A 101,689-nucleotide genomic window follows, 5' to 3' on the forward strand; every position below is an offset into this window, starting at 1 on the left:
AAGAGGCCGATCATTGCCTGTGCCGACCTCTTCGCGGGCAAGCCCGCGAGGAAGCCGGTGCAGGCACCAGATATCTCAGCTGCTACGCCCGATCGGATAAAACTCACCGTGGCTCCAGACCCCAAGCCACTCTTCCCCGTCGATCTCGCGCGGCACCGCCAGCTCTACCAACTGGTAGAACACATTGCGATTAATCAGCGCCTCGAGGTTGCTGCGTATCAGCACATACGGCGATGGCTCCTGCGTGACAGCGTCGATCACCACGCGCAGCGGGTTGGCCGGCCCGGCTTCGACCTGGTCCTCGACATTGCTGGTGAAGTGCAGCACCTGCTGCTCACCCTCACCTTCCACGTCAAGCGCCACGGCCACGAACGGCGCATCGTCGACGCGGATGCCCACCTTCTCTACCGGGGTAATCAGGAAGTAGTCATCGCCATCGCGGCGGATGATGGTGGAAAACAGCCGCACCATCGGCTTGCGACCGATCGGCGTACCCAGGTAATACCAGGTGCCATCACGGGCGATGCGCATGTCGATGTCACCGCAGAAGTCCGGGTTCCACAGATGTACCGGCGGCAGGCCCTTGGCCTTGGGAATCTGCGCCAGAAGATCATTGGCCTTGCCGGAATCGCTCATCACGCTTGCCTCATTCACTCACACCCAGAAGGCTACGAGCGTACTCGCGCATCGGCGCGCCAAGCAAATCCTCCGGGGTTTTATCGTGGAACGTCAACAAACCGCCACGGCTCTTGATACGTGCAGTGTCGATCAGGTAGCGGGTACTGGTTTCGATGAGCATCATCTGCACCACGCCGGTGTCCCAGCCCAGGCGGTCGACCGCTTGTTCGTCATACCACTCGTCGCCATTGCCGATGCGGTCGTCGGTGCGCGCGAAGCGGGTGTACAGCACGTAGTCGGCACCCACCGAACGGGCCTGGGCGATGGCCTCTTCCAGGCCCAATGGCCCTTGGGCACGCCGTACCAGCGGGAAATATTCGACGAAGCTCTTGTAGGCCTGCTCGGCCACCGCGTTCTGCCGCGGCACCGGTCCCTTGCCCGGAGGCACGAACGCGCCCTGGCCGATGAAGATAAACGAATCGGGCTGCAGGCGGATCGACAGGGTGCGACGGGTATCGCTGTGGTCCAGCAGACCGGCATCGCTCATGTGGTAACGGACGCCCTCGCCCATATCGCTGACATTCATGCAACCGCCCAACGCCATCAGCGCCAGCAGCAAAACCAGGCTACGCATCTTTCCTCCAGTGGCCGGCGACGAAAAACCGGCGAATAGCTGGCGGATGCAGCTTTTGCGCCAGCTTCAGCCGCCAATCACCTTCATCACCATCACATCGCCGGAAAACGCCAGGTCCTGTTTGTCTGCCAAGGCCTTTACCAGCAAGCGCTGCAGCGCCGGCAGCGCCTGATGGCGCGGTTTTTCCAGAAGGTCGCCGACGAAATGGCGATTGCCCGACGACAGGCAGCCATGCAGCCAGCCCGTGGAGGACAGGCGCAGCCGCGAGCAGGTGCGGCAGAACGGTACGCTTTCGTTGGCGATCACGCCGAAGTGGCCTTTGCCGGGCACCTGATAACGCAAGGCAGTGGCGTCCAGCGGCGCATCGACCTGAACGTAGGCATGCTTGCCAGCAATCAGTGCGAGCAGCTGGTCGAGGCCGACGAACTGCTGCAGGAAGACGTTTTGGTCACGGGCCAGGTGGCCCATGCGCATGAGCTCGATGAAGCGCAGTTCGAAGCCGCGCTCAAGGCAGTAATCCAGCAGCGGCAGCACCTGATCGAGGTTGTGCCCACGCATCGGCACCATGTTCACCTTGATCTGCATGCCCATGGCGCTGGCCCGCTCCATGCCCGCCAGCACGCTGGCCAGGTCGCCGCCCCGGGCAATACGGCGGAACGCCTGAGGGTCGAGGGTGTCGAGGGAAACGTTCAATCGGCGGATACCTGCCGCCTGCAACTGGGGCAACTTGCGCGCCAGCAACTGGCCATTGGTAGTCATCGAGATATCGTCAAGGTCGAGCTTGGCCACGGCGGCCAGGAAAGCATCCAGGCGCGGACTGACCAATGGCTCACCGCCGGTGATGCGCAAGCGTTCGATGCCGGCGGCTTCGATCAGGTAGGCCACGCCACGAGCCAGGGCCTCCGCCGACAATTCGTCCTGTGCTGCCACCAGGCGCTTGCCGTCTGGCACGCAGTAGGTGCAGGCATAGTTACAGGCAGCCGTCAGGCTGACGCGCAGGTTGCGAAAACGCCTGCCTTGACGATCGACGATCATGAATGACTCCGGCATGGATGATGGGGGCTGGCAAAACCTGACTCATAAATCAGGTTTTTGCAAGCCCTGCACATCGCCGAAATAGGTAGGAGCAGCCTTGTGCTGCGAAAGGGCCAGTACAGCCCTGCAGATGTGTGCTGGCTGTACCGGCCCTTTCGCAGCACAAGGCTGCTCCTACAGGTACTGCGTATTGCCTGAACGCGGATGCTTCAGTTCGAAGGTTCCGGGTCGCGCTTGCGCTTGTTGCCCATGCGCACGCCAATGTCCATCAGGAACTGGAAGAAGCCTTCCTGGTCCTCCAGCACATTGCTCCAGAACGGCGAGTGGTAAAGCGCCACGGCGCCGTGCACCAGCGCCCAGGCGGCGCAATAGTGGAAATACGGCGGCACGTCTTCGAGCTTGCCTTCGCTGATACGGCCCTTGATCAGCTGGGTCAGGCGGTCGAAGTTGGAGGCACGTATGCTGTGCAGCTGTTCGACCATTTCCGGTACCTGGTTGCCCTTGACCACCTTTTCTTCCAGGCGGTCGAACAGCCGGTAACGCTGCGGATCGCGCATGCGGAACTCGAAGTAGGCTCGCGACAGGGCTTCCTTGTCGCGATCGACGTCGGCCGAATGCAACAGCTCGTTCAGGTCGCGCTCGTAGTCGAGCATCAGGCGCAGGTAGATCTCCGCCTTGGACTTGAAGTGCTTGTAGATCGTGCCTTTGCCGATGCCCACGGCGTCGGCGATCATCTCGACGGTGACGCTGTCTTCCCCCTGTTCGAGAAACAGCTTGAGCGCGGTGTCGAGGATTTCCTGTTCGCGACGGCGAAACTCACGGACCTTACGAGGTTCTTTCTGCATAGGAAGGACTGGATGACAATCGAAGCGGTTTATTATGCCTAACTTGCAAGAAATTGCACGGATCATCCAAGCATGTCTGTGTTTCACGATGCTTATGGCCATGCGCTGCGGGAGGAATGAAACGTGGGCGTATTCCAAATTTGTTTAAAAATCGATCAATATGCACTGGCACTGCGCCAAAGCTGACTAATACTTGAAGTGTTGGCGCGGCGCATCCCCCCCAAGTGGCGCGCCGATAAAGGTGCTCAGGGACCGCGTACCTTTGTTTTACTCCTAATGGTCTTAACCCGGATTCCCCCCCCAGAACCCGGGTTTTTTTTGGGTGTTTCGAGGGGGGGCGTTGGGGGCATTTTTGGGATTACGTGTGGGCTGCTAGGTGCCCTCACCCGCAACCCTTCGAGTCAGGCCACCCGCGCCAACGGGAACAAACGCTTGAAGTTGGCAGTGGTCTGTTCGGCCAACTGCTCATAACTGGCCCCGCGCAACGAAGCCACGTACTCCGCCACCTCACGCACATACTGCGGCAAATTCGGCTTGCCGCGATACGGAATCGGCGCCAGGTACGGCGAATCCGTTTCCACCAGCAAACGATCGACCGGCACCTGCCGCGCCACTTCACGCAGGGCATCGGCATTGCGGAAGGTAACGATGCCAGACAACGAAATGTAATACCCCAGGTCCAGCGCCGCCTTGGCCATGTCCCAGTCTTCGGTGAAGCAGTGCAGCACGCCGGCCTGCGGCAGATTGGCCTCGCGCAGCAGCGCCAGGGTATCGGCACGCGCCGCACGGGTATGCACGATCACCGGTTTGCCGGTCTGCCGCGAGGCCTCCAGGTGCAGGCGGAACGAGGCTTGCTGCAACTCGGCTGCTTCCGGCTCGTAGTGGTAATCCAGCCCGGTTTCTCCAATCGCCACCACATGTGGGTGAGCCAGTTCGCGCAGCAGCCATTCCAGCGCCGGCGTTTCGCCCGGCGCCAGGTCCAGCGGGTGCACGCCCACCGAGCAATCGACATCGGTGTAACGCTCGCTCAGCGCCTTCACCGCACCAGCATTCTCGGCACTGACGCCAATACACAGGAAATGCCCGACCCCGCGCTCACGCGCCGCCTGCAGGGCAGCATCGAGGGAGCCCTGGTGGGCGCTCAGGTCTAGACGGTCGAGATGGCAATGGGAATCTACGAGCATGGGATAACGGCACACATGAAAAAATGAGAATCAGCGGGCGCCCGGCAACTGCAGCCAGTGGGCCAGCAGCGATTCAAGCAGCAGGGCGCGGTTGAGGTTGGCCTTGCCCAGCACCTTCTGGCGCTGTTCCAGGATCCATGCCTGCACCTCCAGCACCTTGGCCTGGCGGCTCTTCTGCGCCAGGTACTGCACCACCTTGCGCATATCGGCCAAGCCTAGCCCTTCCTCGTCCTGGGTCAATTGGTAGCGCAGGATCAGGTGCGCCCAATCGCAAAACCAGTCGAACAGCAGCAGCAGCGGTACACCGTTCCAGGCATCGGCCAGCTGGCTGGGCGATTGCTGCTGCTTGAGCAGCTTCTTCACCCCGTCGGTGACCAGCGCACGCTGCTCTCGCACGCCTTGCGCCTGCAAGCTGACCGCCATCAGCGGCGAACCGGCAGCCAGGGTCAGCAACTCGTCGCGCTCGGTCTCATCACTGTCGGGCAGCGCGCCGGCCAGCCAGGCTTGGCTCTGGGCCAGGCTGGGCTGCGGGCAGGCGACCTGCTGGCAACGGCTCTTGATGGTCGGCAACAGACGGCTGGGCTGGTGGGTGACCAGCAGCAACACGGTATCACCGGAGGGTTCTTCGAGGCTCTTGAGCAAGGCGTTGGAGGCGTTGACGTTCATCGCCTCCACTGGCTCGATCAGTACCACCTTGCGCCCACCCAGCTGCGCGGTCTGCACCACGAAGGCCACCAGCTCGCGTACCTGATCTACCTTGATAGGCTTGTCAGCTTCTTCGGGCTCAAGTACGAAGTTGTCCGGGTGGCTGCCGGCCTTGAGCAGCAGACAGGACTTGCACGCGCCACAGGCCTCCAGGCCCTGGGGCTGCTGGCACAGCAGGCGGGCCATCAGGCGCTCGGCCAAGGCCCGCTTGCCGATACCCTGCGGCCCATGCAGCAGGTAGGCGTGAGCGTGCTGGCTGCGGCCGGCCAGTTGCTGCCAGAGGGCCTGCTGCCAGGGATAGGCCTCAGCCACGGCAACGCTCCACGATGCCTGGTAGCAACGCATCGATGGAGCGCTGCACCGCCTCCAGAGGCTGGGCGGCATCAAGCAGGGTATAGCGCTGTGGTTCGCGACCGGCGCGCTGCAGGTAGGCCTGGCGCACTGCTTCGAAGAACGCCTGGCCTTCCTGCTCGAAACGGTCCAGGCGGCCGCGGGCGGCGGCGCGGGCCAGGCCCACTTCGACCGGCAGATCGAAGACCAGAGTCAGGTCCGGGCGCAGGTCGCCCTGGACGAATTGCTCCAGGATGGCGATACGCTCGACTGGCAAACCACGCCCGCCGCCCTGGTAGGCGTATGTCGCATCGGTAAACCTGTCACACAAGACTACGGCCCCGCGGGCCAGCGCCGGCCGGATCACCTGCGCCAGGTGCTGGGCACGCGCAGCGAACACCAGCAACAGCTCGGTGTCGGCCGCCATGCTTTCATCGCTGGGCGCCAGCAGCAGCTCACGCACCTTTTCGGCCAGCGGCGTGCCGCCGGGCTCACGGGTCAGCACTACATCCAGGCCCTGCTCGCACAGGCGCGCAGCCAGGTAGTCGCGGTTGGTGCTCTTGCCCGCACCTTCCGGGCCTTCCAAAGTAATAAACAAGCCGCTCACAGGCAGTCCTTAATGTTGTTCGTCAGGCATCGGCCGTTCGGCCGCTTGCGCGCCGCCGGCAGGGGCGTCCTGCACAGGCGGCTGGTCGGGCGCTGGCTGCGCGGTAGACTCGTCGGCAGGGGCTTCGGGTTGTTCGGCCTCGTCGGTACCTGATTGTGGTTGTGGCTCTGGCTGCGATTGCGGCGCGGGGCTGGAGCGGTAGTCCGCACGGCGCTTGAGCTGGAACTCGCGCACCGCCGAGTTGTGGTCGTCGAGGTCGTCGGAAAACACGTGGCTGCCATCGCCACGGGCAACGAAGTACAGGCTGGTGCCATCGGACGGGTTGAGCGCCGCGTGAATCGCTTCGCGACCTACCATGGCGATCGGGGTCGGCGGCAGGCCGGTGATGGTGTAGGTGTTGTAGGGCGTCGGCTCGCGCAGGTCGGCGCGGGTGATCTTGCCGTTGTAGCGCTCACCCATGCCGTAGATCACCGTCGGGTCGGTCTGCAGCATCATGCCCAGGCGCAGGCGCCGCACGAAAACGCCGGCGATCTGCCCGCGCTCCTGGGGAATGCCGGTCTCCTTCTCTACCAGCGAAGCCATGATCAGCGCCTGGTACGGGTCGCGGTATGGCAGGTCGGTGGTGCGCTCGGCCCACTCCTTGGCCAACACTTCGTCCAGGCGCATATAGGCCTGCTGCAGCAACTCGACGTCGCTCATGCCGCGCACGAAGCGGTAGGTGTCCGGGAAGAAGCGCCCTTCGGGGAACACTCCGGTATGGCCGAGCTTGTCCATCACTTCCGAATCGGACAGCCCGTCCAGGGTGTGCTTGATCTTTTCATGCTTGGCCACGGCCGCGCGCACCTGGCGGAAGGTCCAGCCTTCGACCAGGGTGAGGTTGTACTGCACCACGTCGGCCCGACGCCAGGCATCGAACAGCTGCTCCACGGTCATGCCGGGGGTCAGGCGATACTCACCGGTGTGCAGAGGGGTGCCGGCCATGTTGAAACGCCAGTACAGGCGCAACCAGACGGCGTCGTCGAGCAACCCTTCGCTCTGCATGCGATAGAACATGCGGTTGGGGGTGGTGCCATTGGGCACGTCCAGCAGGCGCTCCTGCGTCACGTGCAGAGGCTGCTCCAGGACCGAGTTGACCTTCCAGGCCGACCAGCCCACGGCAAGGCCGGCGAGGATCAAGCCCATTTCCAGCAGCAGCAGGAATTTACGTCTCACGAATTCAGGTTTCCAGTAACGTACGGGCAACGGCCTGCAGTTTACGGGTGAGCGGGCCCGGCGACCAGTTTAGCTCGGCAACGCCTCGCACGGGCCAGACACCGTAGACGCTGTTGCAGACAAATACTTCATCTGCCTGCTCCAGAGCGTCGAACGGCAGGTCGCAGACCTGCACCGGGATGCCCTGCAGCGCTGCCTGTTCCAGCAACGCGCCCCGCATCACGCCAGCGACGCCACAGCGGCTGAGGTCAGCCGTGAACAGCGCGCCATCGCGCACCAGGAACAGATTGCTGTACACACCTTCGATCACCCTGCCCTGCCCATCACGCATCAGGCCTTCGGCATGTTCGCTGTCCTGCCATTCGGCACGGGCCAGCACCTGCTCCAGGCGGTTGAGGTGTTTGAGGCCGGCCAGCAGCGGTTGTTCCCCAAGCCGGGTCTGGCACGGAAACAGTCGCACGCCCTGCTCGGCATTGTCGACAGGATAGCTGGGCAACGGGCTGCCCTGCAGAATACGCCGCGGCGCGGCACCGGCAACCGGTGCGTAACCGCGCTGGCTGTCACCACGAGTAAGGATGAGTTTGGCTACGCCATCACCGAGCTGGCTGGCATAGCGCAGGAGTTCGTCGCGTACCAGCGCCAGGTCGGTACTGATCGCCAGGCGCTGGCAACCCAGCGCCAGGCGTGCGAGGTGGCCGTCCAGCAAGCTGGGCCGGCCGTCGCGCACGGCGATGGTCTCGAATAGCCCATCGCCGTAGGCCAGGCCGCGGTTCTGCAGGTTGACTGCAGCCGCCGGCTGGCCATCGATCCAGCTTTGCATCAACCGGCGAACCGGCGGAATACCAGCGAACCGTTGGTACCGCCAAAGCCGAACGAGTTGGACAGCACCACATCGATCGGCATGCTGCGCGCCTGGTGCGGCACGAAGTCGAGGTCGCAGCCTTCGTCCGGCTCGTCCAGGTTGATGGTGGGCGGAGCCATCTGGCTGTTGATCGCCAACACGCTGAAGATAGCTTCTACGGCACCGGCGGCGCCCAGCAGGTGGCCGGTCATCGACTTGGTCGAGCTGACCGCCAGCTTGTAGGCATGCTCACCGAACACACGCTTGATCGCCGCCACTTCGGCCACGTCGCCAGCAGGGGTCGAGGTGCCATGGGCGTTGATGTAGCTGACCTCTTCCGGCTGGATGCCGGCATCGCGCAAGGCGTTGGCCATGCAACGGGCAGCACCTTCACCAGTGTCGGGCGGCGAAGTCATGTGGTAAGCGTCACCGCTCATGCCGAACCCGACCAGTTCGGCATAGATGGTCGCGCCGCGGGCCTTGGCATGCTCCAGTTCTTCGAGCACCAGGGCACCAGCACCGTCGGACAGCACGAAGCCGTCACGGCCCTTGTCCCACGGGCGGCTGGCCCGGGTCGGCTCGTCGTTGCGAGTGGACAGTGCACGGGAGGCACCGAAGCCGCCCATGCCCAGGCCGCAGGCGGCCATTTCGGCGCCGCCGGCGATCATCACGTCGGCTTCACCGTAGGCGATGTTGCGCGCGGCCATGCCGATGCAGTGGGTACCAGTGGTGCAGGCAGTGGCGATGGCGTAGTTCGGCCCTTGCAGCCCCAGGTGGATCGACAGGAAGCCGGAGATCATGTTGATGATCGAGCCAGGCACGAAGAAAGGCGAAATACGACGCGGCCCCGAATCGTGCAGGGTGCGGCTGGTTTCTTCGATGTTGGTCAGGCCGCCGATACCCGACCCCATGGCCACGCCAATACGCTGGCGGTTGGCGTCGGTGACTTCCAGGCCGGCATTACGCACTGCCTGGAACCCGGCCGCCAAGCCGTACTGGATGAACAGGTCGAGCTTGCGGGCCTCTTTGGCCGACAGGTATTGCTCGACCTCGAAGCCTTTCACCGAGCCGCCAAAACGGGTGGAGTAGGCAGACAGATCCGTGTGTTCGATCGGACCGATGCCACTGCGGCCAGCCAGAATGCCCTGCCAGGTGCTCGGTACATCAGTACCCAGTGGCGACAGCATACCCATACCGGTGACCACGACGCGTCTACGCGACACAGTACTCTCCTTTTCTAATGACAGAGTTTCTTGCCATTGCATTCAAGCGATGGAATGAAATGGCAACAAACTCTTGATACCCGGTGAACGAGACCAACCTGCAAAACGCAGGGTGCTCGCAAAGAAAAAACCGCACGCCGGCAAAGGCAGTGCGGTTTTTCCCGACAAGAAGCGTCGACTACAGCGTCTTAGGCCTGGTGGGCTTTGACGTAGTCTACGGCAGCTTGAACGGTAGTGATCTTCTCGGCTTCTTCGTCAGGGATTTCGGTCTCGAATTCCTCTTCCAGAGCCATCACCAGCTCAACGGTGTCAAGCGAATCGGCACCCAGGTCATCGACGAAGGACTTCTCGAGAGTCACTTCCTCTTCCTTGACGCCCAGTTGCTCGGCGACGATTTTCTTGACGCGTTCTTCGATGGTGCTCATACCTAGTTTTCACTCCTAATGGACATATGTCAGGCAGCTGGCCGGTGGCTAATTTTATAGAAAGACGTTCGCTTTTCAAGCTAAACACGCCTTCACACCAACCCCCACACCCACTGCCTGGAATCTGGTTGCAGCTTTATAACGGATTTTAGGCTCGCAGTATGACTCTTTTTTTACGAAATCCGTCACATTGAGTTGCAGTGTTACATGTACATCCCGCCGTTGACCGGCACGGTAGCGCCGGTTACGTAGGCTGCGCCGTCGGATGCCAGGAACGAAACAACCTTGGCAATTTCGTCGGCCTGGCCCAGGCGGCCCAGCGGGATCTGGGTCTGCAGCGCTTCACGCTGCGCTTCTGGCAGCTCGCGGGTCATGTCGGTGTCGATGAAGCCCGGGGTCACCGAGTTGACGGTGATGCCACGCGAGCCCACTTCACGCGCCAGGGCGCGGCTAAAGCCTTCCAGGCCGGCCTTGGCGGCCGCGTAGTTGGCCTGGCCGGCGTTGCCCATGGCACCGACGACCGAGCCGATGCTGATGATACGGCCCCAACGTGCCTTGGTCATGCCACGCAGCACGCCCTTGGACAGACGGTAGAGGCTGTTCAGGTTGGTATCGATCACGTCGAACCACTCGTCGTCCTTCATGCGCAGCATGAGGTTGTCACGGGTGATACCCGCGTTGTTGACCAGGATGGCCGGCGCGCCGAATTGCTCGCCGATGGCGGCCAGCACAGCTTCAACCGATTCGGCGCTTGTCACGTTCAGTTCCATGCCGGTACCGGTGATGCCGTGTTCTTTCAGCGTGGCAGCAATGCGCTCGGCGCCGGAGGCCGAAGTGGCGGTGCCGATCACGGTCGCGCCCTGGCGGCCCAGCTCGAGGGCGATGGCCTGGCCAATGCCACGGCTGGCGCCGGTGACCAGTGCAACTTTACCTTGCAGGCTCATGCAAGCTTCTCCAAATCAGGCCAGTGCCGCGCGGGTGGCGGCGACGGCGTCAGGGGTATTGAGGTTGTAGGTGGTCACGCCATCGGCGCAACGCTTGTTCAGGCCGGCCAGGACCTTGCCCGGGCCGCACTCGACCAGGTTGACCGCACCGTTAGCGGCCAGGGTCTGCACGCATTCGACCCAGCGCACTGGCTGGTACAGCTGCGCCAGCAGGTCGTGCTTGAGGGCATTAAGGTCAGCGGCAACGGCAGCGGTCACGTTCTGCACCACGGGAATTTGCGGGGCGTGCCACTCGATGGCGTTGACCGACTCGGCAAAGCGCTCGGCAGCCGGCTTCATCAGCGCGCAGTGCGACGGCACGCTGACCGCCAGCGGCAGGGCGCGCTTGGCACCCTTGGCCTTGCACAGCTCGATGGCGCGATCGACGGCGGCCTTGTTGCCGGCGATGACCACCTGGCCTGGCGAGTTGAAGTTGACCGCGCTGACCACCTGGTCTTCGGCCGCTTCGGCGCAGATTTCCACGACCACGGCGTCATCCAGGCCGAGAATGGCGGCCATGGCGCCATGACCGGCCGGCACGGCTTCCTGCATCAGCTGGCCCCGGCGCTCGACCAGGCGCACGGCATCTTTCAGGCTCAGGCTGCCGGCGGCAACCAGGGCGCTGTATTCACCCAGGCTGTGACCTGAGACGAAGGCCGGCCTGGCACCACCCTCTTCCAGCCACAGGCGCCACAGCGCGATGGACGCGGTGAGGATGGCCGGCTGGGTCTTGTCGGTCTGGTTGAGTTGTTCTTCCGGGCCTTCCTGGACCAGCTTCCACAGGTCGTAACCGAGTGCCTCGGACGCTTCCTTGAAGGTTTCGATGATCACTGGCTTCTCGGCGCCGAGCTCGGCGAGCATGCCCAGCGACTGGGAACCTTGACCGGGAAAGACGAATGCGAGAGATGCAGACATTGAACAAGCCCTTATGATCTTGTCGTCGGATAGGGTGCGCCGGACATTAGCCAGACGCGGAATCTGAAAACTTGGATGGAGACGCGGACCAAGCGGTCACATTTAAGCACTTCAGCGGCGATATGCCTAAGGTCTTTATTCCTTCAGCACCGGCCTCTTCGCGGGTAAAACCCACATGGGCACCACAGACCTGAAGGTTATGGGGCACCTGTGGGAGCGGGTTTACCCGCGAAGAGGCCGGCCAGGCTACAACAGCAAATCTTCCAGCCGCCCATGCAAGCGCTGCGGCAGGTTTTCCTGGATCTCGATCAACGCCCGCTGGATGGCACTCTGGAAGCCCTGCACCCCCGCCGAGCCATGGCTCTTGATGACGATGCCCTGCAACCCCAGGAAACTCGCGCCATTGTGCCGCGCCGGTGCCAGGTCGGCCTGCAGGCGTTTGAGCAGCGGCATGGCCACAGCCCCGGCTGCCCGCGACAACACGCCACCCTTGAACAACTGCTCGATGCGCGCACCGATCATCGTCGCCAGCCCCTCGCTCGACTTGAGCAGGATGTTGCCGACGAACCCGTCGCACACCACCACATCGGCTTCGCCGCGATACAACCCGTCACCTTCGACGAAGCCTATGTAGTTGAGCCCGCGGGCGTTCTGCAACAGGCTGGCCGCCAGCTTGACCTGCTGGTTGCCCTTGATGTCCTCGGTACCGATGTTCAGCAGCGCCACGCGCGGCCGCTGCACACCCAGGGCCTGGGCGGCCACCGAGCCCATCACGGCGAACTGGTAGAGGTTCTCGGCGCTGCAGTCGACGTTGGCGCCAAGGTCGAGCAACTGGCAGTAACCGGTCTGGGTCGGGATCGCCGCCACCATGGCCGGCCGGTCGATACCCGGCAGTGTCTTGAGCACGAAACGCGAGAGCGCCATCAGCGCCCCGGTATTGCCGGCGCTGACGCAGGCCTGAGCCTTGCCGTCGCGCACCAGTTCGAGGGCGATGCGCATCGACGAGTCCGGCTTGCCGCGCAGCGCCTGGGATGGCCGCTCGTCCATACCGATCACCTCGCTGGCGGCCACGATTTGCAGGCGCGCGCGATCCGCAGCCGCAAGGCCGCTGACAAGATCTTCGAGGAGAGAGGGTTGACCGACGAGGGTCAGGTGCAGCGAGGGGGTAGCCGAAAGGCAGGCAATGCTAGCCTGGACAATGCTGCGGGGACCGAAGTCCCCGCCCATTGCGTCGATCGCGATGATCTGAGCGGACAAGGATTACTCGTCAGCGCCCTTGTCGACCACTTTGCGACCACGGTATACGCCTTCTGGCGAAACGTGGTGACGCAGGTGTACTTCACCGGTGGTTTTCTCTACCGACAGCGCGTTTTCCGACAGGGCGTCGTGCGAACGGCGCATGTCACGGGCAGAGCGGGATTTTTTGTTCTGCTGAACAGCCATAATTGATTAACTCCTAAACGTTTGGGTCACGCTTTAACTGCGCCAAAACACTGAACGGGTTGGACCGCGATACCTCGTCCTTGCTCGATTCGGGCTCGTCTGCGCCCGCCGGCTGCTGGCATTCTTCCGGATGATGAGCAGGCACGATTGGCAAGGCGAGCAGAAGCTCCTCCTCGATCAATGCCTGCAGATCCAAAGGATCTTCGCCCAGTTCCAGCACGTCATAGCCTTTCGGCAACGACTGGGTATTCGCACCCTCCTTCACCACGGCGTATGTACATTCGCTGTGGATCGGCAGGGTGACCAGCTCAAGACAACGCTGGCAAACCATCTTGACCTCGACGTCCAGCTCGCTGTGGATAACCACCACGTGCTGTTCATCTCGTTCAAAATCGAACTTCGCCTGCACCGTACCGACATTGTCGGAAAGCGGGTCGCAGAGTCTTTCCAAATCAGCGAGCTGCAGCGAACCGTTAAGGGTTACGCCACGATCGGCTAATTTGCGCGGGTCAACGTGAGGTGGAATCGGGTCATTCAACATAGGCGCAGCATTCTAGGGATGCCCCCCGCCCCTGTCAAAGGAAATTCGGCGGCATCGTGCGTGATAGAATTTGTTCAACCGATTCAGGAGTCTACCATGCTTCCTCTGTTACTGGCTTCCAGCTCTGCCTACCGCCGCGAACTGCTTGCACGCCTGCGCCTGCCCTTCACCTGGGCAAGCCCCGATATAGACGAGCGACGCCTGGATGACGAACCGGCAGTGGAGCTGGTGCGGCGGCTGGCCAGACAAAAAGCCGAGGCCCTGGCAGGCAGCCACCCCGGGCACCTGATCATTGGCTCGGACCAGGTTGCGGTGCTGGGCGAGCAGGTACTGGGCAAGCCGCACACCTTCGAGCGGGCTTGCGAGCAACTGCTGGAGTGCAGCGGGCAGCAGGTGAGCTTCCTGACCGGGCTGGCGTTGCTGAACAGCGCCACCGGGCACTGCCAGGTGGACTGCGTGCCGTTTACCGTGACCCTGCGCGAACTGGACCGGCAGCGGGTGGAGCGCTATGTGGCGGCGGAACAGCCGCTGGACTGCGCTGGCAGCTTCAAGGCCGAGGGGCTGGGAGTGAGCCTGTTCCAGAGCACGCACGGGTGCGATGCGACCAGCCTGATCGGGCTGCCGCTGATTAGATTGGTGGATATGTTGACCAGGGAAGGAGTGGTTATCCCGTAGTTCGCCTCAAGACTTTTTGCGCCTGACAGATCGAGCGCCGCCCGCGCGGCGCTTCGCAGCACAAGGCTGCTCCTACATCTGTTTCGGGCCAGTAACGCCTGTGCCAATGCGCGCGACCGCCTTGTTTGTCCGGCACGATATCGAGGTGGACGCCAAGGGGCCGCGCGCCTTTGCCTCAGGAATAATTGGCCCGAAACAGATGTAGGAGCAGCCTTGTGCTGCGAAGCGCCGCGCGGGCGGCGCTCGATCTCACAAACACCGCAAAACGGGCGACGAACCCTCAGCGCAACTGCGGTCCCTGGAAGCCCATCCACATCGCCAAGCGCTCAGCCACACTGGCCCCCACACGCTTGGAGAAGCGATCGAGCGCCGACTCCTGCACGGTGAAGTCCACCAACTCCTTCTCGCCCACGATCTCGCGCGCCACATAGCTGGCACTGCCCAGCCCATCCACCAGGCCCAGCTCCTTGGCCTGCTCGCCCGACCAGACCAGGCCACTGAAGAGCTCCGGATGCTCCTTGTCCTTCAGGCGCTCACCCCGCCCCTGCTTGACCATGGCAATGAACTGCTGGTGCGTAGTATTCAGTACGCCCTGCCAGAACTCGGTCTCTTCCGGCTTCTGCGGCGAGAACGGATCGAGGAAGGCCTTGTGCTCGCCTGCAGTGTAGGTACGCCGCTCCACACCCAGTTTCTCCATGGTGCCGACAAAGCCATAACCGGCCGCCGTCACACCAATCGAGCCCACCAGGCTGGCCTTGTCGGCATAGATCTCGTCCGCCGCACTGGCGATGTAGTAGGCTCCGGAAGCCCCAAGATCAGCGATGACCGCATACAGCTTGATGGCCGGATATTCAGCCCGCAGACGGCGGATTTCGTCATACACGTAACCCGACTGCACCGGGCTGCCTCCCGGGCTGTTGATGCGCATCACCACAGCCTTGGTCTTGCTGTCCTTGAACGCCTCGCGCAGGCTCTTGACGATATTGTCGGCGCTGGCTGGCTCCTGGTCGGCAATCACCCCGCGCACCTCGACCAGCGCGGTATGGCTGGCACTGCGCGACGCTGCCTTGTCCATGTCCATCAACGGCGTGAACAGGATCAGGATGCCGAACAGGTAGACGAAGGTCAGCAACTTGAAGAAGATCCCCCAGCGTCGCGCCCGGCGCTGCTCCTGAACGCCTGCCAGCAGGGTCTTTTCCAGCAGTTTCCAGCTCTTGCGCTCTTCGCGCTCCTCGGGTTCGGCCTCGGGGGCTTTCCATTCGTCTGCCATGCTTACCTACCTTGGAAATGGAATTGCGGAACCACCCAGCCACTCACGCAACTGGGAAAAATGATCGATGCACACCTGCGGACCAAACTCGGCCAGTGCCTGCAGCGACATGGCACCATAGCCCACGGCCACCGAATGCATGCCGGCATTGCTGGCCATCTGCAGATCGAATGCCGAATCGCCAACCATCAGCGCACGCCCTGCTTCGACACCGCAATGCCCGAGAATTTCCTCAAGCATCAACGGGTGCGGCTTGCCGCGAGTTTCGTCGGCGGCGCGAGTGATGTCGAAGAACTGCTCCCAGCCATTGGCCTTGAGCACCCGGTCCAGCCCGCGACGCGCCTTGCCGGTGGCCACCGCCAGGCGGTAACCCTCGGCACGGAAGGCATCCAGCGACTCGACCACGCCCTCGAACAGCGGCGAGGGCTGCTGGTCCAGGGCCATGTAGATATCGGCATAGTGCTGACGAAAACTTTCGACCTGAGCAGGCGCCAGGTGCGGGTACAGGGTGTGGATCGCCTCGCCCAGAGCCAGGCCGATGATGCCCTTGACCGCATCCTCGCTGCTTTGCGCCTCACCGGCACGCTCGGCGGCGGCGTTCATGGCCTCGACGATACGTCCGATCGAGTCGGCCAACGTGCCGTCCCAGTCGAAGATCAGTAGCTCATAGCCTTTTTTCATGGATCAGGACGCACTCAGACGTTCAACGGTTTTCGCCCAGACTTCATCCACCGGCGCCTCGAGCTTCAACTCGCCACCGTCCGGCAGCGGCACGGTCAGTGCGTAGGCATGCAGGAACAGGCGCTTGCCGCCCAAGTCGCGAATTTCACGACTGAAGTCTTCGTCGCCGTACTTGCTGTCGCCAGCGATCATATGCCCGGCATGCAGGGTGTGCACACGGATCTGGTGGGTACGGCCAGTGATCGGGCGCGCCTCGACAATGGTGGCGAACTCGCCGAAGCGGCGCAGCACGCGGAACAGGGTCAGCGCCTCCTTGCCCTCGTCATTCACCTCGACCATGCGCTCGCCGGAGCGCAGGTTGCTCTTGAGCAACGGCGCGCTGACCTGCTTCTTCGAGGTCGGCCAGTGGCCGCGCACCAGCGCCATGTAGCGCTTGTCGACACCGTCGCCACGCAATGCGGCGTGCAGGTGCCTCAGCATGCTGCGCTTCTTGGCGATCATCAGCAGACCGGAGGTGTCGCGGTCCAGGCGGTGCACCAGCTCCAGCTCCTTGGCGTCCGGGCGCAACTGGCGCAGCGCCTCGATCACGCCGAAGCTCAGGCCGCTGCCGCCATGCACGGCGATGCCGGCCGGCTTGTTCATCACGATCAGCGCCTTGTCTTCGTAGACAATGGCCGCTTCCAGGCGCTGCAACAGGCCCTGGGCCACCGGCGCGGGCTCGTCACGCTCCGGCAGGCGGACGGGCGGTACCCGCACGATGTCGCCGGCCTGGATCTTGTACTCCGGCTTGACGCGGCCCTTGTTGACCCGTACTTCACCCTTGCGCAGGATGCGGTACACCAAGGTCTTGGGCACGCCCTTGAGGGCCGTGATGAGGAAATTGTCGATGCGTTGGCCGGCAAGCTCCGGCGCGACTTCGATCAGCTGAACGCCGGAAGTCGGAGGGGTATTGGTCGTCATGGCGGGATCATAACAATTTTTTATGGAATTGAAGCACTTAATCATTGCTGCTATAGTCGCGAACGCCGCCAAAAGCGGCAGGCCAGCGGCACCAGGCTCCGAGCCGGTCCCTGACCAACGCAATTCTCCAGGACGCGAGGCCGTCCTACGGGGTTTTCGCCAGTTTACCGAATTGCCTGGAATCGCCACCAGCGCTGTGTAGAGAAGACCGAAAAAAAACGACAAGTGCGGTGTTTCACCTGCTTACCCGATTCTTTTCGCTGCACCTCTGCCCGCCCCGTCGCTTCCACGCAACGCCCGGCGAATGCTTCGGAAATACCTGCCTTGGACATGAATGGCGCCAGCGCAGAACCTGCGCTGGCGAAAAATGCAACCCGTTGCGGATTCAGCGCGCGGCAGCACCCGAATTATCAGGGATACGTGCAGGGTGGAGATGCACAGCCCTCGGACCGTGTAGCACCGCGTCCGGCCCACCAGCCCACTGAGCGGGCTGGCGAGCGGATAAGGTCCTGAACAGATGCCCCCGGGCGTCCACGGCTGACGGTTGATTCCTCCTCCTGACTGAGTGCACAAGGCCCGCTTGGTTGATTCGGATTCCAATTCGAAGCCACCGGGGCCTTGTTGGCACCGCAGCAAACAGGACGCGTCGTCGCGACAACGGCAGGCTGGGCAACCGGCTGGTGCCGAACGTTGCTCGACACGGGGGTGGCCCGGCCACCCTTTGCGCACCTTGGCACCGACCATGAGACGTCGTGTGTGCCGAACGCCGTTTCCGGCAGCCCGGAAACCGACGGTACAACATGAAAAGAATGCTGATTAACGCGACTCAACCCGAAGAGTTGCGTGTAGCCCTGGTGGACGGCCAACGTCTCTACGACCTGGACATCGAGTCCGGCGCGCGCGAGCAGAAAAAGGCCAACATCTACAAAGGCAAGATCACCCGCATCGAACCCAGCCTCGAAGCCGCCTTCGTCGACTTCGGCTCCGAACGTCACGGCTTCCTGCCGCTGAAAGAAATCTCCCGCGAATACTTCAAGAAAGCCCCCGAAGGGCGGGTCAACATCAAGGAAGTGCTGAGCGAAGGCCAGGAAGTCATCGTCCAGGTCGAGAAGGAAGAGCGTGGCAACAAAGGCGCCGCCCTCACCACCTTCATCAGCCTGGCCGGCCGCTACCTGGTGCTGATGCCGAACAACCCGCGCGCCGGTGGCATCTCCCGCCGCATCGAAGGCGAAGAGCGCAACGAACTGCGTGAAGCCCTGAATGGCCTGACCGTGCCGGGCGACATGGGCCTGATCGTGCGCACTGCCGGCCTTGGCCGCAGCAGCGAAGAAATGCAGTGGGACCTCGACTACCTGCTGCAACTGTGGACCGCCATCAAGGAAGCGTCCCAGGACCGCGCCGCGCCATTCCTGATCTACCAGGAAAGCAACGTCATCATCCGCGCCATCCGCGACTATCTGCGCCAGGACATCGGCGAAGTGCTGATCGACAGCATCGATGCCCAGGAAGAAGCCCTGACCTTCATCCGCCAGGTCATGCCGCAGTACGCCAGCAAGGTGAAGCTGTACGAAGACAGCGTGCCGCTGTTCAACCGCTTCCAGATCGAAAGCCAGATCGAGACCGCCTTCCAGCGCGTGGTCGAGCTGCCGTCCGGCGGTTCGATCGTGATCGACCCGACCGAAGCCCTGGTGTCGATCGACATCAACTCGGCGCGCGCCACCAAAGGCAGCGACATCGAAGAAACCGCCCTGCAGACCAACCTGGAAGCGGCCGAGGAAATCGCCCGCCAGCTGCGCCTGCGTGACATCGGCGGCCTGATCGTCATCGACTTCATCGACATGACCCCGGCGAAAAACCAGCGCGCCGTCGAAGAACGTGTTCGCGAGTGCCTGGAAGCCGACCGCGCCCGCGTACAGGTCGGCCGCATCTCGCGCTTCGGCCTGCTGGAAATGTCCCGTCAGCGCCTGCGCCCGTCGCTGGGCGAAAGCAGCGGCATCGTCTGCCCACGCTGCTCCGGCACCGGCATCATCCGTGACGTCGAATCGCTGTCGCTGGCCATCCTGCGCCTGATCGAAGAAGAGGCCCTGAAGGACCGCACCGCCGAAGTTCGCGCCCAGGTGCCGATCCCGGTGGCTGCCTTCCTGCTCAACGAGAAGCGCAACTCGATCACCAAGATCGAACTGCGTACCCGTGCGCGCATCATCATCCTGCCGAACGATCACCTGGAAACCCCGCACTTCGAAGTCCAGCGCCTGCGCGACGACAACCCGGAAGTGCTGAGCAACCAGTCCAGCTACGAGATCGCCGCCGCCGAAGCCGAAGAAGCGCCGCAGCCGACCGCCACCCGCACCCTGGTTCGCCAGGAAGCCGCAGTCAAGACCGCCCCGGCCCGCGCCAACGCGCCGGTACCGGCCACTGTCGAAGAACCGCAGCCAGCCGCACCGGTCGCCCCTGCCCCGGTCGCTCCGGAGCCAAGCCTGTTCAAGGGCCTGGTGAAGTCGCTGGTAAGCCTGTTCGCCGGCAAGGAAGAGCCTGCCGCAGCGCCGGTTGTCACTGCCACCGAGAAGCCGGCCGCCGAGCGCAGCCCACGCAACGAAGAACGCCGCAACGGCCGCCAGCAAAGCCGCAACCGCAACGGCCGCCGCGACGAAGAGCGCAAGCCGCGTGAAGAGCGTGCCGAGCGTGCACCTCGTGAAGAACGTGCCCCGCGCGAAGAGCGTGCACCACGTGAAGAACGCGCCCCACGCGAAGAGCGTGCACCGCGTGAAGAACGTGCTCCACGCGAAGAGCGTGCTCCACGCCAGCCACGCGAAGACCGCCGCGGCAACCGTGGCGAAGAGCGCGTGCGCGAACTGCGCGAGCCACTGGACGCCACCCCTGCCGAGCGTGAAGAACGTCAGCCGCGCGAGGAACGTGTAGCCCGTGAAGAACGTGCCCCACGTGAAGAGCGTGCACCTCGCGAGGAACGCGCACCACGTGAAGAGCGCGCACCTCGTGAAGAACGTGCTCCACGTGAAGAACGTGCTCCTCGCGAAGAACGTGCTCCTCGCGAGGAACGTGCTCCACGCGAAGAACGTGCCCCTCGCCCACCACGCGAAGAGCGTCAGCCACGCGTAGCCGAAGAAGCCGCCGAGCAGGCTGCCGAGCTGGCCGAAGAGCAACTGCCGAACGAAGAGCTGCTGCAGGACGAACAGGAAGGCACCGATGGCGAGCGCCCGCGCCGCCGTTCCCGTGGCCAGCGTCGTCGCAGCAACCGTCGTGAGCGTCAGCGCAACGCCAACGGCGAGCTGATCGATGGCAGCGAGGAAGAAGGCAGCGAAGAGCAGCCACAACAGCACCAGGCCACCGAGCTGGGTGCCGAACTGGCCGCCGGCCTGGCCGTGACTGCCGCTGTCGCCAGCAGCAACATCAGTGCCGACGCCGAAGCCCAGGCCAACCAGCAGGCCGAGCTTGCCACCGCCGAAGTCGCCCAGCCGGTCGAGCAGGCTGAGAAGTTCGAGCAGGTCGAAGCTGCCGCCAAGGCTGAAGAAGTGGCCGAGGCCCCAGTGGTCGAGCAGCCGGTCAGCGAGCCTGTAGCCGTGGTCGAAGCAACTGCCGAGCCAGTGGTCGAAGTCGCTCCGCAGCCAGTGGTCGACGAAGCACCTGCTGCCGAACCGGTAGTGGTTGCCGAAGCACCGGTAGAAGCGCCTGCCGTCGAGGCCGGTGAAATCGAGCAGGCCCCGACCGTGGTCGAAGCCGCTCCGGTTGCCGAGCAACCTGCCCCGGTTGTCGAAGCCCAGCCAGAAGTGGTGGCCGAGCCTGCACCAGTGGCCGTCGAGCCCGCACCGGTCGAAGCCCCTGCGGCGGTGGAACCTGCCACTGTCATGCTGGCCAACGGCCGTGCGCCGAACGACCCGCGTGAAGTGCGTCGCCGCAAGCGTGAGGCCGAGGCTGCCGCCAAGGCCGCACAGGAAGCTGCTGCAGCCACCGAGGAGCCAGCCCTGGAAGCCAGCGATGAGCAAAAGCCTCATCACGGTTGATAGCCAAGGCTGAATGAAAAAGCCCCGCCAGTTCGCACTGGCGGGGCTTTTTCTTGGCTGGGCGTTTTTCCTGTACCGGTCTCTTCGCGGGTAAACCCACAGGGCCCACCACCTCAGGCCCTATGAAGCCCCTGTGGGAGCGGATTCAGCCGCGAAAGGGCCAGCCCAGGCACTGAATCAGTAGAGGTTAGGCTCCATCTCCAGCTCGACCCCGAACCGCTCGAGGATATCGGCCTGGATCCGCCGCGCCAGTGCATGCATCTGCGCCCCGCTCGCCTGGCCGTAGTTGACCAGCACCAGCGACTGCAAACGATGCACCCCGGCATCCCCCTCGCGGTGGCCCTTCCAGCCTGCCTGCTCGATCAACCAGCCTGCCGCCAGCTTCACCTGGCCATCGGCTTGGGGATAAGCCACTACCCCTGGGTTCTGCGCACGAATACGCTCGACCAGTTCCGCCGAGACCACCGGGTTCTTGAAGAAGCTCCCGGCATTACCCAGCTCTGCCGGGTCTGGCAGCTTCTCGCGGCGAATGCTGCAGATCGCCTCGCTGATCGCCTGCGCGGTCGGCTCGGTCACGCCCTGTTCCGCCAGGCGCTGGCGCACCGGGCCGTAGTCCAGGTGGGCCTGCAGCGTACGGCTCAAGGCAAAGCGCACACGCAGGATCAACCAACGCCCAGGGTTGCGCTTGAACAGGCTGTCGCGATACCCGAAGGCACACTCAGCCAGGCCGAAGTCACGCAACTCGCCGGTCTCGCGGTCCAGGGCGGTCAGGCCGACGAACATGTCCTTGATCTCCACGCCATAGGCGCCCACGTTCTGCATCGGCGCGGCGCCAACGGTGCCGGGAATCAGGCTGAGGTTTTCCAGCCCGCAATACCCCTGCGCCAGTGCCCACTGCACAAACGGGTGCCACGGCTCACCGGCCTCGGCCTCGACCACGATACGTTCACCATCGTCGCTGAGCACGCGCCGACCACGGCTGGCCATATGCAGCACCAGCGCATCGATATCGCGGGTCAGCAGCAAGTTGCTGCCACCGCCAATCACCAGCACCGGCACGCCGCCTTGCTGTGCCTGGGCCAGCGCCAGGCGCACCTCCTGGTCATCATGTGCCTGGGTGAAATACCGCGCCTTCACGTCGATGCCAAAGGTGTTGTACGGCTTGAGCGATACCTGCTCCTGCCACTGCACTGTCATAGCCGCCCCTTGATTTCCAGGACCAGCGCCTGGCACGCCGCTTCAACCAGGTCGAGCACCTGCTCGAAGCCGTCGGCGCCACCGTAGTACGGGTCTGGCACTTCATCCAGCGCTGCGCCATAGCGGCGCAGGAACAGGTCGAGCTCCCCCACTGCCGTGTGCGGGCGCATCGCACGCAAATGGCCAAGGTTGCTCTCGTCCATGGCCAGGATCAGGTCATATTCGGCAAAGTGCGCCGCCTTGACCTGCTGAGCGCGTTGCTGCGAAAGGTCATAGCCACGCGCCAGCGCTGCCTTGCAGGTGCGGCTGTCAGGCGCCTTGCCGACGTGCCAGTCGCCGGTGCCGGCCGAGGCCACATGCACCCGGTCGGCAAGCCCGGCAGCCTGCAATTGATGGCGCAGCACGCCTTCGGCGGTGGGCGAGCGACAGATATTGCCGAGGCAGACGAACAGGACGCGCATCAGGCCTCCAGCAAGCGCCGTACGCGCTCCAGGTCTTCAGGGGTATCCACGCCCACGGCAGGCGCCTCGATGGCGTCTTCGACGTGGATGCGTACGCCATGCCACAGGGCACGCAGCTGCTCCAGCGCTTCGGTCTGCTCGAGCCAGCATGGGCCCCAACTGACGAAGTCCTGCAGGAAGCCGACGCGGTAGGCGTACATGCCGATGTGGCGGCGATATGGCACGCCTTCTGGCAACAGGTTGCGATCCTTGGCAAAAGCATCGCGAGCCCAGGGCAGCGGCGCACGGCTGAAGGTCAGGGCCAGGCCGTTCTTGTCGCTGACCACCTTGACCGCATTGGGGTTGAACACCGTTTCCGGCTCATGAATCGGTTCGGCCAGGGTGGCGATGCCGGCTTCCGGATGCGCCGCCAGGTTGGCTGCCACCTGGTCGATGATCACCGGCGGGATCAGCGGCTCGTCGCCCTGCACATTGACCACGATGGCATCGGCAGACAGGCCTAGGTGTACGGCCACTTCGGCCAGGCGGTCGGTGCCGGACTCATGGTCGGCACGGGTCAGCAGCACTTCGGCACCGAAGGCCTTGCAGGCCTCTACGATGCTGGCGTCGTCGGTGGCGATGACCACGCGGCTGGCGCCGCTCTTGCGGGCCTGTTCCCACACATGCTGCACCATCGGCTTGCCGGCGATCGACAGCAATGGCTTGCCCGGCAGGCGCGTGGAGCGCAGCCGGGCGGGGATCACCACGGTGAAATCCAGGCTCATTTGTCCAGACGCTCTTCATCGGTCAGGGTGCGTGCCTCGCTTTCCAGCATGACCGGGATGCCGTCGCGGATCGGGTAGGCCAGGCCAGCACCCTTGCTGATCAGCTCGGTCTTGTCGGCACTGAGCTTGAGCGGGCCCTTGGTGATCGGGCAGGCCAGGATATCGAGCAGTTTGGTGTCCATTTGAGGCTTCCTTTAGGCCAGGTGGCCGGGAATTGAAAAAGGGCTCAGGGCTTGCGCAGCAAGCGTTGCAACTGGTTGTCGAACCAGGCGCTGAAAGCCGGCGTGGGCTGCGCCTCGACGGCCAGGTACCACCAGTCGTCAGCGGCGAAGGCCCGGCATTTCACCGCATCCTTCTCGGTCATGACCAGCGGCAGCGGCGGGCTGAAGGCCAGGCTCCGGGCGCTGAACTGCGCATGGTCGGCAAAGGGATGCGGCACCGGCTGCCAGTTTAGCCCCAGCAGGGTATTGAAGAAACGTTGCGGGTTGCCGATACCGGCCACCGCGTGCAGGCGTTGGCCTGCAGGGAAATGGTCAAGCGCGCGGCGCTCGCCACTGCGCAGGTTCACCAGGGCGGACGGCTGCAGGCGGAAGCCGAAACCATCGGCGCGGTCTGCGCTGGCGCCGTTGAACAGCACTGCGTCAGCCTCGCGCAGGCGCTCGGCGGGCTCACGCAGTGGCCCCGCCGGCAGGCAGCGGCCATTGCCCAGGCCGCGGGCGGCATCGATCAGCACCAGCTCCAGGTCGCGCGCCAGGCGATAGTGCTGCATGCCGTCGTCACACAGGATCAGGTCGAGGGGTTCGCTGGCCAGCAATGCCTGCACGGCCCGGGAGCGGTCGGGGTCGATCATCAGCGGCACGCCGGTGCGCTGCACGATCAGCAGCGGTTCGTCGCCGGCCTGCCCGGCAGCCTGATCGGGCTGCACGCGCCAGGGTAGCTGCGGCGGTTCGGCGCCATAGCCACGGCTGACCACGCCCACCTTCACCCCCTGCTTGCGGCAATGCTCGATCAGCCAGAGGATCATCGGCGTCTTGCCGGTACCACCCACGGTAATGTTACCCACCACGATGACCGGCACCGGGGCCCGGTAGCTGGCACTTTCGCCACTGAGAAAACGCGCCCGCTTGCGCGTGACCACGCGGCGATACAGCGCCTCCAGCGGGCGCAGCAGCGCCAGGGCCGGGTGCCCGGCGTACCAGGCGGCGAGCAGGCGGTCGGCGAAGGCCATCAAGGTGTGCCCTGGGCCGCCTCGACAGTGGTCATGCGCAACTGGCTGAAACCGAGCTTGCCGGCGGCATCCATCGCAGTGACCACGGCCTGGTGCGGGGTCTTGCCGTCGGCGCTGATGGCCAGCGGCAGCTTGTTGTCGCCGCCCGACTCACGCTCGATCGCTTCGCTCAGGGTGGCCAGGTCGCTCTTTGGCAGCAAGTGGTTGTTCACCGAGTACACGCCTTCGGCGCTGATGGTGATTTCCACCAGCTTGCCCTGGTCGGGCGCCGCCGGTTCGGCGCTGGCGGCTTCAGGCAGCTCGACGCGCAGCTGGGTCTCGCGGGTGAAGGTGGTGGTGACCACGAAAAACAGCAGCAGGACGAACACCACGTCGATCAGCGACGCCAGGTTGATGTCGACGTTCTCCCGCTGGCGATTGCGCCGGAACTTCACGCCTTGCCTCCGGCCACTTCCACTTCACGGTCGCCCTGGATCACTTCCACCAACTTGATAGCTTCCTGCTCCATGCCCACCACCAACTCATCGATACGGCGCAGCAGGAAGCGGTGGAAGAATACCGCCGGGATACCGACCATCAGGCCGGCCGCGGTGGTGACCAGGGCCTTGGAGATACCACCGGCCAGCACTGCGGCGTTGGCGGTCATCTGCGAGCCCATGAAGGCGCTGAAGATGTCGATCATGCCCAGCACGGTGCCCAGCAGGCCCAGCAGCGGGGCCATGGCGGCGATGGTGCCGAGGGTGCTGATGTAGCGTTCCAGTTCGTGGATGACGCGCGAGGCGGCCTCCTCGATGCATTCCTTCATGATTTCGCGACCATGGCGCGAGTTGGCCAGGCCGGCGGCGAGGATTTCGCCCAATGGCGAATCAGCACGCAGGGCCTTGAGCTTGTCACTGGTCAGTTGCTTGTCCTTGATCCATATCCACACCTGGCCGAGCAGGTGCGGCGGGGTGACGCGACTGACGCGCAGGGTCCACAGGCGCTCGACGACGATAGCCATGGCAGCGATGGAGCTCAGAATGATCGGCAGCATCATCCAACCGCCGGACTTGACCAATTCCCACACAGTAAACGCCCCTTCGGAAAAAGGCCGCCACTCTACCATAGGCGCGCCGGGGGCTCATCTGCCGGAGGTCAGGGAATTGGCCTACCCCGGTTTCAACCTTGAGTTGTCGGGTGGCTGAACTGGCCCTTTCGCGGGTGAACCCGCTCCCACAGGTTTTGTACCATCCTCAGGTTCAGTGCAGTACCTGTGGGAGCGGGTTTACCCGCGAAAGGGCCTGCTCAGCCACCGCCCGCATCCCTCCAGAAACGCCGCTGTCGGCGCACACTCTCGACCTCCCCCAGCCTCCCCAGCACCAACCGCAACGCCCCCTGCTCCGCCGTGTCATGCATCACCACCCCATGCCGCCGATAACGTTCGACCACCTGCGAGTGCGGGTGCCCGAAGCTGTTGTTGCGCCCGCGCGAAATCAGTACCCCGCGCGGCGCCGTGGCACGGATGAAGGCCTCGCTGGACGAACTGCGGCTGCCATGGTGCGGCGACTGCAGCCAGTCGACCCGCGGCGCTTCTGTGGCCGCCAGCCAGGCCCGTTCGGCACCGGCTTCCATATCTCCCGCCAGCAACAACCGCTCACCCTGCGCCTCGACCAGCAACGCACAGGAGCGGTCATTGCTGCTCTGTCCATCAGCCCAGCGCCACAGCGAAAAGCGCACGCCATCCCACGTCCATTGCTCGCCACTGACACAAGGTTGCAGTTGCATGTCATCCAGCACTTCGCCGCCGATCACCCGTTCGACCGGCAGGCCACGTATGATTGCACCAGCACCACCGGCGTGGTCGGCATGGGCGTGGCTGACCAGCATCAAGTCCAGGCTGCCCACCCCCAGCTTGCGCAAGGTCGGCAACACCACCCGCTCGCCCAGGTCGCTCTCTCTCCTGGCCGGCCCGGCGTCGTACAGCAGGTTGTGATGCCGAGTGCGCAACAACACCGCCAGCCCTTGGCCGACGTCCAGCTGCCAGACCTCGACCTGGCCGAACGGCACCGTCTCCCGGGGTACCCACAGCGCCAGCAGCATTACGCCACCCAACCCGCGCAGTGGAACGCCACGGGGCATCAAAACCAGCAGCGCGCCCAGGCACACCAGCAGCCAGGCCCACAATGGCAGGGCTGGTGGCAGCCACGCCGGCTGCTGCGCCGCCAGCGCCAGCAGCCGGAAAAGCACATCAAGCAAACCACCCGCCAGCCAGAGCAGCGCCTCCCCTACCCCACCCAACGGCAGCAGCAAAGTACCCAGCAACGCCAATGACAGCACGGCTATGCTGACCCAGGGCACCGCAACAAGGTTGGCCAGCGGCGCACTCAAGCTCACCGGCAAGCCCGTAGCCAGCAGTACCGGCAGCAAGCCGATGGCAATCACCCATTGCGCCCGCGTCCAGGCCTGCCAGGGCCGCCAACTGCCCAGGCGGGCACTGAAGCAATAGACAAGCGTGGCCACGGCCGCGAACGACAGCCAGAACCCGGGCAGCAGCGCGGCCAACGGCTCCACCAACAGTACGGCAATCAGCGCCAGCAACAACGGTAAGGTCGCACCCAGTTGGCGAAAACGCAGGCGCCAGAGCAACACCACGGCCAGCATCAGGCAGGCACGCTGCACCGGTACACCGCCACCGGCCAACCAACCGTAGGCCAGTGCCGCAGCCATGGCCAGGCCACACGCCCAGGGCAGCCAGGGCAACCGAGCGGGCCACAGCCCCCAACGCGCCAGCCCGGCAACCAGGCCATACAGCAAGCCGGCAACCAGGCCGATGTGCTGGCCAGAGATCACCAGCAAGTGCACCGTGCCGGTGGCCTGCAACGTTTGCCAGTCCTCCCGGGCCAGGCCCGCCCCGTCGCCAAGCACCAGCGCCACCATCGCTGCCTGCCGGCCATTGGCCTCGACTGCCAGCAGGCGCTGGCGCAGCGTGTCGCGCCAGCCGCCGGCAACCGGCGCCAGCAACTGCCCGGCCTTGACCGTACCGGTCGCACCGACCCGCCGCGCTAGCAATTGCGCCTCACGGTCCGGCCCATGCGGGTTGAGCAGCCCGGCCGGGCGCTGCAAGGTCACCGCCAGCCGCCACTGCTCGCCCGCGCGCAGCGGCGGGCCGTCGAACCAGCTCAGTTGCAGACGCTGAGGCAGCTCTGCCCGCCGCGAGCGGGCCGCGTTTAGCTCGAAGCGCACACCCTGCGCAGTCCGGGTCGGCAGGCCGACCACCTGGCCCTCAAGCCACAGCGTGCGGCCATCCAGCCCTGGGGCCAGGCGGTCATCCAGCGCCAGCTGCGCAGACCAGCAGGCCCAACACAGGCCCAACAGAAAACAGCCCAGTGGCCACAGCCGGGTAAACAGGCCGAGGCCACCGGCTACAGCCAGCAGCACCAGCCATCCGACCGATGGCAATGCGGGGAGAAAGCCCAGACACAACAGCCCGAGCGCGAGCGCAAACATCCCTGTGCGCATGAAGTAGAGCTCCAGAAGCGAAATCACCTTCTGAGGCATAGCCCAATTGCCGGCAGCGCTTGCTCAACAATTGTCACAAACTCTAAACGAGGCTGAGCGGGAATCAGGGCATACTGCCCGGATCAATGCTCCGGGAGCCTACATGCCGCGCCGACTTTTCAAACGCTACATGCCGGACCCGACCAGTATTCGGGAACACAAGTCCTTACGCTTTTTCGGCAAGTTGCTGCATGACCCGAACCTCTGGCACCTGAACCGCCATTCGGTGGCGAGGGCCATGGGCGTTGGCCTGTTCGCGGCGCTGATCCCGATGCCGGCGCAAATGCTGCTGGCCGCCGCGCTGGCCATTCCGCTGCGCGGCAACCTGCCGATCGCGGTCAGCCTGGTTTGGCTGACCAACCCGCTGACCATGCCACCGGTGTTCTTCGTCACCTACATGACCGGCGCCTGGCTGATGCAGGTACCGCCGCGCACCCTGCCCGACGAACTGACTTTCCAGTGGATAACCGACCAGCTGTCGACGTTGTGGCAACCTTTCCTGCTCGGCTCGGTGGTGTGCGGTGTGGTGCTGGGCATCCTTGGCTACTTCACCACCATGCTCTACTGGCGCTGGTGGGTGGGCCGGCAGTGGCGTCTGCGCCAATGCCGGTGCAAGGCTTCAGGCACGCATGCCGCGGCCGCTGACCAGCAGGCGAACGCACACCAGGTACAGCACCGCGGTGGCGACCAGCATGAAGGTAATCGCCGTACCAATGCTGATATCCGACACCCCTAGAATGCCGTAGCGGAACGAGTTGACCATGTGCAGAACCGGGTTGGCCAACGACACGGTCTGCCAGAACGGCGGCAGCAGGTTGATCGAATAGAACACCCCGCCCAGGTACGTCAGCGGCGTCAGCACGAAGGTCGGGATGATCGAGATATCGTCGAAGTTGCGTGCGAACACCGCGTTGACGAAGCCCAGCAGCGAGAAAATGGTTGCGGTCAGCAGTACCACGACCACGGTCACGCCCAGGTGGTGCACCTGCAAATGGGTGAAGAACAGCGACAGGAAGGTCACGATCACGCCCACCGCCAAGCCGCGCAGCACGCCACCCAGCACATAACCGACGAGGATGGTGTGTGGCGAAACCGGCGACACCATCAACTCCTCGATAGAACGCTGGAACTTGCTGCCGAAGAAGCTCGACACCACGTTGCCGTAGGAGTTGGTGATCACCGACATCATGATCAACCCCGGCACGATGTACTCCATGTAGCTGAAGCCACCCATGTCGCCGATCTGCCGACCGATCAGGTTACCGAAGATGACGAAGTACAGAACCATGGTGATCGCTGGCGGCAACAGGGTCTGCGGCCAGATACGCAGGAAGCGCCGCACTTCGCGGTAGACGATGGTGTTCAGGGCGACCCAGTTGGTGCGCAGCTCCACACTCATACGGCCACCTTCGACAGGTTTTTTTCCACCAGGGACACGAACAGCTCCTCGAGTCGGTTGGTCTTGTTGCGCAGGCTCTGCACCTCGATGTTCTGCAGCGCCAGCTGGCCGAACAGCGCAGTGATGCCGATGTCCTTGTCCACCTGCACTTCCAGGGTGTGCGGGGTCAGCAGCCGGCACGGGTAGCCCTGCAGCACCGGTGCAGTGGCCAGGTCCTGCCTGAGGTCGAGCACGAAGGTTTCGACATGCAGCTTGCCCAGCAACTGGCGCATGCTGGTGTTCTCGACGATGGTGCCGTGGTCGATGATGCCGATGTTACGGCACAGCTGCTCGGCCTCTTCCAGGTAGTGGGTGGTGAGGATGATGGTGATGCCCTTCTGGTTCAGCTCGGTGAGGAAGCTCCACATCGAACGACGCAGTTCGATGTCCACACCGGCGGTGGGCTCGTCGAGAATCAGCAGGCGCGGTTCGTGGATCAGCGCGCGGGCAATCATCAGGCGGCGCTTCATGCCCCCCGACAGCGAACGCGACTGCACGTCACGCTTGTCCCACAGGCCGAGCTGGGTCAGGTACTGCTCGGCACGCTCCTTGGCCACCTTGGGCGGGATGCCGTAGTAACCGGCCTGGGTCACGACGATGTCGAAGGTTTTCTCGAACTGGTTGAAGTTGAACTCCTGCGGCACCACGCCCAGGCAACGCTTGAGCGCCGACGGCTCGCGGTCCAGGTCGTGGCCGAACACGTTGACCGTGCCGCTGGTCTTGTTCACCAGGGTGGAGAGGATGCCGATGGTGGTGGACTTGCCCGCGCCGTTGGGGCCGAGCAAGGCGAAGAAGTCGCCTTCGGCAACATCCAGATCGATGCCCTTGAGGGCCTGGAAGCCGTTGCCGTAGGTCTTGGTCAGCTGTCGGATGGACAGGGCGGAACTCATAGCGGGTCACTTACCGAGAAAAAGGTGCAGGACACGCCAGGTAAAGGCACTGGCGCAGTGAGTGCGGCCAATGGTGCTTGGCCTGGCCACACAAGTACAGTCATGTGTATTGATAATGACTATCGAAGTGGCCGTGGTGTTCGATCAGGTCAGCGCAGTCATTACCGCTGCCTGGTATGCAGGGCGGGCCTTGAGGCGCTCGTACCAGGCCTCAAGGTGACGCATGGCCGGGCGCTCGATGGGCATTTCGAACCAGGCATAGATGAAGCTGCCCAGTGGGATGTCGCCCATGCCGATCTGGTCACCGGAAAGGTACGGTTGTTTGGCCAGGGCTTCGTCGGCAATGGCCAGCAGCTGGGAGCATTGCTTGTGCGCAGCGTTGATCGCCACCCAGTCGCGCTGGTCTTCCGGGGTGCGCAACAGGCCCCAGAACAGTGGGCGGAACGGCGTGGCGAAGGACGAGGTGGTCCAGTCCATCCACTTGTCCGCCAGGGCGCGCTGACGCGGGTCGTCCAGGTACCAGCCCTGCTCCGCACCGTACTCGGCGCACAGGTAGCGGACGATGGTGTTGGACTCCCACAGGGTCAGGTCGCCGTCTTCCAGCATCGGCACCAGGCCGTTGGGGTTGCGCGCGCGGTAGTGCGGCTCGTTGACCACGCCGAAGGCGCCGCCAGCGTCGATCGACTCGAAATCCAGGCCCAGTTCGTGGGCGATCCATAGCGCCTTGCGCACATTGCTCGAATTCTTGCGGCCCCAGATCTTCAGCATGGCAACGTCCTTATGAATGCGGAGGTGGTGCAGTCTACTCCAGACTTTCGTCGCCTGTACCGGCCTCTTCGCGGGTAAACCCGCTCCTACAGGGTTCTGCGCCAGACCTGAGAGTGATGCAGTACCTGTGGGAGCGGGTTCACCCGCGAAGAGGCCGGTACAGACAAACACCGGACTGAAACTCCCACCGCCATACCCTGTCACTGTTCTGACCCGGCCGTTCTCAGCGATGCGTCTAAGCTGTCTGGGACGGCTTACCCCTGGTTCCAAGGAGGACCGATTATGTTGCTGTTGTGGTTGGTAGTGCTGGTGATCGGCGCGGCGTACCTCACGCACCGGCGCCTGGCGCCCTTGCAGATTCTTGGCATCATGGCGGCTTATGTACTGCTGATGGGCATTTTCAGCAGTGCTCCCGGCTGGCTGCTGACCCTGATCTGGATAGTGCTGGCCCTGAAAGTCGCCCTGGTGGCGCTGCCGGAATGGCGCCGCAAGGTATTCACCGGTCCGGTGTTCAAGTGGTTCCAGCGCACCCTGCCGCCGATGTCGCAAACCGAGCGCGAGGCGATCGACGCCGGCACTGTGTGGTGGGACGGCGAACTGTTCAGCGGCCGTCCCGATTGGCGCACCCTGCTCGCCTACCCGGCTCCACAGCTGACCGAAGAAGAACAGGCATTCATCGACGGCCCGACGGAACAACTGTGCGCCATGGTCAGCGACTGGCAGATCGGCCAGGACATGGACCTGCCGCCCGAAGCCTGGGCGCATATCAAGCAGAATGGGTTCTTCGCCCTGATCATCCCCAAGGAATATGGCGGCAAGGGCTTTTCAGCCTACGCCCACTCCCAGGTGGCGATGAAACTGGCCACCCGCAGCGGCGACCTGGCTTCTACCGTGATGGTGCCCAACTCGCTCGGCCCGGCCGAGCTGCTGTTGCATTACGGCACTGACGAACAACGCAACCACTACCTGCCACGCCTGGCGCGTGGCGATGAAATACCCTGCTTCGCCCTCACCGGCCCGCTGGCCGGCTCCGACGCAGGCGCCATGCCTGACACCGGCGTGGTCTGCAAAGGGCAATGGAACGGCGGAGAGGTCATCGGCCTGCGCCTGAACTGGGAAAAGCGCTACATTACCCTCGGGCCCGTCGCCACCCTGCTAGGCCTGGCGTTCAAGGCCTACGACCCGGACCACCTGTTGGGCGAGCAGGAAGAACTGGGTATCAGCCTGGCGCTGATCCCTACCGACACGCCCGGCGTCGAAATCGGCAAACGCCACCTGCCACTGGGCGCCGCGTTCATGAACGGCCCCAACAGCGGCAAGGACGTATTCGTGCCGCTGGATTTCCTCATCGGTGGCCAGGCCATGCTCGGCAAGGGCTGGATGATGCTGATGAACTGCCTGTCGGTAGGCCGCTCCATCTCCCTGCCGGCCGTGGGCACTGGCGCAGCCAAATACACCAGTCTGGTCACCGGCCAGTACGCCAACATCCGCGAACAGTTCAATGTCCCCCTGGCTGCATTCGAAGGCATCCAGGAGTCGCTGGCACGCATCGGCGGCAATGCCTGGCTGATGGACAGCGCGCGGTTGCTGACCGCCAAGGCCGTGGACCTGGGCGAGAAGCCCTCGGTGCTGTCGGCGATCCTCAAGTACCATCTGACCGAGCGCGGCCGCGAATGCATCCAGCACGCCATGGACGTGCATGGCGGCAAGGCCATCATCATGGGGCCGAACAACTACCTGGGGCGCAACTGGCAAGGCGCGCCGATCTTCATCACCGTCGAGGGGGCAAACATCCTTTCGCGCAACCTGATGATCTTCGGCCAGGGCGCCATCCGCTGCCATCCGTTCGTGCTCAAGGAAATGGCCCTGGCCGGGCGCGAGGACCGCGATCAGGCATTGAGGGAATTCGATGACCTGCTGATGAAACACATCATGTTCGCCGCCGGCAATGCGGCCAGCACACTGATACTCAGCCTGGGGCTGGGGCGACTGGAACCCGTGCCCGGCGATGCTCTGAGCCAAGGTTACTTCCGTGCACTCAACCGCCAGGCAGCAGCCTTCGCCCTGCTGGCTGACCTGTCGATGATGCTGCTGGGCGGCGCGCTGAAACGCCGCGAGCGGCTGAGTGCAAGGCTGGGGGATGTGCTGAGTTACCTGTACCTGGCCAGCGCTGCGCTCAAGCGCTATCACGACCTGGGCTCACCGGAACACATGCAGCCCTTGCTGCGCTGGGCGATGGAAGAGAGCCTGGGCCAGGCGGAAACAGCCCTGGACCGGTTGCTCGACAACTTCCCCAACCGCTTTGCCGGCTGTGCGTTGCGCGTGCTGGTGTTCCCCTTCGGCCGTCGCCACACCGGGCCGAGCGATGAACTGGATGCAGAGGTGGCGGCGCTGATCGGCCGCAGCAAGGGCGACCCGGCGCTGGAAGAGCTCCTTGCTGGCTGCTTCAGGCCGCAAGGCGAGGGCGACCCGGTGGCAGCGCTGCAACGGGCTTGCGACTTGCTGGATGAAACCGTGCCACTGCACAAGGTGCTTCATGAGGCGATCAAGGAGGGCAAGCTGCAGCCAGCACCCGGGCAGTCTCTGATCGATGCGGCAGTCGAGCATGGCGCACTGCAGCCGAACGAGGGGCAACGGTTGCGTGAAACCGAGCAAGCCCGCCGCACGGTCATCGGCGTGGACGCCTTCGACAAAACGCAGTTGCTACTGGGGCAGGGCAAGGTACGTTGACCTGCTGATTGCCAGACGCGATTTTGGAGTACAAGCGGTCTTGTGTTTCGACGGGGCGCAAAGCGGCCCCGTCTCTTGGGAAATGTCCCACACCTTGGCAACACGTAATACAGCGCGTGTGCCTGAGGGCCGCTCAGGCACTGGGTGGGAACTTGGAAAGCTGAACTTCACAATCTATTTGATGGTTCGCTTTCATATCAGCCTGGAGGAGAGCTGAGCCCGTTTTGGCAATCACCTTCAGGCCCAGGCCTTCGCTGACGAAGTCGCCAACGGAATAGGTTCCCAGCAGATAGCTGTATTCGGTCCGGTCGAGCGACGCGGGCCTGTGAGTGGTCAAGAATGTGATGGATGAGTGCACAACCCAATCGTCTGGGGCCTTTCTGTACTTCAACGTAATGGTCGAGGCAGAAGGGATGTCACTCATCGCAATCTTGCTGTTACTCGCATCAACCGTCTTATTGGCCCTTTCGCCACTGCCCTCTGCTGGCAAAGGCATGCCATGGCTGACGCCGGTCTCGTGCCAGAAGATGATGGCACCGTTCTGTGCCGGGGTGTTGTCCTTTACCATGATACGCACCTCGTGTGGAAGATTGAGTGCCGTGAACACCTATCACCGCCAGTAACGGTGCAGTGTCGCTGCGTGGGCTTGAATCTAGATCAACACCCGTGCGTGCGCACCTGGCAGAATTGACAGGTCCATGGTTCGCACGCGGTGCTTGCCGACCATGTCGCATCGGGTAATCACAAGGCGCAATGGGGCGGAGCAGCCACCACCTTCCCCAACCCGCCCTTAACCGGCGTATACTCCGCCCCCGTTTCAACCGCCCCGAGGACCGCCCCATGGCCAACCCCCACCAGGAATACCACCTCCAACTGCTGAACCACCTGCGTACCATTCTGGTGGCTCTGGGTGAAGCCGAGCAGGTACCGGAGGAAAGCCACACCCTGTTTCTCGAACGTTTCGACGAATTGCTGACCCTGCTGCCGCAAGACCCGCTGGAAAGCCAGTACCTGGGCCAGGACCTGATCTGCCAGGTGATCCAGCGCTACCCGCAAATCGCCCATCTGGTGCCACGCGACCTGCTGTGGTTCTTCGGGGGGGACTGCCTGCACTACATGCCAGACGAAGAGCTGGAGCTGTACCAGCAACTGGAAGAACGCCGTTACGAAGCCGAGCAGAGCGGCGAAGCGTTCGACTGGCACCAGCAGAAGCGTCTGTTGAGCCAAGCTCAAGGCGACAATACCCAGCACTGATATGCACAGCACACCGCACGCTTGCGAGCGTGCCTTGCAATGTCTCCAATTACCTCACCAAAGGTAGACTTCGCCTACAGCTTCACCCCGCCCCCCTTTCTATCCTGCACGCCGAACAGTTTTTGCCTGTTCGGCCCGTTTTTTCGCCCCCAGGATCAGAAAATGAAAAAAACCCTTCTCGCCATCGCCTTTGGCCTGGCAAGCAGCACAGCATTTGCAGATACAGGCACGATCACCTTCGCCGGCTCGATCAAACCCGGTGGTACCTGCCCTATCGACCTGGTGATCCCAGGAACCGGAACCAGCATCCCCAGGCTTGAAATGGGCAGCCTACGAGCGGAGGACTTCCCAGCTACAGGTAGCAAGTCCAAGCTGATTCGTTTCGCCTTGAAGGTCACTCCAGGTGCCGGCTGTATAATCGGCGGTCAAGATGGCTATGTCACGTACAAGCCCGTTTACGATACAGCAGGTACAAAGCTATATGGCCTTGACAAAATCGACCCGGATGCCGCGAAAGGAATAGCGCTTGCCATCCTGGATAGAGCACAAAACTATGTGGAGCCCAATAAGGAATCCATCGCATATCCGCTCGACGATACCCTGCCCTCGGAGATGGACTTCTTTGCACACTACGAGTCCACCGACAAGACCGTAGAGCCTGGCCACGCAAACGTCCTGGTCGAATACACGTTCGCGCTCAAGTAGCAACAAGCCCCCAGGCTCGATCAGGGCCTGGGGCACACGCAACGCCCCCTGTAGAGACTCCCCATGCGCCATCCGACTTCAAGCAAGTTCAACCTGACCTCGGCCTATGCCCTGGCCATCTGCATGCTCCTGCTCGCCCCCTTCAGCGCCAATGCCGCCCTGACCATCAGCTCCACCCGTATCATCCAACCCAGTGACCGACAAAGCACCAGCATCGTCGTGGCCAACCCAAGCAACCGGGCCTATGCCGCACAAGCCTGGATCTATACTGAAGCCGATGACAGCACCACTGCGGTCCCCTTGATTGCCTCGCCAGCGCTATTCCGCATCGACCCGGGCAGCGAGCAGACCGTGCAGCTCAACCGCCTGCCGAATGACTTGCCAAAAGACCGCGAGTCACTGTTCTTCTTCAACCTGCAGGAAATCCCGCAAGCCAACGATAAACCTGACAATGTGCTGAACATCGCCCTGCGCACACGCATCAAGGTTTTCTTCCGCCCCAGCCAGCTAAAGGGTCGCCCACAGGATCATCTAAAAAACCTCACTTGGTCCGTGCAATCCATAGACGGCAAGCCGCACCTGGTGGTGGACAACCCTACTCCCTACTACTTCACCTTCAACCAGCTGACCTTCATCACCCCAAAGGGCAGCGAAAAAATCGATGCCAGGAAGATGGCCATCCCGTTGGGCAGGCAAACCTATCCGCTGAAAACACTGCCAGCCCAGGGCAACCTGAAGGTCGATTTCACCACCATCAATGACTACGGAGCCATAACGCCAGCAATGTCCAGCCCGGCAAGGCGCTCATGAGCCTGATCAGGCTTTCAGCACAGGGTGATATTCCGGGAAGTCGACCCAATGCGCCCCGTCATCGAAACTCACCTGCACATGCAGGGTGAACTGGGCGTCACGTTTGAGGGTGGCGAGAAACGTCTTCGGCACGGTGACGTCCTGGTTTGCCCCAACGCCCTGACGCACCTGCATTTCGTTTATGGCATGCGCGGTCAGGACATGATGCGGTCCAGCCTCGGCACCGCTCTGCAACACCCCCGTCACCCAGATACTGATGCGCTGCCCAACCGCAATCAATCGCCACGGAGCCAGCTGTACGGGCACCCTGGCCGGTGCACTTGCCAGACTGAAGCCATCGCTGGTGGCACCTATCAGTTCGATAAGAGGCAGTTTTTCTGTGAGAGCCGTGACTTTCAGATTGCGCGGGGTGGAGGGAAACTCATCGATGCCGTCATCAACCTTGTATGAAACCTTGAGTACCTGGTTACTGTAAGCCAGCAAATTCTTCTCAGGGATCAAGAACCGTTTATCTGTACCCGGCAACACTTCGGATGTTGTGAAATAACCCGCATCACCTGGCTCTCCCCAAATGACGGTCACCCGCTCCTCCGGATAAATCACGGCCTCTTCGGGAACGATGACCACCATCGGAGGCCGGTAGTCATTCAACTGCAACGACAACGCTTCTCCAGAGCCTGTTGCCTGGGGTATTTCAAGCCAAGGCAAGGTCCGGGGAATTGGAGCGGCAGCTATCTGCAACGGCACAGGCCTGGACCGGGCGCTGAGATTGCCCGCGCGGTCACGTATCTGATAGTGGACATAGCGCTCACCATCGCCTCGCGATCTTATATCGTCGCCTTCGATCGACAGGAAAATCGGCTGAGAAGTGTCCTGCCTGGTAATCGTATATTCGCCAAGCTTGTCATTGGCAAAGGGGCGATCGTCCCAGTAGTAGATAATTACATCGCCTACCGCAGCCTTCTGGTAAACAGGTAGCTCAGCGAGTAAGCGATCTTCATGCTTTTCCAGATAGCGTGCCGTCACCCCCTCGCGTCCGACTTCCTCATCAAACAGCAAAAGCCCCTCATCGCCGCCGAGTACCGGGGGGACAGTATCAATCGTAAGGGTCAGCGGACTGGAGTGTGTGATAACACCATTGAACCCATACACTTCATAAGTGACTTCCTGGGTGCCGTGCAGCAGCACTGCTACAGGGGCTTCCACGAAAAGCTCGTCCTCGGGTATCTTATCCTCCCAACGCTTTGGCTCACCAACCGCCACTCCGTTCCAGTACAGCGTCAATACCTCTGGAAGACCAGGCATCGGGTTGGACTCTTGCCAGATGGGCACTTCGATCCTCAACGGCCGGCCAAGGGCCGCAACCGGCAACAAATTCAGCTCACCCTCAGGGATGTTCGCGAGCGCCGCCGGCGCAGAAGGAGGGTCGAGCAGGCGCTTGCGAAACAGGCTCGCTAACTTCTTTTGCAGCCAGAACAGAAAGCCCGCGGGTTTGATGTACATATCACCATCCTCTTTGAATCCGACCCACAAAAAAGGAAGGCCGAGGCCTTCCTTCTCCTTAGTGATCACCAGTTGTACCGGAACCCGACATTAGCCCCCCACGGCTGCTCGATCTTTTCTCCGTTGGCGTAATCGAAATCGGCATGCAGTTGCATGCGCTCGTTCAAACTGATGGCGACACCCATGCCGACGGGGTCGAAATCCAGTTGCTGCGCGGCGACACAAGCAACCCCATGCCCCTGCAAGCGGAAGTGCGCATGAAGCCCGTGGAAATCGGCATCACCCGCCTGGACTTTTACGCCCGCTACTACCAGAGCTCGCCGATAGTGAAGCCAGGTTCGGCCGAGGGAGCACTGAGCTTTACCGTAAGCTACAAATGACAGGCAAAAAAAAGACCGCAGGGCTAATACCCTGCGGTCTGGATGGCGAAGAAAAGCAAACGACAAAAACGAAGAAAGGGACTTGCGTCCCTTTCTTCGTTCTTCGATTTGGAGCGGGAAACGAGACTCGAACTCGCGACCCCGACCTTGGCAAGGTCGTGCTCTACCAACTGAGCTATTCCCGCATTGTGAAACCTTACCGCTATCGGCGTGAAGCGCCTTGAAGACCTTCACCACCACTGCACCGCATAGACGCCACAGTATTTAAACTGGAGCGGGAAACGAGACTCGAACTCGCGACCCCGACCTTGGCAAGGTCGTGCTCTACCAACTGAGCTATTCCCGCAAATGGCGTCCCCTAGGGGACTCGAACCCCTGTTACCGCCGTGAAAGGGCGGTGTCCTAGGCCACTAGACGAAGGGGACACACGACACTTTTCAGTGCACCAGGTTCGAACCTCACGATTCAGCCTGGATTTTCTTTTCCCGCCCCGCCATTAAGCGTTGCCGGAGAAACTGGAGCGGGAAACGAGACTCGAACTCGCGACCCCGACCTTGGCAAGGTCGTGCTCTACCAACTGAGCTATTCCCGCAATTTGGCGTCCCCTAGGGGACTCGAACCCCTGTTACCGCCGTGAAAGGGCGGTGTCCTAGGCCACTAGACGAAGGGGACACGCTGCTGGCATTACTGCCTGCTTTCACTCCCTGCCGCGTTTCGCTGTGTGCTTTACGCTGCAAGTGGCGCGCATTCTATGGATGGTTCGGACAGGCGTCAACCCCTTTGTAGAAATTTATTTAAATCAATGACTTCCGGGTGGGTTGGGGTGCAGATGCGGGATGGGTTGCCGATATAGAGAGAAGCAATCCTGTGCCGGCCCTTTCGCGGCTAAAGCCGCTATTCGCCCCCCGGCAAACTCACTACACTCAAAGCTGTAATTCTTCTTCAATGAGGCATTAACGGTGACACCACTTCTGATCACCCTGCTCATCGTGGCGGGTATCGCGTTGCTGATCATGATCGGCTACCTAAACAATGTGGTCGAGAACGGTAAGCTCGAACGCGCCCGGATGAAGGTCGAGCTGGCCGACCGCCTGCGCCGCTGTGGCGAAATCACCGAGACCTTCCCCGGCCAGTTCATGACCCCGGCCCTGAAGTTGCTGCTGACCCGCCTGGAGCTCAACCTCAACCAGCGTCAACTGGCGATGGACAAGCACAATGCCGAGATCAAGGCGCGCATCGCCGAACTGGAGAGGCTGATTGCCCTGGGTGCGCAAATCCCGGTAAACAACCCGCCCAACCCTATCCAGACCGAGATCAAGGCCAAGGATGTGCGCTTCCTGCTGGAAGCGTTGCACAACCAGGTGACCCGCGCCGCCCAGGAGGGCTTCCTGCCCACGCCCGAGGCCAAGCAATGGATCAAGGAAATCCGCCATATCCTGGTGCTGCTGCATATCGAGTTCTTCAACAACCTCGGCCAGCAGGCCCTGCAGAAAAACCAGCCAGGCCAGGCGCGCCTGGCCTTCGAGCGCGGCGTGCAGTACCTGCGCAAGCAGCCGGAACCGAAGGTGTATGAAGAGCAGCTGACGTACCTGGAGAAGCTGCTGGCCCGGGCCAATGCCCAGGTGCTGGACCGAATGGCCCCGGCGGAGGACGAGCAGAATGAACTGACCCAGGGGCTCAAGACCGATGAGGAAGAGACCTGGAAGAAGAAGGTGATGTACGACTGATGCTTTAACCTTTACCGGCCTCTTCGCGGCTAAAGCCGCTCCCACAGGGACCGCCTCGCCCTCAGGCTTGGTGCGATCCTTGTAGGAGCGGCTTTAGCCGCGAAGAGGCCGGTACAGGCAACAGATATCAACAGTCGGTCAACTCCAGAAAAATCGCCGCCAACCGCTCCAGCCCCACCTGATCCGCCTCACTGAAGCGCCCAAGCTTGGGGCTGTCCAGATCCAGCACACCAATCAGCCTGCCCTCCTTCACCAGCGGGATCACCAACTCGCTGTTGGACGCGCTGTCACAGGCAATGTGCCCCGGAAACGCATGCACGTCCTCTACCCGCTGGGTCTGCCGGGTGGCCGCTGCCGCCCCGCACACGCCTTTGCTGAACGGGATGCGCACGCATGCCACCTGGCCCTGGAACGGGCCCAGCACCAGTTCTTCGTTGCGGTTGAGGTAGAACCCCGCCCAGTTCAGGTCATCCACCTGGTTATAGAGGAACGCCGAAAACTGCGCGGCATTGGCGATGAAGTCACGCTCGTCGGCAAACAGCGCCTGCACTTGCGCCGCCAGCAGGTTGTAGCCGTCGAGGCCGGCGCCACTGGCATTGAGGTCGATCATTTACTTTTGCTCCAGCAATTGCAGCCCGACCCAGTAGCGGGCGAACTGATAGGCACAACGGCCATTACGGTTACCGCGGCCGGTGGCCCAGCGCACGGCGAGGATGTCGAGTTCTTCGCTGCGCTGCCAGGCCAGGCCGGCAGTTTGCGCGAGCTGGCCGATCCAGTGCTCGACCACGTTCAGGAAGTGTTCCTGGGTGAAGGGGTAGAACGACAGCCACAGGCCAAAACGGTCGGACAGGGCAATCTTGTCCTCCACCGCTTCACTGGGGTGCAGCTCGCCGTCCACGCGCTTCCAGTTCTCGTTGTCGCTCTCCTTTTCCGGCACCAGGTGGCGGCGGTTGGAGGTGGCGTACAGCAGCACATTTTCGGGAGCCTGCTCGAGCGAGCCGTCTAGCACGCTCTTGAGCACCCGGTAGTCGCCCTCCCCGGCTTCGAACGACAGGTCGTCGCAGAACAGGATGAAGCGCTGCGGCAGCTTCTGCAGCTGCTCGACTACACGCGGCAGGTCGGCCAGGTGATCACGTTCGATTTCGATCAGGCGCAGGCCGGCACCGGCGTGCTCGGCCAGCAAGGCACGTACCAGCGACGACTTGCCGGTGCCACGCGAGCCCCACAGCAGTGCATGGTTGGCTGGCATGCCGTTGATGAACTGATGGGTGTTGCGGCCCAGCTGGTCACGCTGCTGGTCGACACCGATCAGGTCGCTCAGGCGAATGTCCAGGCTGACTTCCAGCGGCAGCAGGTAGCCGCTGCGGCCATCACGCTGCCAGCGCGCGGCCAGGGTGGTGGCCCAGTCGATGTTCGGGCGCTGGGCCGGCAACAGGGGTTCGAGGCGGGCCAGTACCGATTCGGCGCGGTCCAGGAAAGCAATCAAGCGAGCGTCCATCAGGGCTCCTGCAAATTCAGATTCGGGGCTGCTGTGCCGGCCTCTTCGCGGCTAAAGCCGCTCCCACAGGTTTATCACCGCCCTTGAGACCTGTGATGTACCTGTGGGAGCGGCTTTAGCCGCGAAGAGGCCGGCACAGCCAGTAGAGCAATCAAGGCTGAATGTGTGACAGACCCACCAGCAGCCGGGGCTATTCGGCTATGCTTGCGCAGCGCAAGGGACGTGAAACCGGCTCGGGACACATGGATATCAAGTTCACCAATCGCCTGTCATACAAGCAAGCCCGGTTGACAGTCCTGGTCGGCTTCATCCTGGGAACATTGCTCAGTCTCATCCAGATCGGCATCGATTATGCCAGCGAAGACGCGTCCATCAACCGTGAAGTACGCGCCTTGCTGCAAATCAGCCACAACCCGGCCTCGCGCATCGCCTACAACATCGACTCGGAACTGGCGCTGGAGCTGACTCGCGGCCTGCTGGAGTCGCCGGCCATCATCCGTGCGCGGCTGATCGACAACAACGAAACGGTACTGGCCGACGTCGAACGGCCGCGCCTGGAGGACCGCTACCGGCCACTCAGCGACTTCCTGTTCGGCGATCAGCGCCAGTTCAAGGAACGCCTGTATCTGACCCACATGCCCGAGGAAAACCTCGGCACCCTCTACCTGGAGGTGGACACCTACGCCTTCGGCAGCCGCTTTCTCGACCGCGCCGGGATCACCCTGCTCAACGGCTTCGCCCGTAGCCTGGTGCTGACCGGCATCCTCCTGGCGCTGTTCTACATGATGCTGACCAAGCCGCTGGTGACGGTAATTGGCGCGCTCAGCGGCAGCGACCCGCGCAAACCCACGCAAACCCGCCTGCAATGCCCACCCGGACATGAACATGACGAAATCGGCGTACTGGTAAGGGTCGCCAACCAGCAGTTCGTCAGCATGGCCACCGAGATCGATCAGCGGCGCACCGCGGAAAACCGCCTGACCCAGTACCTCAACGAGCTGGAAGATATCGTCTCGGCACGCACCAACGAGCTGAAGGCCAGCAACAGCAGCCTGAGCCAGTCCAACCAGGAGCTGGAAGAAGCCCGCCGCCGGGCGCTGGACATGGCCCAGGCACGCGCCGCCTTCCTCGCCAACATGAGCCACGAAATCCGCACCCCGCTCAACGGCATGCTCGGCATGATCGCCCTCGCCCTGGACAGCCCGCTGCCCAGCGAGCAACGCCAGCAACTGGCGATTGCCCATGACTCGGGCAAGGTGCTGGTGGAGTTGCTCAACGATATTCTCGACCTGTCCAAGTTCGATGCAGGCCAACTGGAGCTGGAGCGCATTCCGTTCGACATGGGCTCGATGGTCGAGGACACTGCCAACCTGCTGTCGCAGAACACCGCGCAAAGCGTGGAGCTGACCTGCCTGATCGCCCGCGACTTCCCCAGCAGCGTGCTTGGCGACCCCACGCGGGTACGGCAGATCGTCAGCAACCTGCTGTCCAACGCCCTCAAGTTCACCCGCTTCGGCCGCGTGGATGTGCGCCTGTCGACCATCGTCGGCGGTGTGCGCCTGGAAGTGCGCGACACTGGCATCGGCATCCCCGAAGAAGCCCAGGCACGGATCTTCCAGCCATTCACCCAGGCCGGCGCCGGCATCACCCGCCAGTACGGCGGCACCGGCCTGGGCCTGGCGCTGACACGCAACCTGTGCAAGGCCATGCAGGGCCACCTGCATATCAAGTCCAATCCCGGCTTCGGCAGCCGCTTCACCGCCGAACTGCCGCTGGCCGTGCACACCGAGGCCATTGCGCCGGCACCGTTGCACGGGCGCGTGGCGGCGCTGAGCACGGCCGGTAGCGGCCTCGATGAACTATTGCAGGACCTGTTGCCCGCCTGGGGCCTAGCCTACCAGCACCATGACAGTTGCGCGGGGCTCGACGCCACGGCCATCGACCTGCTGATCACCGACAGCCTGGACCACCTGTTCGAACTGCGACCGGCATTGAAAACACCTATCTTGCTGGTGACCGCCTACGGCAACTTCCTGCCCAGCGAACAGTCGGTCGCCCTCGCCCCCCTGCACCAACTGGCCCGGCCACTGGCGCGCAACGCCCTGTACCAGACCTTGCGCCGCACCTTGCAGGGCCATGAGCCCGAACACCCGCTGGCGACCCCAGCCATCACCCTGGAACAAGGCCGCGCGCGCATCCTGCTGGTGGAGGACAACCCGGTGAACCAGCTGGTGGCCAAGGGCATGCTGGTCAAGCTCGGCTGCCAGGTACAGCTGGCCACCCAAGGCGCCGAGGCCCTGGAGCTACTGGAACAGGACGAATTCGATCTGGTCCTGATGGACTGCAACATGCCGGTGATGGACGGCTACGAGGCCAGCCGGCGTATCCGCCAAAGCGGTCGCTGGCCCGACCTGCCAATCGTCGCCCTCACCGCCAACGCCATGCCCGAAGAGCGCGAGCGCTGCCGGGCAGCCGGCATGAACGACTACCTGGCCAAGCCGTTCCGCCGTGAAGAGCTGCTGGCGCTGGTCGAGCACTGGGTGCCTGTCAACGGCTGAGCAGGCGCTCGATGTCCGCTTCCAGGGCCTGCGGCTTGGTGGTGGGGGCGTAGCGCGTTACCTGGCCAGAGGCCGGGTCGACCAGGAACTTGGTGAAATTCCACTTGATCTTCTGGCTGCCCAGAATGCCCGGGGCGCGCTGCTTGAGTTCGACGAACAGCGGGTGGCTGCCGGGGCCGTTGACCTCGACCTTGCGGAACAGCGGGAAGCTCACACCGAAATTGCGCTCGCAGAACTGGGCAATTTCCCGTGCATCGCCCGGCTCTTGCTTGCCGAACTGGTTGCAGGGGAAGCCCAGCACCACCAGGCCGCGTGCGCGGTAGGCCTGCCACAGTTGCTCCAGGCCCTTGTACTGCGGGGTAAAGCCGCACTGGCTGGCGGTATTGACCACCAGCAGCGCCTTGCCAGGGAAGTCGCCGAGCTTCTTGTGCTCGCCGCCCAGGGTCACGCAGGGGATGTCCAGTATCGATCCAGCCATGGTCGGGCTCCGGTCAGTCGCGCGGGCGCAGGTCGATGCACACCGAGTTGATGCAGTAGCGCAGGCCGGTCGGTGGCGGGCCATCGGGGAACACGTGGCCCAGGTGCGCATCGCAGCGGGCACAGGTGACTTCGGTGCGGATCATGCCGTGGGAGGTGTCGCGAATCTCGATCATCGCGCTTTCCTCGATGGGTGCGTAGAAGCTCGGCCAGCCGCAGCCGGAATCGAACTTGGTCTGCGCATCGAACAGCGGCAGCCCGCAGCAGATGCAATGGTAGATGCCGTCGCGACGCTCGCTGTTGTACTTGCCGCTGAACGGCCGCTCGGTGCCCTTGAGGCGGCACACCTGGTACTGCTCGGGGTCGAGCATCGACCGCCATTGTTCCAGGGTTTTCTCGATCTTTTGCATGTAGGGACCTCGGCAGGCTGAATTTCACTGCGCACCGTCTTTTCCGGGGCGCGGGTGGCACGTATATTAGTTGGCTTCGTGTGCCAGGCGTTCAGTCTGGCACCCGCTTCCTGCCCTTTCAAACCTTTCGGCGGGGCGTAGCGCGTTTTCTCAATCGGGATCCCATCATGCAGTTCAGCAAATCGAACAAGCTCGCCAATGTCTGCTACGACATTCGCGGCCCAGTGCTCAAGCACGCCAAGCGCCTGGAAGAGGAAGGCCACCGCATCCTCAAGCTGAACATCGGCAACCCGGCGCCGTTTGGCTTCGAGGCGCCTGACGAAATCCTCCAGGATGTGATCCGCAACCTGCCCACCGCTCAGGGATACAGCGACTCCAAGGGCCTGTTCAGCGCGCGCAAGGCGGTGATGCAGTACTGCCAGCAGAAGCAGATCGAAGGCGTCGGCATCGAGGACATCTACCTGGGTAACGGCGTGTCCGAGCTGATCGTGATGTCGATGCAGGCGCTGCTCAACAACGGCGATGAAGTGCTGATCCCTGCCCCCGACTACCCGCTGTGGACCGCCGCCGTGAGCCTGGCCGGCGGCAAGCCGGTGCACTACCTGTGCGACGAGCAGGCCGACTGGTTCCCCGACCTTGAGGACATCAAGGCCAAGATCACCTCGAACACCAAGGCCCTGGTAATCATCAACCCGAACAACCCGACCGGCGCGGTGTACTCCAAAGAGCTGCTGCTGGGCATGCTGGAACTGGCCCGCCAGCACAACCTGGTGGTGTTCTCCGACGAGATCTACGACAAGATCCTGTACGACGAAGCCGTGCACATCAGCACCGCCTCGCTGGCCCCCGACCTGCTGTGCCTGACCTTCAACGGCCTGTCCAAGTCGTACCGTGTGGCGGGCTTCCGCTCCGGCTGGTTGATCATCTCCGGGCCCAAGCACCACGCGCAAAGCTACATCGAAGGCATCGACATGCTGGCCAACATGCGCCTGTGCGCCAACGTGCCGGCCCAGCATGCCATCCAGACCGCGCTGGGCGGCTACCAGAGCATCAACGACCTGGTGCTGCCACCCGGCCGCCTGCTGGAGCAGCGCAACCGCACCTACGAGTTGCTGAACGACATCCCGGGCGTTAGCTGCGTGAAGCCGATGGGTGCGCTGTATGCATTCCCGAAGATCGACCCGAAGGTTTGCCCGATCCACAACGACGAGAAGTTCGTGCTCGACCTGCTGCTGTCGGAAAAGCTGCTGATCGTTCAAGGTACTGCGTTCAACTGGCCGTGGCCGGACCACTTCCGCGTGGTGACCTTGCCGCGGGTGGATGACCTGGAGGCGGCGATTGGCCGGATCGGCAACTTCCTGAAGGGTTATTCGCAGTAAGTGATGGCCTCTTCGCAGCGCAAGGCTGCTCCTACAGGAGAACGCATGCACCTGTAGGGCAGCCTTGCGCTGCGAATGGGCTGCAAAGCAGCCCCCAAAAACCCCACAGGATGTTTCTTACATCCTGCAACGCTCTATCCCACAGCCCCCGCGCCATCCTCTGCCATACTCCGCCGTACACAGTTTGAAATAGTCGCCCGATTGAATCGGCACGGCCGGCCCCTTATATACCCCGCAGTAAGCGACAACTCATCCGTCAGGAGAACGTAACAACCATGATGCGCATTCTGTTGTTTGTAGCCACCAACCTCGCGGTGGTGCTGGTTGCAAGCATTACCCTGAGCCTGTTCGGTTTCAACGGGTTCATGGCCGCCAACGGGGTCGACCTGAACCTCAGCAGCCTGCTGGTGTTCTGCGCCGTGTTCGGCTTTGCCGGCTCCCTCGTCTCGCTGTTCATCTCCAAGTGGATGGCGAAGATGACCACCGGTACCCAGATCATCAGCCAGCCGCGCACCCGCCACGAGCAGTGGCTGCTGCAAACGGTCGAAGAGCTGTCCCGTGAAGCGGGCATCAAGATGCCCGAGGTGGGTATCTTCCCGGCGTACGAGGCCAATGCCTTCGCCACCGGCTGGAACCGCAACGACGCGCTGGTCGCCGTGTCCCAGGGCCTGCTGGAGCGTTTCTCGCCCGATGAAGTGCGCGCAGTGCTGGCCCACGAGATCGGCCACGTGGCCAACGGCGACATGGTCACCCTGGCGCTGGTGCAAGGCGTGGTGAACACCTTCGTGATGTTCTTTGCGCGCATCATCGGCAACTTCGTCGACAAGGTGATCTTCAAGAACGAAGAAGGCCAGGGCATTGCTTACTACGTGGCGACCATCGTTGCCGAGCTGATCCTGGGCATTCTGGCCAGCATGATCGTGATGTGGTTCTCGCGCCGCCGCGAATACCGCGCTGACGAAGCCGGTGCACAGCTGGCCGGTACCGCGGCGATGATCGGTGCGCTGCAGCGCCTGCGCGTGGAGCAAGGCCTGCCGGTGCACATGCCCGACACCATGAAGGCCTTCGGCATCAATGGTGGCCTGAAGCACGGCCTGGCCGGGCTGCTGATGAGCCACCCGCCGCTGGAAGACCGTATCGAGGCCCTGCGCCGTCGCGGTTGATCCAACCGGTAAAACAAAAGGGCGGCTTCGGTCGCCCTTTTTTTGCACACCTGTGCCGGCCTCTTCGCGGGTAAACCCGCTCCCACAGGTTCACCACACACCTTGAGGTTGTGCAGTACCTGTGGGAGCGGGTTCACCCGCGAAAGGGCCGGGACAGGCTACACACCTGTCAGCGGCTGACCCGGTAAACCCGCTCCAACAAACTCGATACCCCGGCCTGCAAAAACTTCGGGCTTTCCTCAATCACCTCCACAGCCTCCAGCTCATCCACCTGCCACCCGGTAAACCCCTGCCGCAGCTCTTCATCCCCGACCGAAAACGGCGGTCCGTCCAGCAAAGCCTGGTCATAATCCAGAGTCACCACCAACCCCTGGCAACCCGCCGGCAGCAAGCCCGACAACAGCTGCATGTAAGCCACACGCATCTGCGGCGGCAAGGCAATCAACGCCGCCCGGTCATACAGCCCCGCGCAATCGCCAATATCCTCGACCTTCAACGCAAAGAAATCCCCACACCAGAGCTCAACGTCACCACTGCGCCAAACTTCGAAAACCCCGCGCTGTTGCACCTCGGCTTCAAGCCCATGCTCACGGAAGAATGCCTCCACCGCTTGCCGCGACAACTCTACGCCCAACACGCGATACCCCTGCCCGGCCAGCCAGGCCAGGTCCAGGCTCTTGCCGCACAACGGCACCAGCACGCGGCTGCCCGGCGCCAGGCCAAGCGTTGGCCAGTACCTCTGCAGATAGGGGTTCACCTGCGCCTGGTGAAAGCCGATCTGGTTGTCGGCCCACCGCTGCTGCCAGAACGCTGGCTCCATGATCACTCCTGATTTTTAGATGGTTTGTCGGTAAAAGTTGGTTTGGATTTCGATCTGTAGTTGATCGAAGATGATTGCATCTTAACCGTCAGGACCCCGCCATGCTGCCCAGCCTGTTCATTTCCCATGGTTCCCCCATGCTTGCCCTGCAACCCGGCGCCAGCGGGCCTGCGCTGGCAGGGCTTGCCAACGCCCTGCCCCGGCCGAAAGCGATCGTGGTGGTATCTGCGCACTGGGAAAGCCGCGAATTGCTGGTTACCGGCAGCGCACAACCAGAGACCTGGCATGACTTCTACGGCTTCCCACCGGCGCTGTATGCGGTGCAGTACCCGGCGCCGGGTGACCCCACCCTTGCCGGCCAGGTCAGTGAACTGCTGCAGGCTGCCGGACTGACAGCCCGCCTAGACCCGCAGCGGCCATTCGACCACGGCGCCTGGGTACCGCTGTCGCTGATGTACCCGGATGCGAATATTCCGGTGGTGCAGGTTTCACTGCCCAGCCACATGGGGCCGGCGCTGCAGGTCAAGGTAGGCCAGGCGCTGGCGGGTTTGCGCGACCAGGGCGTTCTGCTGATCGGCTCGGGCAGCATTACCCACAACCTGGGCGAACTGGACTGGCATGCCGGCCCGGATGTGATCGAGCCTTGGGCACTGGCGTTCAGGGATTGGGTGGTGGAAAAGCTGCGGGCGAATGACCAGGAAGCGTTGCTGGGTTATCGGCAGCAGGCGCCGTTTGCGGTGCGTAACCATCCCAGTGATGAGCATTTCCTGCCGCTGTTCTTTGCCCTGGGGGCTGGCGGCAAGTTCGGGGTGGTGCACCAAGGGTTTACCTTGGGGGCGTTGGGGATGGACATTTATCGGTTCGACTGAAAGGCCTCTTCGCGGGTGAACCCGCTCCCACAGGGTCTCGACAGATTTCAAGGCTTGTGCTGTACCTGTGGGAGCGGGTTTACCCGCGAAAGGGCCGGCACAGGCAAAAAAAAACCCCAGCCAAAGCCGGGGATTTTTTCATTGCGCCAGGATCAATCCTCGCGGTAGCGACGCAGCTTCAGCTGCTTGCCGGCCACGCGGGTGTCCTTGAGCTTGGACAGCAGCTTCTCCAGGCCATCTTCCGGCAGCTCGACCAGGCTGAAGCTGTCGCGCACCTGGATGCGGCCAATGGCGTCACGGGCCAGGCCACCTTCGTTGAGGATCGCGCCCAGCAGGTTCTTGGCAGCGATGCCGTCACGGGCACCCAGGGCAGTACGACAACGCACGCGGCCTTCGGCCAGCGGCATCGGCGCACGGCGCTCGCGGTCACCACGCTCCGGACGCTCGCCACGCTCACCACGTTCGGTACGCTCACCACGCGGGGCGAAGCTCGGCACCAGCGGCTGCTCACGCTCTACCGCAGCCAGGTCCAGCGCCTGGCCATTGGTGGCCTTGCGCAGCAGGGCAGCAGCCAGGGCACGCGCGCTGCAACCCAGGTCGGCGGTCAGGCGGTCGAACAGCTCGCCGTGGGTGGCTTCTGCTTCAGCAACCAGCGGCGCCAGGCTCGAGGTCAGCTTCTTGATGCGAGCATCCAGCACGGCCTGGGCATTCGGCAGGCGGGCTTCTGCAACTTTTTGCCCGGTTACACGCTCGATCACCTGCAGCATGCGGCGCTCACGCGGGGTGACCAGCAGCAGTGCACGGCCATCGCGACCGGCACGGCCGGTACGGCCGATACGGTGTACGTAGGACTCCGGGTCGTACGGCATGTCGACGTTGAACACGTGAGTGATGCGCGGTACGTCCAGGCCACGGGCAGCGACGTCGGTAGCGACAACGATGTCCAGGCGGCCATCCTTGAGCGAGTCGATTACGCGCTCACGCTGGTTCTGGGCGATGTCGCCGTTCAGTGCGGCAGCCTTGTAACCCTTGGCTTCCAGCGCGGAGGCCAGGTCCAGGGTGGCTTGCTTGGTACGCACGAAGGCGATCAGCGCGTCGAACTCTTCCACTTCCAGCAGACGCAGCACAGCCGGGATCTTCTGGTCGGCGTGGACCATCAGGTGAGCCTGCTCGATCGCGGTAACGGTCTGGGTCTTGCTCTGGATCTTGACGTGCTTGGGCTCGCGCAGGTGGCGTTCGGCGATCGAGCGGATCGACGACGGCAGGGTGGCGGAGAACAGCACGGTCTGGCGGCTGGCCGGGATGGCATCGAAGATCACTTCGAGGTCGTCCATGAAGCCCAGCTTGAGCATCTCGTCGGCCTCGTCCAGTACCAGGTACTGCACGGTCGACAGGACTTTTTCGTCACGGCGCAGGTGGTCGCACAGACGACCTGGGGTGGCCACGACGATTTGCGCGCCGTTGCGGATCGCACGCAACTGTGGGCCCATCGGGGCACCACCGTAGACGGCGACCACATTCACGCCCGGCATCTGCTTGGCGTAGGTTTCGAAAGCGGTAGCAACTTGCAGCGCCAACTCACGGGTTGGCGCCAGGATCAGGGCTTGCGGTTCGCGCTTGCTCACATCGATCTTGTTGAGGATCGGCAGGGCGAAGGCAGCGGTCTTGCCGGTGCCAGTCTGCGCCTGGCCGATCATGTCGTGACCGGCGAGGATGATCGGGATCGATTGTTGCTGAATGGCGGACGGCTCTTCGTAGCCGGTCGCCAGAACGGCAGCAACAATATTCGGATTGAGATCGAGAGCGGCGAAGCCGCCGGTTTCCTGGGTCATGGGTCTGCCTCTAGGTGCATCCGCAAAGACCCATGCTCCAAAGCTGCACAAGCCATGAAAGACCGACAGGTCACCCAGGCAGCTTTGGCGGCGGGGATTTGCGAAAACGATTGAAAAAGAAAACGTGGGAAAGTCCGCCTAGCGGACGTGCAGCCGAAGCTGGACTCGGAGGGTTTGCACCACCTGATTTTGCGGTCCGCTAAAAGACCGGCGCGTACTATACCCGAAATCGTGCGCAGACGTGAGGAATATTTTCAGGGTGCCTGGCCAGTGTCGGGCCATCAGCAATGTGCGGCTGAAACGATTCCTGCCTGCGATACCGCGTCGTCTGATTCGCGAGCACGCCCGCGAAGAAGCCAACTCAGGTAGCCGGCCGAATCTCGCGGATCAGCCCCTCGAGGCAGTACCCCAGGCGCGGTGCCAGCGCCTGGGCCCGGGCTTTCAGCCCATCCAGGTCCAGCGTCTGCTCCAGGTCCGCCGGCACCAGCAGGATCACATTGCCCTCCTTCACCGGCAGCTCCCAGTAATGCCGGTGGTACAACCCGCGCAGCAACGCCGCGCCCAGCGGCTTGCCGTCGTCGGTGGCCCACTGGTTGATCACCAGCCAACCACCCGGGTTCAGCTGCTGCTGGCAGTTCTCCAGGAAGTTCCACGCCAGGTGGCCCACCCCCGGCCCATGGTCGGTGTACAGGTCGACGAACAGCAGGTCGGCCTTCTCCGCCGTGGGCAACAGCTCCAGCGCATCGCCGATGCGTACATACAGCCGCGGATCGTCATCCAGGCCCAGGTACTCCATGGCCAGGCGCGGTACGTCCGGGCGCAGTTCGATGGCCTCGATGTCGTCCAGCGGCAGGAACTTCATGCAGGCCTGGGTCAGCGTGCCGGCACCCAGGCCGAGAAACAGCGCGCTCTCCGGCTGCTCGTGGCACAGCGCCCCCACCAGCATGGCGCGGGTATAGTCGTACTCCAGCCAGCTGGGGTCGGCCGTGAACACGCAGCTCTGCTCGATCGCATCGCCGAATTCCAGAAAGCGGTAGTCGTCGACTTCATACACGCTGATGACGCCAAAGGCGTCCTGCACCCGTGCCAGTAGCCGCTCTTCCCGTTCCGCCGCCATGCTCACCACCTACCCGCACAAAAACGCGCATTGTCCGCCAACACCCTCGATGCAACAAGCGCAGCGCCAACTGTTACCATGGCCCATAGCCTACAACCGACAAGACCGAGCCCGAGATGAACCAACCGTGGAGCCCCGACAGCTGGCGCGCCCTGCCGATCCAGCAGCAACCGACCTACCCCGATGCCGCGCACCTGCTGAAGGTCGAACAGACTCTGGCCAGCTACCCGCCGCTGGTGTTCGCAGGCGAGGCGCGCGAGCTGCGCCGGCAGTTCGCCGAGGTCACCGAAGGCCGCGCCTTCCTGCTGCAGGGTGGCGACTGCGCCGAGAGCTTCGCCGAGTTCTCGGCGGCGAAAATCCGCGACACCTTCAAGGTGCTGCTGCAGATGGCCATCGTCATGACCTTCGCCGCCGGCTGCCCGGTGGTCAAGGTCGGGCGCATGGCCGGGCAGTTCGCCAAGCCGCGCTCATCGGGCGATGAAACCATCGGCGACATCACCCTGCCCGCCTACCGTGGCGACATCGTCAACGGCATCGGCTTCGACGCGAAAAGCCGCATCCCCGACCCGGAACGCCTACTGCAGGCCTACCACCAGGCCACCGCCAGCCTCAACCTGCTGCGCGCCTTCGCCCAGGGCGGGTTCGCCGACCTGCACCAGGTGCACAAGTGGAACCTGGACTTCATCGCCAACTCGGCGCTGGCCGACAAGTACCACCAGCTGGCCAACCGCATCGACGAAACCCTGGCATTCATGCGCGCCTGCGGCCTGGACAGCGCGCCGCAGCTGCGCGAAACCAGCTTCTTCACCGCCCACGAAGCACTGCTGCTGAACTATGAAGAAGCCTTCGTGCGCCAGGACAGCCTGACCGGCGACTACTACGACTGCTCGGCGCACATGCTGTGGATCGGCGACCGCACCCGCCAGCTGGACGGAGCCCATGTGGAGTTCCTGCGCGGCGTGCACAACCCGATCGGGGTCAAGGTTGGCCCCAGCATGAACCCCGAAGAACTGATCCGCCTGATCGACACGCTGAACCCAGCCAACGACCCCGGGCGCCTGAACCTGATCGTGCGCATGGGTGCCGGCAAGGTCGGCGACCACCTGCCGGGGCTGATCCGCACGGTCGAACGCGAAGGGCGCAAGGTGCTGTGGAGCTCCGACCCGATGCATGGCAACACCATCAAGGCCAGCAGCGGCTACAAGACCCGCGATTTTGCACAGATCCTGGATGAGGTGAAGCAGTTCTTCCAGGTGCACCAGGCCGAGGGCAGCCACGCCGGCGGCATCCACATCGAGATGACCGGGCAGAACGTCACCGAATGCATCGGCGGCGCCCGGCCGATCACCGAGGATGCGCTGTCCGACCGGTATCACACCCACTGCGACCCACGGATGAATGCCGACCAGTCCCTGGAGCTGGCGTTCCTGATTGCCGAAACCCTCAAGCAGGTGCGGCGCTGAGCAACGCCTGGCGCAACTGGCTGCCCTCGGTACGCGGGCAGTTCAGTTGCACCTTCTCCAGCCCCAGCCAGCTGGCCAGGCGCAGCATGTTGCCGGCCAAGGCCTGGTAACCCTCTTCGTCCAGGCCGGCTGCCTCGACATGCACGGCGTGCACTGCCAGTTGCCCCTGGGCGCGCTCGGCGCGCAGGTCCACGCGCGCTCCGATGCGTTCGCGGTACAGGAACGGCAGCACGTAGTAGCCGTACACCCGCTTGTGCGCCGGGGTGTAGATTTCCAGGCGGTAGCGGAAGTCGAACAAGCGCTCGGTACGGTTGCGTTCCCAGACCAGTGAATCGAACGGCGACAACAGCGCGCTGGCCTGGATGCGCCGGGGGATACGCGGCGCGCCGGCGCAGTAGGCAAGCTGCTTCCAACCCTGTACCTCGACCGCTTGCAGGCGGCCATCAGCCACCAGTTCGGCCAGTGCCGCTTTGCCCTGCCCCGGGTCCAGGCGGAAGTAGTCGCGCAGGTCGCGCTCGGTGGCTACACCCAGGGCGGTGGCGGCGTGCAGCATCAAGCCCTGATGCGCCTCGGTCTCGCTGGGCAGTGGCTGGTCGAGGATCGACCTCGGCAGCACCTTTTCCGGTATATCGTAGAGCCGCTCGAAGCCGCGCCGGCCAGCGACCGTCACCTCCCCTGCGGCGAACAGCCATTCCAGTGCGTGCTTTTCCTCGCTCCAATCCCACCAGGGGCCAGCCCGCTCCTCGCGGGTGGACAGGCTGCCCGCACCAAGGGCGCCCTGTTCGCGGACCGCTGCCAATACCCGGGCGATCACATCCTGGCGTTCACGGCCAAACTGCGCGAGCTGGCGATAGATGCCACGGCCATCGGCGGCATGGGCCATGCGCCAGCGCAGCAGTGGGTACAGGCTCAGCGGCAGCAGCGAGGCTTCGTGCCCCCAGTACTCGAACAACAGGCGCTGGCGGCCACTGCCCCAGGCGAGCTGGTCGAGAGTGGCAGGCGAGTAGTTGCCCAGCCGGGAGAACAGCGGCAGGTAGTGGGAGCGGACCAGGGCGTTGACCGAATCGATCTGCAACACGCCCAGGCGTTGCAGCATGCGCTTGAGTGCTGGCAGGGTCGGCGCCGATTCCGGCTGTTTGCCGAAACCTTGGGCAGAAAGGGCCAGGCGGCGGGCCTGGTTGATCGACAGCTCGAGGGGCAAGCCTGAACTCCTTGTAGTGTCTGTTCCGACCCTTTCGCGGGCAAGCCCGCTCCCACAGGGATCCCACTGGTCTCGGGGGAATGTGGAGTTCCTGTGGGAGCGGGTTCACCCGCGAAGAGGCCAGTGGTTCCACCGACAAACTTAGCCTATTTCCGCAATGGGTCATCCCAGAAATGCCGCTCGGCCTCCTGCTGGATATCCGCCCGGCTCAACCCCAGGTCGTGCAGGGTCGCATCACTCAGGCTGGCCAGTTCCTGGCGCTGGCGGTACAGCTGCAGCCAGCGCGCCGTGCGCTGCAGGGCGGCATGCCACAGGTGGTTCAGGGAAAAGACAGGTTGCTGGATGCTGCTGACATGACCTTTCATCGTGAAGCCCTCCGTGTTGATGGCTCCAGTCTCCTGCCAGGCATAAGATCAATCCAACGAATGTTTCTGATGCCATGCATCTCGGAGATTGATGCAATGTCCCAGTACCAGAGCCTCGACGCGGACGTACTGCGCACCTTCGTGGCCATCGCCGAGCAGGGCGGCTTCACCCGCGCCGGCGAGGTGGTCAACCGCACCCAGTCGGCGGTGAGCATGCAGATGAAACGCCTGGAAGAAGACATTCTGCAGCGCCAGCTGTTCGAGCGCGACGGCCGCCAGGTGCGCCTGACCGCCGAAGGCCAGGTGCTGCTGGGCTATGCGCGGCGCATCCTCAAGTTGCACGGGGAAGTGTTCAACACCCTGCGCATGCCGCACATGGTCGGGGTCGTACGCATCGGTACGCCGGACGACTATGCCATGCGTTTCCTGCCGACCATCCTGTCGAGCTTTGCCCAAGCCTACCCGCTGGTGCAGGTGGAGGTGCATTGCGACTCCTCCAAACAACTGATGCTGCGCCAGGACCTGGACCTGACCATCGTCACCCGTGAGCCGGGCAACGAGATTGGCCAGCTGCTGCGCCAGGAACGCCTGGTCTGGGCCGCCGCGGAAGGCTTCTGCCCGCAGGAGCAACGCCCCATGCCGGTAGCCTTGTTCAACACCGACTGCTTCTGCCGGGCCTGGACCTGCAATGCCCTGGAGGCCCAGGGCATCGACTACCGCATCGCCTATACCAGCCCGAGCCTGGCAGCGATCTTCGCCATTGTCACCGCTGGGTTGGCGGTGACCGCACAGTTGCAGAGCCTGATCGGCGGGAATATCCGCATTCTGGGCGAGAGCGAAGGGTTGCCGCAGTTGCCGGTGGCCAATGTGATGCTGGTGCGCAGTACCCAGAACCCTTCGCCGATTACCGACTGCATGGCCGACTACATTGTCGAAGGGTTCAAGTAACTTGGGGCTGCTACGCAGCCCATCGCGACACAAGGCCGCTCCTACAAGGGCACGCGATCCCCTGGAGCGGCCTTGTGTCGCGATGGGCCGCAAAGCGGCCCCAAAATCTCAAAGCTCGAACCCGAGCATCACCGCACACCCCACCAGAAACACACAGAACATCGCCCGCAACACCTTCTCCGGCAGCGCATGGGCCAATTTCACCCCCCAGCTGATACTCAGCAGGCCGCCCACCGCCAATGGCACCCCCACCCCCCAGTCAACACTGTGGTGCACCCCATAGGTCACCAGGGTTACCAAGGTACTCGGCGCCGCCAGCGCCAGCGACAGCCCCTGCGCCACCACCTGGGTGGTACCGAACACACTGGTCAGGATCGGCGTGGCCACCACGGCCCCACCCACCCCGAACAAGCCGCCCATGGTGCCGGCAAAGCTGCCCAGTACACCCAGCCACGGCCAGGCATAGCGCAACTCGGCGCTGGGCGGCGTTACCTTCATGAACATCCGCGCCACGTTCCACACCGCCAGGGCCACCAGGAAGCCGACAAAGCCCAGGCGCATGGATTGCGCATCCAGCCCCACCGCCCAGATCGACCCCAGCCAGGCGAACACGAAGCTGCACAGCGACAACGGCACCGCATGGCGCATCTCGATGCGGTTACGCTGGTGATAACGCCACAGCGCCAGCAGCACATTGGGCACTACCATCACCAGCGCCGTGCCTTGCGCCAGTTGCTGGTCCAGGCCGAACAGCACGCCCAGCGCCGGAATCGCGATCAGCCCGCCGCCAATGCCGAACAGGCCACCCATGGTCCCCAGGGCTGCGCCCAGCACGATATACAACAACCACTCGATCATCAGGGGCCTCATCCGCCTGTACACATAATGCGAGCATGCTAACGATTGCGGGCTGGCGGGGAAACGCACAGCAGCGCACAATGGCTGTGCGTTTTTCGCAAAAGCAAGGCAGCCATGAGCCCCGATACCCTGACCGACCAGCTAAGCCTGTTCCTCGATGTGCTGGAAACCGGCAGTTTTTCTGCCGCCGCCCGCCGCCACCCGCTGACGCCTTCCGCCGTGGCCCGCCGCATCGACAACCTGGAAAGCGCCGTGGGCAGCCGCCTGTTCACCCGCAGCACCCACGCCGTGCGCGCCACGCCTGCCGGCAACGCCTTTGCCGAACGGGCCAGGCGCATCATCGAGGAACTGCGCCTGGCCCGCGCTGAAGCGGTGTCGCTGAGCAATGCCCCCGAAGGCCTGATCCGCATCGACGCCCCCGCCGCATTCGGCCGCCGTCACCTGGCCCCGGCCATCGCCGATTTCCTGGTCGCCTACCCGGGCCTTGATGTGCAACTGCGCCTGATCGACAGCTTCGTCGACCTGCATGGCAGCCACCTGGGCGAGGTCGACCTGGTGCTGCGTGCCGGCCCCCTGGCCGACACCCGGCTGGTCGCCACGCCATTGGCCTACATGGTGCGCATCGCCTGCGCCAGCCCGGCCTACCTGGCCAGCCGCGGCATGCCCAGCTGCCCCAGCGAGCTGCCAGGGCACGACGGCCTGGACTGGGACGGCCTTGCGCCACCATTCGCCTGGCGTTTCAACGTGGCCGGGCAAACCCGCCTGTACCGCCCCTCACGCATGCGCATGGCCGCCAACAACGCCGAAACCCTGCTGTTCGGTGCGCTCGCAGGCTTAGGCATAGCCCACCTGCCTACTTGGCTGATCAGCGAATACCTGCTGCGCGGCGAGTTGATACCGTTGTTTTGCGACGGTGGCTTGCCCAAAGCGGAAACCAGCGGTATTTACGCACTTCGCCTGGAACATGAAACGAACTCTCGCAGCCGTTTGCTGCTCGAATTTCTCAAGAGCCGCTTCAGCCCGATTCCACCCTGGGACCTGGCCTTGCGCAGTGAACTGCGCGAATAAAGCGCGCACTAACGATCCGCGTGCCAGACTTTCCCATTGATTACCTTCAAGGACCTGCATGAACGCCGACACCCAAGCCTCCTGTGACGAGCTGCTGCTGGACAACCAGGTCTGTTTCGCCCTGCACTCCACCTCGTTGCTGATGACCAAGGTCTACAAACCGCTGCTGCAGGCCCTGGGCCTGACTTACCCGCAGTACCTGGCCATGCTTGTGCTCTGGGAGCACGATGGCCTGACCGTAGGCGAGATCAGCCAGCACCTGCTCACCGACCCCGGTTCGCTGACACCGCTGCTCAAGCGTCTGGAGAGCGAAGGCCTGCTGCAGCGCAACCGCAGCCGCGAGGACGAACGGGTGGTACTGGTGCAGCTGACCGACAAGGGCCGCGCCTTGCAGCAGCAGGCTAAAGAAGTGCCGCAGTGCATCCTCAAGGCCAGCGGGCGCAGCCTGGAACAGCTCCAACAACTGCAGGCCGACCTGCTGGCGCTGCGCGAGAACCTGCAGAAAACCCTCTGACAGCTATGCTGTGCGATGGCCGTTCAGATGAACGGTGATGATTTATCTTGCGCACTAACTAATTGCGCGCTAATTTAAATCCCACACCAACCCGCGCCCTCCTCCAGACGGGGAGCGCACAGCACATTAGCGAGGCTCAAGATGCAAAAGGTCACTCCGCTGTACATCGCAGAAGCTACCTCCACCGGTGGGCGCGACGGCAAATCCCGCTCCAGTGACGGCAAGCTGGTAGTCAGCCTGAGCACCCCCAAGGAACTGGGCGGCGCAGGCGGTGACGGCACCAACCCCGAGCAGATGTTCGCCGCCGGTTACTCGGCGTGCTTCATCGGTGCCCTGAAGTTCGTGGCCGGGCAGGAGAAAAAAGCCCTGCCGGCGGACGCCTCGATCACCGCGAAAGTGGGCATTGGCCAGATTCCAGGTGGTTTCGGCCTGGACATCGACCTGCACATCAACCTGCCGGGCCTGGCCCAGGCCGATGCCGAAGGGCTGGTGGAAAAGGCGCACAAGGTGTGCCCGTACTCCAACGCCACCCGCGGCAACGTGGATGTGCGCCTGCACGTGACCGTGTAAGGCTGGCACGATCCCCCTGTGGGAGCGGCCTTGCTCGAGGACTGCAAAAACGCAGGCATTAAAAAACCCGGCCAAGGCCGGGTTTTTTGCGTTTCACAAGAAGGATTACTTCTTGGAACGGCCTTTGAAGCTGTTGTCGCGAGTGTCGATATCGATCCACTCGTCGATCTGGATGAAGTCGGCAACCGAGATCTCGGTACCGTTCTTCAGCTTGGCAGGCTTCATGACCTTGCCCGAGGTGTCGCCGCGTGCAGCGTTCTCGGTGTAGACAACCTGGCGGCTGATGGTGGTCGGCAGTTCAACCGATACCAGGCGGCCTTCGAAGAACACGGCTTCGCAGACGTCTTCCATGCCTTCTTCGATGTACGGCAGAACGGCTTCGATGTCCTCGGCGTTCAGTTCGTACATGGTGTAGTCGGTAGTGTCCATGAAGGTGTATTCGTCACCGTTGATGAACGACAGGGTCGCTTCTTTGCGATCCAGGATCACGTCGTCCAGCTTGTCGTCTGCACCGTAGACGGTTTCGGTCTTGTAGCCGGTCAGCAGGTTCTTCAGCTTGGTCTTCATGATCGCGCTGTTACGGCCCGACTTGGTGAACTCAGCTTTTTGAACCAGCCACGGGTCGTTGTCGATCCGCAGGACGGTACCGGGTTTCAGTTCTTTACCAGTTTTCATTACGAAGTATCCGAATCTGGATGGATTTATAAAAATCGAGGCCGCGTATCATAGCGAATTTCGGTAAAAGTGTACTAGCGCTGTGGCAAGGTCCGGCTGAGCGGCCTGTCGCGCTGCCCAAAGCCGGGCATGCTGCTGCAGTTCCGGCCAGTGCTGGCGGGCCGCCTGCCAGGCCTGGCCCATGTCGCGGTCCATGTTCCAGGCACGCCACAGGCCAAGCAGGGCGGCATCGGCATCGCCTGACAACCCCTGTCGATAATGCGCCAGAAACGCTTCGAGCTTTTCCCAATGGGCATTCTCGTCCTGCACGTAGATGTGCCACAGCATCGGCTGCCCGGCCCACTGCGCGCGCACGAACGAGTCTTCGCCGCGCACGGCATTGAAATCACAGCTCCACAGCAACCGGTCGTAGTCGTCCTGGCTGACGAAAGGTAGCACCTGCAGGGTCAGCGCCCCGCGCTTGCGCACGCTGCCCACCTGCAGTACCGCCTCGCCAAGCCACTGGCCGAGCCCCGCGACAACGCGCCCTTGCGGCACCAGCAGGTGGCAAGGTTGCTCGCCTGAGGCCAGGGCCTCAAGCCAGTTGCCCAATTGCGGGTTTTCGTAGGCGAACAGGGAAATCAGCAACGCCCCCGCTTCAGGGTTTACGCCAAGCCCCTGCAAGAAGGCCTGCCGTGCACCTTGCTGGAACGCATCACGCCGTGCCAGCAGCGAGCCCTCGCGCAACAGGCCACCGGTTTTTTCAGTGAAACCTGGAAAGAAAAATACCTTGCGCAAGCCATTGGGCTGCGGCGAAGGCAAGCCATGGCAACCTTCCACCCAGTCCTCGGCACTGAGGTACTCGAGGTTCAGCCACAGCGGCGGCGTGACACGAGCACGCATTGCCTCCACATAGGCTGCTGGCAATTGGCAGGCGAAGGCACCGATTACCACATCAGCCGGCGCCACCGGCAACCAGGCTACCGGCCATTGGCGAACATCCACACCGTGCTGCCACTGCTGCGGGGCGGTGGCATTGGCCCCGGGGCACATGGGCGTGAATGCATTGAGGTCATCCACCCACAGGCGCACAGCCAGGCCGTGCTCGGCCACCAGCTGCCGGGCCAGGCGCCAGGTCACGCCTATATCGCCGTAGTTGTCGACGACGCTGCAGAAGATGTCCCAAGTGGCTTTCATGTACCCTGCCCTCGCCCAGCGGAAAAACCGCGCATTCTGCGTATAAATTGTCGCTCACAAAAGCACCTGCGCGGAAAAATGCCCAGGCGCATGCGACAATGCACCCCGAACACCCTGCCAGGAGGCTGCCATGGCGCGCCACCGTGAACTGAAGATCACCCTCAAGCCGCTGCCGTTGATCGTGTGCGTCGCCTTTGGCCTGTGGCTGGGCGCCGTGGCGATCGCCGCCAGCCTGTGGCTGGCCCTGCAACTGTGGCCACAGCAGGTACAGCCACTGGCCCAAGCCGTGGCCCCCGCCGCGTACCGGCCTGCCGCGCCGCCAGCGCCAGCCCCTGCTGCGGATGCCCAGGCGGAAATGTTCGAACGCTACAAGGACATCCTGCACAAGCAGGAGCTACAACAGGCCGCCGATGCCGCCCAGGGCAACCCGCGCAACCTCAACAGCCCCAAGTGCCAGTTCTGGCTGCAGCAGAACCGCACCGCGCCCACCGACAAAAGCCAGGCCAACGTGCTGGAGTTCTGTTACTGACCATGGACAAGCCCAGCCTGCTGGCGCAGATAGTTGCCACCCTCGAACAGGACCTGGATGTGCTGACCCGCGCGGCGCAAACTGCGTACGAAGCCGCCACTGCCGAAGAGAACATCGCCGAGAACAAGTACGACACCCTGGGCCTGGAGGCCTCGTACCTGGCCACCGGCCAGGCCCGCCGCAGCGCCGAGATCCGCAAGGCGCTGCTGACCTACCAGCAACTGCTGCTGCGCGATTACGACCCGGCACGCGGGGTGCAGGTGAGCAACCTGGTGACGCTGGAGGATGAAGATGGCAGGCAGCGCCGACTGTTCCTCGGGCCCGAGGCGGCGGGGTTGAAGATTGGCGAGGGGGATGGGCTGGTGACGGTGATTACCCAGCGCTCGCCGCTGGGGCAACAACTGGTCGGTAAGAAGGTTGATGATGAGGTAAACCTGGGGGCACAGGCATTGTTCATTGTTGATGTTGTCTGAACCGGCCTCTTCGCCCCTCAGGCCAGTGATACCCCTTGTAGGAGCAGCCTTGTGCTGCGAAGGGGCCATGAGCAACACAGAAGATCTTTTGCCTTACCGGCCCCTTCGCAGCACAAGGCTGCTCCTACACGGATTGCAAGGCATCGAACCGCCGCGCCAGCCCCTGCTCCTCGAACTGCTCCACCACAAAATCGACAAACGCCCGGCTCTTGCCCGGCAACAGCTTGTGCTCGGCGAAATACAGGCTGATATGCCCATCGTCCACATACCAGTCCGGCAGCACCCGCCGCAGCCGCCCGCCTTCCAGGTACGGCACGGCAAACGGCAGGCTCACCAGGGCAATTCCCAAGCCTTGCTCGGCCACCGCGCAAGCCGCATCCGAATCGCTCATGGTCATCGTCTGGCGCAACTGCAATGGCTGCTGCACCTGCCAACGGCTGGTCAACGGCCATGAACGCACCCGCCCGGTCTGCGGCGAGCGGATCAGGATACCGTCATGCCGTTGCAATACCTGCGGGTCGTCAATCGGCGCGTGCCGCCCCAGGTACGCCGGCGCCGCCACCAGCACCCGGTGCGCCGGGGTCAGCTTGCGCGCCACCACCCCCGGCGGCAGATCGAAGCCGCCACCAATCGCCGCATCGAAGCCCTGGCCGATCAGGTCGACCTGGCGGTTGTCGAAATGCCAGTCCGGGGTAATGGCCGGGTAGCGACGCAGGAACTCGGCCAGCAATGGCAACACATACAAGCGCCCGAACACCGTACCCATGCTCACCCGCAACAACCCGGCCGGCTGGCCTTCGCTGCTGGCCAGGTTGGCCACGGCGTACTGGATGGTGCGGAAGCTGTCACTGACCTCCCCCAGAAATCGCTGCCCGGCCTCGGTCAGGGTCAGCTTGCGGGTACTACGCTGGAACAACCGCACCCCCAGGCGCGCTTCCAGCTGGGCAACATGCTTGCCCACGGCAGCCGGGGTAATGCTGAGGCGCCTGGCGGCCTCGGCAAAGCTGCCGACTTCGGCACTGCGGATGAAGCATTCCAACGCGTTGAACGATTCCATGGCCATGATTGGCAACCAAAGGTTTACTCTGCTGATAGTGATTGCCATCTTATCAGCAGGTAATCAAGCGCCGATACTGCGCCCATCCAAGGCATTCCGGCCTGGCTTCCAGCAGGAGATCAGCATGTCCAAGCAACACACCCTCGAAGGCAAAGTAGCCCTGGTACAGGGCGGTTCCCGCGGCATCGGTGCAGCCATCGTGCGACGCCTGGCCCGCGAAGGCGCGCAGGTGGCCTTCACCTATGTCAGCTCCGCCGGCCCGGCGCAGGCGCTGGCTGAGGAAATTACCGAAAACGGCGGCAAGGCCCTGGCCCTGCGGGCAGACAGCGCCGACGCGGCGGCCGTGCAACTGGCCGTGGATGACACCGTGAAAGCCTTCGGCCGGCTGGATATCCTGGTCAACAACGCCGGTGTACTGGCGGTAGCGCCGGTGACCGAGTTCGACCTGGCCGACTTCGACCACATGCTGGCGGTGAACGTGCGCAGCGTATTCGTCGCCAGCCAGGCCGCGGCACGCTACATGGGCCAAGGTGCGCGCATCATCAACATTGGCAGCACCAATGCCGAGCGCATGCCGTTTGCCGGCGGCGCCCCCTATGCCATGAGCAAATCGGCGCTGGTCGGCCTGACCCGCGGCATGGCCCGTGACCTGGGGCCGAAAGGCATTACCGTGAACAACGTGCAGCCAGGGCCGGTGGACACCGACATGAACCCGGCCAGCGGCGAGTTCGCTGACAGCCTGATCCCGCTGATGGCGATAGGGCGCTATGGCGAAGCGGATGAGATTGCCAGCTTCGTGGCTTACCTGGCGGGGCCTGAGGCGGGGTATGTCACTGGGGCCAGCCTGACGGTCGATGGCGGGTTTGCTGCCTGATTGAAGGGTTGCCTGTTCCGGCCTCTTCGCGGGTAAACCCGCTCCCACAGGGATATCACAGGCCCCGAGCCCAGTGGTGTGCCTGTGGGAGCGGGTTTACCCGCGAAGAGGCCGGCACAGGCTCAACCGGCCCACCCTCCCCCTCCCCCCGCTCTGCTCTGCCGCACAATGCATTGATGTAGTGCCCGACACTTTCCGATAATCCCCCCTTTACTCCTGCCCGCCACGAGAACTGCATGAACGCCCCCACTCTCAGCCGCGCCCTGATCCTGCTGATGGCCACCGCCACCGGCCTGGCCGTGGCCAGCAACTACTATGCGCAACCACTGCTGCACAGCATCGCCCAGCAGTTCGGCCTGAGCACCGCCAGTGCCGGCAGCATCGTCATTGCCGCGCAACTGAGCTACGGCGCCGGCCTGTTGCTGCTGGCGCCCCTGGGCGACCTGTTCGAGCAGCGCCGGCTGATCACCGTGATGACTGCCATTTCCACCCTTGGCCTGGTCATCAGCGCCTGCGCACCGAGCCTTCCCTGGCTGATACTTGGCACCGCGCTGACCGGGCTGTTCTCGGTGGTGGCGCAGATCCTCGTGCCCATGGCCGCGACCCTCAGCGAGCCACACCAGCGCGGGCGGGCGGTCGGCACCTTGATGAGCGGATTGCTGCTGGGCATCCTGCTGGCGCGTACCGCCGCCGGGTTCATGGCCGAACTGGGTGGCTGGCGCAGCATCTACGTGCTGGCCGCGGTGCTGATGGCCATCACCGCCGTGGCGCTGTACCGCAGCCTGCCACAACACCACAGCCATGCCGGGCTGAAATACCCAGCGCTGATCGGCTCGGTGTTCCGCCTGTTCCTCGAAGAACCGGTGCTGCGCCTGCGTTCTCTGCTCGGCCTGCTGGCATTCAGCCTGTTCGCCCTGTTCTGGACGCCACTGGCGTTCCTGCTGGCGAAAGGCCCGTATCACTATTCGGACGCGGTGATAGGCCTGTTCGGCCTGGCCGGTGCAGCGGGTGCACTGTCGGCCAACTGGGCGGGTCGCCTGGCCGACCGTGGCAAGGGTTCGCTGGGCACCACCGTGGGCCTGGTGGTATTGCTGCTGTCGTGGGTGCCGCTGGGCTTCGCCGAGCAGTCGTTGCTGGCCTTGCTGCTGGGCGTGCTGATGCTCGACCTGGCAGTGCAACTGGTGCACGTGAGCAACCAGAATGCGGTAATTGCCCTGCGACCCGAGGCGCGCACGCGGCTGAATGCCGGGTATATCACCTGCTACTTCATTGGCGGGGCCTTGGGATCGCTGCTGGGCACGCAGCTGTTCCAACGCCAGGGCTGGATGGGGATTGTGCTGGCCGGGTTGGTGATTGGCGGGCTGGCGTTGCTGGCGTGGGGTTTGGCCGAGCGCAAGCGCAAGAACGCTTTGCAGATCGCCTGAAGCCCATTGACCTGAGCGACAATGCACCGCACGACCCTCCGTCGCATGGCCGTTGACTTGCCTGCCGGGTCAGCGCTCAGTAGGCGCTGGTCAATGCCCTTTCCCTGACAGGACAACGTTATGACAAGACTCACGGTGCAATCCGGCGATTTCTTGCAAGGTGAAGGCGAGTATCGCAATGGATCGCTCACACTCAAGACCCCGCGCAGCCCCTCCCCGGGCGAGCGGATTTCCCTGGCACGCATCAGCGACCTGCGGCTGGCCAGCCTGGAATCCAGCCGCAGCCTGGGCAGTGCCCTGGGCTGGGGCGTGGCCGGGGCCCTGGTGGCCGGGCCGGTGGGGTTGCTGGCCGGGCTGTGGCTGGGTGGCAAGGAAGAGGAAGCCACCTTCCTGGCCACTTTCAAGGACGGGCGCAAGCTCATGGCCATTACCGATGGCAAGACCTGGTCGAAGATCGACGACAACTGGAAGCAGCACAGGCGGCCGGCCAGCAAAGGCTGACTGGATATCGCAGGGCCCGGATCGTTTTATGTTGAAGGCGGCTGTTAAGATGCCGCCTTTTTTATGGCCTGTACTGGCCTCTTCGCGGGTAAACCCGCTCCTACAGGAACTGCGCCACTCTCAAGGGCAGCGCTGTTCCTGTGGGAGCGGGTTCACCCGCGAAGAGGCCGGCGCAGGTGTCGCGCATCCAGGAGCCCCACCGCATGCCCCCGCGTCACCCCCGCCTGCCCCTGAGCCTGCTCAGCCTGGGCCTGGCCCTGCATTGCCCCCATGTGCTTGCCGAAGACAGCGTGCTACTGGCTCCGCTGCAGGTCTCCGATACCTACACCAACGACGGCTACCAGGCACGCCAGGCAGCAGTAGGCGGCTTCCAGCCCGCGCACCTGCTCGACACCCCGGCCTCGATCAGCGTGTTCAGCCAGCAACTGCTGGAAGACCGCCAGGTACGCCAGCTCAGCGAAGTGCTGCAAAGCGACGCCTCGGTGGGCGAAAGCTACGCCCCCATCGGCTACTACGAAAACTTCAACGTGCGCGGCTTCGAGCTGAATGCCGCCAGCAGCTACCGAATCAATGGCCAGACCATCGCCGGCGAGCAGAACGTGGCCCTGGAAAACAAGCAGCAGGTGGAGCTGCTCAAGGGCCTGTCCGGGCTGCAGAGCGGCGTATCGGAGCCGGGCGGCCTGATCAACTACGTGACCAAGCGCGCCGAAGACGTGCGCAGCGTCACGGTGTCGACCAACGAACAGGGCGAGCGCTACCTGGCCACCGACCTGGGTGGCTGGTTCGGCAGCGAGCGGCAGTTTGGCCTGCGGGCCAATCTGGCTCATGAAGACATCCGCTCCTACGTCGACCACGCCGACGGCAAGCGCGACTTCGCCTCGCTGGCCTTCGACTGGCAGATCAACCCGGATGCCACCCTGCAGCTGGATGCCGAATACCAGCACCGTGAACAACGCTCGGTGCCGGGTTACCAGTTGCTCGGTGGCAGCGAAGTACCCCATGGCATCGACCCGGACGACCGCCTGGCCTACCAGCACTGGGCCAAGCCGGTGCAGAACGATTCGCTGAACCTGGGCGGGCGCTTCGAATACCGTTTCAACGAAGCCTGGACCGGGACTTTGAGCGCCTCGCGCAGCAAGGTGGTGATCGATGACTACAGCTCGTTTGCCTGGGGCTCGAGCGAAGGCGCGTTCTTCGGCAGCAACGGCGACTACGACATCTACGACTTCCGCAGCCCGGACGACACCCGCCGTACTGACGAGGCGCAGGCCATGCTCAACGGGCGTTTCGATGGGCTGGGCGTGGGGCATGAGCTGACCGTAGGCACTAGTGCGCAGCGGCGCACGCTGGATCAGCGCCCCAGCTATATGGAATGGGTAGGTACAGGCAATATCCACACCGGTGCGCCGGCCTTCGATCCATCCGACAAGCCCATCAGGTCTAGCGAACGTCGCCTGGACAGCCGCCAGTACGGGTTGTTCGTGAGCGACCGCATCAGCTTCAACGAGCACTGGCAGACCGTACTGGGTGCCCGTGAAGTACGCCTGGACGAGAAAACCTGGAATGAGGACGGCGTTGCCGGTCGCCATACTCGGCAGTACGAACTGCTGCCCAACGCCGCGCTCATCTACAAGCCGCAGCCGGATACCACGGTATATGCCAGTTATTCCAAAGGCCTGTCGGCAGGCGGTACCGCACCGTGGTTCGCCGAGAACAGATTCGAAATCCTGGCACCGACGACCTCACACCAACTGGAACTAGGCCTCAAGCATGACTGGCAAGGCCTGAGCTTCAGTGCCGCACTGTTCCAGATACGCCAGGCGTACCAGTACGCGCGCCCGGACGGCTCCGGCACTTTCACCTACGTGCAGCAAGGCCAGCAGAAGAACACCGGCCTGGAACTGGGCGCCAGCGGCTGGGTGACCTCGAACCTGCAGGTGCAGGCCAGCGCTGCGGCGATTCGGGCGCGGGTGCAGAACAGCGATACCGATGCCTATGAGGGCCACCAGGCGATCAACGTCCCCAGGTTCCGGGCGGCGTTGCAGGCGGAATACACCCTGCCTGTACCGGGGTTGGCACTGCTGGGCGGGGCGCGCTACAGCGCCAGCAAATATGCGAGCCAGGCGGGGAATGTGGAAGTTGGTGGGTATACGGTGTTCGATGTGGGTAGCCGCTACCGTACGCGTATCGGGGGGTACGACACGGTGCTGCGGCTGACTGTGGATAACGTGTTCGACAAGCGTTATTGGCGCGATGTGGGGGATTACCTGGGGGATAACTACCTGTTCCAGGGAGCGCCGCGGACGGCTCGGCTTTCGGCTTCGGTCAGCTTCTAGGTTTTTAGGGCTGCCTTGCAGCCCATTCGCAGCACACGGCTGCTCCTACAGGGGCGCACCCCATCCTGTAGGAGCAGCCTTGTGCTGCGAATGGGCCGCAAAGCGGCCCCCGAAGGCCCCAAAAACAAAAAGCCCCCGGCTTTTCAGCTCGGGGGCTCTTCGTAGAATGTGGCGGTGAAGAAGGGATTTGAACCCTTGATACGATTTCTCGTATACACACTTTCCAGGCGTGCTCCTTCGACCACTCGGACACTTCACCGTTTCCCTTCAAGCCTTGCAGCCTGTCGAGGTGCACTAATTTAGTGAAAGACTTTCCCTTTGGCAAGCATTTTTTTCAATTTTTTCATGCATTTGCATTTGAGCCCCGGCGAACGCTGACCGACCAGTCAGCCTTACTGCTTTACCTCGCCCCTGGCGCTGGGTAACGTCGTCGCCACGCCAACAAAAGGACTCTGCCATGAGCGAGCTGATTACCTACCACGCCGAAGACGGCATCGTCACCCTGACCCTGAACAACGGCAAGGTCAACGCCATCTCGCCAGACGTCATCGCCGCCTTCAACGCCGCGCTCGACCGCGCCACCGAAGAGCGCGCGGTGGTGATCATCACCGGGCAGCCCGGCATCCTTTCTGGCGGCTACGACCTCAAGGTGATGACCAGCGGCCCCAAGGAGGCGATCAGCCTGGTCACCGCCGGCTCCACCCTCGCCCGCCGCCTGCTGTCGCACCCGTTCCCAGTAGTGGTCGCCTGCCCGGGCAACGCCGTGGCCAAGGGCGCCTTCCTGCTGCTGTCGGGCGACTATCGCATTGGCGTCGAAGGGCCGTACAAGGTGTGCCTGAACGAAGTGCAGATCGGCATGACCATGCACCATGCCGGCATCGAACTGGCACGCGACCGCCTGCGCCGCTCGGCCTTCCACCGCTCGGTGATCAATGCCGAGGTGTTTGACCCGCAGGGCGCGGTGGATGCCGGCTTCCTCGACAAGGTGGTGCCGGCCGAGCAGTTGCAGGATGCAGCACTGGAGAAAGCGCGGGAGCTGAAGAAGCTGAACATGCTGGCGCACAAGCACACCAAGCTGAAGGTGCGCAAAGAGCTGCTGGAGGCGCTGGACAAGGCGATCGAGCTGGATCAGCACTATACAGGTTGACCGTACCGGCCTCTTCGCGGGTGAACCCGCTCCCACAGGGATATCGCATGCCTCAAGAGCAGTGAGGTACCCGCGAAAGGGCCAGTACAAGCTTGCACCAGGGTTTGCCCCGACCAGTGCACATCCGTACACTGCCCGGCGACTGTCTGGTGTGAGTCGTACCATGCTTTATTCATTGCGCATGCTCCTGCTGGCGCTGCATTTCCTTGTGGTTGGGGCCCTGGGCCTGGTCATTGGCCTGTGCCGCCCCTTCAACCCCGACAACAGCCGCGTGTTCGCACGCCTCTACAGCCTGCCGGCCACCTGGCTGATGCGCATCAGGGTGAAGGCCGAAGTCGGCCCGCTGTGGGACCAGCCGCCAGGCTGCGTGATCGTCGCCAACCACCAGTCCAACTTCGACCTGTTCGTGCTGGGCCAGGTGGTGCCGCAGCGCACCGTCGCCATCGGCAAGAAAAGCCTGGGCTGGATCCCGCTGTTCGGCCAGCTGTTCTGGCTGGGTGGCAACGTGCTGGTCGACCGCAAGAATGCCTACCAGGCACGCAAGGCCATGCAGAAGACCACCCGGGTACTGCAGGACGACACCTCGATCTGGATTTTCCCCGAAGGCACGCGCAATCCCGGCGAGCACCTGCTGGCCTTCAAGAAGGGCGCGTTTCACATGGCCATCGAGGCGGGTGTGCCGATCGTGCCGGTGTGCGTCAGCCGCTATGCCGGGCGCCTCAGCCTGAACAGCTGGCGCCAGCGCACGGTGATCGTGCGCTCGCTGCCACCGATCGCCACGGCGGGCATGACCCTGCAGGACCTGCCGGCGCTGATCGAACAGTGCCGCGGGCAGATGCAGCAATGCATCGACCGCATGGAAGGGGAACTGGCCAAGAGCTAGGTTGCTCTTGAGCCCACTACAGCCCAAGCTGTAACCCGTGTCCAACCGGAATAAGCGAACAACCATGGGTCGAGTCGTGGCATCGGCGGTATACAGCGCCGGCAGAAAGGTCACCAACATCAGCATCGACGAAGGCAGCGAATGGGCACGCAAGCCAGGGCATTTTGTGTGGATTGGCCTGGAAGAGCCCAACGCTGAGGAACTGGCCAACCTGCAATGCCAGTTCAATTTGCACGAACTGGCCATCGAAGACGCCCTGGAAAAGCACAGCCGGCCCAAGCTGGAAACTTTCGGCGACGCCCTGTTCATCGTCACCTATTCGCCGGTGCGCCACGAAGGCAAGCTGGAGTTCATCGAAACCCACATCTTCGCCGGCAACGGCTACATCATCACCTGCCGCAACGGCCACTCCAAATCCTATGCCCTGGTGCGCCAACGCTGCGAGGCGCGGCCGTTGCTGCTGGAGCACGGCGAAGACTTCGTGCTGTACGCCCTGCTCGACTTCGTCACCGAGAACTACCAGCCGGTCAGCGAGGCCATTCATGGCGAGATCGAAGAGCTGGAGCAGAGCGTGCTTGGCGGTTCGCTGCAAGAAGACGATATCCGCCGCTTGCACAGCCTGCGCCGCGACATCCTGCGCCTGCGCCGCTACGTGGCACCGATGGTGGAAGTGAGCGAGGAACTGCAGCGCCTGAGCTTCCCGTTCATCGACAAGAACATGCGCCCGTACTTCCGTGACGTGCAAATCCACGTGACGCGGCAGATGGAAGACCTGGCCGGTATCCGTGACATCGCCAGCCAGACCATCGAGATCGGCATGCTGCTGGAGTCGTCACGGCAGAGCATCGTGCAGCGCAAGTTTGCAGCCTGGGCGGCGATCCTGGCGTTCCCCACGGCAATTGCCGGGGTTTACGGGATGAACTTCCAGAACATGCCGGAGTTGGGGTGGCACTATGGGTACTTCGGGGTACTGGGGGTAATCGGGCTGGGCTGTACCGCGCTGTATGCCAGCTTCAAGAAGTCTGGCTGGCTTTGACCCCAGGCCCGGCGCGCTTCCTGTAGGAGCAGCCTTGTGCTGCGAAGAGGCCCTCACGACCACATAGCATATGTTGGTCTTGCTGGCCTTTTCGCAGCACAAGGCTGCTCCTACAAAAACAGCGCTCGGCTTCAGGCCGCGTCGTGTTTGCTCACCGGTTGCTGGATAAACCGCAACATCCACTCCCCCACCAGGTCGCCCTGGTGCTCGGTGGCCAGGCTGGCCACGGCCTTGTGGTACACCTCATCACCCAGATACTCCTGGCGCGCATCGAGCAGCGCGCGGGAGTAGTCGTGCACGAACTCGGGGTGCCCCTGGAAGCACAGCACCTGGTCACGAATGTGGTACGCAGCGTTCGGGCAGAAATCGCTGGAGGCGATCACCGTGGCGCCTTCCGGCAGCTCGGTCACCTGGTCCTGGTGGCTGATCAGCAAGGTCAGCTCCGACACCTCCGGGTCCATCCACGGCGCATGGGCCGCCAGCGAATAGCGGTGGATACCCACGCCCCAGCCCTGCTCGGCACGCTCGGCCTTGCCACCCAGGGTCAACGCCAGCAACTGGTGGCCGAAACACACACCCAGCAGCTTCTCGCCACGCTCGTACAGCTTCAGCAGGTAGGCCTTGAGCGTCTGGATCCACGGGTCGGTACCAAACGAGTCGGCCTTGCTGCCCGTCACCAGATAGGCATCGAACACTTCATTGTCGGCGGGGTAATCGCCGTTCATCACGTTGTACACACGAAATTCGGCGGCGATCGGCTGACGCGAGAAGAGCTGCTCGAACATCCTGCCGTAGCCCTGGTACTGCGCGGTCAACTCCGGTCGCAGGACATCGGTTTCAAGGATGCAGATGCGTAACGACATAGGGATAGTCCTGAACGACATGGGTGGGAATCTGCTGTAGAGACTGACGCGAAAGGCACGTACAAGCAAGTAGGCCGCACTGACGAACGGTCACATTTCGTCGGTGCCCTGCTGGCACTTGCGCCACCGTCTAGCGAGAGCATGCCAGCCGGCTGGCACTTGGCCTCATAGCCAGACGAAATCAACGATCCACAGTATTAGAACAAAGGGTTCTCAAACATGGATGACGCACACCCTACTGTTGGTTGTATATCCACTTTCAAGAGGCAGGCAGTTCAGGCGTCACGCAACGCCACTGCGATCGACCCGAAGCGCGACAGGGAAGCCAACGGGTATTCAGGAATAACAACAAGAAGGCGGTCCGCCATGTTCAGACAATCGAAAATTCGCCAAGCTGGGCTCATTCTCTTCGCCACGACTTTGCTGCTGATCCTGCCGAACCTTACACGTTTGTTCGGCTGACTGCCGCTGTGGCGCCAACAGGCAACGCACAGGTAACCTGCTGGCCTTGATGGTCGGAGATTACCCATGCGCCACTGCCTTGCACTGTTAGTGTTGCTCCTGAGCCTGCCGCTGTCGGCGGCGCAACTGCACCTTGAACTGGGCGCTACGACGCGCCAATGGAGCAGTGAAGAACTGCTCGACCACCCGCAGGCCCGGGACATCAGCATCGACCAGGACGTTTCCTACAAGCAGCCCATGCGTTATCGGGCTGTGCCGCTGGCCGCGCTGCTGGACGGCGTGAGCGCCAGCGACCACCTGCAGGCAGTGGCGCTGGACGGTTTTGCCGCCGAAATGCCCGCGACGCCACTGTTGCAGCAGGGGCCGGCACAGGCCTGGCTGGCGGTGGAGGAACCTGACCGGCCATGGCCACCACTGGGCCAAGGCAAGCCGAGTGCAGGACCGTTCTACCTGGTGTGGACTGCACCGCAGGCCAGCGGTATCCGCCCAGAGCAGTGGCCGTTCCAGATTTCCACGATTCGCAAGCTGGCCTCCGTCGAAGCGCGTTTTCCGGCGCTGCTGCCCGACCCCAAGTTGCCGGCCGACAGCCCGGTGCGCCGAGGCTTTGCCTTGTTCCAGCAGAATTGCCTGGCGTGTCATAGGTTGAATGGCGCAGGCGATGCACAGGTGGGGCCGGACCTGAATATGCCGCATAACCCGACCGAGTATTTTCGGCCTGAATATCTACGCCAGCTGATTCGTGACCCACAGAGCCTGCGGCAGTGGCCGCAGGCAAAGATGCCGGGGTTTGCGGAGAATGTGTTGAGTGAAACGGAGCTGGATGACTTGCTGGCCTATTTGAGGCATATGGCTGGGCGCAGGCCTTGAGAAACTGGGGGCGCTTTGCGCCCCTTTCGCGACACAAGGCCGCTCCTACAAGGGTACACGCACGCCTGTAGGAGCGGCCTTGTGTCGCGAAAGGGCCGCAAAGCGGCCCCACATTCCCAAAATCTCAGGCTATGGGCCGCTCCTGCTTGACCCCCCACCCTTCCACCTCACCGCCATAAGGTGTCACCAGCTGCTCGAAGGCCTCTTCAAAGTCGCCAATCCCGCCATGGGTGGCATACATGACCTTGCTCAGTTCCAGATGCCATGCACCGTCGCCCATCTCCTTGACCTGGGCATTCAGCGATTCCCCACGAAACTGCCCGGCCGCACGGCGGGCCCCTGCTTCGTCGGGGAATATGGCGTAGAACTCGATGGGATGGATCTGGGTGAAGTCGAAACCGCCTGCCTTCATCTGGCGCAGGACGTTGCTGCTGATATCGTCGTTCTGGCTGCTCATGAAACGTCCTCCTGAATAATGCGATGGATAGACTTTCCGTGCACTACGCACCTGCCGGCAGCGGCCGGGCAGTTCGAGCTGATGCAAGACGCGAAGGGATGCGGTGCCGCCCCGCAGAATAGGCCGGCACCTTCATGCAGCGTAGTGCCTGCCAGGGCACCACGCAAACGTGTGGTTCAGGGCGTTTCGTGGATGCTGGTGATGGTCACGCCACTCTGCTCCTTCAGCCAGCGTGCGGTGGGGGAAATGGTGCGGTCCTGGAAGTCGTTGAGGTCCAGCTCGTCCATCACCGGGAACAGGTGCGAACGGATGGCCCGCGCGGCGTCCTCTTCGCTGGGGCACTGGTCGCCGCGCAGCGTCAGGGTGGTGAGCACGCCTTTCTGGTCGGCAAAGATGACTTCCCACTCTTTCATTGAACGAACCCTCTCAGTCAACGAACACCAGGTGTGTGATGCCTGAAACAAGTGACCTTGAGGTGGGGAGAATGTTCAGTCTGTGCCGGCCTCTTCGCGGGTAAACCCGCTCCCACAGGGATTTCACAGGGTCTGAGGGCAGTGATATCCCTGTGGGAGCGGGTTTACCCGCGAATGGGCCGCAAAGCGGCCCCTGTTGCTGCCTTACTTAGGCGTGCCGTGCACTACACCGGCAGTGTTATCCAGCAAGCTCTTGGTCGCAGTCTGGATATACGCTTCCAGCTTCTTCAGCATTTCCGGCTGGTCCGGGCTTTCGATCAGCTCGGCCTTGAACTCGCTGCCCAGCTGGTAGCGGTACATGCGCGGGGTCATGTCCTTGGACTCGATCAGGATACGGTCGCCCTGTACCAGGCCGACGATCTGCTCGCTGCCCGATGGCTTGATCATGCCCATGCCCTGGTCGCCCTCAGGCAGGTTGAGCAGGTCGCGGCCCCAGCACTGGTGACGGGCCTGGCCACCCAGGCGGCCCATGATGGTCGGCACGATGTCGACCTGGGTGCCCACGGTGTGGTTGACCGCACCGAACTTCTCCTGGATGCCCGGGGCAATCAGCAGCAGCGGCACGTTGAAGCGGCCCAGGTCCAGTTCGGTGACCTGCTGGTGGTTGCCAAAGCCATGGTCGCCAACGATGACGAACAGGGTTTCCTTGAAGTACGGCTCCTTGCGCGCCTTCTCGAAGAACTGCCCCAGCGCCCAGTCCGAATAGCGCATGGCAGTGAGGTGCTCGTCCAGGCGGCCCTGGCCGGTTACCGGCTCTACCGGCAGGTCTTTGGGCAGTGCGTACGGGGTGTGGTTGGACAGGGTCTGCAGCAGCGCGTAGATCGGCTTCTTGCCATCGTGCTTGGCCAGCTCTTCGGCGCCGCGGTCGAACATGTCCTGGTCGGACACGCCCCAGGTCGGGTCGGAGAACACCGGGTTGACGAAGTCGTTACGGCCAATGAAGGTGGTCATGCCCTGGTTGCCGAAGAACCCGGACTGGTTGTCCCAGGCAAAGTCGCCGTTGTAGACGTAAACGTCGTCGTAATCGCGGGCGCTGAGCAAGGCTGGCAGGCCGGAGAGCTTGTGGCCGCCTTCCGGGGTCTGCATCAGGTACTCGAAGCCTGGCAGGTTGGGGAAGCAGGCCATGGTGGCGAACATGCCCTGGTGGGTATGGGTGCCGTTGGAGAAGAAGCGGTCGAACAGCAGGCCCTCTTTGGCCAGCTTGTCGAAGTACGGGGTGATGTTGTTGGGGCTGCCCAGCGCGCCCACCGAGTGGCCGGCGAAGCTTTCCATCAGGATCACCACCACGTTCTTGATCGGCAGGGTGCGCTCGGCCGGCGGCACGAAGTCGCGGCGGATTGCAGCCTCGTCAGCATCGACCAGGGTGTCGTGGGCGGTCAGCAGCTGCTCGCGCACGCTCTGCGTGGCCACGTCCTGCTCCAGCACCGGCTTCCAGATGTTGGCGCGGTCTTCGCCGAAGCGGCTCTTGGCAGCATCGATCAGGGTCAGGGTGCCGTTCAGGCCCAGCTGGTTGACGAAGTTGGAATCGGTGGTGAAGGCATCACCCCAGCGCATCGGCGGGCCCTGACGCAGGGTGCCACGGGCGGCGACCACGGCCACCAGCAGGATCACCATGAACACCGCCAGGCGGTTGTACCACGGCGCTGCACGGCGCTGCTGGGTGACCTCGCCGGCACCGTTGCCACGGGTCATGCGGTCGATGCCCTTGAACAGCAGGCTCAGCAGCCAGGTGCCGAACAGCCAGGCCAGCAGGTAGCGCACCACCGGGAAGCCGTACCAGAGCATGCTCAGCACGGTCTTCGGGTCTTCCTTGATGTACTGGAACACCAAACCGTTGAGGCGCTGGTGGAACTCGCGATAGAAGTCCATTTCCATCAGGCCGAGGAACATCACCACGCTTGAGGTGATGGTCAACCAGAAACGGAACAGGCCACGCCGGGCCATGGCCCAGGGACTGAGGATGGCCAGCAGCAGCGGAATGCTGATGTACACCACTACCCGCAGGTCGAAGCGCAAGCCATTGAGAAAGCCTTCTGCGACGGTCGCGCTGGGGGTATCGCCGATCATGTCGCTGTTGTAGACCAGCAGCGCCAGGCGCACGAGGCTGAGCATCAGCATGATCACCAGGCCACTGAGCAGGGTGTAGGCCAGGTGGGATTTCAGAGTGGGCGAGAACGACGCTCGCGCGCCCCGTTGCTTCAAGGCGTCCAGGTTAGCCATGAATGGGAAGGTCCTAGGATTGCGGGTTTGCGGAGATGGCGCAGGTGTTTACCAACGCAGCATTGTGCGGGTGCGGATTCTGTTTAAACCAATGTGAAAATTTTGTCACGGGGGTGTTGCCGCTTTTGTCTGTTACGGCCTCTTCGCGGGCACGCCCGCTCCCACAGAGGGATCACTGCCCTCAGGTCCAGTGATCCCCTGTGGGAGCGGGTTCACCCGCGAAGAGGCCAGCACAGCCATTCAGATCCGCACATTCCCCCGCGGCCCGGCGATCGCCCAGATCACCAGCCCCACCACCGGCAGCAAGGCGATCAGCAGGATCCACAACACCTTGATGCCCACTTCGCTGCCACTCTTGATCACATTCAGGATGGCCCAGATATCCAGCGCCAGGATGATCAGCCCGACCAGGCTGTTGAACGTCGACCCCATGCCAAAACTCCTGTCAAAGGCTTTGCTGCACAGCATAGTCAGCTATCAAGGTGATAGAAGGGAATCCTTGGCGATTGGCGCAGGTCCCTGAGTAGACTGCCGTTATTTACTGATTCGAGGTTCACATGCCCCCCGCCCACACTCAAAGCGCCGCCCCGACCTCGCTGCTGAACGCCTGGCGCCAACAGGCCGTGAACACCCCGTGGCTCAGCGCCGGCCTGGGGTTGAGCCTGCTGGCGGTGTTGCTACTGCTGGCCGCCAGCCTGTGGAACGCAGTGAACGGCGACCATGCCGACAACCTGCACCTGGCCATGCTGGGCGGGTTGTCCGGCTTTGGCGCCACGGCGCTGGGCGCAGTGCTGGCAGTGGTGCTGCGCGATGTCAGGGCCCGCACCCAGGATGTGATGTTGGGTTTTGCCGCCGGCATGATGCTGGCGGCCAGTTCGTTTTCGCTGATTCTGCCGGGCCTGGATGCCGCCCGCGAAATTACCGGCAACGGCCCGGCCGCGGCCTTTACCGTGGTGCTGGGCATGGGCCTGGGCGTGCTGCTGATGCTGGGCCTGGACCGCTTCACCCCGCATGAACACGAAAGCACCGGCCCTTGCGGCCCGGAGGCCGAGCGCATCAGCCGGGTGTGGTTGTTCGTGCTGGCAATTACCCTGCACAACCTGCCTGAGGGCATGGCCATTGGCGTGAGCTTTGCCAATGGCGACATGAACATCGGCCTGCCGCTGACCAGCGCCATCGCCATTCAGGACATCCCCGAGGGGTTGGCCGTGGCGCTGGCCTTGCGCGCTACCGGGTTGTCGAACCTGAAAGCCGCGCTGGTGGCGATCGGGTCGGGGCTGATGGAGCCGCTGGGTGCGGTGATCGGCCTGGGGATCTCGACCGGCTTTGCCTTGGCCTACCCGGTCAGCATGGGACTGGCGGCGGGGGCGATGATTTTTGTGGTGAGCCACGAGGTGATACCCGAAACCCACCGCAATGGGCACCAGACTGCGGCGACCCTGGGGTTGATGGGTGGGTTTGCGGTGATGATGTTCCTCGATACCGCGCTGGGCTGAAGATTGAAGCTGCCTGTGCCAGCCTCTTCGCGGGTAAACCCGCTCCCACAGGGATCTCACTGGGCCCGAGGGAAGTGATATCCCTGTGGGAGCGGGTTTACCCGCGAAGAAGCAAACGCGGAAATCAGACGTGTACGGCGACCTTCAACGCCTCAAGCGCCGGCTCGACCTTGATCCCCACCTCAGCCCCCAGCTCCAGCACCCGCGCCAGGTCGTTCTGCCCTACCATCACCATCTGCAGCTCGTCATCCAGCAACTGGCTGAAGTTGAGCAGCACATACCCACCCGCCTCCTTGTTCAGCGCCCCCATCTGCACCTGAATGCGATTGAGCGCGGTCAGCGGCTCGGTGCGGGCCAGTTGTTTGGGCTTGAGGGTGAACGGCACGCTCTGGTCGAACGAGTCGCTGATCTGCTGGAACAGGTCCTGGTAGCTGTCGGCCTGGAACACCACGGTGTCCGGCAGGCTGCCCAGCACCACCCATTCGCCCAGCGGAATGGGGAAGCTGTCGTCGTAGTTGATGTCGGGGTTGGCGGCCAGGAAGGCGGCGGGGTCGGCGTAGGCCTGGGCGGCCTCGTCGGCGATGCGCTCGATGTCTTCCTCGCGCATGCAGCCAGCGCCAATGAGGCTGATGAATTCGAGCAACTGAGTTTTCATGAAAGGGGGCCTGCGACGGGTGAAAAGTCGCCAAGGATAGCCGCAAATGCCCCCTTGCGGTTAGCCGGCCAGCACTTGCAGGCGCGCTGCGGCGTCCACGGCTCCCATGGTTTGCGCTGCCATCAGTGCGGTGGTACCACGGGCATCCTGACGGGCCGGGTCGGCACCCTGGGCCAGCAGGTACTCGAGGATTTCGCTGCGGTTGAACATGGCTGCCAGCATCAGTGCGGTGCGGCCATCCTGCGCGGCGGCGTCCACCGGTACGCCGTGCTCCAGCAACAGGCGAATCATGGCCAGGTCCCCCTTGAACGCAGCGCCGGCGATGGGCAGTTGGCCGTTATCGTTGGCAATCAGCGGGTCGGCGCCATGCGCCAGCAGCACACGCACTGCGTCGTGGTGGCCGTGGTAGCTGGCCAGCATCAGCAGGGTGTCGCCCTTGTGGTTGCGCAGGTTGGCCGGCAGGCCGCTGGCCAGCAGGCGCCCGAGCGCCTCGGCATCGCCCTGTCGGGCACGTTCGAACACCTGCTCGGCAAAGGCGGCGGTCTCGTCGTCGGTCATGGTGGTGGGCGTGGGTTGGCTGGACATTTGGAACCTCCTGGCAGAAATCGTTGCCCAAGTCTTTGTCAGGCAAGGCTGCCGGGTCAAAGGTTCAGATTCTATCGGGGCGATAGCTGGCCGCGGGTCGTGCAATATGCACTGTGCAAAATGCACGACCATGCAGGTTGCACGACAGCGCCTCGGCAAAAAATACGTAATCGACTGAAATTAAAGGGTTTTTCAGAAAATGCTTCCTGGCACGGTCACTGCAACCATCAACTCACGTCTGCCACGCAACAGCCAGGAGTTGATATGGACCTCATCCAGGAAAAGTTCGTTTCGGTATTTTCGGCCTACCAGGTGAATACCCAGGCCCGCCCAGACGGCGGTGTGCTGCTGACCCTGCGTGCAGCTGATGGCAAGGTCACCCGCCGCGTGCTGACCTACGCGCAATTGCACAGTGCCGAGCAGCTGTCCTGGGCGATCAGTGCGATTCGCCGCGATTTGGCCGAGCAGGCCAGTGAATTGCCGGTGATTTCGATGCTGCAGAGCCAGCAGCGGTTTGCCCTGCCGACTTATCGCTGAGTTTTTTGTTGGTTGATCTGGCCTCTTCGCAGCACGAGGCTGCTCCTACAGGGCCCGCGCTGGCCTCAAGCTTCGCGTTTTACTTGTAGGAGCAGCCTTGTGCTGCGAAAAGGCCGGCAAAGCCATCACAACTCATCAATGCCCAGAAACGCCCGCGCAGCCACATCCCCGGTAAACCTCGGCTGCATCCCTTCCTCGCTGCCGTACAACCGCAATGCCAGGCAAAACGGTGTATCGCCCAGCTCGACCCAGCGCCGAGTCCCCGCCGGCAGCACCAGCTGGTCGCCCTTCTCGCACAGCACCGAATACACCCAATCCCCCGCACGCAGGCCAACCTGAGCCCGCCCGCTGACCACGGCAAACACCTCGTCGGCGTCATGCACATGCTCATCGCGAACGTCCACCTGCGCTGGGGCCTCACCCTCACGGTTGAGTACCACGAAAGCCTTGCTGCCATGCGCCGTCATCAGCTGGTCAAGGTGCTCGCGACAGGCCTCCAGTACCTCCTCCTGGACGGTGCCAGGGCGCACACGCAGGCCATGCTCGGCATGGGCAAAGCGCACGCCCTGCTCGGCCAGGGTGGCAACGATATCGTCGTGGTGGGTCAACACCTTGTTCGGCAGTTCCGGGCTGGAGGGGTGGAAAACGCTGAGAATGCTCATCAGGGGCGGGTCCTGGTCGGTTGCGAACAAAGGGCAATGATAACGGCTGCAGCCAAGGCTGCGGCACTGGCCATACCAAAGGTGAAGGTGGGCCCCAGCAGTTTCCAGCTGTAGCCCGAATACAATGCCCCCAGCGCACCGCCAGTGCCCGACAGCGCCGCATACAGCGCCTGGCCCTGGCCCTGCTGGCGGGCGCCGAAGCTGGCCTGCACGAAAGCGATGCTGGCGGCATGGAAGCAGCCGAAGGTGGCCGCGTGCAACACCTGGGCAAACACCAGCACCGCCGGCTCGCCGGCCAGGTTGCCCAGCAACAGCCAGCGCAGCGCCGCCAGCACGAAGCTGGCCAGCAGCACCCGCTGCACCGAAAACCGCGCGAAGATACGGCTCATGGCCATGAACACCAGTACTTCGGCCACCACCCCGAGTGCCCACAGCAGACCGATGGCACCCCGGGCATAGCCCAAGTGCTCCAGGTGCAGGGTGAGGAAGGTGTAGTACGGCCCATGGCTGAGCTGCATCAGTGCCACGCAGGCGTAGAACGCGACCACCCCCGGCGCCCGCAGTTGCTGGAGGAAGCCGCCCGCGCCACTGCGCTCGCCCTGCTCCACCGGCTGGGCATTGGGCACCCACAGGCTGGCGGCGACGATGCCGGCCATGATCGTGACCAGCGCCACCGGGTAGATGTCCAGGCTCAGCCACTCGAACAGCCGGCCCAGGCCGACCACGGTGAGGATGAAGCCGATCGAGCCCCACAGGCGCACCTGGCTGTAGCGCGCGGTTTGCCCATGCAGGTGGGCCAGGGTGATGACCTCGAACTGCGGCAGCACCGCATGCCAGAAAAATGCGTGCAGGGCCATGACCAGCGCCAGCCAGCCGTAGCTTTTGCCAAGGAAGATCAGGGCGAAGGTGGCCAGGGTCGACAATGCGCCCAGGCGCACGATCAGCAGGCGCTGGCCGGTGCGATCACCCAGCCACCCCCACAGGTTGGGGGCGATGCAGCGCATGAGCATGGGGATGGCCACCAGCTCGCCGATGCGTGCCGGAGAGAAGCCCAGGTGGTCGAAGTACAGCGCCAGGAACGGGGCGGTGGAGCCGAGCAGGGCGAAGTAGAACAGGTAGAAGCTGGACAGGCGCCAGTAGGGGATTGGTTGCATGGGTGACCTTGTGGGGACCTGTGCCGGCCTCTTCGCGGGTAAACCCGCTCCCACAGGTACCTCACTGCCCTCAGGCCCAGTGATATTCCTGTGGGAGGGGATTGGTTGCATGGGGTGGCCTTGTGGGGACCTGTGCCGGCCTCTTCGCGGGTGAACCCGCTCCCACAGGTACCCCACTGCCCTCAGGCCCAGTGATATTCCTGTGGGAGCGGGTTTACCCGCGAAGAGGCCGGTACTGGTGAATCAGAGCTGGCCCAGCACCGGGGTATTCACCTTCACATCGGCATTCTGCGCGCGGTGGCGCAGCAGGTGGTCCATCAGCACGATGGCCATCATCGCCTCGGCGATCGGCGTGGCGCGGATGCCCACGCACGGGTCGTGGCGGCCTTTGGTGATGACGTCCACCGGGTTGCCGTCGATGTCGATGGAGCGGCCCGGGGTGGTGATGCTGGAGGTCGGCTTCAGCGCCAGGTGGGCAACGATCGGCTGGCCCGAGGAAATACCGCCGAGGATGCCGCCAGCGTTGTTGCTGAGGAAGCCTTCCGGGGTCAGTTCGTCACGGTGCTCGGTGCCGCGCTGGGCCACGCTGGCGAAGCCGGCGCCGATCTCCACGCCCTTGACCGCGTTGATACTCATCAGCGCGTGGGCCAGTTCGGCATCGAGGCGGTCGAAGATAGGCTCGCCCAGGCCCGGCATCACGCCTTCGGCGACCACGGTAATCTTGGCACCCACCGAGTCCTGGTCACGGCGCAGCTGGTCCATGTAGGCCTCCAGCTCCGGCACTTTGCTCGGGTCAGGGCTGAAGAAGGCGTTCTGCTCCACCGACTCCCAGGTCTTGAACGGGATTTCGATCGGGCCCAGCTGGCTCATGTAGCCGCGCACGGTGATGCCTTGGGTGGCCAGGTATTTCTTGGCGATGGCACCGGCGGCCACGCGCATGGCGGTTTCGCGCGCCGAGCTGCGGCCACCGCCGCGGTAGTCGCGAACGCCGTACTTGTGGTGGTAGGTGTAGTCGGCGTGGGCCGGGCGGAACAGGTCCTTGATCGCCGAGTAGTCCTTGGACTTCTGGTCGGTGTTGCGGATCAGCAGGCCGATCGAGCAGCCGGTGGTGCGGCCTTCGAACACGCCGGAGAGGATTTCCACCTCGTCGGCTTCCTGGCGCTGGGTGGTGTGCCGGCTGGTGCCGGGCTTGCGCCGGTCAAGGTCGTGCTGCAGGTCGGCGAGGGAAATCTCCAGGCCCGGTGGGCATCCATCGACAATGGCGACCAACGCCGGGCCATGGCTCTCGCCAGCGGTGGTGACAGTGAACAGCTTGCCGTAGGTATTGCCGGACATGGACGCTCCGCGAGATCTGCCTGAAGTGAACGAAAGCGGCAGTATACAGATGGATTGATCGCCTGTGCTGGCCTCTTCGCGGGTAAACCCGCTCCCACAGGGTAGTCACAAGATGCGAAAATTGTGCTGTACCTGTGGGAGCGGGTTTACCCGCGAAGAGCCAGTAAAGGCAACCTCCCCTTCGAACCTTCCCGCAAACACTGGGTCAAACCCTCATCTCCCCATGTAGTACCGCATGATGTCGCGCCTCGTCGCCCTCTTCTTCTTGCTGTGCACCGGCCTGGCCCAGGCCGCCGCCCCCACCGTGCTGCAACGCCCGATCGACCTCGATACCGGCCAGGGCGTGCTGCACGGCAGCCTGCTGCTGCCGCAACAGCCAACCCCGCCACCGGTGGTGCTGATCATCGCCGGCTCCGGCCCCACCGACCGAGACGGCAACAACCCGGCGTCAGGCCGGGTCGACAACCTCAAGCGCCTGGCCCTGCTGCTGGCCAACGAACACATCGCCAGCGTGCGCTACGACAAACGCGGGGTGGCCGCCAGCCAGCCGGCCACGCCCGACGAGCGTGACCTGAGCGTGGAGCGCTATGTAGCCGACGTGGTCGCCTGGAGCCGCAAGCTCAAGGCCGACCCGCGCTTCGGCCCGTTGATCCTGATCGGCCACAGCGAAGGCGCGCTGATCGCCAGCCTGGCCGCCGAGCAGGCCGGCGCCAGCGCGGTGATTACACTGGCTGGCAGCGGCCGACCGCTGGCCGACGTGCTGCGCGAACAGCTGGCCCAGCGCCTGCCGCCGGCACAACTGGCCGGTGGCAGCGCCCTGCTCGACCGCCTGCAGGCCGGGCAGACCAGCCTGGAGGTACCGGCGCCGCTGCGTCAGGTGTTCCGCCCTAGCGTGCAGCCCTACCTGATTTCGCTGTTCCAGCAAAACCCGGCGGCGGCCTTCGCCCGCCTGCCCATGCCCGCGCTGATCGTGCAGGGGCGCAACGACGTGCAGGTGGGCGTGATCGACGCCGAACGACTGAAGGCGGCCAAGCCGGATGCCCAACTGGTGCTGATCGATGGCATGAACCACATGCTGCGCATCAGCCCCAAGGCAATGAGCCAACAGCGCGACAGCTACCTCAACCCTGAACTGCCGCTGGCAAGGGAGCTTGGCGAGCAGATTGTGACGTTTATCCAGCATTTGCCTTCTGCCTGACCCTCAGGTCTTGGCCGGTACGGCCGATATTTCAGTATTAGCGGAACTTTGGGGCTGCTGCGCAGCCCCTGCCGCATGCCCGTACCCAAGGACAAGCCCTGATGACAACCGCCCCCGCCGCCGTAGAGCCAGCCGAAGAGCCCGAGGAAAGCCCTGCCCTGCCCTGGGCCGAGCTGGCCGCCGAACATTTCCAGCTGTTGCGCCTGGCCGCCCTGCCCACCGACCGCAACACCGGCGCGCGGCCCCTGCGCTTCGTGCAGTTCGGCTATGCCGAACGCCACGACAAGGCCCACAGCCTGCTGCGCATGGAAATCCAGCTGCCCGGGCAAAAGGTGCACAAGGAACAGAACCGCCTGGACATTCGCGTCGACCACTCCGCGCGCCTGGTGCGCATTGGCAATGAACATGGCCTGCAACTGGAGCCGCTGAACCGTGGCATCGGCCGCTTCCTGCTGGCCCAGGCCGCGCAATGGCTGCAGCGCAAGTGGTCGCACTACCGGATCGAGGGCATGGCGCTGCCGAGCAAGGATGCGCTGAACGAAGACTCACGCCTGCGTCGTGACCACTGCCTGCGCGGGATGGGTATCGAGGTGGAGTACGAGGACAGCCAGCATCTGAAGGGCCGTACCGTGGAAATGACGGTGGGCGAGCTCAAGGGGGCATGGAACAGCGAGCGCTTGCAGCGAGTGGGGATACTGGATGCTGCCGGCCTGCTGCAGCAGGCTGACCAGCAGTTGCAGGAGAAGGAAGGGCAACTGCGTGAGCGAGATGAACGGGTTGCCAAGTACCAGCGTGAAGACAGCGGGTTGCGCTTTACCATTACCTGCCTGGTGGCGTTTGCGGTGTTCCAGGCGGGGTTGCTGATCTGGATTGCCACGCGCTGAGACCGCGTCGCCTAATTCGCGGGTAAACCCGCTCCCACAGGGTCCGCGTCGCACCTGAGGGCAACGCTATACCTGTGGGAGCGGGTTTACCCGCGAAGAGGCCCTGGAATCAGACCCGGGCCTTGAACAGTTCCTGATGCTGCCGGCACTGCTCGGCGGTCAGCATGAACACCCCGTGCCCACCGCGCTCGAACTCCAGCCAGGCAAAGTCCACCTCGGGGTACAGCGCCTCGACATGCACCTGGCTGTTGCCCACCTCGACAATCAGCAAGCCCTTGTCGGTGAGGTGGTCCGCCGCCTCGGCCAGCATGCGCCGCACCAGGTCCAGGCCATCGTTGCCACAGGCCAGGCCCAACTCGGGCTCGTGGTGGTACTCGGCCGGCATGTCGTCGAAATCTTCGGCATCGACATACGGCGGGTTGGACAGGATCAGGTCGAAACGTTGCCCTGGCAAACCGCCAAAACCGTCGCCCTGCACGGTGTACACGCGCCCGTCCAGGCCGTGGCGTTCGATGTTCTGGTTGGCCACTTCGAGCGCTTCGAACGACAGGTCGGCCAGCACTACCTCGGCCTCGGGGAACACGTCGGCGGCAACGATGCCGATGCAGCCAGAACCGGTGCACAGGTCGAGAATGCGCGCCGGCTCGCTCGCCAGCCACGGCTCGAAGCGTTTCTCGATCAGCTCGCCAATCGGCGAACGCGGCACCAGCACGCGCTCGTCGACGATGAACGACATGCCGCAGAACCAGGCCTCGCCCAACAGGTAGGCGGCCGGCACGCGTTCTTCGATACGGCGCTTGAGCAGGTGCTGCAGGCGTACCCGCTCGTCGTCCTCGAGCATGCAGTCCAGATAGCTGTCGGCCACCTCCCACGGCAGGTGCACCGCCCCCAGTACCAGCAGGCGGGCCTCGTCCCAGGCATTGTCGGCACCGTGGCCGAAGAACAGGTCGTGCTCGTGGAAGCGGCTGACCGCCCAGCGGATGTAGTCGCGCAGCGTGCGCAGGCGGGATGTGATCACGGGGTACTCCTAATTCAGACCGGACAAAAGTCTAACAGCCCTACCCGCACATTTGTTCCTTTGCCTTACCCAATGGCTAGCCACAAGCCAGTAACCATGCCGCTTGCGTTGTCAACCATTCCCATTGGCGCCAAGGCAGGGGAGAATAGGTATACAAAAGCCCTATCCAAGGAGCCCTTGATGTCCGTTCCAACCACGATGTTTCGCCTCACTGGCCGCGACTACCCGCCGGCCAAGCTGAGCCACGCCAGCCTGATCATCATCGATGCGCAAAAGGAGTACCTCAGCGGGCCCCTGGCGCTGTCGGGCATGGACGAGGCCGTGGCCAACATCGCCAGGTTGCTCGACGCCGCGCGCAAGAGCGGCCGTCCGATCATCCACGTTCGCCACCTGGGCACTGTCGGTGGCCGCTTCGACCCACAAGGGCCGGCCGGCCAGTTCATTCCGGGGCTGGAGCCGCTGGAAGGCGAAATCGTCATCGAAAAACGCATGCCCAATGCATTCAAGAACACCCAGCTGCATGAGACCCTGCAGGCGCTGGGGCACCTGGACCTGATCGTCTGCGGCTTCATGAGCCACTCCAGCGTCAGCACCACGGTACGCCGCGCCAAGGACTATGGTTACCGCTGCACCCTGGTGGAAGACGCTTCGGCGACCCGCGACCTGGCATTCAAGGATGGGGTGATCCCGGCCGCGCAGATCCACCAGTGCGAAATGGCCGTGATGGCCGACAACTTCGCTTGCGTGGCCCCCACCGCCAGCCTGATCTGATCGGCTGGGTACGACCGCCCGGCAGCCGGGCGGAACCCGATGGGCGGCTCCAGGTCGAATTCCGGATATCCACAGAGGAGAGCGGAATGAAGCTCAAAGGCAGTTTCGACGCCAAGCGCCTGCGCCCGCGCGAACCGCGTAACTGGGGCGCCCGCCTGGCGGCCGGCCTGTCGGCCATGCTGGCGACCCTTGGCGTGCTGCTGGCGATGGCCGGGGTCGCCGGCCTGCTGGGCAACTACCCTGCCCTGGCGGAGCTCAATGCCAACAAACCGCTGGCCGGCATCCTCACCGTGGCCGGCTTGCTGCTGCTGTGGCTGGGCGTGCGCTTCTGGCGGCGCAGCCGCATTCGCCTGCGCCGCGGGCGGGAACTGAACCTGTCGCCGCACCTGATGAAAAAACACGATTGAGGCACTGCTGACGCGGTCCCTGTGGGAGCGGGTTTACCCGCGAAAGGGCCGGCACAGGCTGCACAAGGCCCCACAGTCGCGTAAACTACGCCGTCCACGTGGAGGCATCATGCAAGACGACGATTTTTCCCTGTTCAAGGCCGAAGTGCGCGGTGTCAGACCGATCACGCACGACCGCGCCGAAGTCGGCAAGCCCAAGGCCGACCGCCAGAAGCTGGCCGGCCTGCGCCAGGCGGCGACCGTGCGCAGTGACAAGGCGCTGGTGATCGACGGCATGTCCGACCAGTTCGTCATCGACGTTGGCGCCGAAGACGAGCTGCTGTGGCGCCGCGACGGCGTGCAGGAAGGCCAGCTGCGCAAGCTGAAGCTGGGGCAGATCCCGTTCGAGGGCAGCCTCGACCTGCATGGCATGACCGTGGAAAAGGCCCGCGAAACCCTGTGGGACTTCATCGCCGAAGCCACCAGACTGGAAGTGCGCTGCGTGCGGGTTACCCACGGCAAGGCCGCGCGCCTGGACGGCAAGCGCCCGATGATCAAGAGCCACGTCAACACCTGGCTGCGCCAGCACCCGCAGGTACTCGGTTTTGCCTCGTGCAACGCCCGCCACGGCGGCACCGGCGCGGTGTATGTGATGCTCAAGCGAACCATGCTCGAAGGCCGCGACGAGTAACGCCGCGCTTGCAGCGCCGCCCTCACCGCCGTACCCTTCGTTTTTGCGATTTTTTCCCACAGGTAGATCCATGTCCCTGGAACAGAACTACACCGAGATCCTCAGCCAGATTGGCGAGGACGTCTCCCGTGAGGGCCTGCTCGACACGCCCAAGCGGGCTGCAAAGGCGATGAAGTACCTTTGCCGCGGTTATGAGCAAACACTGGAAGAAGTCACCAACAACGCGCTGTTCAGCTCTGACAACAGCGAAATGGTGCTGGTCCGGGACATCGAGCTGTATTCGATGTGCGAACACCACATGCTGCCGTTCATCGGCAAGGCGCACGTGGCCTACCTGCCCAAGGGCAAGGTACTGGGCCTGTCGAAGGTGGCGCGCATCGTCGACATGTACGCTCGCCGCCTGCAGATCCAGGAAAACCTCAGCCGCCAGGTTGCCGAGGCCGTGCAGCAGGTAACCGGTGCCGCCGGCGTTGCCGTGGTCATCGAAGCCAAGCACATGTGCATGATGATGCGCGGTGTCGAGAAGCAGAACTCGACCATGATCACCTCGGTGATGCTGGGTGAGTTCCGCGAAAACGCCGCCACCCGCAGCGAGTTCCTCAGCCTGATCAAGTGATTGGCTGCTGACCCCGAGCCGACCCTGCCGGGTCGGCTTTTTCATTTCAGGAGTTGCCCATGATCGTCAAAGCCCTGCGGGTTGGCCTCGGCCAGCTCATCGTGTTCGGCGACTGGATCAGCCGCCCGGCCAAGCGCAAGCGCGACGCCGCCGCCCAGGCCCGCGTCGAGCAAGCGGCCCAGGGCCTGGCGCTGTACCAGTTCCACGCCTGCCCGTTCTGCGTCAAGACCCGCCGCACCCTGCACCGTTTGAACGTGCCGGTAGCGCTGCGCGATGCCAAGAACGACCCGGTGCACCGCCAGGCCCTGCAGGAAGGTGGCGGCCGGGTGAAAGTGCCGTGCCTGCGTATTGAAGAAGCGGGCAAGGTGACCTGGATGTATGAGTCCAAGGCCATCATTGCCTACCTGGATGAGCGGTTCGCGTCGGCCTGACCGTTTGCAGGTGGCCTGTACTGGCCCTTTCGCGGGTAAACCCGCTCCCACAGGTACTCCGCTGCCCTCAGGCCCTGTGATTTCCCTGTGGGAGCGGGTTTACCCGCGAAGAGGCCGGCACAAGCTATAAACTAACCCACCATCGGCACATGCCGCGGGTGGCTGCTGACCCGCTCCAGCCAGGCCCTCACTGCGGGGTAGTCGGCCAGGTCGAACCCGCCCTGCTGCGCCACATGGGTGTAGGCATACAACGCCACATCGGCAATCGAATACTGCTCGCCGACCAGGTACGGCGTCATCTGCAGCTGCCGCTCCATCACCTTCAGTGCCTTGTAACCGCCCTTGTGCAGCTTGCGGTACTCCTCCAGTCGCTCGTCCGGCAACCCCAGGTAGAACTGGATGAAACGCGCCACGGCAATGTACGGCTCATGGCTGTACTGCTCGAAGAACTGCCACTGCAACACCTGGGTGCGCAGGCGTGGCTCGGTGGGCAGGAACTCGCTGCCGTCGGCCAGGTAGTTGAGAATGGCATTGGACTCCCACAAGTAGCTGCCGTCCTCCAGCTCCAGCACCGGTACCTTGCCGTTGGGGTTCATCGCCAGGAACTCGGGCGTTTCGGTCTCGCCCTTGAGGATGTCCACCGGGTGCCATTCATATGGCCGGCCCAGCAGGCTCAACATCAGCTTGACCTTGTAACAGTTGCCCGACTGGTAGTCGCCATAGACCTTGTACATCGCCCCTCTCCCCCTCTATGCCAAAGATCTCGCCTGGCCCTGTAGGAGCAGCCTTGTGCTGCGAAGAGGCCGTTACAGGCGCAGCACCTGGATGGGCTGAAACGGCCTCTTCGCAGCACAAGGCTGCTCCTACAAAAGCGGGCACCATTCTTGTGGCTGCCTGTGCAGTTCTGCATTTTCACCCAATAGTTGGCGACTGTACGGCTAAAAGCAATGGCCGCTGTATGGCAAGGATCAACCTTGCTCGCTGTAGTCTGAAAAAACTGCTTACACCTTTACAAGGATTTTGTTCATGACCGACGCCACTTCCATACGCCTGCGGCCCCTGGCAGACAGCTCCCCGTCGGCGGTGGTCGCCGGCTTCATCGCCATGCTCACCGGCTATACCAGCTCGCTGGTGCTGATGTTCCAGGCCGGCCAGGCAGCCGGGCTGACCACCGCGCAGATTTCCTCATGGATCTGGGCGTTGTCGATCGGCATGGCGGTGTGCAGCATCGGCCTGTCGCTGCGTTACCGCACACCGATCACCGTGGCCTGGTCCACCCCCGGCGCCGCCCTGCTGATCACCAGCCTGGGCGGGGTCAGCTATGGCGAAGCGATCGGCGCCTACATCACCTGTGCCGTGCTGGTGCTGATCTGTGGCCTGACCGGCAGCTTCGAGCGCCTGGTCAAGCGCATCCCGGCCTCGCTGGCCTCGGCGCTGCTGGCGGGTATCCTGTTCAAGATCGGCAGCGAAATCTTCGTTGCCGCCCAGCATCGCACCCTGCTGGTACTGGGCATGTTCTTCAGCTACCTGCTGGTCAAACGCCTGTCGCCGCGTTACTGCGTGCTGGCCGCGCTATTGGTGGGTACGGCGCTGTCCGGCGCCCTGGGCCTGCTGGACTTCAGCGGCTTCCGGCTGGAGATGGCCACGCCGGTGTGGACCAGGCCAAGCTTCTCGCTGGCGGCGACCATCAGCATTGGCATTCCGCTGTTCGTGGTGGCGATGACCTCGCAGAACATGCCGGGTGTGGCCGTGCTGCGCGCCGACGGCTACCAGGTGCCGGCCTCGCCGCTGATCTCGGCCACCGGCTTTGCCTCGCTGCTGCTGGCGCCGTTTGGTTCGCATGGGGTCAACCTGGCGGCGATCAGCGCGGCAATCTGCACCGGGCCGCATGCCCATGAAGACCCGGGCAAGCGCTATACCGCGGCGGTGTGGTGCGGGATTTTCTATGGCATTGCCGGGGTGTTCGGCGCGACCTTGGCGGCGCTGTTTGCGGCGCTGCCGAAAGAGCTGGTGCTATCGATTGCGGCGCTGGCGCTGTTCGGCTCGATCATGAACGGGCTGACCGTGGCAATGAGCGAAGCGCGCGAACGGGAGGCGGCGGTGATTACCTTCATGGTGACCGCTTCGGGGCTGACCTTGTTCTCGATCGGCTCGGCGTTCTGGGGGATTGTGGCGGGGGTACTGGCCTTGATGATCCTCAACCCGCGCAGGGCCTGAAGGTATTTGTTGCCTGTACTGGCCTCTTCGCGGGTAAACCCGCTCCCACAGGGATCACACAATATTCAGCATTGTGGTATTCCTGTGGGAGCGGGTTTACCCGCGAAGGGGCCGGTACAGGCAACACAAGCCCCAGGTCCAGATCACAACCTGAAATGCCCCACCATCCCCTTCAGGTCGGTACCCAGCTGCGCCAGCTCGATACTCGACCGGGCATTATCCTGCATCGCCAACGCCGCCTGATCGGCACTACCACGGATCTGCGTGACGCTGCGGCTGATCTCTTCCGCCACCGAGCTCTGCTGCTCGGCCGCCGCGGCAATCTGCTGGTTCATCTGCTGAATCAATGACACCGCCGCCGCAATGCTGCCCAGCGCGCTTTCGGTCTGCAGCGCATCAGCCACCGCCAAACGCACCAGCTCGGTACTGCCGCGAATCTGCGCCACCGACTGCTGGGCATTGCCCCGCAGGCTGGCGACCAAGGTCTCGATCTGCTCGGTAGACTGCCGGGTACGCCGCGCCAGCGCACGCACCTCGTCAGCGACCACGGCAAAGCCACGCCCCTGCTCACCCGCGCGGGCGGCTTCGATAGCAGCATTCAGCGCCAGCAGGTTGGTCTGTTCGGCCACACTCTTGATCACTTCCAGCACGTCGCCAATGGTGTGGATCTCGGCACTGAGGCTGTCGATACCGGCGCTGGCCGTCTCCGCCGCCGACGCCAGTTGCTCGATGCGCTGCATGCTCTGGCGCACCACCTGCTGCCCGGAATCAACCTTCTCATCCGCAGCCTGGGCCGCCTGCGCCGCCTCCTCGGCATTACGCGCCACATCGTGCACGGTGGCGGTCATCTGCTGCATGGCGGTGGCCACCTGCTCGGTCTCTTCCTTCTGGCTGCCCACCTCGCGGTTGGTCTGTTCGGTCACCGCCGACAGCGCCTGCGCATTGCCGGCCAGTTGCTCGATGCCCTGCTGCAAACCGCTGACAATGCCCGACAGGCCAGCCGCCATCTGCTGCATGGCCTGCATCAGCTGCCCTACTTCGTCACGGCGTGGTGCCTGGGCGTCGAAGCTCAGCTCGCCGGCAGCGATGCGCTGGGCGCGGGCAATCACATGCTTGAGCGGGCCTACCACGGCGCGGGTGATCAGCCAGGCTGCCAGCACACCTACCAGCAGCGCCAATGCGGTAGCCAGGCCGATGGCCACGGCATTGCGTTGCAGTTCGCCCTGCAGGGCCTGCTCCTGCCCCAGGTAAGCCTGGTCGACCCGGTTGGTGACTTGCTCGGCACTGGCCTGCAACTGCGCCTTCAAGCCCTGCTCGCGGGCCAGTTGGTCCGTGTATTCGTTAAGCTTTTCCGAGAAGCTGCCAATGTGCCCCGCCACTTCACCCAACACACTCTGGTAGCCGGCATCGCTGACAGCGCCCTGCAACTGGCTGACCAGGCTGGCGGCTTCGACGGTCTGGGCAATGCGCTCCTGGCTGACGCCCTCTTCGCCCTTGCGGCTTTTTTCCAGGCGTACCCGCGCTTCGTCCATGGCCTGCAGCATCAGCCGCGACACCTGCGCCACCTGCGTGGCCTGCTCGAGGAACGCGCCGCCCTGCTGGCCCTGGGACTGCTTAAGGGTATACACGCCGTCATCGGCCAGGCCGGCCTGCAGTACGTCGAGGTTATTGGCCACGCTGGACACCGACCAACTGGCCATGTCCAGCGCCAGCTCCTTGGCCTGCACCGCCTCGACAAAGGCCTCGAACGCCTGGCCATAGGCTGCCAGGTCGGTTTCCGCCGCCGCCAGCGCCGGCAGGCCACGGGCGCGTTCGACCAGGCCCTGCAAGCCGCTGCGCAAGGCCTCGGCCTGCTGCAGGTCGGAGCGCAGGGCAAATGCCTGCTCGTGCTGGCGCAAGCGCAGCAGGTCAGTATTGAACTGGGCCAGCTGGCGCAAGCTGTCGAAGCGCTGGCCAACGCTGTGCAACGCGGCAATGCCAATGCCGGCCACCGCCAGGGTCAGCACCAGCACCAGGGCAAAGCCCAGGCCGAGTTTGCGTGCCATGCCCAGGTTCGCCAGCACACCGTGCTTGCTCGTGCCCATGCCGATTCCCCTTCTGCGTGCGAGGTTATCCCGAAGGCCAAGGGTGGCAACGTTGCCAGCCGATGAACAAGGGCCTGACGTCAGAATAGTGTCAAATAGCTATGAGCGTGTCGCTATCAGCTTGGCAGAGGTCGCCCTGCGTGCTGAAGGAAGGCCTGGGCGCGGGAGTCCTGCCCGTAAGCGACATTGATGCGCAGCCAGGCGCTGGCCGCGCCCTGGTAATCGAAGGCGCTGCCGGGGGTGAGCAGCACGTCGTGTTCCAGTGCAAGGCGCTCCAGGCTGGCAAAGTCGCGGCCTGGCACCCGGGCCCAGACGGTTGTAGTAGCCGGGGTTTTCCACAAGGACCGTGTCGCCCGGACGCAGCAGGGTGCGCACCAGCAGGTCCAGGCCGTGGCTGGCGCCGTGGGTGGTGAGGATACGTTCGAGGCCGGCGGCGATGCCCAGCTGCGCCAGGCGCTTGTGCAGCTGTTGGCGCAGGCTGGCCAGGCCCAGGGGTGGGCAATAGTCGAACAGGTCCTGCGGGTTGCCACGGCTTACCTGGCGCACTGCCTGGGCCAGCTCGGTGGCCGTGCGCCAACTACGACGCACTGACCGCCTGGCTGCGGGCCAAGGCCCGAATCGACGGCAGGCGCGCGCCGGGCGCAGGCGTTGCTGGTCGATCCAGGTTTGCAGGTGGTCGGTGAGTTGCTGCACCAGCGGGGTGGGGCTGGTGCGGTCGAGGGGCAAGTGTTCGCTGGTTTTGAGCGAACAGTTAAGCATAAAGGGTTGGCGGTGTTTCTGGTGATGGGGGTGGGCTGGCATCAGAGTGGGCAGGCCCGACCCTTTCGCGGGTGAACCCGCTCCCACAGAGATCGCACCCAACCCGAGAGCGGTGCAGTACCTGTGGGAGCGGGTTTACCCGCGAAGAAGGCCACATCGATATCGGCTCAGATCGCCGTAGCCCCACCATCCACTGCCAGGCAATGCCCTGTGGTAAACGCCGCGCCATCACTGCACAGGTACAGCACGGCACTGGCAATTTCCTCGACCTTGCCAATGCGCCCCACCGGATGCATGGCAGCGGCAAACTCGGCCTTGCGTGGGTCGGCCTCATAGGCGCGGCGGAACATGTCGGTGTCGATCACCGCCGGGCACACCGCATTCACCCGGATGCCCTTCTTGGCGTATTCGATGGCCGCCGACTTGGTCAGGCCGATCACCGCGTGCTTGGAGGCGCTGTAGATGCTCATCTTCGGCGCCGCGCCCAAGCCCGCCACCGAAGCGGTATTGACGATGGCCCCACCGCCCTGGGCCAACAGCAACGGCAGCTGGTACTTCATGCACAGCCACACACCCTTCACGTTGACGCCCATGATGGCATCGAACTCCGCCTCGCTGCCCTCGGCCAGGCGGCCCTGCTCTATCTCGATACCTGCATTGTTGTAGGCATAGTCCAGCCGCCCATAGGCGGCGATCAGGCGCTCGTGCAGTTGGCGCACCTCGGCGTCACGAGTAACGTCGCAGGCAATGAACAGCGCCTCCCCGCCCGCAGCGTGGATCAGGGCCACAGTGGCCTCGCCACCGGCCGGGTCGAGGTCGGCCACCACCACCTTCAGGCCCTCCTGGGCGAAAGCCAGGGCGGTTGCCCGGCCGATGCCGGCGGCGCCGCCGGTGACCAGGGCTACCTGGCCGGAAAAGGTCATGCTCATCGCGTGCTCCAAAGCGTGCTTGGTGGGGTTCAGAGCATAGTCAGCCACCACCCGCCCGGGCAGCATCATCACCCCACCGGTTGGGTTACCATGCTTGTCAGTGATGTTAAGGACCTGCCTACATCAACAGGGTAGATTTGACGCCTCCCCCTTCCATTGCCCACAAGGACCCGCCATGACCAACACCAACCGCCGCTTCCTGCTCGCCAAACGCCCGGTCGGCGCCGTGCGCCGTGACGACTTCAGCTTCGAGACCGTGCCCGCCGAACAACCCGGCGAAGGCCAGGTGCTGGTGCGCAACCTGTACCTGTCGCTGGACCCGGCCATGCGCGGCTGGATGAACGAAGGCAAGTCCTACATCCCGCCCGTGGCCCTGGGCCAGGTGATGCGCGCGCTGGGTGTTGGCGAAGTGATTGCCTCCAACCACCCCGCCTACAAGCCGGGCGACCATGTAAGCGGCGCCCTTGGCGTGCAGGACTACTTCACTGGCGAACCCCAGGGCCTGCATAAGATCGACCCCAACCTGGCGCCCCTGCCCCGCTATCTGTCGGCGCTGGGCATGACCGGCATGACCGCCTACTTCGCCCTGCTGGACGTCGGCCAGCCCAAGGCCGGTGACACCGTGGTCATTTCCGGCGCGGCTGGCGCGGTGGGCAGCATTGTCGGGCAAATTGCCAAGATCAAAGGCTGCCGCGTGGTCGGCATTGCCGGCGGCGCCGAGAAGTGCCAGTACCTGAAGGACGAACTGGGCTTTGATGGGGTGATCGACTACAAGGCCGAAGACGTGCTGGCCGGCCTGAAGCGCGAATGCCCCAAAGGCGTGGACGTGTACTTCGACAACGTCGGCGGCGACATCCTCGACGCCGTGCTGACCCGCATCAATTTCAAGGCACGCATCGTGATTTGCGGCGCGATCAGCCAGTACAACAACAAGGAAGCGGTGAAAGGCCCGGCCAACTACCTGTCACTGCTGGTGAACCGCGCGCGCATGGAAGGCTTCGTGGTGATGGATTACGCCAAGGATTACGGCAAGGCCGCGCTGGAGATTGCCGGGTGGCTGGCCAGCGGGCAGGTGAAGAGCAAGGAGGATGTGGTGGAAGGACTGGAGACCTTCCCCGAGACCTTGCTGAAGCTGTTCAGTGGGGAAAACTTTGGCAAGTTGGTGCTGAAGGTTTGAGATTGAGGTAGCCAACACTGGCCCCCCACAGGTACAGCGCCACCGTTGAGCCCGACGCTGTACCTGTGGGAGATTACCCAGCCCTTTTGGGCTGCGCTGTCGCGCAGAGAACAAATATCGCTCGTCTGACGCGGCCTTTGTAGGAGCAGCCTTGTGCTGCGAAGAGGCCGGTACAAGCAACAGACAGGCTTTGTCAGTACCGACCTCTTCGCAGCACAAGGCTGCTCCTACAGAACCTCGCCGAACTAATGAGTCATGTGTTGTTCTATGAGAGCTGGCTTGCCGGCGATTGGGCCGCACAGCGGCCCCGGCGATAACTGCAGCACCGCGTTCGCAGCGCGTCAGACTTTCCTGAACCTTGCCCCCACCGCTTCAGCTTGAAGCAGCAAGCGAACTATCCTACGCAGCGGTCGGAAGCAGCTGAATTGTCGGGGAAATCCCTCAGGGATAACTTCACCGGGTCGCCATGTTGGTGACCGGGTGTGAGAACCTGTTGCGAGTTAGCTGGCTTGCCTGTCATGGCGGTCGTACGCGGGCAGACCTCGGTCTGGCCGAGCTTTGAAGCTCCCTCGGTTTCTCACCCCGCGTACGACTGCCGCCCAGGTCCGTGAGAAAGATCCGCGTGGCAGTTCCACTTGTCAGGAGCTACTACCATGAAAAAGCACACCCCCTCCCCCATCCTAACCGCAGGCCTGGAAACCTTCCTCGAAGCTGGCAACCCCACCCTCGACCTGCTCCGCGTACAACCCGGCATACCGATCGATGATGCCTACGAGCACGTGTCAGTGCTGCTGGGCTACATCAAGCACCTTGTGCGCGAAGGCGACATGGAAGATGACCACAAGCTGCTGGGCTCAGCCGATTACCTGCTGGCCATGGCCAAGGCCCTGATGAACGACATCGAACTGGCCAAGAACAAACTGCACTGACAGGCTTTGTGGGAACAACCCAAAATACAAAAGCTGACTCGCCCGCTCCCACAGGTCCAGCTCTGCCTGTGAGGCTGCGCTCTTCTGTGGGAGCCGGCTTGCCGGCGATCACCGCCAAAGGCGGTGCATGCACCAAGCCAAACAAAAAAGGCCAGCACTCTCGTGCCGGCCTTTCTTCACAACGCGGGCTACTTCTACTTACCCACGAATCTCCGCCACAACCGCAGCCAACGCCTGCGCCGGGTCGGCAGCCTGGCTGATCGGCCGGCCGATCACCAGGTAATCCGAACCCGCATCCAGTGCCTGGCGCGGGGTGAGGATACGGCGCTGGTCATCCTGCGCGCTGCCCGCCGGGCGAATGCCCGGGGTCACCAGTTGCAGCGACGGGTGCGCAGCCTTCAGCGCCGGGGCTTCCAGAGCCGAGCACACCAAACCGTCCATGCCAGCCTTCTCGGCCAGCGCCGCCAGGCGCAGCACCTGCTCTTGCGGGTCGACATCCAGGCCGATACCGGCCAGGTCTTCACGCTCCATGCTGGTCAGCACGGTCACGCCAATCAGCAACGGCTGCGGGCCGCTGCGCTTGGCCAGCTCTTCGCGGCAGGCCGCCATCATGCGCAGGCCACCGGAGCAATGCACGTTCACCATCCACACACCCATCTCGGCCGCAGCCCTCACCGCCATGGCGGTGGTGTTGGGGATGTCGTGGAACTTGAGGTCCAGGAACACTTCGAAGCCCTTGTCGCACAGGGTTTCGACAATGCCCGAAGCACTGCTGGTGAACAGCTCCTTGCCAACCTTCACCCGGCACAGCGCAGGGTCAAGCTGGTCAGCCAGCTTCAGGGCGGCCTCACGGGTAGGGAAATCCAGGGCGACGATCAGGGGCGTCTGGCAGGCGGACATGGGCAGGGTCTCTTGGCAAGTCGAAAACGGCGCGCATTGTAAACGAAGTGGCGCAGGCTTTGGGGCCCGCGGGTCACGGAATTGGCCCGACAGTGGCTGGCTCCTATAATTGAACCAACGGAACGGGCAATTGCTCAAGATTTGTACAAGCGCTGCCCATCACCAGCAAAGGAGAACGACAATGCCCTGGTATGCCTGGCTGATACTCATCATAGCCCTCGGCTCGATCGTCGGCGGGCTGATGCTGCTGCGCGACACCGCAAAAAAACTGCCACTGACCGAAGAACAGCTGCGCAAGGTACATGAGCGCAATGCCGAAGCGGATGCCAAGGATGCGCAGGACCGCTAGCACCCCCGCTGGTCGCTGGCACGATCTGACCGCTGATACGGTCCATGTACCGTCGCAAGGCCGCTTTCATAGAATTGCACATAACTCATTGAATCAGCAGGGTCCCTGTGGGAGCGGCTTTAGCCGCGAATACCGGCGCAGCCGGTGCCATGCACCGCGTTTGGTTGTTCGCGGCTAAAGCCGCTCCCACAGGGTACGCGGACCGCTTTTGGATTCAGTGCTCTGAATTGAATCTTCATCAAAGGCAGGGCCAGGACACAAACCCCAGCCCCCTCCCCCTTATTCCACCATCACCTTGTCCCGGTTACGCTCCAGCAACGCATTACCAATCCCCTTGATCTCCAGCAGCTCATCCACCGAAGCAAACGGCCCATTGGCCTCCCGGTAGGCCACTATGGCCTCAGCCTTAGCCTTCCCTATCCCGTTCAGCTCCTTCTGCAAAGTAAGCGCATCAGCCGTGTTCAGGTCCAGCCGCTGCGGCTGCAGGGCCTGCTGCTGGGTTACCACCGGCACCGGCTCGGCCACCGCCGTGGTACTGGCCGGGGCGGCGCTAAGGGAAAAGGACAGGCTGGCGAACAGCGGCAGCAGCAAGTACGACAGAACGTTGTTACGCATGGTGAACACTCCTGGGTTGGTCATTTTCCAGCAGCCGGTTTCCTTCAGCTGCGCAATCAACCCTAGCGGCAAACCCGACATCGAAACAGCTACCATCATCGGCGAATGGTTACCAAATCGATCAATCACTCAGCCAAACTCGCCAACCCAAAAAACAATCGCCTTTTCCCTCCACCACCCCAGCCCGAGAGCATTGGCGCCATGCATCACGGCCTGTAGCCGAATACCCGTTTGTCCGATGCCGCATTCACAGCAAAACCTGCCCACATTCCTACAACCTCCGGTGAACAAGGCCTGAGCAGGAACAACCGCACTCTCCAGCGGGCCATCCCCGCCTACGCCAACTGGCATCACATGAACCAACTGCTAGATTTTTTGAGCAATGGACAGCCGTTTGCTTGAAGGACCAAAGCTGCATGCCCTCACCCACCCGCCGCTTGCCCTCGCTCTCGGCCCGTCCACAAGGCCAGTCTCCGCGCGCCTGCCTGGCCCCTTTTGGCCCACCCGTACCAGCCCGTCCAGCAAGAGGATCACCGCCGTGCCCCTCAAGACCCTCACCGTATTTGGCACCCGTCCAGAAGCCATCAAGATGGCCCCCCTTGCCCTGCAACTCGCCCAGGACGCCCGCTTCGAGTCGCGCGTGTGCGTAACCGGCCAACACCGGCAAATGCTCGACCAGGTACTGGAACTGTTCGGTATCACCCCCGATTACGACTTGAACATCATGAAACCCGGCCAGGACCTGACCGGCGTGACCACCGGGATTTTGCAGGGTATCCAGCCGGTACTGGCCGAATTCAAGCCCGATGTGGTGCTGGTGCATGGCGACACCGCGACCACTTTTGCTACCAGCCTGGCAGCCTACTACCAACAAATACCCATAGCCCATGTAGAAGCCGGCCTGCGCACCAATAACCTGTATTCACCCTGGCCAGAGGAAGGCAACCGGCGCCTTACCGGCACCCTGGCTGCCCTGCACTTCGCCCCCACCGCCACCTCGCGTGACAACCTGCTAAGGGAAGGCATCGACCCGGCGAGCATCTTCACCACCGGCAACACTGTGATCGACGCCCTGCTGGAAGTGGTGCACAAACTGGAGAGCCCGGCGCTGAGGGCACAGTTCGAGCGCCAGTTCGATTACCTGGCTGCCAACCGCCGCATGGTTTTGGTAACAGGCCATCGTCGCGAGAACTTTGGCGGTGGCTTCGAACGCATCTGCCAGGCTTTGGTACAGACGGCGCGCCAGTTCCCCGAGGTGGATGTGCTGTACCCGGTGCACCTCAACCCCAACGTGCGCGAACCGGTCAACCGGCTGCTGGCGGATGTGGGGAATATCTACCTGATCGAACCGCTGGATTACCTGCCGTTCGTTTACCTGATGAGCCGTGCGTATGTAATTTTGACCGACTCGGGGGGCATTCAGGAGGAAGCGCCGGCGCTGGGTAAGCCGGTGCTGGTGATGCGCGATACCACGGAGCGGCCGGAGGCAGTGGCGGCAGGGACGGTGAAGCTGGTCGGTACGGAGGTTGGGTCTATTGTCGGGGAGCTGGCAAGGTTGCTGACGGATGAGGGAGCGTATCGGGAGATGAGCGTGGCGCATAATCCGTATGGGGATGGGAAGGCGTGTGGGCGGATAGTGCAGGCGCTTGTTGATTTTGCCGTTGCACTGGATGATGAGAAGGCGCCCAATGCGACGTAAGTCATCTAGATAGCCCAGCTACCGCCTGATGGGGATCAGGCTAGAATGCCATATCTCTGGCTACTGCCCCTCACGGCCTCGAGCAGACTGTAAATTTGAGCGCAGGTAGTAGTGCCCTTAGGGATGTGACTGAACAGTCAGTTCTCCCTGCCGATGACGAACGGGCGAATGGCACCTTCCGCAGCATTGTCGTCGATCGGCAAGCAGCAGTGATCGACGTAGCGTTCCAAGCTGCTCCAGTCACTGACCAGAGAGCAGATGGCTTTACCCAACTCGTTCTGGTTAGCGACTTGTGGTTGCGTTTTTTTGCTACCAGCTTTTAGCTGAGCCAACAGCGCATGCCACGCTCCAGTCGCCCAATCTTGGAATCTTCATCGCCCTATCTGAATCGCCCCTGGTTTCGTAGACACCTCCAAGCCTCATAATGAGGCCCAAATAGGAGGTGCCATGAGTCGTCAGCGTTACCCCGAAGAATTCAAGATCGAAGCGGTCAAGCAAGTGACCGAGAAAG

General features: G+C 63.3%; 103 protein-coding genes, 6 tRNA genes and 5 pseudogenes. 43 read left to right on the forward strand and 71 right to left on the reverse strand.

What is annotated here, in order from left to right; translation table 11 throughout:
• Window positions 1-75 precede the first annotated feature (75 nt).
• The 16 genes from WM94_RS24850 to WM94_RS29795 form a co-directional block, all read right to left on the reverse strand.
• Window positions 76-636: a DUF1285 domain-containing protein gene (locus tag WM94_RS24850; protein WP_015269418.1), complete on the reverse strand. Its 561-nt coding sequence runs from the start codon at window positions 634-636 to the stop codon at window positions 76-78.
• A gap of 10 nt (window positions 637-646) precedes the next feature.
• Window positions 647-1,252 (reverse strand): DUF4823 domain-containing protein, encoded by a 606-nt coding sequence (locus WM94_RS24855; protein WP_013971585.1) that lies wholly within the window; start codon window positions 1,250-1,252, stop codon window positions 647-649.
• A gap of 66 nt (window positions 1,253-1,318) precedes the next feature.
• Window positions 1,319-2,287, reverse strand: coding sequence for a GTP 3',8-cyclase MoaA (locus tag WM94_RS24860; RefSeq protein ID WP_061552355.1), 969 nt, complete (start codon window positions 2,285-2,287; stop codon window positions 1,319-1,321).
• Window positions 2,288-2,496: 209 nt separating this feature from the next.
• Complete coding sequence (locus tag WM94_RS24865) at window positions 2,497-3,132, reverse strand: TetR/AcrR family transcriptional regulator (protein ID WP_003247170.1); 636 nt, start codon at window positions 3,130-3,132, stop codon at window positions 2,497-2,499.
• 401 nt (window positions 3,133-3,533) lie between these two features.
• Window positions 3,534-4,316 carry a TatD family hydrolase gene (locus WM94_RS24870; protein WP_061552356.1) on the reverse strand — a complete coding sequence of 261 codons (783 nt, stop codon included), beginning with the start codon at window positions 4,314-4,316 and terminating at the stop codon, window positions 3,534-3,536.
• Window positions 4,317-4,346: 30 nt separating this feature from the next.
• Entirely contained in the window at window positions 4,347-5,333 is a 987-nt protein-coding gene (locus WM94_RS24875; RefSeq protein ID WP_015269415.1) for a DNA polymerase III subunit delta', read from the reverse strand.
• Window positions 5,326-5,958 carry a dTMP kinase gene (tmk, locus tag WM94_RS24880; RefSeq protein WP_023661450.1) on the reverse strand — a complete coding sequence of 211 codons (633 nt, stop codon included), beginning with the start codon at window positions 5,956-5,958 and terminating at the stop codon, window positions 5,326-5,328. Before tmk ends, WM94_RS24875 begins: the two co-directional genes overlap by 8 nt.
• A 9-nt stretch (window positions 5,959-5,967) precedes the next feature.
• Entirely contained in the window at window positions 5,968-7,170 is a 1,203-nt protein-coding gene (gene mltG, locus WM94_RS24885) for an endolytic transglycosylase MltG (RefSeq protein WP_061552357.1), read from the reverse strand.
• Window positions 7,171-7,174: 4 nt separating this feature from the next.
• Window positions 7,175-7,990, reverse strand: a complete 816-nt coding sequence (pabC, locus tag WM94_RS24890) for an aminodeoxychorismate lyase (RefSeq protein WP_061552358.1) — start codon at window positions 7,988-7,990, stop codon at window positions 7,175-7,177.
• Entirely contained in the window at window positions 7,990-9,234 is a 1,245-nt protein-coding gene (fabF, locus tag WM94_RS24895; protein ID WP_015269411.1) for a beta-ketoacyl-ACP synthase II, read from the reverse strand. The genes pabC and fabF overlap by 1 nt, the downstream gene beginning before the upstream one ends.
• A gap of 188 nt (window positions 9,235-9,422) precedes the next feature.
• Window positions 9,423-9,659, reverse strand: a complete 237-nt coding sequence (acpP, locus tag WM94_RS24900; RefSeq protein WP_013971576.1) for an acyl carrier protein — start codon at window positions 9,657-9,659, stop codon at window positions 9,423-9,425.
• 203 nt (window positions 9,660-9,862) lie between these two features.
• Window positions 9,863-10,603, reverse strand: coding sequence for a 3-oxoacyl-ACP reductase FabG (gene fabG, locus WM94_RS24905; RefSeq protein WP_003247160.1), 741 nt, complete (start codon window positions 10,601-10,603; stop codon window positions 9,863-9,865).
• Between the two features lie 15 nt (window positions 10,604-10,618).
• The gene (gene fabD / locus WM94_RS24910) at window positions 10,619-11,557 is read right to left on the reverse strand and encodes an ACP S-malonyltransferase (protein WP_082810642.1); all 939 of its coding nucleotides are present in this window, start codon (window positions 11,555-11,557) and stop codon (window positions 10,619-10,621) included.
• A 246-nt stretch (window positions 11,558-11,803) separates the two neighbouring features.
• Window positions 11,804-12,814 carry a phosphate acyltransferase PlsX gene (gene plsX, locus WM94_RS24915; RefSeq protein ID WP_023661403.1) on the reverse strand — a complete coding sequence of 337 codons (1,011 nt, stop codon included), beginning with the start codon at window positions 12,812-12,814 and terminating at the stop codon, window positions 11,804-11,806.
• Window positions 12,815-12,817: 3 nt separating this feature from the next.
• On the reverse strand, window positions 12,818-13,000 hold the full coding sequence (rpmF, locus tag WM94_RS24920) for a 50S ribosomal protein L32 (RefSeq protein WP_003247154.1): 183 nt from the start codon (window positions 12,998-13,000) through the stop codon (window positions 12,818-12,820).
• 13 nt (window positions 13,001-13,013) lie between these two features.
• A complete protein-coding gene (locus WM94_RS29795) occupies window positions 13,014-13,541 on the reverse strand; it encodes a YceD family protein (RefSeq protein ID WP_012313431.1) in 528 nt (175 codons plus the stop codon).
• Between the two features lie 96 nt (window positions 13,542-13,637).
• Here WM94_RS29795 and WM94_RS24930 point away from each other — a divergent pair, with 96 nt between their 5' ends.
• Window positions 13,638-14,216: a nucleoside triphosphate pyrophosphatase gene (locus WM94_RS24930; protein WP_061552360.1), complete on the forward strand. Its 579-nt coding sequence runs from the start codon at window positions 13,638-13,640 to the stop codon at window positions 14,214-14,216.
• A 280-nt stretch (window positions 14,217-14,496) separates the two neighbouring features.
• Here WM94_RS24930 and sppA read toward each other — a convergent pair whose 3' ends face one another.
• The 3 genes from sppA to rluC are packed head-to-tail and all read right to left on the reverse strand — an operon-like array spanning window position 14,497 to window position 17,127.
• On the reverse strand, window positions 14,497-15,486 hold the full coding sequence (gene sppA, locus WM94_RS24935; protein ID WP_013971572.1) for a signal peptide peptidase SppA: 990 nt from the start codon (window positions 15,484-15,486) through the stop codon (window positions 14,497-14,499).
• A gap of 6 nt (window positions 15,487-15,492) precedes the next feature.
• Window positions 15,493-16,167: an HAD family hydrolase gene (locus WM94_RS24940; RefSeq protein ID WP_039614721.1), complete on the reverse strand. Its 675-nt coding sequence runs from the start codon at window positions 16,165-16,167 to the stop codon at window positions 15,493-15,495.
• A 3-nt stretch (window positions 16,168-16,170) separates the two neighbouring features.
• Window positions 16,171-17,127: a 23S rRNA pseudouridine(955/2504/2580) synthase RluC gene (gene rluC / locus WM94_RS24945; protein ID WP_013971570.1), complete on the reverse strand. Its 957-nt coding sequence runs from the start codon at window positions 17,125-17,127 to the stop codon at window positions 16,171-16,173.
• An 800-nt stretch (window positions 17,128-17,927) separates the two neighbouring features.
• On the opposite strand from rluC, the gene rne reads away from it, so the two are divergent.
• Window positions 17,928-21,146 carry a ribonuclease E gene (gene rne, locus WM94_RS24950; RefSeq protein ID WP_177342431.1) on the forward strand — a complete coding sequence of 1,073 codons (3,219 nt, stop codon included), beginning with the start codon at window positions 17,928-17,930 and terminating at the stop codon, window positions 21,144-21,146.
• Between the two features lie 177 nt (window positions 21,147-21,323).
• Here rne and murB read toward each other — a convergent pair whose 3' ends face one another.
• The 8 genes from murB to WM94_RS24990 form a co-directional block, all read right to left on the reverse strand.
• Complete coding sequence (gene murB / locus WM94_RS24955) at window positions 21,324-22,343, reverse strand: UDP-N-acetylmuramate dehydrogenase (RefSeq protein WP_061552362.1); 1,020 nt, start codon at window positions 22,341-22,343, stop codon at window positions 21,324-21,326.
• Window positions 22,340-22,804 carry a low molecular weight protein-tyrosine-phosphatase gene (locus tag WM94_RS24960; protein ID WP_003259973.1) on the reverse strand — a complete coding sequence of 155 codons (465 nt, stop codon included), beginning with the start codon at window positions 22,802-22,804 and terminating at the stop codon, window positions 22,340-22,342. The genes murB and WM94_RS24960 overlap by 4 nt, the downstream gene beginning before the upstream one ends.
• Window positions 22,804-23,568 carry a 3-deoxy-manno-octulosonate cytidylyltransferase gene (gene kdsB / locus WM94_RS24965; protein ID WP_015269402.1) on the reverse strand — a complete coding sequence of 255 codons (765 nt, stop codon included), beginning with the start codon at window positions 23,566-23,568 and terminating at the stop codon, window positions 22,804-22,806. Before kdsB ends, WM94_RS24960 begins: the two co-directional genes overlap by 1 nt.
• Window positions 23,565-23,750, reverse strand: a complete 186-nt coding sequence (locus WM94_RS24970; RefSeq protein WP_011532874.1) for a Trm112 family protein — start codon at window positions 23,748-23,750, stop codon at window positions 23,565-23,567. Before WM94_RS24970 ends, kdsB begins: the two co-directional genes overlap by 4 nt.
• Window positions 23,751-23,794: 44 nt before the next feature.
• A complete protein-coding gene (lpxK, locus tag WM94_RS24975) occupies window positions 23,795-24,796 on the reverse strand; it encodes a tetraacyldisaccharide 4'-kinase (RefSeq protein ID WP_061552363.1) in 1,002 nt (333 codons plus the stop codon).
• On the reverse strand, window positions 24,796-25,230 hold the full coding sequence (locus WM94_RS24980; protein ID WP_013971564.1) for a biopolymer transporter ExbD: 435 nt from the start codon (window positions 25,228-25,230) through the stop codon (window positions 24,796-24,798). The genes lpxK and WM94_RS24980 overlap by 1 nt, the downstream gene beginning before the upstream one ends.
• Window positions 25,227-25,862: a MotA/TolQ/ExbB proton channel family protein gene (locus WM94_RS24985; protein WP_003259970.1), complete on the reverse strand. Its 636-nt coding sequence runs from the start codon at window positions 25,860-25,862 to the stop codon at window positions 25,227-25,229. Before WM94_RS24985 ends, WM94_RS24980 begins: the two co-directional genes overlap by 4 nt.
• A 218-nt stretch (window positions 25,863-26,080) precedes the next feature.
• Window positions 26,081-28,294, reverse strand: a complete 2,214-nt coding sequence (locus WM94_RS24990) for a DNA internalization-related competence protein ComEC/Rec2 (protein WP_061552402.1) — start codon at window positions 28,292-28,294, stop codon at window positions 26,081-26,083.
• A 142-nt stretch (window positions 28,295-28,436) separates the two neighbouring features.
• On the opposite strand from WM94_RS24990, the pseudogene WM94_RS29805 reads away from it, so the two are divergent.
• Window positions 28,437-28,943, forward strand: a pseudogene (locus WM94_RS29805) (DUF2062 domain-containing protein); the annotation flags it as partial.
• A 9-nt stretch (window positions 28,944-28,952) separates the two neighbouring features.
• On the opposite strand, the gene WM94_RS24995 reads toward WM94_RS29805, so the two are convergent.
• The 3 genes from WM94_RS24995 to WM94_RS25005 form a co-directional block, all read right to left on the reverse strand.
• Window positions 28,953-29,732 (reverse strand): ABC transporter permease, encoded by a 780-nt coding sequence (locus WM94_RS24995; protein ID WP_015269397.1) that lies wholly within the window; start codon window positions 29,730-29,732, stop codon window positions 28,953-28,955.
• Window positions 29,729-30,661, reverse strand: coding sequence for an ABC transporter ATP-binding protein (locus WM94_RS25000; RefSeq protein ID WP_013971560.1), 933 nt, complete (start codon window positions 30,659-30,661; stop codon window positions 29,729-29,731). The genes WM94_RS24995 and WM94_RS25000 overlap by 4 nt, the downstream gene beginning before the upstream one ends.
• Window positions 30,662-30,805: 144 nt before the next feature.
• Entirely contained in the window at window positions 30,806-31,429 is a 624-nt protein-coding gene (locus WM94_RS25005) for a glutathione S-transferase (RefSeq protein ID WP_061552364.1), read from the reverse strand.
• Between the two features lie 282 nt (window positions 31,430-31,711).
• Here WM94_RS25005 and WM94_RS25010 point away from each other — a divergent pair, with 282 nt between their 5' ends.
• Window positions 31,712-34,159 carry an acyl-CoA dehydrogenase gene (locus tag WM94_RS25010; protein ID WP_061552365.1) on the forward strand — a complete coding sequence of 816 codons (2,448 nt, stop codon included), beginning with the start codon at window positions 31,712-31,714 and terminating at the stop codon, window positions 34,157-34,159.
• 133 nt (window positions 34,160-34,292) lie between these two features.
• On the opposite strand, the gene WM94_RS25015 is transcribed toward WM94_RS25010, so the two are convergent.
• Window positions 34,293-34,727 (reverse strand): hypothetical protein, encoded by a 435-nt coding sequence (locus WM94_RS25015; RefSeq protein WP_061552366.1) that lies wholly within the window; start codon window positions 34,725-34,727, stop codon window positions 34,293-34,295.
• Window positions 34,728-34,999: 272 nt separating this feature from the next.
• Here WM94_RS25015 and WM94_RS25020 point away from each other — a divergent pair, with 272 nt between their 5' ends.
• From WM94_RS25020 to WM94_RS25030, 3 genes are all read left to right on the forward strand, one after another.
• A complete protein-coding gene (locus tag WM94_RS25020) occupies window positions 35,000-35,413 on the forward strand; it encodes a PA2817 family protein (protein ID WP_061552367.1) in 414 nt (137 codons plus the stop codon).
• 162 nt (window positions 35,414-35,575) lie between these two features.
• Window positions 35,576-36,118, forward strand: coding sequence for a fimbrial protein (locus tag WM94_RS25025; RefSeq protein WP_061552368.1), 543 nt, complete (start codon window positions 35,576-35,578; stop codon window positions 36,116-36,118).
• A gap of 63 nt (window positions 36,119-36,181) precedes the next feature.
• Window positions 36,182-36,928: a molecular chaperone gene (locus tag WM94_RS25030; RefSeq protein WP_082810643.1), complete on the forward strand. Its 747-nt coding sequence runs from the start codon at window positions 36,182-36,184 to the stop codon at window positions 36,926-36,928.
• A 6-nt stretch (window positions 36,929-36,934) separates the two neighbouring features.
• Here the strand turns inward: WM94_RS25030 and WM94_RS25035 are convergent, their stop codons facing one another.
• A complete protein-coding gene (locus WM94_RS25035; protein WP_256207052.1) occupies window positions 36,935-38,500 on the reverse strand; it encodes a hypothetical protein in 1,566 nt (521 codons plus the stop codon).
• Window positions 38,497-38,616, reverse strand: coding sequence for an autotransporter outer membrane beta-barrel domain-containing protein (locus WM94_RS31240; protein ID WP_156486010.1), 120 nt, complete (start codon window positions 38,614-38,616; stop codon window positions 38,497-38,499). The genes WM94_RS25035 and WM94_RS31240 overlap by 4 nt, the downstream gene beginning before the upstream one ends.
• On the opposite strand from WM94_RS31240, the gene WM94_RS25040 reads away from it, so the two are divergent.
• The gene (locus WM94_RS25040) at window positions 38,575-38,811 is read left to right on the forward strand and encodes a fimbrial protein (RefSeq protein ID WP_061552369.1); all 237 of its coding nucleotides are present in this window, start codon (window positions 38,575-38,577) and stop codon (window positions 38,809-38,811) included. The two genes, WM94_RS31240 and WM94_RS25040, sit on opposite strands and share 42 nt — an antisense overlap.
• 109 nt (window positions 38,812-38,920) lie before the next feature.
• On the opposite strand, the gene WM94_RS25045 is transcribed toward WM94_RS25040, so the two are convergent.
• The 5 genes from WM94_RS25045 to WM94_RS25065 form a co-directional block, all read right to left on the reverse strand.
• Window positions 38,921-38,996 (reverse strand) — tRNA-Gly (locus WM94_RS25045).
• Between the two features lie 85 nt (window positions 38,997-39,081).
• Window positions 39,082-39,157, reverse strand: a tRNA-Gly gene (locus tag WM94_RS25050).
• Window positions 39,158-39,160: 3 nt separating this feature from the next.
• Window positions 39,161-39,236 (reverse strand) — tRNA-Glu (locus WM94_RS25055).
• Between the two features lie 91 nt (window positions 39,237-39,327).
• A tRNA-Gly gene (locus tag WM94_RS25060) sits at window positions 39,328-39,403 on the reverse strand.
• Window positions 39,404-39,407: 4 nt separating this feature from the next.
• A tRNA-Glu gene (locus tag WM94_RS25065) sits at window positions 39,408-39,483 on the reverse strand.
• A 287-nt stretch (window positions 39,484-39,770) separates the two neighbouring features.
• On the opposite strand from WM94_RS25065, the gene WM94_RS25070 reads away from it, so the two are divergent.
• Window positions 39,771-40,538, forward strand: coding sequence for a hypothetical protein (locus WM94_RS25070; RefSeq protein WP_061552370.1), 768 nt, complete (start codon window positions 39,771-39,773; stop codon window positions 40,536-40,538).
• 127 nt (window positions 40,539-40,665) lie between these two features.
• Here the strand turns inward: WM94_RS25070 and WM94_RS25075 are convergent, their stop codons facing one another.
• A complete protein-coding gene (locus WM94_RS25075) occupies window positions 40,666-41,148 on the reverse strand; it encodes a GAF domain-containing protein (RefSeq protein ID WP_003260813.1) in 483 nt (160 codons plus the stop codon).
• Window positions 41,149-42,036: an ATP-binding protein gene (locus WM94_RS25080; protein WP_061552371.1), complete on the reverse strand. Its 888-nt coding sequence runs from the start codon at window positions 42,034-42,036 to the stop codon at window positions 41,149-41,151.
• Window positions 42,037-42,236: 200 nt separating this feature from the next.
• Here WM94_RS25080 and WM94_RS25085 point away from each other — a divergent pair, with 200 nt between their 5' ends.
• Window positions 42,237-44,594 carry an ATP-binding protein gene (locus WM94_RS25085; protein WP_061552372.1) on the forward strand — a complete coding sequence of 786 codons (2,358 nt, stop codon included), beginning with the start codon at window positions 42,237-42,239 and terminating at the stop codon, window positions 44,592-44,594.
• On the opposite strand, the gene WM94_RS25090 is transcribed toward WM94_RS25085, so the two are convergent.
• Both WM94_RS25090 and msrB read right to left on the reverse strand, forming a co-directional pair.
• Window positions 44,584-45,072 carry a glutathione peroxidase gene (locus WM94_RS25090; protein ID WP_015269382.1) on the reverse strand — a complete coding sequence of 163 codons (489 nt, stop codon included), beginning with the start codon at window positions 45,070-45,072 and terminating at the stop codon, window positions 44,584-44,586. The genes WM94_RS25085 and WM94_RS25090 overlap by 11 nt on opposite strands.
• A gap of 13 nt (window positions 45,073-45,085) precedes the next feature.
• On the reverse strand, window positions 45,086-45,481 hold the full coding sequence (msrB, locus tag WM94_RS25095) for a peptide-methionine (R)-S-oxide reductase MsrB (RefSeq protein WP_015269381.1): 396 nt from the start codon (window positions 45,479-45,481) through the stop codon (window positions 45,086-45,088).
• 167 nt (window positions 45,482-45,648) lie between these two features.
• On the opposite strand from msrB, the gene WM94_RS25100 reads away from it, so the two are divergent.
• Both WM94_RS25100 and htpX read left to right on the forward strand, forming a co-directional pair.
• On the forward strand, window positions 45,649-46,860 hold the full coding sequence (locus WM94_RS25100) for a pyridoxal phosphate-dependent aminotransferase (RefSeq protein ID WP_061552373.1): 1,212 nt from the start codon (window positions 45,649-45,651) through the stop codon (window positions 46,858-46,860).
• Between the two features lie 275 nt (window positions 46,861-47,135).
• On the forward strand, window positions 47,136-48,023 hold the full coding sequence (gene htpX / locus WM94_RS25105; RefSeq protein ID WP_003259721.1) for a protease HtpX: 888 nt from the start codon (window positions 47,136-47,138) through the stop codon (window positions 48,021-48,023).
• 169 nt (window positions 48,024-48,192) lie between these two features.
• On the opposite strand, the gene WM94_RS25110 is transcribed toward htpX, so the two are convergent.
• Window positions 48,193-48,843: a thiopurine S-methyltransferase gene (locus tag WM94_RS25110; protein ID WP_031324442.1), complete on the reverse strand. Its 651-nt coding sequence runs from the start codon at window positions 48,841-48,843 to the stop codon at window positions 48,193-48,195.
• Window positions 48,844-48,944: 101 nt separating this feature from the next.
• Between WM94_RS25110 and WM94_RS25115 the strand changes: the two genes are divergently transcribed.
• Window positions 48,945-49,712 carry a class III extradiol ring-cleavage dioxygenase gene (locus tag WM94_RS25115; protein ID WP_061552374.1) on the forward strand — a complete coding sequence of 256 codons (768 nt, stop codon included), beginning with the start codon at window positions 48,945-48,947 and terminating at the stop codon, window positions 49,710-49,712.
• Between the two features lie 152 nt (window positions 49,713-49,864).
• On the opposite strand, the pseudogene WM94_RS25120 reads toward WM94_RS25115, so the two are convergent.
• Both WM94_RS25120 and WM94_RS25125 read right to left on the reverse strand, forming a co-directional pair.
• Window positions 49,865-51,578, reverse strand: a pseudogene (locus WM94_RS25120) (DEAD/DEAH box helicase).
• A 327-nt stretch (window positions 51,579-51,905) separates the two neighbouring features.
• Window positions 51,906-52,661, reverse strand: coding sequence for a spermidine synthase (locus tag WM94_RS25125; RefSeq protein WP_061552375.1), 756 nt, complete (start codon window positions 52,659-52,661; stop codon window positions 51,906-51,908).
• A gap of 116 nt (window positions 52,662-52,777) precedes the next feature.
• Between WM94_RS25125 and WM94_RS25130 the strand changes: the two genes are divergently transcribed.
• The gene (locus WM94_RS25130; protein ID WP_003247094.1) at window positions 52,778-54,124 is read left to right on the forward strand and encodes a class II 3-deoxy-7-phosphoheptulonate synthase; all 1,347 of its coding nucleotides are present in this window, start codon (window positions 52,778-52,780) and stop codon (window positions 54,122-54,124) included.
• On the opposite strand, the gene WM94_RS25135 is transcribed toward WM94_RS25130, so the two are convergent.
• Complete coding sequence (locus WM94_RS25135) at window positions 54,105-55,325, reverse strand: winged helix-turn-helix domain-containing protein (RefSeq protein WP_061552376.1); 1,221 nt, start codon at window positions 55,323-55,325, stop codon at window positions 54,105-54,107. The genes WM94_RS25130 and WM94_RS25135 overlap by 20 nt on opposite strands.
• A 146-nt stretch (window positions 55,326-55,471) precedes the next feature.
• Window positions 55,472-55,690, reverse strand: coding sequence for a DUF1127 domain-containing protein (locus WM94_RS25140; protein ID WP_061552377.1), 219 nt, complete (start codon window positions 55,688-55,690; stop codon window positions 55,472-55,474).
• A gap of 96 nt (window positions 55,691-55,786) precedes the next feature.
• Between WM94_RS25140 and WM94_RS25145 the strand changes: the two genes are divergently transcribed.
• Window positions 55,787-56,638 carry a LysR substrate-binding domain-containing protein gene (locus WM94_RS25145; RefSeq protein WP_061552405.1) on the forward strand — a complete coding sequence of 284 codons (852 nt, stop codon included), beginning with the start codon at window positions 55,787-55,789 and terminating at the stop codon, window positions 56,636-56,638.
• 108 nt (window positions 56,639-56,746) lie between these two features.
• Here WM94_RS25145 and WM94_RS25150 read toward each other — a convergent pair whose 3' ends face one another.
• Window positions 56,747-57,496, reverse strand: coding sequence for a sulfite exporter TauE/SafE family protein (locus WM94_RS25150; RefSeq protein ID WP_061552378.1), 750 nt, complete (start codon window positions 57,494-57,496; stop codon window positions 56,747-56,749).
• 114 nt (window positions 57,497-57,610) lie between these two features.
• Between WM94_RS25150 and WM94_RS25155 the strand changes: the two genes are divergently transcribed.
• The 3 genes from WM94_RS25155 to WM94_RS25165 all read left to right on the forward strand — a co-directional run bounded on the left by WM94_RS25155 (window position 57,611) and on the right by WM94_RS25165 (window position 59,648).
• Window positions 57,611-58,564, forward strand: coding sequence for a LysR family transcriptional regulator (locus WM94_RS25155; protein ID WP_013971533.1), 954 nt, complete (start codon window positions 57,611-57,613; stop codon window positions 58,562-58,564).
• A gap of 58 nt (window positions 58,565-58,622) precedes the next feature.
• Window positions 58,623-59,078 carry a MarR family winged helix-turn-helix transcriptional regulator gene (locus tag WM94_RS25160; RefSeq protein WP_003260416.1) on the forward strand — a complete coding sequence of 152 codons (456 nt, stop codon included), beginning with the start codon at window positions 58,623-58,625 and terminating at the stop codon, window positions 59,076-59,078.
• Window positions 59,079-59,219: 141 nt separating this feature from the next.
• Complete coding sequence (locus tag WM94_RS25165) at window positions 59,220-59,648, forward strand: organic hydroperoxide resistance protein (protein ID WP_013971531.1); 429 nt, start codon at window positions 59,220-59,222, stop codon at window positions 59,646-59,648.
• A gap of 105 nt (window positions 59,649-59,753) precedes the next feature.
• Here WM94_RS25165 and efp read toward each other — a convergent pair whose 3' ends face one another.
• Window positions 59,754-60,323 (reverse strand): elongation factor P, encoded by a 570-nt coding sequence (efp, locus tag WM94_RS25170; RefSeq protein WP_013971530.1) that lies wholly within the window; start codon window positions 60,321-60,323, stop codon window positions 59,754-59,756.
• Between the two features lie 48 nt (window positions 60,324-60,371).
• Window positions 60,372-61,499, reverse strand: a complete 1,128-nt coding sequence (gene earP, locus WM94_RS25175; protein ID WP_061552379.1) for an elongation factor P maturation arginine rhamnosyltransferase EarP — start codon at window positions 61,497-61,499, stop codon at window positions 60,372-60,374.
• Window positions 61,500-61,629: 130 nt separating this feature from the next.
• On the opposite strand from earP, the gene WM94_RS25180 reads away from it, so the two are divergent.
• Together WM94_RS25180 and WM94_RS25185 are read left to right on the forward strand one after the other, a co-directional pair.
• Window positions 61,630-62,028 (forward strand): hypothetical protein, encoded by a 399-nt coding sequence (locus tag WM94_RS25180; RefSeq protein ID WP_061552380.1) that lies wholly within the window; start codon window positions 61,630-61,632, stop codon window positions 62,026-62,028.
• A gap of 2 nt (window positions 62,029-62,030) precedes the next feature.
• Window positions 62,031-62,501, forward strand: a complete 471-nt coding sequence (locus tag WM94_RS25185) for a GreA/GreB family elongation factor (protein WP_061552381.1) — start codon at window positions 62,031-62,033, stop codon at window positions 62,499-62,501.
• A gap of 124 nt (window positions 62,502-62,625) precedes the next feature.
• Here WM94_RS25185 and WM94_RS25190 read toward each other — a convergent pair whose 3' ends face one another.
• Window positions 62,626-63,564 (reverse strand): LysR family transcriptional regulator, encoded by a 939-nt coding sequence (locus WM94_RS25190; protein ID WP_061552382.1) that lies wholly within the window; start codon window positions 63,562-63,564, stop codon window positions 62,626-62,628.
• Window positions 63,565-63,682: 118 nt separating this feature from the next.
• On the opposite strand from WM94_RS25190, the gene WM94_RS25195 reads away from it, so the two are divergent.
• The 4 genes from WM94_RS25195 to WM94_RS25210 all read left to right on the forward strand — a co-directional run bounded on the left by WM94_RS25195 (window position 63,683) and on the right by WM94_RS25210 (window position 68,693).
• On the forward strand, window positions 63,683-64,432 hold the full coding sequence (locus WM94_RS25195; RefSeq protein WP_061552383.1) for a 3-oxoacyl-ACP reductase family protein: 750 nt from the start codon (window positions 63,683-63,685) through the stop codon (window positions 64,430-64,432).
• Window positions 64,433-64,668: 236 nt separating this feature from the next.
• A complete protein-coding gene (locus WM94_RS25200) occupies window positions 64,669-65,856 on the forward strand; it encodes an MFS transporter (protein ID WP_061552384.1) in 1,188 nt (395 codons plus the stop codon).
• Window positions 65,857-65,976: 120 nt separating this feature from the next.
• The gene (locus tag WM94_RS25205) at window positions 65,977-66,357 is read left to right on the forward strand and encodes a hypothetical protein (RefSeq protein WP_015269367.1); all 381 of its coding nucleotides are present in this window, start codon (window positions 65,977-65,979) and stop codon (window positions 66,355-66,357) included.
• Window positions 66,358-66,560: 203 nt separating this feature from the next.
• On the forward strand, window positions 66,561-68,693 hold the full coding sequence (locus WM94_RS25210; protein ID WP_061552385.1) for a TonB-dependent siderophore receptor: 2,133 nt from the start codon (window positions 66,561-66,563) through the stop codon (window positions 68,691-68,693).
• 169 nt (window positions 68,694-68,862) lie between these two features.
• Here the strand turns inward: WM94_RS25210 and WM94_RS25215 are convergent.
• A tRNA-Ser gene (locus WM94_RS25215) sits at window positions 68,863-68,952 on the reverse strand.
• 198 nt (window positions 68,953-69,150) lie between these two features.
• On the opposite strand from WM94_RS25215, the gene WM94_RS25220 reads away from it, so the two are divergent.
• The 3 genes from WM94_RS25220 to WM94_RS25230 all read left to right on the forward strand — a co-directional run bounded on the left by WM94_RS25220 (window position 69,151) and on the right by WM94_RS25230 (window position 71,759).
• The gene (locus tag WM94_RS25220) at window positions 69,151-69,840 is read left to right on the forward strand and encodes a crotonase/enoyl-CoA hydratase family protein (protein WP_013971521.1); all 690 of its coding nucleotides are present in this window, start codon (window positions 69,151-69,153) and stop codon (window positions 69,838-69,840) included.
• Between the two features lie 163 nt (window positions 69,841-70,003).
• Window positions 70,004-70,723: a 1-acyl-sn-glycerol-3-phosphate acyltransferase gene (locus WM94_RS25225; protein ID WP_061552386.1), complete on the forward strand. Its 720-nt coding sequence runs from the start codon at window positions 70,004-70,006 to the stop codon at window positions 70,721-70,723.
• A gap of 64 nt (window positions 70,724-70,787) precedes the next feature.
• Window positions 70,788-71,759: a magnesium and cobalt transport protein CorA gene (locus WM94_RS25230; protein WP_015269363.1), complete on the forward strand. Its 972-nt coding sequence runs from the start codon at window positions 70,788-70,790 to the stop codon at window positions 71,757-71,759.
• 131 nt (window positions 71,760-71,890) lie between these two features.
• Here the strand turns inward: WM94_RS25230 and WM94_RS25235 are convergent, their stop codons facing one another.
• Window positions 71,891-72,622: an amidotransferase gene (locus WM94_RS25235; RefSeq protein WP_038409106.1), complete on the reverse strand. Its 732-nt coding sequence runs from the start codon at window positions 72,620-72,622 to the stop codon at window positions 71,891-71,893.
• A gap of 219 nt (window positions 72,623-72,841) precedes the next feature.
• Between WM94_RS25235 and WM94_RS30320 the strand changes: the two genes are divergently transcribed.
• Together WM94_RS30320 and WM94_RS25240 are read left to right on the forward strand one after the other, a co-directional pair.
• Entirely contained in the window at window positions 72,842-73,084 is a 243-nt protein-coding gene (locus WM94_RS30320) for a hypothetical protein (RefSeq protein WP_128637193.1), read from the forward strand.
• A 66-nt stretch (window positions 73,085-73,150) separates the two neighbouring features.
• Window positions 73,151-73,951 (forward strand): cytochrome c, encoded by an 801-nt coding sequence (locus tag WM94_RS25240; protein ID WP_061552387.1) that lies wholly within the window; start codon window positions 73,151-73,153, stop codon window positions 73,949-73,951.
• Between the two features lie 124 nt (window positions 73,952-74,075).
• Here the strand turns inward: WM94_RS25240 and WM94_RS25245 are convergent, their stop codons facing one another.
• From WM94_RS25245 to WM94_RS25260, 4 genes are all read right to left on the reverse strand, one after another.
• A complete protein-coding gene (locus tag WM94_RS25245) occupies window positions 74,076-74,408 on the reverse strand; it encodes a ribonuclease E inhibitor RraB (RefSeq protein ID WP_023661860.1) in 333 nt (110 codons plus the stop codon).
• Between the two features lie 176 nt (window positions 74,409-74,584).
• Window positions 74,585-74,821 (reverse strand): hypothetical protein, encoded by a 237-nt coding sequence (locus tag WM94_RS25250; protein WP_015269359.1) that lies wholly within the window; start codon window positions 74,819-74,821, stop codon window positions 74,585-74,587.
• A 204-nt stretch (window positions 74,822-75,025) separates the two neighbouring features.
• Window positions 75,026-77,101, reverse strand: a complete 2,076-nt coding sequence (locus WM94_RS25255) for an LTA synthase family protein (RefSeq protein WP_061552388.1) — start codon at window positions 77,099-77,101, stop codon at window positions 75,026-75,028.
• A gap of 240 nt (window positions 77,102-77,341) precedes the next feature.
• Complete coding sequence (locus WM94_RS25260) at window positions 77,342-77,533, reverse strand: PLDc N-terminal domain-containing protein (protein ID WP_012271091.1); 192 nt, start codon at window positions 77,531-77,533, stop codon at window positions 77,342-77,344.
• 125 nt (window positions 77,534-77,658) lie between these two features.
• On the opposite strand from WM94_RS25260, the gene WM94_RS25265 reads away from it, so the two are divergent.
• Window positions 77,659-78,597 carry a ZIP family metal transporter gene (locus WM94_RS25265; protein ID WP_039614928.1) on the forward strand — a complete coding sequence of 313 codons (939 nt, stop codon included), beginning with the start codon at window positions 77,659-77,661 and terminating at the stop codon, window positions 78,595-78,597.
• Between the two features lie 124 nt (window positions 78,598-78,721).
• Here WM94_RS25265 and WM94_RS25270 read toward each other — a convergent pair whose 3' ends face one another.
• Window positions 78,722-79,252: a hypothetical protein gene (locus tag WM94_RS25270; protein ID WP_013971513.1), complete on the reverse strand. Its 531-nt coding sequence runs from the start codon at window positions 79,250-79,252 to the stop codon at window positions 78,722-78,724.
• 60 nt (window positions 79,253-79,312) lie between these two features.
• Window positions 79,313-79,837 (reverse strand): ankyrin repeat domain-containing protein, encoded by a 525-nt coding sequence (locus WM94_RS25275; RefSeq protein ID WP_061552389.1) that lies wholly within the window; start codon window positions 79,835-79,837, stop codon window positions 79,313-79,315.
• Window positions 79,838-80,101: 264 nt separating this feature from the next.
• On the opposite strand from WM94_RS25275, the gene WM94_RS25280 reads away from it, so the two are divergent.
• A complete protein-coding gene (locus WM94_RS25280) occupies window positions 80,102-80,374 on the forward strand; it encodes a DUF3509 domain-containing protein (protein ID WP_013971511.1) in 273 nt (90 codons plus the stop codon).
• 125 nt (window positions 80,375-80,499) lie between these two features.
• On the opposite strand, the gene WM94_RS25285 is transcribed toward WM94_RS25280, so the two are convergent.
• The 3 genes from WM94_RS25285 to aroC form a co-directional block, all read right to left on the reverse strand.
• Entirely contained in the window at window positions 80,500-81,036 is a 537-nt protein-coding gene (locus WM94_RS25285) for an oxidase (protein ID WP_061552390.1), read from the reverse strand.
• Window positions 81,036-82,190 carry an MFS transporter gene (locus WM94_RS25290; protein ID WP_061552391.1) on the reverse strand — a complete coding sequence of 385 codons (1,155 nt, stop codon included), beginning with the start codon at window positions 82,188-82,190 and terminating at the stop codon, window positions 81,036-81,038. Before WM94_RS25290 ends, WM94_RS25285 begins: the two co-directional genes overlap by 1 nt.
• A gap of 243 nt (window positions 82,191-82,433) precedes the next feature.
• The gene (aroC, locus tag WM94_RS25295) at window positions 82,434-83,525 is read right to left on the reverse strand and encodes a chorismate synthase (RefSeq protein WP_061552392.1); all 1,092 of its coding nucleotides are present in this window, start codon (window positions 83,523-83,525) and stop codon (window positions 82,434-82,436) included.
• A gap of 235 nt (window positions 83,526-83,760) precedes the next feature.
• Between aroC and WM94_RS25300 the strand changes: the two genes are divergently transcribed.
• Window positions 83,761-84,723: an alpha/beta hydrolase gene (locus tag WM94_RS25300; protein WP_038409098.1), complete on the forward strand. Its 963-nt coding sequence runs from the start codon at window positions 83,761-83,763 to the stop codon at window positions 84,721-84,723.
• A 101-nt stretch (window positions 84,724-84,824) separates the two neighbouring features.
• Window positions 84,825-85,607 carry a hypothetical protein gene (locus WM94_RS25305; protein WP_013971507.1) on the forward strand — a complete coding sequence of 261 codons (783 nt, stop codon included), beginning with the start codon at window positions 84,825-84,827 and terminating at the stop codon, window positions 85,605-85,607.
• 109 nt (window positions 85,608-85,716) lie between these two features.
• Here the strand turns inward: WM94_RS25305 and prmB are convergent, their stop codons facing one another.
• On the reverse strand, window positions 85,717-86,625 hold the full coding sequence (gene prmB / locus WM94_RS25310; RefSeq protein ID WP_015269350.1) for a 50S ribosomal protein L3 N(5)-glutamine methyltransferase: 909 nt from the start codon (window positions 86,623-86,625) through the stop codon (window positions 85,717-85,719).
• A gap of 180 nt (window positions 86,626-86,805) precedes the next feature.
• On the opposite strand from prmB, the gene WM94_RS25315 reads away from it, so the two are divergent.
• The 5 genes from WM94_RS25315 to WM94_RS25335 all read left to right on the forward strand — a co-directional run bounded on the left by WM94_RS25315 (window position 86,806) and on the right by WM94_RS25335 (window position 89,520).
• Complete coding sequence (locus WM94_RS25315) at window positions 86,806-87,396, forward strand: cysteine hydrolase family protein (protein ID WP_025338152.1); 591 nt, start codon at window positions 86,806-86,808, stop codon at window positions 87,394-87,396.
• Between the two features lie 86 nt (window positions 87,397-87,482).
• Window positions 87,483-87,803, forward strand: a complete 321-nt coding sequence (locus WM94_RS25320; protein WP_024086500.1) for a hypothetical protein — start codon at window positions 87,483-87,485, stop codon at window positions 87,801-87,803.
• Window positions 87,804-87,912: 109 nt separating this feature from the next.
• Window positions 87,913-88,473, forward strand: coding sequence for a Smr/MutS family protein (locus WM94_RS25325; protein ID WP_061552393.1), 561 nt, complete (start codon window positions 87,913-87,915; stop codon window positions 88,471-88,473).
• Window positions 88,474-88,543: 70 nt separating this feature from the next.
• Window positions 88,544-89,089 (forward strand): GTP cyclohydrolase I FolE, encoded by a 546-nt coding sequence (gene folE / locus WM94_RS25330; protein ID WP_013971502.1) that lies wholly within the window; start codon window positions 88,544-88,546, stop codon window positions 89,087-89,089.
• Window positions 89,090-89,148: 59 nt separating this feature from the next.
• The gene (locus tag WM94_RS25335; RefSeq protein ID WP_003260822.1) at window positions 89,149-89,520 is read left to right on the forward strand and encodes a glutaredoxin; all 372 of its coding nucleotides are present in this window, start codon (window positions 89,149-89,151) and stop codon (window positions 89,518-89,520) included.
• 131 nt (window positions 89,521-89,651) lie between these two features.
• Here the strand turns inward: WM94_RS25335 and WM94_RS25340 are convergent, their stop codons facing one another.
• Window positions 89,652-90,254, reverse strand: a complete 603-nt coding sequence (locus WM94_RS25340) for a glutathione S-transferase family protein (RefSeq protein WP_038409095.1) — start codon at window positions 90,252-90,254, stop codon at window positions 89,652-89,654.
• Between the two features lie 292 nt (window positions 90,255-90,546).
• Here WM94_RS25340 and WM94_RS25345 point away from each other — a divergent pair, with 292 nt between their 5' ends.
• A complete protein-coding gene (locus tag WM94_RS25345) occupies window positions 90,547-91,737 on the forward strand; it encodes a benzoate/H(+) symporter BenE family transporter (RefSeq protein ID WP_061552394.1) in 1,191 nt (396 codons plus the stop codon).
• Window positions 91,738-91,880: 143 nt separating this feature from the next.
• On the opposite strand, the gene WM94_RS31245 is transcribed toward WM94_RS25345, so the two are convergent.
• The 4 genes and pseudogenes from WM94_RS31245 to WM94_RS25365 all read right to left on the reverse strand — a co-directional run bounded on the left by WM94_RS31245 (window position 91,881) and on the right by WM94_RS25365 (window position 95,509).
• On the reverse strand, window positions 91,881-92,762 hold the full coding sequence (locus WM94_RS31245) for a methyl-accepting chemotaxis protein (RefSeq protein ID WP_371264047.1): 882 nt from the start codon (window positions 92,760-92,762) through the stop codon (window positions 91,881-91,883).
• Window positions 92,742-93,821, reverse strand: a pseudogene (locus WM94_RS31250) (HAMP domain-containing protein); the annotation flags it as partial. The gene WM94_RS31245 and the pseudogene WM94_RS31250, both read right to left, overlap by 21 nt.
• A gap of 315 nt (window positions 93,822-94,136) precedes the next feature.
• Window positions 94,137-94,580, reverse strand: a pseudogene (locus tag WM94_RS29820) (aminotransferase class I/II-fold pyridoxal phosphate-dependent enzyme); the annotation flags it as partial.
• A gap of 167 nt (window positions 94,581-94,747) precedes the next feature.
• Window positions 94,748-95,509 carry an SDR family oxidoreductase gene (locus tag WM94_RS25365; RefSeq protein ID WP_039614939.1) on the reverse strand — a complete coding sequence of 254 codons (762 nt, stop codon included), beginning with the start codon at window positions 95,507-95,509 and terminating at the stop codon, window positions 94,748-94,750.
• Window positions 95,510-95,684: 175 nt separating this feature from the next.
• Between WM94_RS25365 and WM94_RS25370 the strand changes: the two genes are divergently transcribed.
• Both WM94_RS25370 and WM94_RS25375 read left to right on the forward strand, forming a co-directional pair.
• Window positions 95,685-96,686, forward strand: a complete 1,002-nt coding sequence (locus WM94_RS25370) for an NADP-dependent oxidoreductase (RefSeq protein ID WP_061552397.1) — start codon at window positions 95,685-95,687, stop codon at window positions 96,684-96,686.
• Window positions 96,687-97,339: 653 nt separating this feature from the next.
• Window positions 97,340-97,615: a DUF3077 domain-containing protein gene (locus WM94_RS25375; RefSeq protein WP_061552398.1), complete on the forward strand. Its 276-nt coding sequence runs from the start codon at window positions 97,340-97,342 to the stop codon at window positions 97,613-97,615.
• Between the two features lie 198 nt (window positions 97,616-97,813).
• Here WM94_RS25375 and pyrF read toward each other — a convergent pair whose 3' ends face one another.
• A complete protein-coding gene (pyrF, locus tag WM94_RS25380) occupies window positions 97,814-98,515 on the reverse strand; it encodes an orotidine-5'-phosphate decarboxylase (protein ID WP_015269338.1) in 702 nt (233 codons plus the stop codon).
• A 181-nt stretch (window positions 98,516-98,696) separates the two neighbouring features.
• Between pyrF and WM94_RS29825 the strand changes: the two genes are divergently transcribed.
• Entirely contained in the window at window positions 98,697-98,864 is a 168-nt protein-coding gene (locus WM94_RS29825) for a DUF2897 family protein (RefSeq protein WP_010952850.1), read from the forward strand.
• A 279-nt stretch (window positions 98,865-99,143) separates the two neighbouring features.
• Here WM94_RS29825 and WM94_RS25385 read toward each other — a convergent pair whose 3' ends face one another.
• On the reverse strand, window positions 99,144-99,479 hold the full coding sequence (locus WM94_RS25385; RefSeq protein WP_039614938.1) for a ComEA family DNA-binding protein: 336 nt from the start codon (window positions 99,477-99,479) through the stop codon (window positions 99,144-99,146).
• 538 nt (window positions 99,480-100,017) lie between these two features.
• Here WM94_RS25385 and wecB point away from each other — a divergent pair.
• A complete protein-coding gene (wecB, locus tag WM94_RS25390) occupies window positions 100,018-101,178 on the forward strand; it encodes a non-hydrolyzing UDP-N-acetylglucosamine 2-epimerase (RefSeq protein ID WP_061552399.1) in 1,161 nt (386 codons plus the stop codon).
• Window positions 101,179-101,234: 56 nt separating this feature from the next.
• Here the strand turns inward: wecB and WM94_RS30940 are convergent.
• Window positions 101,235-101,554, reverse strand: a pseudogene (locus WM94_RS30940) (transposase); the annotation flags it as partial.
• Window positions 101,555-101,689 lie beyond the last annotated feature (135 nt).

This window comes from Pseudomonas sp. ABFPK (assembly GCF_001586765.1).
Classification (GTDB): Bacteria; Pseudomonadota; Gammaproteobacteria; order Pseudomonadales; family Pseudomonadaceae; genus Aquipseudomonas; species Aquipseudomonas asiatica.

What these genes read in the sequence shown, in the direction of transcription:
- WM94_RS30320 (WP_128637193.1), top strand. Translation starts at nt 72,842, where the DNA reads ATGGATGACGCACACCCTACTGTTGGTTGTATATCCACTTTCAAGAGG.
- WM94_RS25245 (WP_023661860.1), bottom strand. Translation starts at nt 74,408, where the DNA reads ATGAGCAGCCAGAACGACGATATCAGCAGCAACGTCCTGCGCCAGATG.
- WM94_RS25005 (WP_061552364.1), bottom strand. Translation starts at nt 31,429, where the DNA reads ATGCTGAAGATCTGGGGCCGCAAGAATTCGAGCAATGTGCGCAAGGCG.
- WM94_RS25030 (WP_082810643.1), top strand. Translation starts at nt 36,182, where the DNA reads ATGCGCCATCCGACTTCAAGCAAGTTCAACCTGACCTCGGCCTATGCC.
- WM94_RS25185 (WP_061552381.1), top strand. Translation starts at nt 62,031, where the DNA reads ATGGACAAGCCCAGCCTGCTGGCGCAGATAGTTGCCACCCTCGAACAG.
- folE (WP_013971502.1), top strand. Translation starts at nt 88,544, where the DNA reads ATGTCCCTGGAACAGAACTACACCGAGATCCTCAGCCAGATTGGCGAG.
- WM94_RS29795 (WP_012313431.1), bottom strand. Translation starts at nt 13,541, where the DNA reads ATGTTGAATGACCCGATTCCACCTCACGTTGACCCGCGCAAATTAGCC.
- WM94_RS29825 (WP_010952850.1), top strand. Translation starts at nt 98,697, where the DNA reads ATGCCCTGGTATGCCTGGCTGATACTCATCATAGCCCTCGGCTCGATC.
- rluC (WP_013971570.1), bottom strand. Translation starts at nt 17,127, where the DNA reads ATGACGACCAATACCCCTCCGACTTCCGGCGTTCAGCTGATCGAAGTC.
- WM94_RS25180 (WP_061552380.1), top strand. Translation starts at nt 61,630, where the DNA reads ATGGCGCGCCACCGTGAACTGAAGATCACCCTCAAGCCGCTGCCGTTG.
- WM94_RS25375 (WP_061552398.1), top strand. Translation starts at nt 97,340, where the DNA reads ATGAAAAAGCACACCCCCTCCCCCATCCTAACCGCAGGCCTGGAAACC.
- pabC (WP_061552358.1), bottom strand. Translation starts at nt 7,990, where the DNA reads ATGCAAAGCTGGATCGATGGCCAGCCGGCGGCTGCAGTCAACCTGCAG.
- fabD (WP_082810642.1), bottom strand. Translation starts at nt 11,557, where the DNA reads ATGTCTGCATCTCTCGCATTCGTCTTTCCCGGTCAAGGTTCCCAGTCG.
- WM94_RS24960 (WP_003259973.1), bottom strand. Translation starts at nt 22,804, where the DNA reads ATGCGCGTCCTGTTCGTCTGCCTCGGCAATATCTGTCGCTCGCCCACC.
- WM94_RS25080 (WP_061552371.1), bottom strand. Translation starts at nt 42,036, where the DNA reads ATGGACGCTCGCTTGATTGCTTTCCTGGACCGCGCCGAATCGGTACTG.
- WM94_RS25145 (WP_061552405.1), top strand. Translation starts at nt 55,787, where the DNA reads ATGTCCCAGTACCAGAGCCTCGACGCGGACGTACTGCGCACCTTCGTG.
- WM94_RS25085 (WP_061552372.1), top strand. Translation starts at nt 42,237, where the DNA reads ATGCTTGCGCAGCGCAAGGGACGTGAAACCGGCTCGGGACACATGGAT.
- WM94_RS25370 (WP_061552397.1), top strand. Translation starts at nt 95,685, where the DNA reads ATGACCAACACCAACCGCCGCTTCCTGCTCGCCAAACGCCCGGTCGGC.
- WM94_RS25010 (WP_061552365.1), top strand. Translation starts at nt 31,712, where the DNA reads ATGTTGCTGTTGTGGTTGGTAGTGCTGGTGATCGGCGCGGCGTACCTC.
- WM94_RS24865 (WP_003247170.1), bottom strand. Translation starts at nt 3,132, where the DNA reads ATGCAGAAAGAACCTCGTAAGGTCCGTGAGTTTCGCCGTCGCGAACAG.
- WM94_RS25315 (WP_025338152.1), top strand. Translation starts at nt 86,806, where the DNA reads ATGTCCGTTCCAACCACGATGTTTCGCCTCACTGGCCGCGACTACCCG.
- murB (WP_061552362.1), bottom strand. Translation starts at nt 22,343, where the DNA reads ATGACAGTGCAGTGGCAGGAGCAGGTATCGCTCAAGCCGTACAACACC.
- WM94_RS24870 (WP_061552356.1), bottom strand. Translation starts at nt 4,316, where the DNA reads ATGCTCGTAGATTCCCATTGCCATCTCGACCGTCTAGACCTGAGCGCC.
- WM94_RS25335 (WP_003260822.1), top strand. Translation starts at nt 89,149, where the DNA reads ATGATCGTCAAAGCCCTGCGGGTTGGCCTCGGCCAGCTCATCGTGTTC.
- WM94_RS25100 (WP_061552373.1), top strand. Translation starts at nt 45,649, where the DNA reads ATGCAGTTCAGCAAATCGAACAAGCTCGCCAATGTCTGCTACGACATT.
- pyrF (WP_015269338.1), bottom strand. Translation starts at nt 98,515, where the DNA reads ATGTCCGCCTGCCAGACGCCCCTGATCGTCGCCCTGGATTTCCCTACC.
- WM94_RS25260 (WP_012271091.1), bottom strand. Translation starts at nt 77,533, where the DNA reads ATGGGGTCGACGTTCAACAGCCTGGTCGGGCTGATCATCCTGGCGCTG.
- WM94_RS24860 (WP_061552355.1), bottom strand. Translation starts at nt 2,287, where the DNA reads ATGATCGTCGATCGTCAAGGCAGGCGTTTTCGCAACCTGCGCGTCAGC.
- msrB (WP_015269381.1), bottom strand. Translation starts at nt 45,481, where the DNA reads ATGCAAAAGATCGAGAAAACCCTGGAACAATGGCGGTCGATGCTCGAC.
- WM94_RS31240 (WP_156486010.1), bottom strand. Translation starts at nt 38,616, where the DNA reads ATGGGTGTCGCCATCAGTTTGAACGAGCGCATGCAACTGCATGCCGAT.
- fabG (WP_003247160.1), bottom strand. Translation starts at nt 10,603, where the DNA reads ATGAGCCTGCAAGGTAAAGTTGCACTGGTCACCGGCGCCAGCCGTGGC.
- WM94_RS25385 (WP_039614938.1), bottom strand. Translation starts at nt 99,479, where the DNA reads ATGCGTAACAACGTTCTGTCGTACTTGCTGCTGCCGCTGTTCGCCAGC.
- WM94_RS25020 (WP_061552367.1), top strand. Translation starts at nt 35,000, where the DNA reads ATGGCCAACCCCCACCAGGAATACCACCTCCAACTGCTGAACCACCTG.
- WM94_RS25040 (WP_061552369.1), top strand. Translation starts at nt 38,575, where the DNA reads ATGCAGTTGCATGCGCTCGTTCAAACTGATGGCGACACCCATGCCGAC.
- WM94_RS25220 (WP_013971521.1), top strand. Translation starts at nt 69,151, where the DNA reads ATGAGCGAGCTGATTACCTACCACGCCGAAGACGGCATCGTCACCCTG.
- WM94_RS25155 (WP_013971533.1), top strand. Translation starts at nt 57,611, where the DNA reads ATGAGCCCCGATACCCTGACCGACCAGCTAAGCCTGTTCCTCGATGTG.
- WM94_RS25365 (WP_039614939.1), bottom strand. Translation starts at nt 95,509, where the DNA reads ATGAGCATGACCTTTTCCGGCCAGGTAGCCCTGGTCACCGGCGGCGCC.
- WM94_RS25190 (WP_061552382.1), bottom strand. Translation starts at nt 63,564, where the DNA reads ATGGCCATGGAATCGTTCAACGCGTTGGAATGCTTCATCCGCAGTGCC.
- WM94_RS25210 (WP_061552385.1), top strand. Translation starts at nt 66,561, where the DNA reads ATGCCCCCGCGTCACCCCCGCCTGCCCCTGAGCCTGCTCAGCCTGGGC.
- kdsB (WP_015269402.1), bottom strand. Translation starts at nt 23,568, where the DNA reads ATGAGCCTGGATTTCACCGTGGTGATCCCCGCCCGGCTGCGCTCCACG.
- WM94_RS25090 (WP_015269382.1), bottom strand. Translation starts at nt 45,072, where the DNA reads ATGGCTGGATCGATACTGGACATCCCCTGCGTGACCCTGGGCGGCGAG.
- WM94_RS31245 (WP_371264047.1), bottom strand. Translation starts at nt 92,762, where the DNA reads ATGCAGGCCATGCAGCAGATGGCGGCTGGCCTGTCGGGCATTGTCAGC.
- WM94_RS25195 (WP_061552383.1), top strand. Translation starts at nt 63,683, where the DNA reads ATGTCCAAGCAACACACCCTCGAAGGCAAAGTAGCCCTGGTACAGGGC.
- WM94_RS25235 (WP_038409106.1), bottom strand. Translation starts at nt 72,622, where the DNA reads ATGTCGTTACGCATCTGCATCCTTGAAACCGATGTCCTGCGACCGGAG.
- WM94_RS25265 (WP_039614928.1), top strand. Translation starts at nt 77,659, where the DNA reads ATGCCCCCCGCCCACACTCAAAGCGCCGCCCCGACCTCGCTGCTGAAC.
- WM94_RS25285 (WP_061552390.1), bottom strand. Translation starts at nt 81,036, where the DNA reads ATGAGCATTCTCAGCGTTTTCCACCCCTCCAGCCCGGAACTGCCGAAC.
- WM94_RS25015 (WP_061552366.1), bottom strand. Translation starts at nt 34,727, where the DNA reads ATGGTAAAGGACAACACCCCGGCACAGAACGGTGCCATCATCTTCTGG.
- WM94_RS25345 (WP_061552394.1), top strand. Translation starts at nt 90,547, where the DNA reads ATGACCGACGCCACTTCCATACGCCTGCGGCCCCTGGCAGACAGCTCC.
- aroC (WP_061552392.1), bottom strand. Translation starts at nt 83,525, where the DNA reads ATGTCCGGCAATACCTACGGCAAGCTGTTCACTGTCACCACCGCTGGC.
- WM94_RS24995 (WP_015269397.1), bottom strand. Translation starts at nt 29,732, where the DNA reads ATGAGTGTGGAGCTGCGCACCAACTGGGTCGCCCTGAACACCATCGTC.
- WM94_RS25160 (WP_003260416.1), top strand. Translation starts at nt 58,623, where the DNA reads ATGAACGCCGACACCCAAGCCTCCTGTGACGAGCTGCTGCTGGACAAC.
- lpxK (WP_061552363.1), bottom strand. Translation starts at nt 24,796, where the DNA reads ATGGCCTTCGCCGACCGCCTGCTCGCCGCCTGGTACGCCGGGCACCCG.
- WM94_RS25205 (WP_015269367.1), top strand. Translation starts at nt 65,977, where the DNA reads ATGACAAGACTCACGGTGCAATCCGGCGATTTCTTGCAAGGTGAAGGC.
- WM94_RS25200 (WP_061552384.1), top strand. Translation starts at nt 64,669, where the DNA reads ATGAACGCCCCCACTCTCAGCCGCGCCCTGATCCTGCTGATGGCCACC.
- WM94_RS25240 (WP_061552387.1), top strand. Translation starts at nt 73,151, where the DNA reads ATGCGCCACTGCCTTGCACTGTTAGTGTTGCTCCTGAGCCTGCCGCTG.
- WM94_RS25340 (WP_038409095.1), bottom strand. Translation starts at nt 90,254, where the DNA reads ATGTACAAGGTCTATGGCGACTACCAGTCGGGCAACTGTTACAAGGTC.
- WM94_RS24940 (WP_039614721.1), bottom strand. Translation starts at nt 16,167, where the DNA reads ATGAAAAAAGGCTATGAGCTACTGATCTTCGACTGGGACGGCACGTTG.
- WM94_RS25150 (WP_061552378.1), bottom strand. Translation starts at nt 57,496, where the DNA reads ATGATCGAGTGGTTGTTGTATATCGTGCTGGGCGCAGCCCTGGGGACC.
- WM94_RS25300 (WP_038409098.1), top strand. Translation starts at nt 83,761, where the DNA reads ATGATGTCGCGCCTCGTCGCCCTCTTCTTCTTGCTGTGCACCGGCCTG.
- WM94_RS25165 (WP_013971531.1), top strand. Translation starts at nt 59,220, where the DNA reads ATGCAAAAGGTCACTCCGCTGTACATCGCAGAAGCTACCTCCACCGGT.
- WM94_RS25140 (WP_061552377.1), bottom strand. Translation starts at nt 55,690, where the DNA reads ATGAAAGGTCATGTCAGCAGCATCCAGCAACCTGTCTTTTCCCTGAAC.
- WM94_RS24930 (WP_061552360.1), top strand. Translation starts at nt 13,638, where the DNA reads ATGCTTCCTCTGTTACTGGCTTCCAGCTCTGCCTACCGCCGCGAACTG.
- WM94_RS25125 (WP_061552375.1), bottom strand. Translation starts at nt 52,661, where the DNA reads ATGGCGGCGGAACGGGAAGAGCGGCTACTGGCACGGGTGCAGGACGCC.
- WM94_RS25320 (WP_024086500.1), top strand. Translation starts at nt 87,483, where the DNA reads ATGAAGCTCAAAGGCAGTTTCGACGCCAAGCGCCTGCGCCCGCGCGAA.
- WM94_RS25255 (WP_061552388.1), bottom strand. Translation starts at nt 77,101, where the DNA reads ATGGCTAACCTGGACGCCTTGAAGCAACGGGGCGCGCGAGCGTCGTTC.
- WM94_RS25130 (WP_003247094.1), top strand. Translation starts at nt 52,778, where the DNA reads ATGAACCAACCGTGGAGCCCCGACAGCTGGCGCGCCCTGCCGATCCAG.
- WM94_RS25115 (WP_061552374.1), top strand. Translation starts at nt 48,945, where the DNA reads ATGCTGCCCAGCCTGTTCATTTCCCATGGTTCCCCCATGCTTGCCCTG.
- earP (WP_061552379.1), bottom strand. Translation starts at nt 61,499, where the DNA reads ATGAAAGCCACTTGGGACATCTTCTGCAGCGTCGTCGACAACTACGGC.
- WM94_RS25230 (WP_015269363.1), top strand. Translation starts at nt 70,788, where the DNA reads ATGGGTCGAGTCGTGGCATCGGCGGTATACAGCGCCGGCAGAAAGGTC.
- efp (WP_013971530.1), bottom strand. Translation starts at nt 60,323, where the DNA reads ATGAAAACTGGTAAAGAACTGAAACCCGGTACCGTCCTGCGGATCGAC.
- WM94_RS24855 (WP_013971585.1), bottom strand. Translation starts at nt 1,252, where the DNA reads ATGCGTAGCCTGGTTTTGCTGCTGGCGCTGATGGCGTTGGGCGGTTGC.
- WM94_RS25325 (WP_061552393.1), top strand. Translation starts at nt 87,913, where the DNA reads ATGCAAGACGACGATTTTTCCCTGTTCAAGGCCGAAGTGCGCGGTGTC.
- WM94_RS25025 (WP_061552368.1), top strand. Translation starts at nt 35,576, where the DNA reads ATGAAAAAAACCCTTCTCGCCATCGCCTTTGGCCTGGCAAGCAGCACA.
- acpP (WP_013971576.1), bottom strand. Translation starts at nt 9,659, where the DNA reads ATGAGCACCATCGAAGAACGCGTCAAGAAAATCGTCGCCGAGCAACTG.
- WM94_RS25225 (WP_061552386.1), top strand. Translation starts at nt 70,004, where the DNA reads ATGCTTTATTCATTGCGCATGCTCCTGCTGGCGCTGCATTTCCTTGTG.
- WM94_RS24990 (WP_061552402.1), bottom strand. Translation starts at nt 28,294, where the DNA reads ATGCGCACAGGGATGTTTGCGCTCGCGCTCGGGCTGTTGTGTCTGGGC.
- WM94_RS25280 (WP_013971511.1), top strand. Translation starts at nt 80,102, where the DNA reads ATGGACCTCATCCAGGAAAAGTTCGTTTCGGTATTTTCGGCCTACCAG.
- WM94_RS25250 (WP_015269359.1), bottom strand. Translation starts at nt 74,821, where the DNA reads ATGAAAGAGTGGGAAGTCATCTTTGCCGACCAGAAAGGCGTGCTCACC.
- WM94_RS25110 (WP_031324442.1), bottom strand. Translation starts at nt 48,843, where the DNA reads ATGGAGCCAGCGTTCTGGCAGCAGCGGTGGGCCGACAACCAGATCGGC.
- WM94_RS25000 (WP_013971560.1), bottom strand. Translation starts at nt 30,661, where the DNA reads ATGAGTTCCGCCCTGTCCATCCGACAGCTGACCAAGACCTACGGCAAC.
- WM94_RS24850 (WP_015269418.1), bottom strand. Translation starts at nt 636, where the DNA reads ATGAGCGATTCCGGCAAGGCCAATGATCTTCTGGCGCAGATTCCCAAG.
- WM94_RS25290 (WP_061552391.1), bottom strand. Translation starts at nt 82,190, where the DNA reads ATGCAACCAATCCCCTACTGGCGCCTGTCCAGCTTCTACCTGTTCTAC.
- WM94_RS25305 (WP_013971507.1), top strand. Translation starts at nt 84,825, where the DNA reads ATGACAACCGCCCCCGCCGCCGTAGAGCCAGCCGAAGAGCCCGAGGAA.
- WM94_RS24970 (WP_011532874.1), bottom strand. Translation starts at nt 23,750, where the DNA reads ATGGACACCAAACTGCTCGATATCCTGGCCTGCCCGATCACCAAGGGC.
- WM94_RS25075 (WP_003260813.1), bottom strand. Translation starts at nt 41,148, where the DNA reads ATGATCGACCTCAATGCCAGTGGCGCCGGCCTCGACGGCTACAACCTG.
- htpX (WP_003259721.1), top strand. Translation starts at nt 47,136, where the DNA reads ATGATGCGCATTCTGTTGTTTGTAGCCACCAACCTCGCGGTGGTGCTG.
- WM94_RS25270 (WP_013971513.1), bottom strand. Translation starts at nt 79,252, where the DNA reads ATGAAAACTCAGTTGCTCGAATTCATCAGCCTCATTGGCGCTGGCTGC.
- rne (WP_177342431.1), top strand. Translation starts at nt 17,928, where the DNA reads ATGAAAAGAATGCTGATTAACGCGACTCAACCCGAAGAGTTGCGTGTA.
- sppA (WP_013971572.1), bottom strand. Translation starts at nt 15,486, where the DNA reads ATGGCAGACGAATGGAAAGCCCCCGAGGCCGAACCCGAGGAGCGCGAA.
- WM94_RS25275 (WP_061552389.1), bottom strand. Translation starts at nt 79,837, where the DNA reads ATGTCCAGCCAACCCACGCCCACCACCATGACCGACGACGAGACCGCC.
- rpmF (WP_003247154.1), bottom strand. Translation starts at nt 13,000, where the DNA reads ATGGCTGTTCAGCAGAACAAAAAATCCCGCTCTGCCCGTGACATGCGC.